The organism is Cellulomonas sp. Root485 (assembly GCF_001426705.1).
Classification (GTDB): Bacteria; Actinomycetota; Actinomycetes; order Actinomycetales; family Cellulomonadaceae; genus Cellulomonas.
The window spans coordinates 733928-849270 of sequence record NZ_LMFC01000001.1 but is presented as its reverse complement, the minus strand read 5'-3'; the positions used below and the strand labels follow the sequence as shown (position 1 = coordinate 849270).

The window sequence follows — 115343 nt, the reverse complement described above, 5'->3', positions numbered from 1 at the left end:
TCCCCGGTCAGCGCATGCGCGTGCTCCCGCGCCCCCTCGTCGCACGGGCCATCACGACACCACCTCTGTCGCAGCTGCTCGTCACCGACGTCGGGTACTTCCCGCGCGCGTCGACCCACGGCCGCGTGCGCACGCACGGCGCCGCGCAACACATCGTGATCGTGTGCGCAGCCGGCCGGGGATCGTGCACGCTGCCGTCGGGCGTGCACCAGGTGCAGGCGGGTCAGGCGCTCGCGATCCCCGCGGGCGTGCCCCACCGGTACGAGGCCGACGCCGAGGAGCCCTGGACCATCTGGTGGATGCACCTGGTGGGCCAGCAGGTGCCCGACCTCCTCGAGGCGATCGGCGCCACGGCGGAACACCCGGTCTTCGGTGTGGCCGACCCGGCCCCCGTCATCTCCCTCGTCGACACGATCATCCGGCGCATGGACCACGACGAGACGATGGCGAGCCTCCTGGCGTCCGCCGGTGCTGCGTGGCACGCGATGGCGCTCCTCGCGGCCGACCGTCGGACGATCGGCAGGCAGCAGTCGGACCCGGTCGCGGCGACGATCGAGCACCTGCGCGCGAACGTCTCCACCCGCATCTCCCTGGCCGACCTCGCGGGCATGGCCGGGCTGAGCGTCTCGCACTACTCCGCGCTGTTCCGGCGGGCCACGGGCTACGGCGCACTGGAGTACCAGACCCGTCTGCGCATGGGCACGGCCCGCGAGCTCCTCGACACCACCGACCGGCCCATCGCGTCCGTGGCCGCCCAGGTCGGGTTCACCGACCCCCTCTACTTCTCCCGCCAGTTCCACCGGATCCACGGCGTGAGCCCGACCGAGTACCGCTCGCACGACAAGGGCTGAGGTACTCCGACCTGCTGCAAGGAGAGACATGACCAGCGACGTCCGCCCGAGCACCCTCGTGGCGCCCCACCACCTCACCGTCGTCGCGCCGACGGCACCGCACCGCGGCCACCTGAGCGTCGGCGAGCCGCCTGCAGGCGACGACCGGATCGAGGTGACCAGCAGGTGGGTCGAGCGGGGTGGCATCCCGTGGTTCCCCATCACGGGCGAGATCCACTACTCGCGCGTCCCTCGCGACCGCTGGCGTGACGTCCTGGGTCACGCCCGGGCGGGCGGTCTGACCTCGGTGGCGACCTACGTCCTGTGGCAGGCCCACGAGCCGGAGCCCGGCGTCTTTCGCTGGGACGGCCAGCTCGACCTGCGCGCCTTCATCGAAGAGGCACAGACCCACGGCCTCGACGTGGTCGTCCGGCTCGGCCCCTGGGCCCACGGCGAAGCGCGGTACGGCGGCTTCCCCGACTGGCTCGTCGAGCGGAACCTCGCCACCCGCACCAACGACCCCGCGTACCTCGACCTGGTGCACGCCTTCTACGCGCAGACCGTCGCGCAGCTCCGGGGCCTGGCACATGCCGACGGCGGGCCCGTCGTCGGCGCCCAGGTCGACAACGAGCTCTACGACCAGCCGCAGCACCTCGCACGCCTGCGCGAGCTCGCCGAGGAGCTCGGGCTCCGGGTCCCGATCTGGACGGCGACGGGCTGGGGTGGTGCGCAGGTCCCCGACACGCTGCTGCCCGTGTACAGCGCCTACTCGGACGGCTTCTGGGACGACGAGCAGACGGAGTGGCCGGAGTTCTCCGCGTTCCACTTCCGCTACAGCCCGGTGCGCGACGACCTGTCCGTCGGGGCGGACCTGCGCGAGGCTCTCGACGGGATCACCCTCGACCCCGCGGCGGTGCCGTTGAAGGACGACGACGCCGTGCCGTTCGTGACGTGCGAGCTGGGCGGAGGGATGCACGTCGCGTACCACCGCCGGCCGGTCGTCGCACCCGCCGACGTCGCCGCACTCGCGCTCGCCAAGCTCGGCAGCGGCTCGATCTGGCAGGGCTACTACATGTACGCCGGCGGGACGCAGCGCACGGGTGCACACGGCTCCGAGCAGGAGTCCCACGCGACCGGCTACCCCAACGACGTGCCGCGCGTGACCTACGACTTCGCCGCCCCGATCGGCGAGCACGGCCAGATCCGCCCCCACCACCACTACCTGCGGGCCCAGCACCTGTGGCTCCAGCAGGACGGGCACCGCATCGCCACGATGACCACGACCGTCGGAGGTGGCAGCACCGACCCGGAGGTCCTGCGGTGGGCCGTGCGGTCCGACGGTCGCAGCGGCTACCTGTTCGCCTCGACGTACCAGCCCGCGAAGGCGGCACTGCCGGAACAGCGCGACGTGCAGCTCACGGTGACCTTCGACGACGGGGACGTCACGGTGCCCACCCAGCCGGTGACGATCCCGGCCGGTGTCTCGTTGGTGTGGCCGCTGCGGTACCCGCTCGCTCCGGGCGTCGTCCTTCGGAGTGCGACCGCACGGGTGCTGGCTCGCATCACCGTCGACGACCGCGAGGTCGTCGTGCTGGGCGCGTACGACGGCATCCCCGTCGAGCTCGTCCTCGACGGGGACCACGAGGTCGGCGGAGCGGGTGTCGCCGTCCACCGCGAGGGCGCGACGACCATCTCCCTCGCCGCGCCCGCCGGACCGACGTGCGTCGTCGAGCTCACGAGCGCGCGGATCATCGTCCTGGACCAGGCGAGCACCGACCGGCTGTACCTGCTGGAGGTGGACGGCCGGGAGCGGCTGGTGCTCTCCTCCGCGCCGCTCTACGCGATGGACGGCGAGCTCGTCGTGCAGACGGAGAGCCCCGACGTCACCGTCGCGCTCCTCCCCGCTCCTGAGGCCCTCCGGGCGGAGAGCGCCGACCTGAGCGAGCCGTCGGACGACGGCCCCTGGCGGACGTGGCAGGCGAGCGCGCCGCAGGTCGGCCGCCGCACGCTCGTCTCCGGGCTCCGCCCAGCAGCGACCTCCCCCCGCCCCGAGCGCGGCGGTCCCCTGGACCGGCTCAGCGCACCCACCGACTTCTCCGGAGCCGCCGTCGTGCAGGTCGACGTCCCCCGAGACCTGGTCGACGGCGTCGACCGCACGCTGCTCCGGGTGCGCTGGACCGGTGACGTCGGCCGTGCGTACGTGGGCGACGAGCTGATCAGCGACCACTTCTGGCACGGTCGCGACTGGGACGTCGACCTCACGCCCTGGGCGTCCGCTGTCGCTCGGCACGGAGTGCGGCTCGAGCTCCTGCCCTGGCAGCGCAGCACGGGTGTCTGGGTCGACCCCACGGTGCGGGAGATCCCCGACGGGGTGCACGTCGCAGCAGTGGATGTCGTCCGCGTCGGCACGGTCCGTCTGATCGCCTGGGATGCCCACGATTGACGGGAGCAGCGAGCCGGGCTTCACTGCAGAGCGCGAGTGCTCCCGACGAACGGGGAACGTCATGACGCAGACCGGCGCCGATGTCGACGCGAGCGGCTCGCCCTTGCGCGTCGCCGTCGTCGGCCCCGGCGGTTGGGGCAGGCAGCACGTCCGGGTCTTCTCCGAGCGGCTCGACACGACCGTCGTCGCGATCGTCGGCAGGGACGAGGACCGGACGCGCCGGCAGGCGGCGGAGGCGGGCACGGCCGGCTTCACCGACATCGCCGCCATGCTCGACGCCGTCCAGCCGGACCTCGTCACCGTGGCACTGCCGAACGAGCACCACTTCGCCCCGACGCTCCAGCTGATCCGGGCGGGAGTTCCGCTCCTCGTCGAGAAGCCGCTCGTGTTCGACCTCGGGGAGGCGGACCAGCTCCTGCGCGAGGCGGCCGAGAGGGACCTGTTCCTGGCCATCAACTTCAACCACCGCTACGCCGAACCGATGCTGCGCGCCCGGGCCGCGATCGAGTCCGGCGCCGTCGGCGACATCGTCTTCACGAGCTGGCGGTTCGGCGGCGAGGCCAACATCGGAACGCACCCGCACGCCCAGCTGATCGAGACGCAGTGCCACGCCTTCGACACGATCGAGCACCTCTGCGGACCGATCGTCTCCGTGATGGCGCAGATGGCGCGGGCCGGCAGCGGCCCGTACACGACCGTCGCCATCGCGCTCGAGCTCGCCAACGGGGGCGTCGGCAGCCTCGTCGGCACCTACGACTCGTCCTACGCCTATCCCCTGACCCAGCAGCTGGAGATCAACGGGCGGGCCGGACGCCTGCTGGTCGAGGACACGGTTCGTCGACTGACGATCTCCGCCGCGGGCGACGAGACGAGCCAGGTGTGGCAGGCCGGCTACTTCAACGACGAGGCGCGCGAGTTCCAGCGCACGTTCGACCGGCACGTCAGTGCCCTGCTGCCCGCCCTGCGGTCGGGCGGCGAGCCACCCATCCACGCTCGCGCGGGCCGGCGGGCCCTCGAGCTGGCGATGGGGTGCATCGCATCGTTCGAGACGGGCCGACGCGTGGCCGTCTGAGCGGCGCCCGCCCCTCGTCCGCGCCCCTGTGAGCCGGCCGAACGGGAGCCACCGAGGGAGGTGGCTCCCGTTCGCAAGGCGGTCGGTGCGGGTGCCGGCCTCAGAACCCGAGACCGGCGTCGAGCGCGGCCTGGCCCGCCTCGGGTGAGTCGAAGGTGTCGCTCTCGACGGTGATGATGGACTGGATGACGTCGCCGTCGATCGCCTTGGTCACCACGTCGTAGACGATGTCGCCGAAGAAGGGGTTGTACTGCGCGACGAAGCTCAGCTGACCGGCAGCCAGAGCCGCGAGCGCCCCGGTCGTGCCGTCGATCGTCGCGATCTTCACATCGGTGCCGGGGACCAGACCCGCCGCGGTGACGGCCTGGGCCGCGCCGAGGCCCATCTCGTCGTTCTGGGCGAAGATGAGCTGGAGGTCGTTGTCGTTGGCCGCGAGGACCCCTTCGATGACGGACCTGCCCTCGTCCGTGCTCCAGTTGGCTGTCTGCGCACCGACCTTGGTGAAGCCCGGCACGGTGCTGACGAGAGCCTCGAAGCCTTCGTTGCGCTCAGTGACGACGGACAGGCCGGGGACACCTTCGAGCACGAAGTACTTCGCGCCCTCGGGGAAGGTGTCGACGGCCCAGGAGCCCACCGAGTACGCGACGCTGTAGTTGTCGGGCGCGATGCGCGTGACGTACAGGTCCTCGCCCGCGTCGACACCGCGGTCGAGCAGGATGACCGGGATCTCGGCGTCCTTCGCGAGCTTGAGCGAGTTCTCCCAGCCCGACGCCTCCGTAGCGGTGAGGAGGATGACGTCCACCTTCTCGTTCACGAACGTCGCGAACGCTTCCAGCTGTGACTGCTGGTCGCTCGGGCTTGCCGCAGGAGCGTACTTGAGCTCGAAGCCCGTCAGGTTGTTGAACGTGTCCTTGACCGCCTGCTCGTTCGCGTTGCGCCAGCCACCTTCAGGACCGACCGCCACGAAGCCCACCGTCGTGAGTCCGTCCCCGGTCGGCACGCCGCTGCTGACCCCCTCGCTCCCACCGGCGCAGCCGGCCAGACCGAGGGTGAGCGCTCCCGCAGCGAGGACACCGACCGCTCCTGAGATCCGCTTGCTGATTGCCATGTCTCCTCCTGAGCGCGCTCGGCGTCGAGCGCGAGGTGCGTGGGACCCCGGCGGTCACCACAATGTGAGCGCTAACATCGTCTGTCGGCAGGAGAGTTCTACACCGTGGATCGCCGCCACGGGTGAGGTTTCAGCGGGCAGATGTCCACCGCTGGGCGAGTTAAACGAATCTGGTGCGCGCCAGGAGGCTCGAGACAGCCTCGTGCGAGCTCGAGCCGAGACCGACACCTGGCCGGTAGATGGCCGATGGCCACGTCAGGCTCCTGGCTTCAGGATCCCGGCGTGGCCTCGGACCAGCGCGTTTCCGCGGAGCTGAGGGGACCCGACCCATGTCCCCTGGCCCCCCGTCCGGAGCTCATTTCCGGAAGTAGCCGGAGACGTCGACGATGAGGTGGGTGTCGGCGGTGTGGGTGTAGAACGACATCTTCCCGCCGGCACCGATGCGGGTGATGGACAGGTTGGCCTCGTCGCGGCCGGGGACCAGGTTCAGGCTGGACACGTCGGGCAGGGTCGCCGGGACCGTGGTCGGGAACACCCGGATGTGGGTCACGTTGCGCGGCTGGGACCCGGTCACGTTCAGCACCGCCGCGGTCGCGTCCGAGGGCACCCCGGCCACCCCGGTGACCTGCAGGACCTGCGGCTGACCCGCGCGCAGGATCCCGGTGAACCCCTGGGCGTAGCGGGTGTCCGCGATCCGGGCCGGGGTCAGCGCGACGNTTGCGCGGCTGGGACCCGGTCACGTTCAGCACCGCCGCGGTCGCGTCCGAGGGCACCCCGGCCACCCCGGTGACCTGCAGGACCTGCGGCTGACCCGCGCGCAGGATCCCGGTGAACCCCTGGGCGTAGCGGGTGTCCGCGATCCGGGCCGGGGTCAGCGCGACGAACCCGTTGTCCCCGGTCGCGGTGTAGTACCCGGCCAGGTCGGCCAGCAGGTACGTCGCCGCCACGGGGGCGTCGAACCGGACCCGGCCCCCGTCCCCGACCTTCACNTGTCCCCGGTCGCGGTGTAGTACCCGGCCAGGTCGGCCAGCAGGTACGTCGCCGCCACGGGGGCGTCGAACCGGACCCGGCCCCCGTCCCCGACCTTCACGGTCACCAGGTTCGGCTGGTCACGCCCGGCCCGCAGGTTCAGGTTCGACACGTCCGGACCCCCCTGGTCCTCCGCGCCGCCCGGGGTCGGGTAGACCCGCACATGGGTCGGGGCATCGGTCTGGGTGCCCGTCACGTTCAGCACCACCGCCACCGCATCCGCAGGAACCCCGTTACGCCCGGTGACCTGCAGGTCCACATGCTNGGGTCGGGGCATCGGTCTGGGTGCCCGTCACGTTCAGCACCACCGCCACCGCATCCGCAGGAACCCCGTTACGCCCGGTGACCTGCAGGTCCACATGCTGGCCCTTGACCAGTCGGCCCTGCGGGACACCGCCGGTGCCGTCGCGCAGGTCCATCACCCGCACCGGCGCCAACGGCTCGAACGCGGCCGCACCCCCGTCCGCGTAGTACCCCGAGACGTCCACGATCAGGTGCGTCGAGGTCGCCTCCGGCAACAAGCTGATCGTGCCGTCCTGGCCCAACGCCACGGTGACCAGGTTCGGCTGGTCCACCCCGGGCATCACGTTCAGGTTCGACACCACCGGCGGGACCCCATCGGCCGGGGTCGGGTAGACCCGCACGTTGCCCGGCTGGGCCACCCCGGTGGCGGTCACGTTCAGCACCACCGCCGTGCCACCCGCCTGCGCCAGACCGGACAGGTCCAGGATCAGCTGCTCACCGGACTCGATCGGCCAGCCGTAGTCCCGGCTGTCGAAGATGCGCAGGTCCAGGATCAGCTGCTCACCGGACTCGATCGGCCAGCCGTAGTCCCGGCTGTCGAAGATGCGCACCGGATCGATCGGGGTGAACCGCGACCCGTTGGCAGCGACCGTGAAGAACGTGCGGATCGGCTCGTCCTGCACCGCGTCGCCCGAGTCCACCAGACCCGACACGATCACCTCATAGTGACCACCCGCGGACAGGTTCGCGTTCGGGGTCAGACTGATCGTCTTCGTCGCCGAGGTGTACGTCGGCGTCGCCGCCACCGGCTGCCCCGTCGCCCCGTCGGGACAGGTTCGCGTTCGGGGTCAGACTGATCGTCTTCGTCGCCGAGGTGTACGTCGGCGTCGCCGCCACCGGCTGCCCCGTCGCCCCGTCGATCAGCTTGACCGTCTGCGACGTGACCGCTCCGGCCTTCAACGCCCGCTCGAGAGTGACGGTCACGGTAGGGCGCACCGCCACCCCCGCAGTGTGCGGCGCCGGCGACACGTTCCTCAACCACCCATGACCCAGATGCGGATCGGTCAGGTTGCCTTGGTGGAGCGCATATACCCCGCCTTCGGATAGCACCACGTCCTGCAGACCATCACCGTCAACATCGGTGAGCCCCAGCCCGTCAATCCTGAACGAGGATCGGTCGAACACGGCTGGCACCGTCAGCGGAACGGCCAGCGTTCCGTCACTTTCTTGAAGCAGGATGGTGATGACGTCCGACCCCGTGTTCGTCACCACTACGTCGGTGGTGCCGTCGCCGTCCACATCTCCTGTTGCGACGTACTCGGGAAACTCGTTAGCGGGGTACCTCTTCGACGTGGCCCAGGTCAGGTCCGCCTGAAGGGAGTCCACCTGCACGTACCCGGCGTTGATCGCGCCTGTGCGGATCACTTCGGCGGACCCATCACCCGTCACATCGGCCACGGCGGGGGCCTTGGAGCCCTCAGCTCTCGGAAGGTAGATGGGCGAACCGAACGAGCCATCCTGGTTCTGCGGGCGCACGCCGGCGCTGTCAACGAGGTCCGGCCGGCCGTCCCGCGTGACATCGCCGACGGTGAAGTAGAAGTCCGCCGCGACCGCGGGACCGAGTGTGAACGTGCCGGTTCCGTCGTTCCACGCTGCGGTGACATCGCCAAGCCCGCCAAGAAGGAGGTCCTGGTCGCCGTCGTTGTCCAGGTCGGAGGCCACCACCCGTCGCGGCAGGGGGAATGTGATCTCGCGGCCGGCGGTCAGGGTGCCCCCGGCTTGTATGAACGAGAGGAAGCCGGTCGCTGTGCCAGCGACGACATCGAGGTCTCCATCTCCGTCGACGTCCACGGTCTCGACGCCCTGACCCTGGAGGCCCCAGCCCGGAACCGGAACAGAGAAGGGAGCTGAGAGCGTCCCGTCCGCTTTGCCGGCGTAGACCTGCAACGCGTTGTACGTGCCCTCGACGGAAACCGTGTCGCTTCGGCCGTCGCCCGTGACATCACCGACAGCGATCGGGTCCAAAGACGAAGGGGAGGTGTTGGAAGACTTCTGGTGAGACAACGTGAACTGGTGCGCGCCCGTAGCCACCGCCGCGGTGACCGTGTACCGCTGCGTGGAGGCCGAGCCGTTGGTGTTGTGTACCTGGACGTAGAACCGTCCGGCCGTGGTCACCGGCACCAACAGCTTGGGGTTGAGGTGATCCGAGAAGGGCGCGGACGCCACGATATCGCCTGCGTCGTTACGGACCTCGACCGCCAGGTCGAGGTCCTTAGTCATCGGGTCGGCCTCGACCTGCACGGTGTACCAGCCGGTGGTGGAGGCGGTGAACTGGTACCAGTCGACGTCGCCCTCGGGGCTGATGGTGCCCGTGACCTCGGTGCAGCACGGAAGCACCTGGGCGGTCGCCCGGGTGTCGTCGGACGGGCCGGGGTCCGCGGGAGCGCGGTCCAGCGGCACGGCCGGGGCAGCCGGGGACGCGTCGCCCGCGGTGACCGCGGCCGCCGCGTCGAGCACGCCGTGCCCGTAGTACGGGTCCACGCCGCGCGGCCCGGCGTCCAACGCCGTGGAGACCAGGCGCTGCTCCACCGCGGATGGCGTCAGGGCTGACGTGGCGTGCGCGAGCACGAGCGCGGCCGTGCCGCTGACGAGCGGCGCGGCCAACGACGTGCCGCTGCCGTTGGTGTACGCGGTCGGATAGGCAAGCGCCGGGCCGATGATGCTGTAGCCCGGCGCCGCGAGGCTGACCCAGTCACCCCAGCTGCTGAAGTCCGTGAGCGAGCCGTAGTCGTCGGTCGCGCCGACCGCGAGTAGGCCGTCGACCTGCGGCGCGTAGGCCGCCGGGTACATCGGGGCGGACGTACCCTCGTTGCCGGCCGCGGCCACGACGACAACGCCCGCCGCGACGGCGTTCTGGATGGCGGTCAGCAGCACCGGTGCGGGGTCCGACCCGCCGAGGGAGAGGTTTATGACGTCGGCGCCGTGCGTGGCCGCCCACGCGATCCCAGCGGCGATGGTCGAGTCCGTGCCCGATCCGTCGTTGCCGAGCACCTTGACCGGCAGGATCGTCGCGTCGTACGCCGCACCCGCCACACCCTGACCGTTGTTGGCGTGCGCGGCGACGACACCAGCCACCAGCGTGCCGTGCCCGTTGGCGTCCTCGGGATCCGAGTCGCCCGCGACCAGATCCGTACCGGTCAGGACCGATCCCGAGAGCTCGTCGTGGGCCCGGTAGACGCCGGTGTCGAGGATCGCCACGACGGTGCCGGCGCCGGTGCTCGCGTCCCAGGCCCGCGGCAGGCGCATCAGGTCGAAGTAGGGCGACCTGGTGATCCAGGGGTCGCCAGGGACGCTGAACGCCTTCCGCACGTGGTCCAGCTGAACGTCTGCGACCTGCGGGTCGGTATCCAGCTCTGCGACCACAGCCGCGGGGTCCTGGTCGCCCACGTCGACCTGCACCCAGCTGGTGCCGTCCACGGTGTCCTCGACCTCGGCGCCGAGCGCGGACAGCGACGAGCGCTGCTGGCCCGGCGTCGCCTTCGCAGCGAAGCGGACCAGCACATGGTCCGGGGCGTACCCGGTGCCCTCGGGTGCGCTCGGGGACTCCAGCTCGGGCAGCGGCGGTGCCGTGCGAGGCGTGCGCTCCGGGTGCGCGCTGAACGGCGTCAGGTGCACGTCCGGCGACGGGTCCGAGACCGAGGGGTCCGGCGCTGCCTGCGCCGAGGTGCCCAGCGCGACCAGCAGCGCGAGGGCGAGGGGCGCGGCGAACCGCGGGGTGTGGCGTCGGCGCAGCAAAGTCGGCTCCAGGCATCGCGTCGGGACCCTGCAACCCCTGCAGCCGACCGTCGCGGGTACCGTAACGGTTCCGAAACAGGTGCTCGGAGCATGAAAGGGAACAACCTGGACGATTGTCCAAGATTGTTTCCCAAGTGTGACCTTCTCAGCGGGCGCCGGCCCAGCTCGTGACCTGGTGGGCCGCTGCGCTCCGTTCGTCCAGATCCCCAGGTCACCGCGGGACGCACCACCGCGAGGCGCGAGCCCCCTAGTCTGCGAACCATGTGCGCCCGACCATGCCGCGTGACCCGGACGGCATCGTGACCCCGGCGTCCGCACCCCATGGCCCGACAGCTCGCGCGCTGCGTGCGATGGTGCGCACATCGCTGTGGTTCAGCCCGCGACCGGTCGCACTGCTGGTGCGGCGACAGTTCGCTGCAGGCGTCGTCGAACGCACAGCACGACTGGAAGCGATGGCCCCGACCGACGTCGGGGCCGTTCTCGACGAGCGGTACGGGCCGGCTCCCGACGAGGTGCTCGACGTCTTCACCCCCGCGGGTGTCAGCGGGCAGCTTCCGACCGTGCTGTGGACGCACGGCGGGGCGTTCGTCGGTGGCACGAAGGACGAGCTGCGCGGCTGGTTCCGGCTGCTCGCGGCGCGTGGCCTCACCGTCGTGGCACCGCGCTACACGCGCGCGCCCGACGCCCGGTACCCGACGCCGGCCCGGCAGATCATGACCGCGCTGCACCACGTGCAGGAGCACGCGCCGCGCCTGCACGTGGACCCGTCCCGACTCGTGCTGGCGGGCGACTCGGCGGGTGCACAGATCAGCGCACACGTCACCACCATCGCCACCGTGCCGTCCTACGCCACCCTCGTCGGCATCCGGCCGAGCGTCGAACCTGCCCAGATACGCGGGGTCGTCCTGTGCTGCGGCGTGTTCGACCTTGCACACCTGTCACCCGACTCGCCGCTGCGCGACGTGTTGCGTGCCTGCGGTTGGGCCTACAGCGGGAACCGCCACTTCGAGCGCGACGAGCACTTCCTGTCGACGATGTCCGTCGCGCGGCACGTCGGCGCCGCGTTCCCACCCGTCTTCGTCACCGTCGGCAATGCCGACCCCCTGCGTCCACAGTCGGTCCATCTGGCCGAGACGTTGGCCGGCCACGGTGTCGACGTCGAGACACTCTTCCCTCCCGCCGATCACGTGCCGGCGCTCGAGCACGAGTACCAGTTCGAAGCGGACACCGAGGACGGTTCCGCAGCCCTCGACCGCGTCGCGCACTTCATCCGACGTTGCACGGCGTAGCTCGGCCGGCAGTGGTCGATGACGACTCCGGGCACCGCCCATGGACGAGATCGACGTCTGCGGGCGCGGGGATGGCGCGTCGTGATCCGGCTACTGCGGGGCGGCGAGCACGTCGTCCATCGCCAGGATCTCGAGCAGGAACCGGACCGTGGGTGAGGCGGTCACGGTCACGGGACCGTTGGCGTAGCAGCGAGCGATGAGTCGCACACCGGTGGAGTCCATGAACGTCACGTCGGTGGCGTCCATCCGGACCGGTAAGCCGTACTCGTGCACCACACGCGCCGCTGCGTCCAGCTCTTCGCCGAGCTCGGCGTCGACCTCGCCGGTCAAGGTGATCTCGACAGCCTCCGCGGTGGCGAGGACCCGCACGGTCCCGACACGGTCCTCGGGGCCCCACACCTGCGCTACGCCGTCCATCTCGCGTGCTGCCTCTCGTGCTGGATCCAACGACGACGTTCTCTGACGCAGGACCCTAAGCGCTCGGTGCGAGGTTCGAGTACACCCCTTCGGGGGTGATCGGCCGCATGCGTCCCTGACCCCGGTTCGTCGGCCCGTCGGAGCTCATTTCCGGAAGTAGCCGGAGACGTCGACGATGAGGTGGGTGTCGGCGGTGTGGGTGTAGAACGACATCTTCCCGCCGGCACCGATGCGGGTCGGAGCTCATTTCCGGAAGTAGCCGGAGACGTCGACGATGAGGTGGGTGTCGGCGGTGTGGGTGTAGAACGACATCTTCCCGCCGGCACCGATGCGGGTGATGGACAGGTTGGCCTCGTCGCGGCCGGGGACCAGGTTCAGGCTGGACACGTCGGGCAGGGTCGCCGGGACCGTGGTCGGGAACACCCGGATGTGGGTCACGTTGCGCGGCTGGGACCCGGTCACGTTCAGCACCGCCGCGGTCGCGTCCGAGGGCACCCCGGCCACCCCGGTGACCTGCAGGACCTGCGGCTGACCCGCACGCAGGATCCCGCTGAACCCCTGGGCGTAGCGGGTGTCCGCGATCCGGGCCGGGGTCAGCGCGACGAACCCGTTGTCCCCGGTCGCGGTGTAGTACCCGGCCAGGTCCGCCAGCAGGTACGTCGCCGCCACGGGGGCGTCGAACCGGACCCGGCCCCCGTCCCCGACCTTCACCGTGACCAGGTTCGGCTGGTCACGCCCGGCCCGCAGGTTCAGGTTCGACACGTCCGGACCCCCCTGGTCCTCCGCGCCGCCCGGGGTCGGGTAGACCCGCACTGGGTCGGGGCATCGGTCTGGGTGCCCGTCACGTTCAGCACCACCGCCACCGCATCCGCAGGAACCCCGTTACGCCCGGTGACCTGCAGGTCCACATGCTCACCCTTGACCAGCCGACCGGCCGGGACACCCCCGGTCCCGTCGCGCAGGTCCATCACCCGGACCGGGGCCAGCGGCTCGAACGCGGCCGCACCCCCGTCCGCGTAGTAGCCCGAGACGTCCACGATCAGGTGCGTCGAGGTCGCCTCCGGCAGCAGGCTGATCGTGCCGTCCTGGCCCAACGCCACGGTGACCAGGTTCGGCTGGTCNCCCCGAGACGTCCACGATCAGGTGCGTCGAGGTCGCCTCCGGCAGCAGGCTGATCGTGCCGTCCTGGCCCAACGCCACGGTGACCAGGTTCGGCTGGTCCACCCCCGGCATCACGTTCAGGTTCGACACCACCGGCGGCACCCCGTCCGCCGGGGTCGGGTAGACCCGCACGTTGCCCGGCTGGGCCACCCCGGTGGCGGTCACGTTCAGCACCACCGCCGTGCCACCCGCCTGCGCCAGACCGGACAGGTCCAGGATCAGCTGCTCACCGGACTCGATCGGCCAGCCGTAGTCCCGGCTGTCGAAGATGCGCACCGGATCGATCGGGGTGAACCGCGACCCGTTCGCCGCCACCGTGAACGGGACGCGGATCGTGTGCGGCAGCGGGTCGTTCGTGGTGTCGGTGATCCCTGCGACGACGACCGTGTAGTGGCTGCCCTGGTTGAGGTCGGCTGTCGGCGTCAGCGAGATGGTCTTGGTGGCGCCGTCCCAGGCAACCGTGGGCGCCGGGGTGACCGGATTCCCGGCAGGGTCGAGCAGCTGGACGGACTGGTTCGTCAGTGACAGTGGGTCGATGGTGCGGTCGAGCGTGACCCGCGCGGTCGGGCGAACTCCCACCCCGCTGCTGTTCGGCGCGGGCCAGGACTCCCGCACCCAGCCGAGCTCGGGCGGTACCAGATCCAGACGGTTCTGGCGCATGGCTATGAAGCCCGAGTTCGACATCACGGCGTCGAGCCCGCCATCGGCGTCGAGGTCGGTGAGTGAGATCCCGTCGACCGGGTAGTTGCCGAACGTCGGTGTATACGACTCTTCGATGTCGCCGAGGGTTCCGTCAGCCTGCTGTCTGACGAGCACCATCTGTCCGCGAGAAGCTGCCCCGGCCGCGATGTCGTTTCGCCCGTCACCGTCGATGTCGGCGATCGCCGGGACTCCGAGCGAGTAGTGGTAGTGGACCGCCGGACCGGGGCCGCCGGTCTCGAGCTGCGCATTGACCTGTGCGTTGATGCTGAAGCCCGAACGGACGACGTCGGCGCGACCGTCGCCGGTGACGTCGCCGACGGCGACGAATGACGCCCGCGTCCACACCCCCGCAGCCACGATGTCGAGGACACTGGGGGCTCCGAAAGTCCCGTCAGGGGACTGCGGGAAGATCGAGCGCACGGTGACGACGTCGGGCCGGTCATCACCAGTGACATCGCCGACGTCGAAGGTCACCTCGTCGACGGGGGTCGTCGGACCGCGGTCGAAGTGGCCAGAGCCATCGTTCAGCAAGAGAGCCACGACGTTCGGTTCGCGTGAGCTGAGCAGGATGTCCAGGTCACCGTCAGCGTCCCAGTCGGTCGCGCGAAGCCTTGCGGTGCGGACCAGGATGCCGTCGACGTCGTTCGGGACCTCCGCAGAGAGCTCGAGGGTCCGGGCACCCTGACGAAAGAGGGACACACCAGTGGCAGTCCCGACCACAACCTCGAGCAGTCCGTCGCCGTCCAGGTCGGCCATGGCCGCGCCCTCGGATGGCTTCGCCCCCGCGTTCGGAACCATCGTCAAGGGCTCGAACGACCCGCTGCCTGTGCCTCGACCCAGGAAGATCGCGCCACCGTACTCGATGGTCACAGCGTCGGGACGCCCGTCCCCGGTCACATCCCCCGTCGCGACTGCGCCGGTTTCTGGCCGGGAGAAGTCGGGAGCCGTCAACTGACGGGACGCCGTGAACGGCCGCGGCGCGCCGTAGAGCACGACTCGAATCTCGTAGCGCTGGAGACTCGGGGCTGAACCGTTGGCATTGCGGACTCCGACGAAGATCCCGCCCGGCTCCTTCATGGGCGCCCAGAGCTGCTCCTGGGCGTTGGCTCCCGCCTCGTTGGTACGACGAAGGACGTGTCCGGCGCCATCCCGCACCTCGAACGCAAGGTCCAGTGTCGGGCCGGATGCAGCGTCCCCGGCATCGAGCGGCGTGACCGTGACGAGGTACCAGCCCGACGTCGGCGCGTCCGCGGCGAACCAGTCGACGTCCCCCTCGGGTGACAACGTCCCCGTCCCCGTCGATCCGGAGTCGATCGACCCGGCGAGGGGCCGTGCCGTGGCCGGGGTGTCGTCACTCGGTGCGAGGTCGCCGGGGGCGCGGTCCAGCGGAACCCCGGCCGCGGCCGGGACGGCGTCGCCCTTGGTGAGGGCAGCAGCGGCGTCAAGGACCCCGGCTCCGTAGTAGGGGTCGCTCCCCCGTGGGCCGGCGTCCACCGCCGTCGAGACGAGCCGCTTCTCGATCTGCGCCGGCGTGAGGGCGGGCGCGCGGGCCGCGACGAGCGCCGCGACGCCGCTGACGAACGGTGCGGCGAACGACGTGCCGTTGCCGTAGCCGTAGCTGCCGTCGAGGGCCGGGCCGACCACCTGCTTGCCGGGCGCTGCCAGGGAGACCCAGTCCCCCCAGCCGCTGAAGCCGGCGAGCGCGCCGTAGCCGTCCGTCGCCGACACTGCCATCAGCCCGTCGACGTCAGGGGCGTAGGCGGCGGGATAGAACGGCGCGTCGGTGCCGTCGTTGCCCGCGGCCGCGACGACGACCGCGCCGGCAGCGACGGCGTTCTGAATAGCGGTGAGCAGGATGGGGGCAGGCTCGCGCCCGCCGAGCGACACGTTGATGACGTCGGCTCCGTGCGTCGCGGCCCACGCGATCCCCGAGGCGATCGTCGAGTCCGTCCCGGCACCGCTGTCGTCGAGGACCTTGACGGGGAGGATCTTCGCGCCGAAGGCGGCACCGACCGAGCCGACGCCATTGTTCCCACGAGCCGCAACCACGCCAGCAACCAGCGTGCCGTGGCCGTTCACGTCCTTCCCCGGGTCACCACCGACGAACGAGGTTCCCAGGAGAGTCGACCCGGCAAGGTCTGGCAGAGCTCCGGCGACGCCCGTGTCCAGGACCGCGACGACGGCTCCGGCGCCGGTGCCCGCATCCCAGGCGCGCGGGAGACGCAGCAGGTCGAAGTACGGGGCCCAGCCCATTCCCGGGTCGTCCGGCAGCGCAGCGGCGTGCCGGACGTGGTCCACGGCCACCTCGGCGACGCGGGGGTCGGCGTCGAGAAGTGCCGCGGCCGCGAGAGGATCCTGGTCCGCCACCGCGACCCGGACCCAGCCCGTGCCGTCGACCGCTTCCCCGACGGGCGAGCCGAGCGCCGACAGCGACGACCGCTTCTGGCTCGGGGTCGTCTGGCTAGCGAACCGCACCAGCACGTGGTCCGACGCGTACGTGCTGGAGTCGTCGGAGGTCGGGAACGTCAGGTCGGAAAGGGGCGGGCTCGCGGTGGGAGTCAGCCTCTCGTCCGCACTGAACGGCGTCTTCAGGACGTCGGGCGTCTCGTCGGATCCGGAGATGATCGGGGCCATCGGGGTGCGGGACGCGGTCGGCGCGGCGACTGCGGGAGCGCTGACTGCCATGAGCAGCGCGAGGCTGACGGGAGCGGCCAAGCGCAGGGTGTGTACTCGGCGCAGCACGTCGGCTCCCACAGATCGAGCCGGAACCCTGCACCGTGCAGCCGACAAGCCCGACCAGAGTAACGATGGAGCAGCCGGGAGCCTGCGGGCGAAGGGTCCAATTCGGACGACGGTCCAACAGTGTTACCAACTCGTAACGGATCCATTCGTAGGACTCCGTCGAGGAAGTCGAACGGATCACGCCCACACCCACAGCAGCGAGGCCGCCTCTCCGAGTGGAGAAACGGCCTCTGACCTGCTGTTCTGGTGGAGCTGAGGGGATTCGAACCCCTGACCCCCTGCATGCCATGCAGGTGCGCTACCAGCTGCGCCACAGCCCCGCGGTCCCCCGAAGGGAACCACATACGCCCGTAGGCGCTCGGAGAGTCTAGATCGAACGCGGGCCGAAACGCTAATCGGGGTCCCGGGTCTCGGAGTCGGCGTCGGAGTCGCGGGTGGTGTCCGGTCCGGCGTTCCAGTCTGTCGACGCGTCGGTGGGCCCGAGGTTGTACCCGACCATCCGCCAGGACGGCGAGAAGTCGCCGCGGGTGGCCACGAGCTCGGTCCAGTGGGCGTTGAGCATGCCGGCGAAGCCGTGCCAGTCGGTCGGCATGCCGAGCAGGTCACCGACGGCGCAGCTGATGGCGGAGCCGTGCGAGACGACGACCAGGGTGTCGTCGGGACCGAGCGCCGCGGCGTGCTCGAGGATGCCCTCCCGCACGCGCTGGGCGACCTCGGCGCGGGTCTCCGCGCCGACACCCTCGGGCTGGCCGCCGGCCCGCCAGACGGCGAACTCGTCGGCCCAGTCGCGGCGCAGGTCGTCGCCCGTCAGGCCCTCCCACAGGCCGAACGCCCGCTCGCGCAGCCGGGCGTCGACCGCGAGGTCGAGGCCGGCGGCACGTGCCAGGAAGCTGGCCGTCTCGTGCGCGCGGCTGAGGTCGGACACGACGATCGCCGTCGGCTCGTGCCGGGTCAGCAGCCGGGCGGCCGCGGTACGGGCCTGCCAGCGGCCGACCGCGTCCAGCGGGATGTCCACCTGGCCCTGGAGGCGCGCCTCGGAGTTGTATGCGGTCCGGCCGTGCCGGACCAGGAGCAGACGCCCCGCCGTCACGCGTCGGCGCCCTCGTCGGTCCCCCGCGCGTCAGCGGGGAGCTCGATCAGAGGGCAGTCCTTCCACAGCCGCTCGAGGGCGTAGTACACCCGGTCCTCGGCGTGCTGGACGTGCACGACGACGTCGCCGAAGTCCACGAGGACCCAGCGACCGGCGGCCTTGCCTTCGCGGCGGATGGGCTTGGCGCCGAGCTTGAACAGGGCCTCCTCGACGGCGTCGACGATGGCGCCGACCTGCCGCTCGTTGGTGCCGGAGGCGATGAGGAAGACGTCGGTGAGCACGAGCTGCTCGCTGACGTCGAGAGCGATGATCTCCTCGGCCTTGATGTCGGAGGCGGCACGAGCGGCCGCCACGGCCAGCTCGATCGCTCGTTCGGTCGCAGCCACAGGTCTCCTTGGTTCGGGGTGATGCGGGGTCAGACGGACCCGGCCGGCAGGCCGGTCACGACGTGGACGGCGGCCGGCGCCGCAGCCGTGGAGCCGGGGTCGTCCCCCGAGTTCTTGCTCAGCAGCAGGACGATGAGGAAGCCGAGCACGAAGGCGACGAGGGCCAGCACGATCAGGTGCAGCCACGTGTACGGGTGGCGGGGGCGCTCGTCGAAGTCGTCGTCGTCGTCGTAATCGTCGTCGTCGTGCTCGTCGTGCGCACCGAACCCGACACGGTCCGGACGAGGAGCCGCTGCGGCGGCGAACGCCGGTGCGGCCGGCTCCCCTCCGGCGCGCGGCGCGGGCACGGTGCCCGCGGACGAGAGTCCGGTCGGGGCCCACGCGGCGGGTGCGGGTGCGGCGTCGGGCGCGGGAGCGGCCGGGGACTGTGCCGGGGACCAGCCCGGCTGCCCCGTCGGCTGGGCGGCGGGCCGGCTCGTCGCCGGCGCTGCGGGCGCCCGGGCGGCCGACGGCGTCGACTGCCACGGGGCGGGCTGCGCCACAGGGGTCGGTGCCGCAGTGGGCTGCTGCTGCTGCCACGGCGCCTGCTGCGGCGCCGGGGCCCGCGGTGCAGGGGCCTGCGGCGCGGGAGCCTGCGGCGCGGACGGCTGCGTGCCCCACGACCCGACGGTCCCGGCCGTCGCACCGGCACCGGCGCCGGTCCAGCTCGGGCTCTCGCGACGCACAGGAGGAGCGGGGGTGGCGCCCTGCGGCTGGCTCGAGGGCGACCACCCGGCAGCCGGCGCGGCGGGAGCAGCTGGACCGGTCGGCTCTGCGCTGCGCTGACCCCACTGCGCCGGCGCGCTCGCGGGGGGCACTGGGCGGGAGGTCGCGGGACCGGTCGGTCCAGGGGCTGCGGGTCGGGACGTCGCGGGGGGCGTCGGTGCTGCGGGGCGTGCGGCCGACGGGGGGCGCGAGATCGCCGGAGATGCGCTGGACGGCCCTTGCTGCGCAGGCCGCGGCTGCGGAGCGGGAGCGGCCGGCGGGGCGGCCGGACGGGTGGGCGCCGGGGTGGCGGGCGGCTGCGTCGACCAGGCGGGGGTACCGGAGCCGGCCGGGGCCGGACGTGAGCTGGTCGGGTCGAGCGACGTGTCGCGGATGGACCGGCGGGACCGGCTGGCATCGGCGGCGGTGCCGCGCGGCGGGGTGTCCTCGGCGCCGCTCGGTCCACGCATGGCACGACGAGAGACCGGGACGTCCGGCCGGACGGGCGCGGGAGTCACCGGCGCGGCCGCAGGACCGGGGTCGGGTGCGACGCCCTGGACGTCACCCGTCTCGGGGTTGCGATGGAGCTCGCGACGACGGCGCCGCTCTCCCGGTTCACTCATGACTGACCTCGATACAACCTGTGCTTGGCGATGTACTGGACGACCCCGTCGGGGACGAGATACCAGACTGGCTGCCCGGCGCGTTCACGTGCACGGACATCTGTCGAGGAGATCGCCAGGGCGGGGACCTCCAGGACGTGCACACGATCTCCGGGGAGCCCGTCGACCGACAGTGCGTGCCCGGGGCGGGTGACCGCCACGAACTGCGCCATCGAGAAGAGCTCGTCGGCATCCTTCCACGTCAAGATCTGTGCGATGGCGTCCGCACCCGTGATGAAGAAGAGTTCGGCGTCGGGACGGGCAGTCTTGAGGTCGCGCAGGGTATCCACGGTGAACGTCACACCCGAGCGGTCCACGTCCACGCGGCTCACCGTGAACCGCGGGTTCGAGGCGGTCGCGATGACCGTCATCAGGTAGCGGTGCTCGGCGGCGGTGACGTCCTGGTCCAGCTTGAACGTCGGCTGGCCCGTCGGGACGAACACGACCTCGTCGAGGCCGAACCGTGCGGCGACCTCGCTCGCGGCGACCAGGTGACCGTGGTGGACGGGGTCGAACGTGCCGCCCATCACGCCTAGGCGCGTTCGCCGCGGCCGCTCGGTCATCGGTTCGGTGCCTTCCGGTCCGTCGGTCAGTGGCGCGTCCCGACGCTCCGGAAGGCGAACGTGATGAGCAACATGGCGACGAGACCGACGAACGCGCCGACGCCGAACACGACGGGCGGGAACGGCAGCTCGTTGGTGTGCTCGGCGGCCTCAGCAGCGGCGATCAGGGCAGCATGCACGTCAATCCTCCAAGGTGGGGCGAGAGGCCATCAGTGTCGCACGACCAGGTGTGCGATCAGGGTCGGACGTGCCCGTCCCCGTGCACGATCCACTTGGTGGTGGTGAGCTCCCCGAGGCCCATCGGCCCCCGCGCGTGCAGCTTCTGCGTGGAGATCCCGATCTCGGCCCCCAGGCCCAGCTGCCCCCCGTCCGTGAACCGGGTCGACGCGTTGACCATGACCGCCGCGGAGTCCACCTCGGCCACGAACCGTTCGGACGCCGCGAGGTCCCGCGTGATGATCGCCTCGGTGTGCCCCGAGCTCCACTCCCGGATGTGCTCGAGGGCCTCGTCGAGCGAGTCCACGACCCGGACGGCGAGGTCGAGCGACAGGTACTCGGTCGCCCAGTCCTCGTCGGTCGCCGGCACGCAGGCGACCTCGTCCGGGGCCAGCGCGAGGGTCGCCTCGTCGCCGTGGATCGTCACGCCGGCGTCGGCGAGCATCGCCAGGGCGACCGGCAGGAACTCGTCGGCGACCGCCGTGTGGACCAGCAGGGTCTCGGCGGCGTTGCAGACGCCGACGCGCTGCGTCTTGGAGTTCAGGAGGATCGGGATGGCGACGGCGAGGTCGGCGGTCTCGTCCACGTAGACGTGCACGTTGCCGACGCCCGTCTCGACGACGGGCACCGTCGACTCGCGCACGACCGTCTGGATGAGGTCCGCCCCGCCGCGCGGGACGAGGACGTCCACCAGGCCCCGGGCGTGCATGAGCGCCACGGCACCCTCGCGGCCCCACGCGTCGATGGACTGGACGAGCGCCCCGGGCAGCCGCTGCGCGACGAGGGCCTGCGAGAGGACCCCGACGATGACCTCGTTGCTCGCCGCCGCCGCCGAGCCGCCCCGCAGGATCACCGCGTTCCCGCTCTTGAGCGCCAGACCCGCGGCGTCGACGGTCACGTTCGGCCGCGCCTCGTAGATCATGCCGACCACGCCCATCGGCACCCGCACCTGGCGCATCCGCAGACCGTTCGGCAGGGTCTGGCCGCGCACGACCTCCCCCACCGGGTCCGGCAGCGCGGCGAGCTCGCGCAGGGCGTCGGCGATGGCGACGATCCGCTCGGGGTTCAGCGCGAGCCGGTCGAGCAGGCCCGCGGACGTGCCGTTCGCCCGGCCGCGCTCCAGGTCCACCAGGTTGGCCGCGACGATCTCGGGGGTGGCCTCGACGAGCGCGTCCGCCATCGCACGCAGGGCCGCGTCCTTGGTGGCACGGGTGGCGGTGGCGAGCTGCCGGGAGGCGACCTTGGCCCGCTCCGCGACCGCGCGGACCTGCGCGGTCACGTCCGTCACGGCTGTCGTCTGTACCGGCTCGTCGAGCGACGTCGTCATCCGACCAGGGTAGTCCCGGGGCTGGGGACGACGACGGGCCGTCTCAACCGGCCACGGAGGACGGCGCGGTGTCGAGGCCGAACGCGAACAACGTGCCGCCGTGCACGACGCGCGTCTCGCGCTCCGTCAGCCGGACGAAGCCGAGCCGCTGGTAGAGCGCGTGCGCACCGAGCATGGTCGGCCCCGAGTTCATGACGACGCGATCGAGCCCTCGCTGTCGCGCCAGGGTGATGACGTGCTCGGTGAGCAGCACCCCGATCCCCCGCCGCCGGGCGGCAGGGTCGACGGCCAGCAGACGGAAGTCCAGCTCGCCGTCGCGCCCCAGCTCGGAGATGTGGCCGCCGGCGCGCGGTGTCGCGACCGTCCCGAGCAGGTCGCCGGTCGCCAGGTCCTCGGCCACCCAGACCTCGTGCTCGCGCGCCCGGGAGGCGACGTCGGCGAGCGACGCGCGGTAGTCGTCGGGCAGGTCGTAGTCGTGCCCGTAGGCGTCGACGGACAACCGCGCGACGCGGTCGTACTCGTGCGGTGCGGCGAGCCGGACCCGCAGGCCGGTCCGCGCGAGGTCGTACCGGAACACGGCCAGACGGCCGACCCCTCGGGCGACGACGACGGTCTCGCGCTCGACCACGCGCTCGAACCCGAGCCGGTGGTACAGCCGCTGGGACGCGACGTTGCGCGGTCCGGTGTCCAGCACGACCGCCTGCACGCCCCAGGCCCGCGCACGGGTGATCGACTCGGCGACGAGGAGCGCACCGACGCCGCGCCCGCGGGCTTCCGGGTCGGTGGTGAGCAGCCGCACCTCGGCCTCGTCGTACCGCGCCTGGCGCGTGTAGCCCGTGCCGGGGCGCAGGAGGCTGAGGGTGCCGAGCAGGCGGTCGCCCTCGGCGGCGACGAGCAGGTCGCCGGCCGCCGCACGCCCGGCCGCGTCGCGCAGCAGGCGCAGGCGCTCCGGGTCGGTGGTCGGACCGTAGGGACCGGCACCGAAGCCGCGCTCGGTCAGCGCCGCGACCGCGTCGAGCTCGTCGTCGCGTGCCGTCCGCACCGTCAGCGCGGACAGCTCGTCGGGCAAGGCGGTGGAGGGTGTGCTCATCCGACGGGTGCCTCCGTGGGCAGCCCGGCCTCCTTCCACGCCGGGAAGCCCCCCTCGACGTGCACCACGTTGGTGAACCCCTTCGCGCGCAGCTCTGCGGCTACCGGGCCGGACCCACGGACCGAGCCGCACACGACCACGATGGGGGTGTCCAGGGACACGACGGGCGTGTGCCGCGTGGCCGCGGTGAGGTCGAACTCCTCGTCGATGGCGTAGCGGTCGCCGACGGTGGCGCCCGGGATCGAGCCCGTGCGCGACCGGCCTGCCTCGCTGCGCACGTCGACGAGGAAGGCGCCGCCGGCCACGCGCTCGGCGGCCTCGGCGGCGCTGACCACGGGGGCCAGCGCAGCGGCCTCCTCGAGGCTCAGGTGCTCCGCGGGGGCGCCGGGGCGGGACGTGGTGTCGGTCATGGTGGTCTCCTTCGGACGGGGGTCGGGTCAGCCGTCGAGCAGGTGCGGCTGGGGGTGCCGCACCCCGACGACCGCGTCGGCCGGCACGGCGTCGGTGATGGCGGCCAGGTCGGCGGCGTCGAGGACGACGTCGGCAGCCTCGACGTTGGATGCCAGGTGTGCCGCATGCCGCGTGCCGGGGATCGGGACGACGTCGTCACCCTGGGCCAGCACCCACGCCAGGGCGAGCCGCGCGGCCGGCACCCCGCGGGCGTCGGCGAGGGTGCGCAGGCGCTCCGCGAGCCGGACGTTGGCGGCGAAAGCGTCGCCCTGATAGCGCTCGTGCCGGGCACGGGTGTCACCGGGGTCGAACGCGGTCGACGTCACGGCGCCGCTGAGGATGCCCCGGCCGAGCGGCGAGAACGGGACGAAGCCGATGCCGAGCTCGCGCAGCGTCGGCAGGACCTCGTCCTCGACCCCGCGGTGGAACAGCGAGTACTCGCTCTGCACTGCCGCGAGCGGGTGCACCGTGTGGGCCCGCCGGATCGTCGCGGCCGACGCCTCGGACAGGCCGATGTACCGGGCCTTGCCCGCGGCCACCACCTCCGCGAGCGCGCCGACGGTCTCCTCGATGGGCACCTGCGGGTCCACGCGGTGCAGGTAGTACAGGTTCGACGTGGTCCCAGCCCAGCCGCGCCAGGCTCGCGTCGATGGCCCGGCGCACGTGCTCCGGCCGCCCGTCGACCTCCCGACCCTGGACGCCGAGCCCGACCTTCGTGGCCAGCACGACCTGGTCCCGGTGCGGAGCCAGGAGCGGTCCGAGCAGCCGCTCGTTCTCGCCGTCCGCGTACACGTCGGCGGTGTCGAAGAACGTGACGCCCAGCTCGAGCGCGCGCTGCACGGTGGCCACGGACTCAGCGCGGTCGGCGGTGCCGTAGGCGCCGGTCAGCGACATGCCGCCGAGCCCGACCGGCGAGACGGTGAGCGGTCCGAGCGCGCGGGTCACGGGAGCTCCTTGCTGAGGCAGAGGCCGACGGTGCTCGTGGTCATCGCAGCTCGAACCCCTGCGCCTGGAGCGCCGAGCGCAGCTCGTCGCGACCGTTGAGGGCCGCCGGACCGGACAGCCGGGCGAGCACCCGCTCGACCCACGAGTGGGACAGTCCCTCCTCGGCGTAGAAGTCACCGATCCGGCCCTCGTAGGCGGCCACCGCGCCGGCGTGCTCGGCGTCGTCGTACGTCTCGTGGTGCAGGACCGCCGACTGCGGCAGGCGCGGCTTGACGCGGGCGTTCTCGCTGGGGTCCGGGCGGCCGACCACCAGGCCGAAGGCCGCGAAGACGTGCTTCGGCAGGTGCAGCAGCTCGGCGACCTCCGCGGGACGGTTGCGCAGCGCCCCGATGTACACCGTGCCGAGCCCGAGCGACTCCGCGGCGAGCACCGCGTTCTGCGCGGCGAGTGCCGCGTCGACGAACCCGACCACCGCCGACTCCAGGAAGTCCGCCCCCTCGGTCGGCGCCTCGTGCGCGGCGGCGATGGCGTGGGCGCGTCCGAGGTCGACGAGCCAGACGAGCAGCAGGGGCGCCTGCGTGATGTGGGCCTGGTCGCCGGACAGTGCCGACAAGGCTGCGCGGCGGTCGTCGTCGCGCACCGCCACGACGCTCCACAGCTGGAGGTTCGAGCTGGTCGCGGCGGACTGCGCGGCGGCGACGACGGCAGCGAGCTCAGCCGGGGTCACCTCGTCGGGCAGGTACCGACGGACCGAGCGGTGGGCGAGCTGGAGCTCGATCACGTCGCTCGTCGCGATGGTGTCCGGCGCAGCGCCTCCGTAGCGGGCAGCGACTGGGGACGGGAGGAGATCGACGGACATGACGGGTTCCCCTGACGGAGTCGGACGAAGGTCGGCCGCGTGGCGGGCCGGGTCACGCTCGGAGTGCAGCCCCGCCTGCCGAGCCGTACGGCGGAGCTCCTGACCTGCGCAGGAGGGTCGGCTGCGCCGGGGGCGATGTCAACGATCGGGACGGCCTTCTCACATCGCGGGATACCGCGGTCGCGCTGCGTGGAGCCTGGTGCGTCAGCGACGCTTGCGGACCAGGACCAGGTCGTCGCGGTGGACCAGCTCGCGGTCGTAACCCGGGCCCAGGGAGGCGCGCAGCTCGGAGGTCGAGCGGCCCAGCAGCGGCGGGACCTCCTCGGCGTCGTAGGAGACCAGCCCCCGCGCGACGAGATGGCCGTCGGGACCGACGAGCTCGACGGGGTCACCCGCCTCGAACGTGCCCTCGACGCCGGTGACCCCGGCGGGCAGCAGCGAGGTCCCCCGCTCGAGGACCGCGCGGACCGCACCGGCGTCGAGCACCAGCCGTCCGCGCGTGTTGGCGGCGTGCGCGAGCCACAGCCGACGGATCGACGTACGGCGGCCGGTGGCGGTGAACCAGGTGCCGACGTCCTGCCCCGCCAGCGCCTGCGCCGCCTGCGCTGCGGAGGTCAGGACGACCGGGACCCCGGACTGCGTCGCGATCGCGACCGACTCGAGCTTGGTCACCATCCCGCCAGTCCCGACGGCACTCCCCCGCGAGGCGACGTCGATGCCCTCGAGGTCCTGCGCGTGGACGACCGACGCGATCCGGCGGGACCCGTCGCGCGACGGCGGGCCGGTGTAGAGCGAGTCGACGTCGCTGAGCAGCAGCAACGCGTCCGCGTGCACCAGGTGCGAGACCAGGGCGGCCAGGCGGTCGTTGTCGCCGAACCGGATCTCGTCGGTGGCCACCGCGTCGTTCTCGTTGATGACGGGGACGATCCCGAGGTCGAGCAGCCGCGTCAGCGCCCGGTGCGCGTTGCGGTAGTGCACGCGCCGGACGGTGTCGTCGGCGGTCAGCAGCACCTGCCCGACCTGCAGCCCGTACCGGGCGAACGCCGCCGTGTAGTGCGCGACGAGCAGCCCCTGCCCGACGGAGGCGGCGGCCTGCTGCGTCGCCAGGTCCCGCGGCCGGGCGGCCAGACCGAGCGGACCGAGGCCCGCGGCGATAGCACCGGAGGACACCAGCACGACCTGCCCGCCGGCAGCGCGACGCGCGGCCAGGACGTCGACCAGCGCGTTCAGCCGCTCCGGAGCGAGCCGGCCGTCCGGCCCGGTCAGCGACGACGAGCCGATCTTGACGACCACCCGGGACGCCGAGACCAGCTGCTGGCGGTCCTGCAGGGCGTCGACGGTCACGTCCCGCATTCTGCCGCGCACGCGCCGAAGGTCACGCGCATATCCGGGGACCGGACGATCAGCTCTCCGCCGCGTCGGTCCAGACGCCGGCCTCGCGCTCGGTCCACAGCTCCTCGCGCGCCTCCGTCTTGGCGTCCATGCGCTCCTTGTACTCCTGGCGCTTCTCGCCACGCGTCGGGCGCGAGTGGTCCTCCAGCCGCAGGTCGACGCCGCGCGGACCACCGAGGAACTCGGACCCGGTCATGAGCGTCGGCTCCCAGTCGAACACCACCGCGTTGTGCTCCGGGCCGATGCGCACCTCGTCACCGGCGACGGCACCCGCGGCGAACAGCTTCTCCTCGACCCCCAGCCGCGCCAGCCGGTCGGCCAGGTAGCCGACGGCCTCGTCGTTGGAGAAGTCGGTCTGGCGCACCCAGCGCTCGGGCTTCTCGCCCCGCACCCAGAAGTACACGCCCTGGCCCTCGACCTCGCGACGCGTCACGGTGAACCCGGCGTCGTCCACGGCCTTCGGGCGCAGCACGACGCGGGTGTTCTCCGGTGCCGGCGCGTCGCGACGGGCCTTGTCGACGATCTCTCCGAGCGCGAACGTCAGCGGGCGCAGGCCCTCGTGGCTGGCGGTCGAGATCTCGAACACGCGGAACCCACGGGCCTCGAGGTCGGGCTTGACCAGCTCGGCCAGCTCGCGCGCCTCGGGGACGTCGATCTTGTTGAGCACGACGATCTGCGGGCGCTCCAGGAGCGGCACCCGCCCGCCCTCGATGGAGAGGTCTCCGGCGTAGGTCCGCAGCTCGACCTCGATGTCCTCGAGGTCGGAGAGCGGGTCGCGGTCGGGCTCGAGGGTCGCGCAGTCGAGCACGTGCACGATGACCGCGCAGCGCTCGATGTGCCGCAGGAACTCCAGGCCCAGGCCGCGCCCCTCGGACGCGCCCGGGATGAGACCGGGGACGTCGGCGACGGTGTACCGCGCGCCGCCCGCCTGCACCACGCCGAGGTTGGGGACCAGCGTCGTGAAGGGGTAGTCGGCGATCTTCGGCCGTGCCGCGGAGATCGCGGCCACGAGGCTGGACTTGCCGGCGCTCGGGTAGCCGACGAGCGCGACGTCGGCGATCGTCTTGAGCTCGAGGACGATGTCCTGCTCGGTACCGGGCTCGCCGAGCAGCGCGAAGCCGGGAGCCTTGCGTCGCTGGGAGGCGAGCGCGGCGTTGCCGAGCCCACCGCGGCCGCCGGCGGCCGCCACGTACTCGGCGCCCACGCCGACGAGGTCGGCGAGCACGGTGCCGTCGGGAGCCTTCACGACGGTGCCGTCCGGGACACCGAGCACCAGGTCGGCGCCGGTGGAGCCGGAGCGGTGGTCACCCATGCCCTGCGTCCCCGACGGGGCGTGCCGGTGAGGCGAGTGGTGGTAGTCGAGCAACGTGGTGACCTGCGGGTCGACCGCGATGATCACCGAGCCACCGTTGCCGCCGTTGCCCCCGTCGGGGCCCGCGAGCGGCTTGAACTTCTCCCGGTGGATGGACGCACAACCGTGCCCACCGTCACCGCCGGTCGCATGCAGCACGACCCGGTCGACGAATGTCACCACGGCTGAACCTCCCTTGCATTGCTACTTCTCGATACTCACACGCAGAAGGGGCGCACCGCACCGGTGCGCCCCTTCCACGAATGACCCGACGCGGACCGATGCCGCATCGTCATGAAGAACTCAGACCGCTGATCCGCGGTCGGTCATCGCCTTCGTTCCACTTCCGGTGCACGCCGCTCCGCGACCCGCACCGTCCGTTGCACTACGGCTCAGACCTCTGCCGCCACGACGATGTCGATGACCTTGCGGCCACGGCGCGTCCCGAAGGTCACGGCACCGGGGGCGAGGGCGAACAGCGTGTCGTCGCCGCCACGACCGACGTTCACGCCGGGGTGGAAGTGCGTGCCACGCTGGCGGACGATGATCTCGCCGGCCTTGACGACCTGGCCACCGAAGCGCTTGACGCCCAGGCGCTGGGCGTTGGAGTCGCGACCGTTGCGCGAGGAGCTCGCGCCCTTCTTGTGTGCCATGACGAACCTGCTTTCGTGCTCAGAGAATGGGGGGCTGCGCGTGCCTGCGGCCGACCGGCCGACGGCGCGAGATCAGGAGATGCCGGTGACCTTGAGGCGGGTCAGCTTCTGGCGGTGACCCTGGCGCTTGCGGTACCCGGTCTTGTTCTTGTACTTGAGGATGTCGATCTTGGGACCCTTCTCGTCCCGCACGACCTCCGCCGTCACCTTCACCTTGGCCAAGGCCTTGGCGTCGGTGGTGACCTTCTCCCCGTCGACGAGCAGCAGGGCGGTCAGCTCGATGGTCGACCCGGCCTGCGCGGCGAGGCGGTCGACGACGACGACGTCGCCCACCGCGACCTTCTCCTGGCGGCCGCCAGCCTTCACGATCGCGTACACCACGTTGCTGCTCATCTCTGCTCGTCGAACTGCCTAGGTCACTAACGCTCTGGGTGTGCCCTGCCTGCGCCCGCGCACATCCCGCTGCCACCGGTTGTCGCCGGTTCCCGTGGGGGTTCGCGTCGGCGCCGCTGCGGCGGCACACCTGACCAGCGCGCACACGACGCGCCGACGTTCTAGGGTACGGACCCCACGCCGCAGGGTCAAACCTGACGGTCCCGCAGTCGGTGTGACGTGACCGACGACACCCGTCGTCAGGCGGAGAGCACCGCGAGCCGGGACTCGAGCCCGCGCACGATCACGTCGACACCGAAGTCGAACCGCTCCTCGACATCGCCGCCCGCACCCGCCGGCATCGCCTGCTCCTCCACCGCGAACCCCTGGACGAACGCGAGCAGCGTCCCCCACGAGCGGGTCGCCTCGGGCACGGTGAAGCCGGCGCCGACGAGGATCGACAGCGGAAGGTCGATCCACCCGGCGAGGCGCTCGTCGGCGAGGTAGGTGCCGCTGAACACCCGGGCGCCGTCGCGGCGGGCAAGCAGCGCGGCGCGGAACCGGACGGCCGAGAGCCGCACGCAGTCCTGCCACGGCTCCCCCTCGAGCGCGGCGAGCTCCTCGTCGGCCTCGACGATGAGGTCGCGCAGCATCGTGGTGGCCATCTCGTCGAGCAGCGCCGCCTTGCTCGGCACGTGCCAGTACAGCGCTGCGGCCTGCACCCCGAGGTCGCTCGCCAGGCGGCGCAGGGTGAGGCCGTCCAGCCCGACCTCGTCCAGGAGGTCGAGCGCACGCCGCACGATCCGCTCGCGATCCAGCCGCTGCGCCATCCCCACCTCCCTCGATACCGGTCCACCTTGACAACTGAACGGCGTTAAATCAATCTAACGCTGTTCAACTTAACACCGTTCAAGGAGCCGTCCATGCGCACGATGGTCATCGTCAACCACCCTTACGAGGGCAGCTTCTGCCACGCGCTCGCCGACGCCGCGGCGCAGGGCGCACGACGCGCGGGGCGCGAGGTCGACCTCCTCGACCTCGACGCCTCCGGCTTCGACCCGGTGATGCGCCGCGCGGACCTGGCGGCCTGGCGGGACCACACCACGATCGACCCGGTCGTCGCCGACCTGCAGCGCCGCATCGACGCCGCCGACCACCTCGTCCTCGTGCACCCTGTCTGGTGGGAGACCGCGCCCGCGGTGATGAAGGGGTTCATCGACAAGGTCCTCGTACCCGGCTGGGCCTACGAGGACGGCGCGTTCGGCCTCCCGCGCGGACGTTTCGTCCGGCTCCAGCGCGTCACGGTGGCGACCACGATGTCGACCCCGGGGCCGGCCTACCGGTGGCTCTTCGGCAACACTGCGCAGAAGGCGTCGGTGCGCGGGGTGTGGCAGAAGATGGGCGTGCCGGCGCGATGGCTGAGCCACCCGCGCGTGGCCGAGGTGTCCCCGCAGCGGCGGGAGCGGTGGCTCGCGCGCATGGAGGACCGGGTCGCCGGCGTGCGGCTGGCACCCCGCGACGAGGCGCTCGTGCCGGTCGTCTGACCGGCACGAGCCCCGTCGTCAGTCCTGCTGGGAGTCGGCGTCGTCCCCAGGCTCGTCGTCCGCGGGCTCGTCGTCCGCGGGCTCGTCGTCCGCGGGCTCGACGATCTCCGCCTCGAACACGTCGGCGGGGACCGCCGTCAGCTCGAGCTCCTCGGCCGGGCCGTCCGTCTCGGGCTCCGCCGGCTTCGAGCCGGCGAACTCCGCGAACACGTCGAGGCCGGCCGCGCTGGGCGCCGGTGCCACCTCGGTCTGGGCGACGGCGGCCGGAGCGTGGTGCTCGTGGTCGTGCTCGTGCGCGTGGGCGGCGGCCGCGGCGATCGTCGCGAGAGTCGCCTTGACTGCCTCGCGGGCCTCGGGCAGGACCGGCACGCCCGCGTGCGGGACGTGCGCGACCGGCTCCTTGGCGCCGCGCTTGCGACGTGAGCGCTTGGCCTCACCCTCGGCGGCGCCGGCGGCCGGCTGCTGCTGGGCGCCCGCGTCGGGACGCTGGTTGTTCTTCTCGATCGGCTCCTCGTGCACGATGAAGCCGCGCCCGTGGCAGTGCTCGCACGTCTCGCTGAACGCCTCGACGAGGCCCTGACCGACGCGCTTGCGCGTCATCTGGACCAGGCCGAGCGAGGTGACCTCGGCGACCTGGTGCTTGGTCCGGTCGCGGCCCAGGCACTCGACCAGGCGGCGCAGCACGAGGTCACGGTTGGACTCGAGCACCATGTCGATGAAGTCGATGACGATGATGCCGCCGATGTCGCGCAGGCGGAGCTGGCGGACGATCTCCTCGGCGGCCTCGAGGTTGTTGCGCGTGACGGTCTCCTCGAGCGTGCCGCCCGAGCCCGTGAACTTGCCGGTGTTGACGTCGACGACCGTCATGGCCTCGGTGCGGTCGATGACCAGCGAGCCCCCCGACGGCAGCCAGACCTTGCGGTCCATGCCCTTGGCCAGCTGCTCGTCGATGCGGTGCACCGCGAACACGTCGGTGTCGGACTCCCAGCGGGACACCTTCTGCGCCAGGTCCGGGGCGAGCTCGTCGATGTACGACGAGATCGTCGACCAGGCGTCGGCACCCTCGACCACGAGGGAGGAGAAGTCGTCGTTGAAGATGTCGCGGACCACGCGGATGGCCATGTCCGGCTCGCCCTGGAGCAGCGCGGGGGCCGAGGCGGTCTTCGACTTCTTCTCGATGGCCTCCCACTGCCCCTGCAGGCGGGCGATGTCGGCGCGCAGCTCGTCCTCGCTGGCACCCTCGGCGGCCGTGCGGACGATGACGCCGGCGGAGTCCGGGACGACCTCGCGCAGGATCTTCTTCAGGCGGTTGCGCTCGGTGTCCGGCAGCTTGCGGCTGATGCCGGTCATGCCGCCGCCGGGCACGTACACCAGGTAACGGCCGGCGAGCGTGACCTGCGAGGTCAGACGAGCACCCTTGTGGCCGATCGGGTCCTTGGTGACCTGCACGAGCACCGGGTCCCCGGACTTGAGCGCCTGCTCGATGCGGCGGGCCGACCCGCCCTCGAGCCCGGCGGCGTCCCAGTTGACCTCACCGGCGTACAGCACGGCGTTGCGGCCCTTGCCGACGTCGACGAACGCGGCCTCCATGCTCGGCAGCACGTTCTGCACGCGACCGAGGTAGACGTTGCCGACCATGGACGACTGCGCCTGGTTGGAGACGTAGTGCTCGACGAGCACCCCGTCCTCGAGCACGGCGATCTGCGTGCGGGCGTTCTTCTCGCGCACGATCATCGAGCGGTCCACCGACTCGCGTCGGGCGAGGAACTCGGACTCCGTGATGATCTGGCGGCGCCGGCCGGCGTCGCGACCGTCCCGGCGGCGCTGGCGCTTGGCCTCGAGCCGCGTGGAGCCGCGCAGGGCGGTGACCTCGTCGCTCGGCGCCCGCGTGCGGGCCGGGCGCGCCTCGACCTGCTCGCCGGAGTCGCCGCCCCGTGAGGAGCCGCGACGACGGCGGCGGCGACGACGGCTGGAGCCGTCCCCCTCCCCCGCGGACTCGTCGGCGTCGGACTCGGTGTCGCCCTCGGCGCTCTCGTCCGGCTCGTCGTCGGACTCGTCGGCGTCCTCCGTCGCGCCACCCGACTCGGGCCGGCTGCGCCGACCTCGGCCGCCGCGGCGGCGACGACGACGGGGAGCACCGGCGACGCCCTCCTCGGACGTCTCGTTCTCGTCGTCCTCGTCCTGCTCGACCTGGTCGTCGGCCGTCTGGTCCTCGGCGAGCTCGTCCGCGGGGACCTCGTCCTGCGCGTCCGTGTCCTCGACGGGGGCGTCCTCGACGGGCGTCGCGTCACCGCTGCGGCCACGACGGCCACGACGGCGCGATCCGCGCGACGACGGCGACGAGGCCTCGGTGGCCTGCTCCGACGGCTCGGCCTGCTCGACCGTCTCCGCTGCCGGCTCGGCGACGTCGCGGTGGGCGGCCTCCGAGATCTCCTCCGGCGAGCCCGTGCTGGCCTGGGCGCGGCGGCGACGCGGCCGCGCGGCACTCGGGTCCGGCGCCTGGAACAGGAGCGCGGTCGTGGCGAAGCGTGAACCGGTGGAGGTGGTGCTCGTGGTGGCGTTCGCGGGCTCGGCCGGCTCGACCGACTGCGTCGTGGCGGCCAGCTCGGCGAGGACGTCGAGCGTCGCGGCGCCCTCGGCCTCCTCGTCCTCGACGGCTTCGGCTTCGACCTCGACGACCGGCTCAGGGGCGGAGGCGGCGCGAGTTCCCGAGCGGCGTCGACGCGGCGCAGCCTTGGCGGGCTCGGGCTCGGGCTCGGGCTCGGGCTCGGAGGGCGGCGCGGGCGCCTCAGCCTCCGGCTCCGCAGGGGCAACGGCGGCCGGGGTCTCGTCGGATGCCCCGACGACGACGGTGCGCGTCACGCGGCGGGACTTCTTCTTGGGCGGGGCGGCGGGCGCGTCGGCGCTCGGCTCCTCGGCGACGGGGGCCGGGACCACCGGAGCCGGCTCCGCGGCGGGGGCCGGCACGGTGACCACGGCGTCGGCCGGGGCGTCGTTGCTGGGAGCGGCGGTCACGCGGGTGGCACGGCGGCGGCGCGGGGGTGCGGGCGGTGCCTCACCCCCGGCGGTCGTCGCGTCTGTGGTGGGGGTGTTCTCGTCGGTCACGCGAAGTGCTCCTGGGTACCGGGCATCGCCACCCACACGCGGCGCTGCTCGGTCGGTCGGTCGTCGCACGCGTGCTGCGCGGCGACGGAAAGTCGGCGGTCGTGGCTGCTGCACCCGGTCGGCGCCATCGCCTGCGGGGCCGGAGCCGTCGGTCCCGATCGGGGACCAGCGGGCGGCGAAGCGGCGGCTGGCGCGCACGACATGCTGGTGCTGCGAGCTCAAGGGTCCCGAGACGGTGTGGTCGTCCTAGGAGCCGGGGTCAGTATCGCACAGGGGTCTTCGCACGGCGTGCCGCCCGTTCTCGTCGGCGCGTCCCGGTGTGACGCACACCCGGCTCCGTCTGGCTTCCGGCACCTCCGCCACAGGAGCAGACTGGACCCGGTCCGCGCGTTCCTGTCCAGGCCACCTGACCTGGACGGTCGTCTCGTCCGTCGGGCGCCCGGACCGTAGACCCGACGGACTCGCAGCTCCTGTAGCACCCCGGAGGACTCGTGGACACGCTGGACGTGGCACGGTGGCAGTTCGGCATCACGACCGTCTACCACTTCATCTTCGTCCCGTTGACGATCGGCCTGGCGCCCCTCGTCGCGATCATGCAGACGGCATGGGTGCGGACGGGGAACGAGCGCTGGCTGCGGCTGACCAAGTTCTTCGGCAAGCTCCTGCTCATCAACTTCGCCATCGGCGTGGCCACAGGCATCGTGCAGGAGTTCCAGTTCGGGATGGCGTGGAGCGAGTACTCCCGCTTCGTCGGTGACGTCTTCGGCGCCCCGCTGGCCATGGAGGCGCTCGCGGCGTTCTTCGTCGAGTCGACGTTCCTCGGGCTGTGGATCTTCGGCTGGGACAAGCTGCCGAAGAAGATCCATCTCGCGTGCATCTGGGCGGTGGCGATCGCCACGAACCTGTCCGCCTACTTCATCCTGGCGGCGAACTCCTGGATGCAGCACCCGGTCGGGGCCACGTTCAACGAGGAGCGCGGGCGCGCCGAGATGACGGACATCGGCGCCGTCCTGTCGAACAACACGCTGCTCGCGGCGTTCCCGCACACGATCTCCGCCGCGTTCCTCACGGCAGGCACGTTCGTCGCCGGCATCGCCGCCTGGTGGATGGTGCGCCTAGTGCGCGCGGGTCAGGTCGAGAAGGCGCGCGACGTCTACCGCCCCGCCGTCGTCCTGGGCGTGATCGTCATGGTGATCTCCGGCGTCGGTGTCGCCCTGAGCGGCGACCAGCAGGCCAAGCTCATGTTCGAGCAGCAGCCGACGAAGATGGCCGCCGCCGAGGCGCTGTGCCAGACGACCTCGAGCGTGCCCTTCTCGATCCTCGCGGTCGGGCCGCTGGGCACGGGCGACGACTGCGACCAGGTCACCCACCTCCTCGAGATCCCCGGCGCCCTGTCGTTCCTGGCGACGGGCGACTTCTCCTCCACCCTGCAGGGCACCGACCAGCTGCAGCAGTCGTACGAGGAGAAGTACGGGTACACCGACGCGAACGGCGAGCCCATCAGCTACATCCCGAACCTCGCCGTGACGTACTGGGGCTTCCGCCTCATGATCGGCTTCGCGCTCGGCTCGGCCGCGCTCGCGCTGGTGGCGTTCTGGGTGACCCGCAAGGGACGCGTGAGCGGGAACGTGTGGGTCGGTCGGCTGGGCATCGCCGCGATCGCGACCCCGTTCCTGGCGTCGTCCTTCGGCTGGATCTTCACCGAGATGGGACGCCAGCCGTGGGTCGTCGCACCCAATCCGAACCCGGGCGGCGTCGACGGCGTCTGGCTGCTCACCGCCCGCGGCGTCTCGACCGTGACCAGCACCGGCACGATCCTGACGAGCCTGATCGCCTTCACGCTGCTCTACGGGATCCTCGCCGTGTTCTGGTACCGCCTCATGCACCGGTACGCGATCCAGGGTGTGGCGGACAGCGAGCACGACCCCAGCCCCGACAACCCCGACAACGACCCGGACACGGCGCACGAGCGTCCCCTGTCGTTCGCGTACTGAGCGGAGCCGACGACCATGGAGCTCACCACCGTCTGGTTCATCCTCATCGCCGTCCTGTGGACCGGCTACCTCGTGCTGGAGGGGTTCGACTTCGGCGTCGGGATGCTGCTGGGGCTGCTGTCCCGCGGCGACCGCGCGGCCAAGGACCGGGACCGCCGAGTCATGATCAACACCATCGGCCCCGTGTGGGACGGCAACGAGGTGTGGCTGCTCACCGCGGGCGGTGCGACGTTCGCGGCGTTCCCCGAGTGGTACGCCACGATGTTCTCCGGGTTCTACCTGCCGCTCCTGCTCATCCTGCTCGCGCTCATCGTGCGCGTGGTGGCGTTCGAGTGGCGCGGCAAGATCGACGACCCGCGCTGGCGGTCGCTGGCCGACCGGTGCCTGATGGTCGGGTCGTGGGTGCCGGCCGTGCTCTGGGGCGTGGCGTTCGCCAACCTGGTCCGCGGCGTGGAGCTCGACGCGAGCCACCAGTACGTCGGCGGGTTCTGGGCGTTGCTCAACCCGTTCGCCCTGCTCGGCGGCGCCACGACCGCACTGATCTTCCTGACGCACGGAGCGGTCTTCCTGGCGCTGAAGTCCGACGGTGACGTCCGGGCGCGCGCCGGGGTGCTCGCGGCCCGGTCGTCCGTCGTGACGCTCGTCGTGGCAGGCGTGTGGGCCGTGTGGGCGCAGGTCGCGTACTCCGTGCCGTGGACGTGGGCGGCGGTCGTCGTCGCTGCGGGTGCGCTGGTCGTGCTCGTCGTCGCCACGCAGCGCCGCCAGGAGGGCCTCGCGTTCACCGCCTCGGCCGTGGCGATCGTCGCTGCCGTCGTGCTGATCTTCGGCTCGATGTACCCCGACGTCATGCCGGCGTTCGACCCGGCCAACTCGCTGACGATCACCAACGCGTCGTCGACCAACTACACGCTCACGGTCATGACGTGGGTGGCCGCCTTCCTCACGCCCCTCGTCCTGCTCTACCAGGGCTGGACCTACTGGGTGTTCCGCAAGCGGATCTCCGCCGACCGGATCCCGGACCACACCGGCCTCACGTTCGACAAGCTGCCCGCCCTGAGCACCCCTGAGAAGTGAGGCCGCTCGACCCACGCCTGCTGCGGCACGCGCGAGCCGCCCGGGGGTACGTCGCCCTCACCGCGACGCTCGGCGTGGTCACCGCGGCGTTGGTCGTCGCCCAGGCCCTGCTGCTCGCGCACGCGCTGGGCGCCGCGGTGTCGGACGGCGCCACGCTGGACGTCCTGCGTCCGACGATCGCGTGGCTCGCGGCCGTCGTCGCGGTCCGGGCGCTGGTCACCGCCGCACAGGAACGGTTCGCACACCGTGCGGCCACCCGGACGGTCGCCGAGCTGCGGGAGCAGGTCGTGGCGCACGCGGTGGCGCTGGGTCCGCGCTGGCTGGCCTCCGGCGAGGGGCCCTCGGTGGTCACGCTGGCGACGCGCGGGCTCGACGCGCTCGAGCCGTACTTCGTGCGGTACCTGCCGCAGCTCGTGCTCGCGGCCACGGTGACGCCGGGCGTCCTGCTCGTGGTGCTCGGGCTCGACTGGGTCTCCGCCGCGATCCTGGTGACGGTGCTGCCGCTCGTCCCGATCTTCATGGTCCTCGTCGGGCGGCTCACGCAGGGCCGGTCCGAGCAGGGCCTGGCCAGCATGCAGCGGCTCGGCGCCCAGGTCCTGGACCTGCTCGCCGGCCTGCCCACGCTCCGGGCGCACGGGCGCGAGCGCGGTCCCGGGGCCCGGGTGCGGACGCTCGGCGACGCGCACCGGCAGGCGACCATGGGGACGCTGCGCATCGCGTTCCTGTCGGGCATGGTGCTGGAGCTCCTGACCACCCTGTCGGTCGCGCTCGTCGCGGTCGGCATCGGGCTGCGGTTGGTGGAGGGGAACCTGGACCTGGTCACCGGGATCGCGGTCCTCGTCCTGGCGCCCGAGGTCTTCCTGCCGCTGCGCCAGGTCGGGGTCCAGTTCCACGCCGCGGCCGACGGGGTCGCGGCGGCGGGGCGGGCGTTCGAGGTGCTCGAGACCCCGGTCGCGGTCGTCGGGACGCAGCCGGCGCCGGATCTGCGGACGGCGACCCTGCGGCTCGACGGCGTCGGGGTGCGGACCTCGGGCGGGAGCACCCCGCACGGCCTCGACCTGGTCCTGCGACCCGGCACGGTCGTCGCGCTGACCGGGCCGAGCGGCGTCGGCAAGACCACCGCGCTCGAGATCGCCCTCGGGCTGCTGCGCCCCGACGACGGCCGCGCCTCGGTCGACGGCGTCGACCTCGCCGACCTCGATCCCTCCTCGCTGTGGGCCCAGGTGTCCTGGTTGCCGCAGCGACCCGTGCTCGAGCCGGGGACGGTGGCCGACCTCGTCGGCGGCGACGACCGCTCGCGCGCGACGGCGGCCGCGCTCACCGGCCTCGACACCGTCCTTGCGACGCTGCCCGACGGCTGGGCCACCCCGCTGGGTCGCGGCGGTGCGGGACTGAGCCTGGGCCAGCGCCAGCGCGTCGCGCTGACCCGCACCCTGCTCGCGCACACGGCGCTGGTGGTCCTGGACGAGCCCACGGCCCACCTGGACGCGGCCGGTGAGCAGGTGGTCCTCGACACCGTGCGGGCCCTGCGGGACGCGGGACGGACCGTGCTGCTCGTGGCGCACCGCCCGTCCCTGGTGGCGGTGGCCGACGACGTCGTGCACGTCCGGTCGGACGCGCAGGTGCTCACATGACCCGCGGGACGCTGCGCCGCGCGGTCCGGCTCCTCGACCTGGACCCGCGCCGGTTCGCGCTGGCCCTCCTGCTCGGGACGCTCGCGTTCGGGTGTGCGGTCGCCCTGGCGGCGGTCTCGGCCTGGCTGATCGCGCGCGCCTCCCAGATGCCGCCCGTGCTCCAGCTGTCGGTCGCGACCGTCGCGGTGCGCGCGTTCGGCATCGGCCGCGGGGTGCTGCGCTACCTCGAGCGGCTGGTGTCCCACGACGTCGCCCTGCGCGGCATGACCGACCTGCGCACCACCCTGTACGACCGGCTCGCCGTCGCGCGGCCCGAGACGCTCCTGCGGGTGCGGCGCGGGGACCTGCTCGCCCGCGTCGGTGCGGACGTCGACGCGGTCGGCGACGTGGTGGTGCGAGGCCTGCTGCCGGCGGGGGTCGCGATCACGCTCGGCGCCGGCACGGTGCTGGCGATGTGCGCGTTCTGGCCCCCGGCCGGCCTCGCGCTCGGCGTGTGCCTCGTGCTGGCGGGCGTCGTCGCACCCGCGATCGCCGCCCGTGCCGCGCGGAGCACCGAGCAGCGCGCGCTGGAGAGCCGCGCGGACATGACGGCGACCGCTCTCGGTCTGCTGGACGACGCCGGCCCGCTCCTCGTCGGCGGCCGCGCGAGCACCGAGCTGGCCACCCTGCGCGACGCCGACCGGCGGCTCGCCGCGGCCACCGACGCGGGGGCCGGCCCGGCCGCGATCGCTGCCGGGATCGGTCAGCTGGCGGTCGGAGCGGCGATGCTGGCGGCCCTGCTCACGGGCGTCCCCGCCGTCGGCGCCGGCCTGCTCTCCCCGGTCGAGCTCGCCGTGATCGTGCTCACGCCGCTCGCAGCGTTCGAGGCGACGGCTCTCCTGCCCGCCGCCGCGATCCAGGTCCAGCGTTCGCGCGCGGCCGCGGCACGGGTCCTCGCGCTGCTCGACGCGCCGACCGACCCCCCGCCGACCGACGACTCCCCCGGGCGCCCCCCGCTCGTCGCGACCGACCTCGCCGCCGGCTGGCCCGGCGCACCGCCGGTGGTCACCGAGCTCGCCCTGGACCTGCGGCCCGGCCGCTCCGTCGCGATCGTCGGGCCGTCGGGGAGCGGCAAGACGACCACCCTGCTCACCCTCGCGGGGCTGCTCCCCCGGCAGGCCGGCACGCTCACGCTCGACGGGCACGACGTCGACCACCTCGACCGGCACGCCGTCGCCGCCGCGGTCGTCGTCGGCACCGAGGACGCCCACGTGTTCGGGACCACCGTGCTGGAGAACCTGCGCGTCGGGCGCGGTGACCTCACCGCCACGGAGGCGACCGACGTGCTGGCACGGGTCGGCCTCGCGGAGTGGCTCGTCGGGCTCCCGGACGGCCTCGACACCGTCGTCGGACCCGACGCCCGCACGGTGTCGGGGGGCGAACGGCGCCGGCTGCTCGTCGCGCGCGCCCTGGTGTCCCCGGCACCACTCCTGCTCGTCGACGAGCCGGCCGAGCACCTCGACCCGGAGCGTGCCGACGCCCTGGTCACGGACCTGCTGAACGACCCCCGGGGAGTCGTCGTGGTCACCCACCGCCTCAGCGCGCTCCCGGCGGCGGACGAGGTCCTGCTGCTCGACGGCGGTCGCGTCGTCGCGCGCGGTGCGCACGCCGAGCTCCTGGCGACCGTCCCGGACTACCGTGACGCCTGGGAGCGAGAGCGCGCGACCGACTGACAGGAGACCGCACAGTGGCCGAAGCGGGGGTCCCGCGCGACGGCGACCTGGTCAGCGCCGTCATCGCGGTCGCCGGCGAGCTCGAGCTGTCCGCGGTGCTGGAGCGGTTCGTCGAGGCTGCGGCGGGCCTGACCGGGGCCCCGTACGGGGCACTCACCGTCATCGACGACCGCGGGGTGTCCACCGCCTTCGTGTCCACCGGTGTGCCGGGGACCGTGGCCGACGTCCTGCGCGCGGCCCCGCTCGCGCTGGGGACGCTCGGCGAGGTCCCCGAGACCGGCGCGCTCCGCCTGCGCGACGCGCGCGAGCACCCGGCGTTCCGTGGCATCCCACCCGACCACCCGTCCACCGTCCCGCTGCTGGGGACCTCCGTCCGGGTCGGCGGCCGCGTCTTCGGCCACCTGTACCTGTCCGAGAAGCCCGGCGGCTTCACCCAGGAGGACGAGGACGTCGTGCTGTCGCTCGCCGCCGCGGCCGGCACAGCCGTCGCGAACGCCCAGCAGCACGCCGACGCGCAGCGCCGTGAGCACTGGCTGCAGGCGGGTGTGGACCTCACGACGACCCTGCTGGAGGGCGTCGACGACGACGGAGCGCTCGAACGCATCGTCTCGACGGCCCGGGACGCGGACGAGGCGGACGCCGCCGCGCTCGCGCTGCCCGGGGTCGGCGGCGAGCTGGTCATCGAGGTCGCGGTCGGCCGCAACCGGGACGAGCTGATCGGTGCTCCGATGCCTCCCGGATCCCGCGCGTGGCGCGTGGTCGAGGACGGCACCGGGCTGATCACGGCGTCCCTCGCGCGCGCCCACACCGTCGCCACGCCGGCCATGCGGTCGTTCGGTCCGGCCCTGTTCGCGCCCGTCCCGGCGCCGGGTGGTGCCGTCGGGGTGCTCATCCTGCTGCGCAAGGTCGGTGCACCCCCGTTCGAGCCGTCCGACCTCACCACCGCCGCGGCGTTCGCCGCCCAGGCCGCGCTCGCCACCCAGCTGGCCGCCGGACGTCACGCCCACGACCTGGAGGCGCTGCTCGACGAGCGCGAGCGCATCGCCCGTGACCTGCACGACCTCGCCATCCAGCAGCTGTTCGCGACGGGGCTGCAGCTGGAGGCGGTCCGTCGGCGCGCGGCTCGCGGCGTGGACGCCACCGAGCTGACCGCGATCGTCGACGAGGCGCTGGACAACGTCGACGGCTCGGTGCAGCAGATCCGGCGGATCGTGCACGACCTGCGGGACCCGGACGCGGCCCGCGGCCTCGTCGAACGGCTGCGGCGGGAGGCGTCCCTCGCGCGGACGGGGCTGGGCTTCGCCCCGTCGCTCGTCGTCAGCCTCGACGGGACGACGGTTGTCGTGGGCGGGCTCGACGCGGACCGTGTGGACCATCGCGTCGGACCGGACCTCACCGCCGACGTGGTCGCGGTCGTGCGCGAAGGGCTGGCCAACGCGGCCCGGCACGCGCGGGCATCGTCCGTGACCGTGCGCGTGCTCGTCCTGGGCACCGCACCTGAGGGCTCGGTGCGGGTCGAGGTCGAGGACGACGGCGTCGGGCTCCCGGCGGACCGCCGCCGCAGCTCGGGCACCCGCAACCTCGCCGAACGCGCCCACGAGCGCGGGGGGACCGTCGAGATCGGTGCCCCACCCACGGGGCCGGGCACGCTCCTGACCTGGGAAGCCCCTCTGGCCTGACGGCTCAGCCGCCCGGCTCCACCCGCCAGCCCGCGCGCGCCCGCGAGGCCACCCACGCCGCGACCTGGGTGCGCCGCTGCAGACCCATCTTCGCGAGCACGGAGGTGATGTGGTTCTTCACGGTCTTCTCGACGATGCCCAGCCGTTCCGCGATCTCCCGGTTCGACATCCCCTCGCCGATGAGCTCGATGACGCGCAGCTCGCTGGGTGTCAGTCCGTCCGTCGGGTCCTCGTGCCGTGCCTTGTGCCGGGTCACCGTCCGCCGGTCGAGCAGGGTCCGCCCGGCCGCGACGGCGCGGATCACCTCCGTGATCTCCGCACCCCGGACCGACTTCAGCAGGTACGCCGCGGCACCCTCGTCGAGCGCGGCGGCCAGGGCGTCGTCGTCGTCGAACGACGTCAGGACGATCGCCCGCGTCTCGGGCAGCTTCTCGCGCAGCGCCCGCAGGACGTCGATCCCCGTGCCGTCCGGCAGCTGGAGGTCCACGAGCACGATCTGCGGCCTCACCAGGTCGGCGCGGCGCACCCCGTCCGCCACCGAGGCGGCCTCCGCGACCACCGCCATCCCCTCGGCGCGGTCCACGAGCTCCGCGATGCCGCGCCGGACCACCTCGTGATCGTCGACGATCATCACGGTGATGACACCGGAGGCGCTGGGTGAGGCCACGATGGCATCGTAGCCAGGGTGACCACGATCCTTCTGCCCACGACGATGTCCGACGACCCGACACTGCCCCCCGACGTGCGGGTGGTGCGCTACGACGTGCACGAGCCGGTGCCCGCCGACGCCCTCGACGCCGAGGTGCTGGTGCTCTGGGGCAACCCTGCGGAGCAGGCCGCCGACGCAGCCCGGCGCCTGAGCGGCCTGCGGTGGGTCCAGACGCTGGCGGCAGGCCCGGACGCGGCGCTCGAGGCAGGCTTCGCCGACGACGTCGTCCTCACCTCCGGGCGAGGCCTGCACGACGGGCCGGTGGCGGAGCACACCCTCGCGCTCGTGCTGGCCGCCGCGCGTCGGGTGCCCGACCTCGTCCGCGCCCAGGCCGAGCACCGCTGGGCCGGCGAGCTCGGCGGGATGCAGGACGCCCGGTCCACACCCGAGTTCCGGTCGCTCGACGGGGCGCACGTGCTGATCTGGGGCTTCGGGTCCATCGCCGCCCGGCTGGCGCCTCTGCTCGCCGCGCTGGGTGCGCAGGTCACGGGCGTCGCGACCGTCGCCGGCGACCGCCACGGCTTCCCGGTGATCTCCCCGTTCGACCTCCCGGACCACCTGCCGTACACCGACGTGCTGATCTCCCTGCTGCCCGCCACCGAGCAGACCCGCCACGTGGTCGGCGCCGACGTCCTGGCGCTCCTGCCCCCGCGTGCGTGGGTGGTCAACGTGGGCCGCGGTGCGACGCTCGACGAGGCCGCGCTGCTCGACGCGCTCCGGTCGGGCCGGCTGGCGGGTGCTGCTCTCGACGTCTTCGAGACGGAACCTCTCCCGGCCGACTCCCCCTTCTGGGACGAGCCGCGGCTGCTGATCAGCCCGCACGCCGCCGGTGGCCGACCGAGGGGCGCGGGCGAGCTGGTGGCCGCGAACCTTGCGGCGTTCCTCGCCGGTGACCAGCTCCGCAACGTCGTCGCCCGCTAGAACCGGCCCCGGCGCGGACGAGGCTGGCACCGGGGGCAGCTGTACGAGGAGCGGTTCATGAACTCGTCGCGACGCACCGGCGTGCCGCAGCGGGGGCACGGCCGACCCTCCTGCCCGTACATGGCGAGCGAGCGGTCGAAGTACCCCGAGGCGCCGTTCACGTTCACGTAGAGCGCGTCGAAGCTGGTCCCGCCCTGCCCGAGCGCCTCCGTCATCACGTCGCGCGCACCGTCGAGGGCACGCTCCACCTCGGACCTGCGCAGCGTCTCCGTCGGCCTCGCGTAGTGCAGCTGCGCCCGCCAGAGCCCCTCGTCGGCGTAGATGTTGCCGATCCCGGACACGACCGTCTGGTCCAGGAGCGCCCGCTTGATGCCGGTCTTCCGCCGCCGGATCGCCGCCACCAGCGCTGCGCGGTCGAGGACGGGGTCCAGCAGGTCCCGGGCGATGTGCGCGACGGGCGCCGGGACGACCGGCAGCGGTGAGCCGAGCCCGCCAGGAGCGCCGTCGGGCGTCGGGACGAGGTCAGGGACGCTCAGGTGCCCGAACGTGCGCTGGTCCACGAAGTCCAGGGCGGAGCCGTCGTCGAGGTCGAGCCGGACGCGCAGGTGCGGGTGATCCGGTCGCGGCTCGCCAGGCTCGCGGACGAGGAGCTGCCCGCTCATCCCGAGGTGCGCCATCAGGGCGTCGTCGTCCTCGTCGAGCAGGAGCCAGAGGAACTTGCCGCGCCGGACGGCCGCGACCAGGCGCCGGCCACGCAGCCGTCCCACGAAGTCGAGGGGTCCGTCGGTGTGGCGTCGGACGCTGTAGTCGCGCCGCACCGCGACGCCCGTGACGGTGCGGCCCAGCACGTGCCGCGCCAGCCCGTCCCGGACCGTCTCGACCTCGGGCAGCTCGGGCACGTCAGGGCTGCAGCTGCGCGGCGAGCACCCGGTAGGCGTCCGCTGCGGCGTCCTGCTCGGCGAGCTTCTTGGCCGGGCCGACGCCGACCCCGCGCGGCTCCCCTGCGACGATCGCGCGCGCCGTGAACGTGCGGGAGTGGTCCGGTCCCTCGCCCGTGACGTCGTAGCTCGGCGCACCGAGGCCGAGGGCCGCGGACAGCTCCTGCAGCGACGTCTTCCAGTCCAGGCCGGCACCGAGGTCCGCAGCAGCGACCAGCGACGGACCGACCAGCCGCTCGACCACCGCGCGGGCCGTCTCCACGCCGTGGTTCAGGTAGACCGCCCCGAACACCGCCTCGAGCGTGTCGGACAGGATCGAGTCCTTGTCCCGCCCGCCCGTCGACAGCTCCCCCTTGCCGAGCAGGACGTAGTCGCCCAGGTCGAGGTCCCGCGCGACGAGCGCCAGCGCGCGCTGCGACACCGTGGCGGCCCGCATCTTCGCGAGGGCGCCCTCCGGCAGGTCCGGGTGCGCGCGGTAGAGCGACTCGGTGACGACCAGCCCGAGCACCGCGTCCCCGAGGAACTCGAGCCGCTCGTTGGTGGGGATCCCCCCGGCCTCGTGCGCGAACGAGCGGTGCGTCAGGGCGAGCACAAGAAGCTCGGGGTCCAGGTGGACCCCGAGCTTCTCGTGCAACAGCTCTGCCGCGGCACTCACGCCGGTCCTCCGGTCATCGAATGCTCCACGGCGGGGGCGCGTCGCCCACGAGCCTCAGGTCAGCGAACCTCGAACTCGGTACGCACGGCCTCGGCGTAGGCACGGTCCTTGTAGGTACCGCACGACGGGCAGGCCGTGTGCGGCATCTTGTTGGCCTTGCACTGCGGGCACGTGTGGAGCGTCGTGGCAGTGGTCTTCCACTGCGACCGACGCGCACGGGTGTTGCTGCGCGACATCTTGCGCTTCGGAACAGCCACGGCTAGCTCTCTTTCGTCTCGTCGTTCGAACCCAGCAGGCCGCTCAGGGCGGACCAGCGAGGGTCAAGCGTCTCATGCGAGTGGTCAGGGTCGTCCGCCAGCCGCGCGCCACACTCGGAGCACAGACCGGGGCAGTCGGGACGGCACAGCGGCTGGAACGGCAGAGCCGGCACGACCGTGTCCCGCAGCGCGGGTTCCAGGTCGACCAGGTCGCCCTCGAGCTCGCGCACGTCCTCCTCGTCGTCGCCGTCCTCGACCGCGACGGCCGCGCGCTCGGGGTAGACGTACAGCTCCGTGAGCGAGACGTCGACGAACTCGACGACCTCACCCAGGCAGCGCACGCACTCCCCGATCGCCCGACCACGGACGGATCCGGTGACCAGGACCCCCTCCATGACCGCCTCGAGCCGCAGATCCAGCTCGATGTCGGTCCCGGTGGGGATGCCGATCACGTCGGTACCGAGATCTTCCGGGGCACCCACGGTGCGCTGCACGGTCCTCGTCGATCCCGGACGTCGACCGAGCTCGTGCGAATCGAGCACGAACGGCGAACGGGGATCGAGGTGAACAGGGCGCGGCACGGCCAGGGTCCCCTCGTTGATCTCGGTCCAGCCATGAGCGGCAGAACCAACGGATAACTCTACGGCACAGGTCAGGGGCCACCCAAATCGTCCGAGGGTGGCGCAGGTCTCACGTCTCGTCGACGCCCAAGCGTCCTGCGAGCTTCGCCCGGCCCGCCTGCACCTGGCTCAGCACCTTGCCCAGGTCGATCTCGAAGTCGGCCAGCCGGCGGTCGCAGTAGTCGTCGGCGTCCCGCTGGAGGCCCTCGGCCACCCGCTCGGCCTCCGCGACCAGCTCCGCGGCCCGCTCCTGTGCGGCGACGACCACGGCCTCCCGGTCGACGAGCTCCGCGGCCTGCGCCCGCGCCCGCGCCAGCAGGGCATCGGCGTCCGCCTGCGCGACCGACCGGGCGGTGTCCGCGTCGGCCAGCACCTCGTCGGCCCGCGAGAGCTGGCTGGGCAGCACGTCCCGCGCCTGGTCCACCAGGTCGAGCAGCTCGGCGCGGTTCACCAGCACCGACGACGACATCGGCATCGCCCGGGCGTTCGCGACCGCCGACGCGATCGCGTCCAGCACCCCGGTCAGGCCCTCGGGCCTCGTGGTCGGGTCCTCGTCGGTCATCCTGCGTCCCCTCCTCGTAGTGCTGCCCGCACCGCCTCCGCGACGCCCGCCGGTACGAGGTCGTCGATCGGACCGCCGTAGCGCGCCACGTCCTTGACCAGCGACGACGCGATGTGCGCCAGAGCCTGGTCGCCGACGACGAACACGGTCTCGACACCCGACAGGTGCCGGTTCATCAGAGCCATGGGCAGCTCGGCGTCGAAGTCGGCGCCACCGCGCAGCCCTTTGACGACGGCGACCGCACCCACCGTACGGACGAAGTCGGCGAGCAGCCCGTCGACGGCCTCGACGCGCACGCCGTCCACGTCCGCGAAGGCCGCACGGGCCAGGGCGACCCGCTCCTCGACCGGGAGCAACGACGCCTTCGACGAGTTCCGTGCGATCCCGACGACGACCTCGTCGAACAGGGTGCTGGCTCGCCGGACGACGTCCACGTGGCCGAGCGTGAGGGGGTCGAAGGACCCGGGGCAGACGGCAGTGGTCACGTCGTCAGGGTAGGCCAGCGGTCGGTTCCGGCCATCGGAACGCGCGGTAGCCCTAGCCTCGGGCGATGGCTCCCGACGTCGTCCTGGACCGTGCGTCCGCCGCCGACTCCCCCGCGATCCGCAACGTCCTGGCCCGTGCGTACCGCACCAACCCCCTGATGGCGTGGGCGCTGCCGGAAGACGGCACCCGCCTGGACGCGTGCGCCGCGTGGCTCGGACCGTCCGTCGACCGCTACCTGGCGGCCGGTCGTGTGCACGTCGCCCGGCTGGACGGCCGGGTGGAGGGCGTGGCCGCCTTCGCACCCGACGGTCCCGTCCTTCGGGTGCTGCACCGAGCCTCCGGACACCCCTAGGTGTTCGGGGGCATCATGACGCGCATGCGCTCGGACACGGCTCGCCCCCTTCCCCTCGGCGAGGTGGTCACCGTGGTCCTCGACGGGCGCCGCTCCTCGGTGTGGTGGGGGCCGGACGGGGACCTCGACCGCGTCGCGGTGCGTGAGGGGCGGGTCCGAACCTGGCCGACGCCCGACGCGTGCGCGGACGATGCACGAGATCTCGGCTGGGTCGGGGCGGCCGACCGCTGCCACACGATGCTGACCGCCGCGAGCGTGCCGTGGGCGTTCGACCTCGCGCCCTTCGAGCCCCGCTGGTCGCCGGCGGACCTCCGTCGCCTGCGCGAGGTCCTCAACGGCGCCGTGCACGTCCTGCGCACCGAGGTCGTCAGACCTCCGCGAGCTCCGCGAACCACATGACGGTGTCCCCGTAGGAGCGGCGGTCGAGACGGACCAGTGTCGCCGGCCAGGTCGGCTCCGGGGTGCGTGACGCCCGCTCCACCACCACGACCCCGTGGTCCGACAGTGCGGGACCGATCCCTGCCAGCACCCCCGCCAGGTCGTCCTCGGGCAGGTCGTACGGCGGGTCGATGAGCACCAGGTCCCAGGGCGCGACCGTCGGCCGCGCCGCGAACCGCTCCGCCTTCTCCGCGACCACCTGCACGGTGCCCGCCACACCGAGGGTCGTCACGTTGCGGCGGCACACCTCAGCGGCGTCGCGCGCCGACTCGACCAGCGTCACGTGCGCGGCACCGCGGCTCGCGGCCTCGATGCCGAGCGCCCCCGACCCCGCGTACAGGTCGAGCACGCGTGCGCCGTCGACCACGTCGAGGTGCTCGAGCCGGGAGAACAGCGCCTCCCGGACGCGTTCGCTGGTCGGTCGGGTCCCCGCTCGCGGCACCTGCAGCACGCGGCCACCGACCGTGCCCGCGACGACCCGCGTCACCGGCGCGCTCCCGCCCGCTCCTGCTCCTGCGCGTCCATCAGGGTCTCCATCAGGGACCGCGTGCGGATGGACGACGCGATCGCCACGGCGATGACCGACAGGACGAGCTGCGAGTACAGCAGAGGGGCGTTCACGGTCCGCAGCAGGACCGCGATCCACACCGGCAGCAGCCCCAGGATCACGAGGTCCGGCCCGCGGGCGAGGACCGTGGCGACCCCCGTCGGCAGGGCACCCATCGGCGTCGAGACGAGCGCGCCGCCCCAGTCGGGGGCCGGCCGGTAGGAGCCCCGCACCGCCGCGGCGGCCCACACCGGCGTCGAGGCGATGCCGAGCGCGATCCAGCCCGGGACGTCGGACGCCCACCGGCCGACGGCCGCGAACGCCACGACCGACCACAGCAGCATCGCCGCGGCCGGGACGACCATGCGCAGCCGGCGGACCGTCTTGGCCTCCAGGGGCAGCAGGCGGTCCAGGATCGGCGCCATCTCGGCGCGGCGGGAGCCCTCACCGGTCGCACTCGTCGCGACGGAGCCGGCGATCAGCAGGGCGAGCAGCACGCCCACCGGGCTGGCGAGCTGCGGCACGGTGCTGACCAGCACGGGGACCAGCGCCGCGACGACGAGCTGCACCACGTGCCGGGCCGAGCGCCGCAGCACCACCAGGTCTGCCGTGATCAGTGCCGTCACCGGACCGCGAGCGGTGCTGAGGGGTGAGAGCCACCGGCGCACGGGTGCGGCGGCGCCGTCGGTCAGCGCCCGGCCGAGCTCGCGCGAGTCCATCGACACCACCGCGCCGACGGCCTGCGTGGCCACCGAGCCGCTCTCCCGCAACGTCCGGGACGGGATCCGGCCGAGCCGACGGTCGACGACGCCGGCGAGCAGGACGACGACGGGGACGAGCCCGACGACGAACCACCACGGCGCGGTCGGCACCTCGTCGACGGACCAACCGACCCGCGCGAGAACCACGGCGGCGACCGGGGCCAGGAAGAGCAGGACGTCACCGGCCAGCGCGATGGAGCGTCGGGACACGCTCGCCGACTGGCCCACGGCCGCGAGCAGGACGATCCCGGCCGCGACCAGGGCCGCGGTGGACGCCACCCGGGCGACGCGCAGACCCGGGTCGGCGAGCAGCCCGGCGTCCAGGAGTGCGACGAGGAGCGCGCCGACGAAGCCGGCGAGGAGGGGCAGACGACGCGCCGCGGGTCGGAGCAGCCCGCGCCGGTCGACCGGCAGCGCCAGCCACCAGGCCGCCTCCGCCCCGCCGGCTCCGACGGGCCCGAGCCGTCCCGCGAGCGACAGCAGCGCTCCCGCGAGCGCGACGATGATGACCACGACGAGCGTCGCCAGGCTCAGCGTGAGCGGCGTCTCCACCTCGGGGGCGGGCGGCAGGGACGCACGCATCGCCTGCGCGAACCCGAGCGCGACGCCGGCGCTGATCGCGATGCTGATGACCGCGTAGTAGACACCGCCCAGCAGCGAGCCGAGGCTGGCACCGCCGCGGGCGTTCGCCGCCTGGGAGGTGAAGCGGCGGATGCTCTTCGCGGACGGGACCGCGCCGACCTCGAAGGGCTGGACCGCGGGCTCGTCGTCGTGGTCGAGCGCTGTCCCGGGCGCGTCGTCGTGGTCGGCCGCGGTCACGGGTTCTCCCGCGAGATGAGGTCGGCCGCCTGGTCGGTGGGCAGCAGCCGCGTGACGTCGTCCGCGACGTGCACGGCCCGGTCGGCGACGGCCCGCAGCAGGTCCGGGTCGTGCGTGGCCAGGAGCACCGCACCGCCCGCCTCCTTCTCCGCGACGATCCGCGCGGCGAGCCGGTCCCGCATCGCCCGGTCGAGCCGCTGCTCGGGCTCGTCGAGGACGAGCAGGGAGCGCGGCCGGACGAAGCCGGCGGCGAGCAGCAGCCGGCGTCGCTGACCCGACGAGAGCGCGACCGGCAGCGACCGGGCGTGGTCGGTCAGCCCGAACTCGGCGAGCAGCCCGGCGACGACGTCCTGCGCACCGTGCACGCCGTGCCCGCGGGCGGTCAGGTACAGGTGCTCGGAGACGGTGAGCGCCGGGAAGTACGCGTCGTCGTCGAGGACGCTGGCCACCTTCGTGCGGAAGGCCACGTCCCGCTCGTCGACCGGGTTGTCGAACACGCGCAGGGTGCCGCCTGACGGCTCGAGCAGCCCGATCACGGCGCGCAGGACGGTCGACTTCCCGGAGCCGTTGGCGCCGACGAGGGCGACGACCTTGCCGGGTGCCAGCGTGAACGTCACGGGTGCACACACGGGCGCCCCGCCGTAGCCGACGATCAGGTCCTGGGCGCGGATGACGGGCTTCTTGGGCACGTGCGTCAGGGTATGCGAGGTCGTCGTCCTGCGAGACGCGCTCAGCTCTGGCCGAGGAACTCCTCGCGCCCGTCGGCGAGCTGCAGGTCGATCGCGGCCCGCAGCGCCGGCCACGCGGCCAGGTCCGGGTCCGCCTCGACCAGCGCACGGGCGTCGTCGCGCGCCCGCTCGATGAGCGCGCCGTCGCTGACGATCCGCAGGAACCGCAGCGTGCCGCGCTTCCCCGACTGGGCGGAGCCGAGGACGTCGCCCTCCTTGCGCAGCTCGAGGTCGACGCGCGCGAGCTCGAACCCGTCGGTCGTCGCCGCGAGCGCACCGAGCCGCTGGGCGGCGACGGTCCCCTCGGGGGCGTCCGCGACGAGCAGGCACAGCCCCGGTGCGCTCCCCCGGCCGACGCGGCCGCGCAGCTGGTGCAGCTGCGAGAGACCGAAGACGTGGGCGTCGAGGATCACCATGACCGTGGCCTCGGGCACGTCCACCCCGACCTCGATGACCGTCGTCGACACGAGCACGGGCGTGCGGCCGGACGCGAAGTCGGCGATGGCCCGGTCCTTCTCCTCGCTCGTCATCCGCCCGTGCAGGAGCCCGACGGCGGTGCCGCCCAACCGCGGGTCGGACCGCAGCGTCTCGACGACCTCGAGGACGGCGCGCAGCGGCTTCTTCGGTGCACGCTGCGCGGCAGCCTGGGCCTCGCCGACGGTCGCCGGCTCGTCCGGGACGAGCTCAGCACCGTCGGCCTCGTCGTCGGCGTCGATCCGCGCACACACCACGAACGCCCGGCCGCCGCGCTCGACCTCCTCGCGCACCCGGCTCCACGTGCGGTCCATCCAGGGTCGGTTGTCGGCCGGGACGACGTGGGTGGTGATGCCGCTGCGCCCGGCGGGCACATGCCGCAGCTCGGAGATCTCCAGCTCGCCGAACACCGTCATCGCGACCGTGCGCGGGATGGGTGTGGCGGTGGTCACCAGCAGGTGCGGCGCGTTCGCGGCCTTGGCCTGCAACCGCCCCCGCTGCTCGACACCGAACTTGTGCTGCTCGTCGATGACGACGAGCCCGAGGTCCGCGAACTGCACCGGGTCCGACAGCAGCGCGTGCGTGCCGACGACGATCCCCGCCTGCCCGCTCGCGGCCTCCAGCAGGTTGCTGCGCCGCTCGGCGGTGCTCTGCGCCCCGGTGAGCAGCGCCACCCGGGTACCGATCTCCGAGCCGCCCAGCAGGCCCCCCTCGGCGAGGTCCCCCAGCAGCGCGCGCAACGTCCGGACGTGCTGCGCCGCGAGCACGGACGTGGGGGCGAGCAAGGCTGCCTGGCCGCCCGCGTCCACCACCTGCAGCATCGCGCGCAGCGCCACGACGGTCTTGCCCGACCCGACCTCGCCCTGGAGCAGCCGCTGCATGGGGTGCGGTCGCGCGAGGTCGGCGGCGATCTGCTCCCCGGCCGCGACCTGCCCGTCGGTGAGGACGAACGGCAACCGCGCGTCGAAGGCCTCCAGCAGCCCACCGGACCGGGCGGGGCGCGCGGTCGACTCCTCGTGCTGCGCGCCGGCCCGGCGACGAGCCAGCTCGACCTGCAGGACGAAGGCCTCCTCGTACCGCAGCCGCGCCTGCCCCTTGCGCCAGTCGTCCTCCGTCTGGGGCACGTGCACCCCGCGCAGCGCGGACCACCGCGACGCCAGGTGACGCTCGGCCCGCACCGGGCCCGGCACCGGGTCGGGGACGTCCTGCTCGGTCAGCGGGTCGAGCGCCGCCCGGACCGCCGCGCGGATCTTGTCGGACTCCAGCCCGGCCGTCGCCGGGTAGATCGGGATCGGCCACTCGGCCTCTTCGAGCGCGACGGCCTCGTCGACCTCGTGCCCGAAGATCGCGTACGTCGGGTTCGCCAGCTGCAGCCGGCCGTTGAAGATGTTGATCTGCCCGGAGAACAGCCCCAGCGATCCCGGCACCAGGCGCTTGACGTGGAAGTCCGCCGCGCCGCGGTGCGGCATGAAGATCACCAGGTCGAGCGTGCGCGTGCCGTCGGTCACCTTCGCCTCGACGCGCGGCTTGCCCGTCCTCTGCGCCAGCTTCACCTCGGCGCTGCGCACCTGGGCGACGAGCGAGACGTTGCGCCCCACCGCCAGGCTCGCGATGTCGGTGACCTCGCGCGAGTCGGCGTACCGCCACGGGTAGTGGGCCAGCAGGTCCCCGACCGTCTCGATGCCGAGCGTCGCGAGCTTCTTCAGCTCGGCGGGCTTGCCCGGCGGGCGTTCGTCGAGCGGGTCGACGTGCGAGCGCACGCTGTCGTGGTACGTCAGCCCCTTCCGTTCCGCCACGGTCAGTCCAGCCCGAGCACGAGAGCAGGACCGTGCCCCGTCGGTCCGACCACGGTCGCCTCGACGCCCGGGTGGTGGGCCGCCAGATACGCCACCAGCGCGTCGAGGAGCTCGCCGTCCGGCGCGTCGCGCCCCAGCACCGTCAGGCTCTCGCCCGGGGTCGCGCGGGGCGCCCGCACGAGCGTGTCGACGGCCGCGGTGACGGCTCCGACGGACGCTGCCTCCACGGCGTGCACGGCGAGACGCGCCAGGGCCGCCTGCGCCGCCGAGCGGCCCTGCGCCGTCGGTCCCTCGCCGGCCAGGGCCAGCGACCCGACGACCGCGCGCAGCTCGTCGCCCGCGGCCAGCGCGTCGATGACCACGCCCGGGACGGACGGGACCGTCGAGACCTCCGCACCCGTTCCCGGCAGGAGGACGACGCGAGCCGCTCCCGTGTCGGTGACCGCGCGCTCGAGGTGCTCGGACCGGACCGGCGCCTCGGGGCAGCGGACGACGACGACGGCACCCGAGGCCGCGTACCAGGCGGCCAGGTCCGGCGCGGCGGTGCAGACCACGACACCCCACCGCTCCCGGCCGTCCGCCCGCCCGTGCAGGGCCGATCCACCCGCGTGCGCACCGGCGAGGAGCCGCACGAGGACCTGCTCGCGTCGGCCCAGCGCGGCGGCGGCGATCGCCGCGGTCGGCTCGTCGGTGTGGACGTGCACGTGCCACCACCCGTCGCCGCCGACGACGGCCACCGAGTCCCCCAGCGCGCCCATGCGCCGCCGGAGCTCCGCGCCCGTGTCGACGACGACCGCGCCGTCCGCCGTGCCGTCGTCACCGACCAGCAGCATGACCTCGTAGGCACCGCCGGTCGTCTCCACCGACTCGAGGTGCGCGGCGGCCGTCGGGAGCCAGTCGAGCGGGACGAGGACCGGCCGCTCGTCGCCGACCGCGCGGGCCAGCGCGTCGAGGACGACCAGGAGGGCGCAGGCACCGGCGTCCAGCACCCGCGCGGCACGGAGCACGGGGTGCACGGCGCTGATCCGGCCGAGCGCCCGCAGCGCCTCCGCGACCGCCTCCCGGAGCATCGTGGACAGGTCCGCGCCCGCGTCGGCCGCGGTCGACGCCGCGTCGGCGACGACGTCGGCCAGCGTGAGCACCGTGCCCTCCTGCGGCTCCACGGTCGCCTCGCGGGCTGCTCGTGCCGCCACGGCCAGCGCGTGCGCGACCTCGCGTGCACCCGCACGGGCGGGCAGCGCACGGGCGAGCCCCGTCAGGTACTGGCTGACGATGACGCCGGAGTTTCCGCGCGCCGCGAGCAGGGCGCCCCGGCCGAACGCCCTCGCCACCTCCGCCGCCGGCGCGTCCGCCGGGACGAGCGCGACCGCGTCGGCACCTCCCCCGACGGTCAGCAGGACGTTGGTCCCCGTGTCCGAGTCCGCGACCGGGAACACGTTGACGGCGTCGATCCGGTCCGCCGCCGCCCCGAGAGCCGTCCGTGCCGCGGCCGCCCAGGCGCGCACCGCCGCTGCCTCCAGCAGGTCCACCGCACCTCCGCCGTCTCGTCCGCGTCCCACCACCAGGCCCTGTGACGAGGCACCACCATGCCTCATCCCACCCACACCACCCAGCCCCATCCCACCCACATTTGGGCCGACGTGCCCGATGGGCTAGTCTTGACCGGTTGCCCGGCCATGCTGGGCACTGGTGGTGCCCGGTGGCGGCCCCCGAATCCTTGTCCGGAAACGGTACGGAGACGGTGTCGCTCGTGCGCCCCGACCCATGACTTCGCCGCACACGCGGCTCATGATCCGCAAAGAGCAACAGGAGAAGACCGTGGCTGCCAACTGCGACGTCTGCGCCAAGGGCCCGAGCTTCGGGCACAGCATCTCGCACTCGCACGTGCGCACGAAGCGGCGCTGGAACCCGAACATCCAGCGCGTCCGTGCCGTCGTCGCGGGGACGCCCAAGCGTCTCAACGTGTGCACGTCGTGCCTCAAGGCCGGCAAGGTGCAGCGCGCCGTCTGACGTCGACCCGACGCGCTCGAAGGCCCGCGAGGTTGTCACCTCGTGGGCCTTCGTCATGTCCGATCCGTGTGGCATGGTGACGTCCATGGTCGAGCAGCTGGACGAGGTGACGATCCGTGTCGCCACCGAGGGGGACGCTTCAGGCATCGCCCGGGTGCACGTGCGGTCCTGGCAGGAGGCGTACGCGGGCATCGTTCCCGACGCGTACCTCGCCTCCCTCGACGCGGGCGAACGCACCGCGCAGTGGGTCCGGTACCTGCGCGAGGGCCCGGCCGACGAGATCCGCACCTGGGTCGCCCTCGCGGCGGACCGCGTGGTGGGCTTCGTCACCGTCGGTCCGAGCCGCGACGAGGACGCAGCCCGCGGTGACCAGGAGATCTTCTCCATCTACCTCGACCCGGGCACCTGGGGTCACGGCGTCGCCCGCGACCTCATGCGGACGGTGATCGCGGCAGTCGGCGAGAAGACCACCGTGACGCTCTGGGTCCTCGCGGACAACGAACGGGCACGGCACTTCTACCGCCGGCACGGCTTCCAGGCGGACGGTGTGGAGCGCTACGACAACATCGGCGGCGAGAGCCTGCTTGAGGTCCGGTACCGCCGCGGCTGACGCTCAGCCGGCGAAGTGGTCCCAGCCCGACCGAGCCGGCGCAGGCACGCCGTCGACGCTCACCCCCGAACCCTCCGCGACGCGCCCGACGGCCCGGAACGGCGGAGGCAGCACTGAGCCGGACGGGAACGTCGCCAGCAGACCGTGATCCTCCCCACCGTCCAGGACCCAGCGCTCGGCCACGGCGCCGAGCTCGACGGCCACGGCACGCAACCGGTCACGATCTGCGTCGAACGCCGCGGTGTCGAGGTCGAGCCGAACTCCGCTCGCGCGCGCGATCCGGCCCGCGTCACGCAGCAGCCCGTCGGACACGTCGAGCATCGCGGTGGCGCCCGCGGCCGCGGCGACCGGCCCGGCCGCGAGCGGTGCGACCGGGCGGCGGTGGGCGTCCACCAGCGCGAGGTCCAGCTCACCGCGGCCCGCCTCCAGCAGCGAGAGGCCCGCTGCGGACCAGCCGGCCACCCCGGCGTGCGCCACCACGTCACCCGGCCGGGCGCCCGAGCGCAGGACCGGCGCGAGCCCGGCGAGGTCCCCGTGCGCGGCGACGGCGACGACGACGGCCGGGCCACCGGAGAGGTCTCCCCCGACGACACCCACCCCGAGCGGCGCGCACTCGGCGGCCAACCCGCGCGCCAGACCCTCGACCCACGACACAGGCAGGTCGCCCGGGATCACCAGGGCGACGACGAGGCTCGTGGGCCGCGCCCCCATCGCGGCGACGTCGGCGAGGTTCTGCACGGCTGCCCGCCGGCCGACGTCCTCCCCCGAGGACCACGCCCGGCGGAAGTGCCGGTCCTCCACCAGGACGTCCGTGGTGACGACGAACCTGCCGTCCGGTGCGGCCACGACCGCGGCGTCGTCGCCGGGTGGGACGTGCGTGTCGGCGCCGACCGGCAGGAGCGGGAAGATGCGCGCGAGGAGCGCGTCCTCGGACAGCTCGGCGACGAGCGGGCCGTCGGACGGTGCGGGGGTGTCGGCGGTCACCCGGACACGGTAGAGGTTCGGCGCGGCCCACGGGTTACGGTGAGCCGGTGCCCTGGATCCACCGGCGACTGCGCCTGATCGTCCCCGTCGCCGGTGTCGTCGCTCTCGGCGGCTGCGCGGTCACGGTGCCCGTCGAGGTGGCCCCGGACGCGACCGAGCCGGTGTGCGCGAGCGTCGTCCTGGCGATGCCGGACTCGCTCGGCGACGGGCTGCCCCAGCGGGACACGACCGCCCAGGCGACGACCGCGTGGGGCGACCCTGCAGCCCCGGTCGTCCTGCGGTGCGGGGTCGAGCCGCTCGGGCCGACGACGGAGCACTGCCAGACCGTCGAGACCCCGGGCGGGGCCTCCGTCGACTGGGTGGTCGTCGAGGGCGACGACGGCTGGACGTTCACCACCTACGGCCGCGAGCCCGCCGTCGAGCTGCACGTCCCGGCCGCGGTCGCGGCGGAGCGCTCGACGGCGTTCGTCGACCAGCTGGGTCCTGCCGTCGCGCTGACCGAGCAGGTCCGCTCCTGCGTGTAGCCGGTCAGCGCCCGTACGTGGCGGCCACGGGGCAGTCGAACGCGGCCCGGTCGGCCAGACCGACGCGGTTGAGGTACGCCACGATGATCTTGTACGACCGGAAGAACCCCACCTCGGTGTACTTCACGCCGAGCTGCTCGCAGTAGTCCCGCACCACGGGCTGCACGTGCTTGAGGTTCGGGCGGGGCATGCTCGGGAAGAGGTGGTGCTCGACCTGGTAGTTCAGGCCGCCCATCATGAAGTCGACGGCCACGCCGCCCCTGATGTTGCGGGACGTGAGCACCTGCCGGCGCAGGAAGTCGACCTTGAGACCGGCCGGGATGATCGGCATGCCCTTGTGGTTCGGCGCGAACGAGCCGCCGAGCAGCACGCCGAACAGGGCCATCTGCACGCCGATGAACGCGAAGGCCTTGCCGGGCGGGAGCAGGTAGAACAGCACCCCGACGTAGACGGCGAGCCGCGTGATGACGATCGGCGCCTCGACCCAGCGGTGCGGCACCGCGCCCTTGGCGAGCAGCAGGCGGACGCTCGAGATGTGCAGGCTGACACCTTCGAGCATGAGGAGCGGGAAGAAGAACCATCCCTGGTTGCGCCCGAACCAGCCCTTCAACCCGGTGCGGGTGTCCAGGACGTCCGCCGTCCAGACGACGACCCCGGGAGCGATGTCCGGGTCCGTGCCCTGCTGGTTGGGCGACGCGTGGTGCCGGTTGTGCTTGTTGCGCCACCAGGTGTGGCTGAGGCCGGCGAACGCCCCGGCGAGGATCCGCGAGGTCCAGTCGTTCCAGGGGCCGGAGTTGAAGATCTGCCGGTGGGCACTGTCGTGGCCGAGGAACGCGATCTGCGTGAGGACGATCGCGAGCCCGGCGGCGACGGCGAGCTGCCACCACGAGTCGCCGACGAGGACCACGGCGACCCAGATGCCTGCGAACGCCAGGACCGCGGCGATCAGGCGCGTCCAGTAGTAGCCGTAGCGGCGCTTCAGCAGGCCCGACTCACGCACGTAGGCCGCGAGCGCCGTGTAGTCCTGGGCGTTCTTCGCGACGCGCGCGGCGGCGGGCGGCGGCGAGACGGCGGCGCTCACGCGAGGCGACCGGGAACGGTGTCGACGAGCTGGCGACGCGGTGAGGCGGCGTGGGGAGGAGCACCCATGACGGTCACGACCGATCTGCGGAGAGCCGTCACTGCGTGTCGGCCAGGCGGCGCACACCCGGGCCGGGGTGCGGTGGGCCGCCCGGAGGACGTCCCGATCATGAGGGAACAGGGGACGGCCACCGTGGTGGTCTCGTCGCTCGCTCCGTCACGACCTACGGAAGCGTAACCTGCGCGGCTCAGATCGCCCACAGGGGTCACCGCAGTCCGGTGGGACGCGCCAACGCCAGGCGCAGGAGCTCATCGACCAGCTCGGCGTAGCCCACACCGGTCGCCTCCCAGAGGCGGGGGTACATCGAGTACGGAGTGAACCCCGGCATGGTGTTGATCTCGTTGACGACCACCTCGCCCTCCGGGGTCACGAAGACGTCGACGCGGGCGAGCCCCTCGCACCCGACTGCCTCGAAGGTCCGGACCGCCGCGTCCCGCACGGCCTCGACGATCCCGTCGGGCAGGTCGGCCGGGCACGCCAGCGTCACGCCGGCCTCGTCGAGGTACTTGGCCTCGAAGTCGTAGAACGTGTGCCGGGGGTCGGTGACGACGATCTCACCGGGCAACGACGCGCGTGCCCGGTCGCCGTCGTGGCCGCCGAGGACGCCGCACTCGATCTCCCGTCCGACGATCGCGGCCTCGACGATGATCTTCGGGTCGTGCACCGCGGCCGCGGCGATGGCGGCCGGCAGGTCGGCCAGGTCGGTCACCCGGGAGATGCCCAGGCTGGAGCCGGCGCGCGCAGGCTTGACGAACAGCGGCAGCCCGAGCTCGGCGATGCGCGCCGTGACGCCGTCGGGGTCGCGGTCCAGCTCGCCCGGGAGCACCACGCGGAAGGGGCCGACGGGCAGGCCGTGGCCCGCGAGCACGAGCTTCATCATGTGCTTGTCCATACCGACCGCGGACGCGAGCACCCCGGCGCCCACGTAGCGCACGTCGGCCAGCTCGAGCAGGCCCTGCAGCGTGCCGTCCTCGCCGAACGGGCCGTGCAGCAGCGGGAAGACCACGTCGACCTCGCCGAGCACCCGAGGCAGCCGTCCCGCCTCGAGCACCTGGACGTCGCGGTCGTCCACGGCCTGCGGGAGCAGCACGTGCGCGGCGGTGTCCTCGACCTGCGGCAGGTGCCCCTCGGAGATGGCCCAGTGCTCGGGGTCGTCGTCGGCGAGCACCCAGCGGCCGGCGGGAGTGATGCCGACGGCGAGGACGTCGTAGCGGTCGCGGTCGATGGCGCGCAGCACGCCGCCTGCCGTCGCGCAGCTGATCGCGTGCTCACCGGAGCGTCCGCCGAACAGGACCATCACGCGGGGGCGGCGGCCGTTCCGGGGGGTCTGTCCACGGGTCTGAGAGGGGGTCTGGTCGTGGCCCGAGGGCTGGGAGGTGGCGTCCATCGCGCCCGACCCTACCTGGCGGCGACCGCTCCTCAGGGCCGTCTGGTCGCATCCGTGGGTCACCCGGGTAACGTGCGGCGCGTGACCTCCGACCACGTGGACGACCTCTCCCCCGCGACGCTCGTCGTCGCCGCCGGCCGGCCCGAGCGCACGCAGGGTGCTCCCGTGAACCCACCCGTCGTGCTCTCCTCCACCTTCGTCTCGCAGGGTGTGCCCGCGCAGGGCGAGCCGCTGTACGGCCGCATGGACGCCGCGACGTGGCACCCGTTCGAGGAGACGCTCGGCACGCTCGAGGGTTCCACGCACCCGGCCCTGGTGTTCGGCTCGGGGATGGCGGCCATCGCGGCGGCGCTCTCCCTGGTGCCCCCGGGTGGCCGACTGGTCCTCCCGCGGCACGCCTACCAGGTCACGCTCGGCTACGCGCAGGACCTGCAGGAGCGCCTCGGCATCGACGTGACGTTGGTCGACATCGACGACACCGCGGCGGTGGTCGCCGCCCTGAGCGACCCGCGGCCCGCGTCCCTGCTCTGGGTCGAGACACCGACCAACCCGATGCTCGAGGTCGCCGACCTCCCGGCGCTGGTCGAGGCGGCGCACGCGGTGGGCGCCCTGGTCGGCGTCGACAACACCTTCGCCACCCCCCTGGTCCAGCGCCCGTTCGAGCACGGGGCGGACGTCGTCGTGCACTCCGTGACCAAGTACCTCGCCGGGCACACGGACGTCGTGCTCGGCGCCGCCCTGGCCGACGACGACGACCTGCACGCGCGGCTGCACGCGTACCGCACGCTGCACGGGTCGATCGCCGGGCCGTTCGAGGTGTGGCTCGCCCTGCGCGGTCTGCGCACGCTCGCGCTGCGGGTCGAGCGGGCGCAGAGCAACGCCGCCGAGCTGGCCCGGCGGCTCGCCGGGCACGCGGCCGTCGCGGAGGTCCGGCACCCGAGCCTGCCCTCGGACCCGGGCCACGAGCGGGCCGCGCGGCTCATGGACGGCTTCGGCGCGATCATCGGCCTGCGCCCGCACGGCGGACCTGCCGCGGCCGACGCCGTCGTCGCCGCGCTGCGGCTGTGGGTGCCCGCCACGAGCCTCGGCGGCGTGGAGTCGACCCTGGAGCGCCGACGCCGCTTCACCACCGAGTCGCTCACGGTGCCGGAGGACCTGCTGCGGATGTCGGTCGGCATCGAGGACGTCGAGGACCTCTGGCGCGACCTCGCACAGGCGCTCGACAGCCTCTAGGCGCCTTCGGCCTTGTGCGGCCGGGCCAGCAGCAGGGGGGCCAGCTGGTCGACCGGCAGGCCTTCGTGCAGCACCTTCACGACCGCCGACGTGATCGGCATCTCGACGCCCAGGGTCGTGGCGAGCTCCAGGACGGACCGGCACGACTTCACGCCCTCCGCGGTGCCCCCGGTGGCGGAGATCGCCTCGTCGAGGGTCATCCCGCGGCCGATGTGGCCGCCGAGCGTGTGGTTGCGCGAGTCCGGCGACGCGCACGTGGCCATGAGGTCGCCCAGCCCGGCCAGACCGGGGAACGTGTCCGCGTCCGCGCCGAGGGCCAGGCCGAGCCGCGTGATCTCCACCAGGCCGCGCGTGATCACGGTCGCCATCGTGTTGTAGCCGAGGCCGCGACCCTGCGAGATGCCGACGGCGAGCGCGATGACGTTCTTCACGGCCCCGCACAGCTCGACGCCGACGACGTCGTCGTTCGTGTACGGCCGGAAGTACGCGGACGCGCACGCCCGCGCCACCAGCTGGGCGGTCGCCTCGCTGGTGGAGGCCACGACCGTCGCCGTCGGCTGCCGGCGCGCGATCTCGAGCGCCAGGTTGGGCCCGGAGACCACGGCGATCCGGTCCGCCGGGATGCCGAGGGACTCCGCGACGACCTCGCTCATGCGACGGTCGGTCGACAGCTCGACACCCTTCATCAGGGAGACGGCCACGGCATGCCCCGCGACGGCGTCAGCCAGGGGCGTCAGGGTGGCGCGCGCGCTCTGCGACGGGATGGCGACCGCGACGACGTCGGCACCGGCGAGCACAGCCCGGGCGTCGCTCGACGCGGTGACCCGTGCGGGGAGCTCGACCCCCGGCAGGTAGGCCTCGTTGCGGTGCTCGTCGGCGATCTGCCGGCAGACCTTCTCGTCGCGACCCCAGACCGTCACGTCGCACCCGGCGTCGGCCATGACGGCGGCGAACGTGGTGCCCCAGGCACCGGCGCCCAGCACCGCGGCACGCAGCCGCGGCGCACCCGGCGTGTGCGGCCGGTCGTGCGTCACCTGGTCCGCCGTCACGGCAGCTCGGGGTGGGTCGCGTGGTCTCCGCCGACCCTCTTCTCGCCCTGCGCGAGCGGCTTGCGCATGTCGTAGCGGACCGCCGGCGGCTCCTCCTCACGCACCTGCGCCAGCAGGGCCGTGATGGCGTCCATCACGCGCTCCGTGGCCTCTCGCAGCGTCGCGGTGTCCTGCGGGCGGTCGTAGAGGTCGTCCAGCACCACCGGAGGGCCGGCGACCACCGTGACGAGCTTGCGCGGGAACGGCTTGAGGAGCTTGCCGTAGCGGGCCAGCAGGTTCTGCGCGCCCCACTGGGCGACGGGGATGACCGGTGCCTTCGTCGTCAGCGCGAGACGCGCGATGCCGGTCTTGCCGACCATCGGCCACAGGTCCGGGTCCCGGGTCAGCGTGCCCTCCGGGAAGACCGCGACGACGTCGCCGTCGCCGATGGCGGTGACGGCTGCGGTCAGCGACTCCCCCGCCGACGAGGTGTTCCGGTACACCGGGATCTGGCCCGTCGCCCGCAGCACGCCCGCCAGCACGGGGATCTTGAACAGCGGCGCCTTGGCCAGGATCTTGGGCGCGACCCCGTTGTCCCACAGGAAGTGGGCGAACGTCAGCGGGTCGATGTTCGTCATGTGGTTCGAGGTGACGATGAACCCGCCCTCGCGGGGGAAGTTCTCGGTCCCGCTCCAGTCGTGGCGCGTCATCGAGCGCAGGATGGGCCGCACGATGTGGGCGACGATGCGGTAGGCGCGATTGGATCTGGCCGGCGGTTGCACGGGAGCCGATGCTACCTGTCAGTCCCGGCTGAACTCGGCGCCGAGCGCCTCGAGCTTCGCCGTGAACCGCTCGTACCCACGGTCGATGAGGCTGATGCCCCGCACCGACGAGGTGCCCTTCGCGGTCAGCGCGGCGATGAGGTGGCTGAAGCCCCCGCGCAGGTCCGGCACCTCGATGTCGGCGGCAGCCAGCGGCGTCGGGCCGGAGATCACGGCCGAGTGGAAGAAGTTGCGCTGCCCGAACCGGCACGGCCGACCGCCCAGGCACTCCTTGTAGACCTGGATGGTCGCGCCCATGCCGACCAGCGCCTCGGTGAACCCGAACCGGTTCTCGTACACGGTCTCGTGCACGATCGACAGGCCCTTGGCCTGCGTCAGGGCCACGACGAGCGGCTGCTGCCAGTCCGTCATGAACCCGGGGTGCACGTCCGTCTCGAGCGTGATCGAGCGCAGATCCCCACCGGGGTGGAAGAACCGGATGCCCGCGTCGTCGATGGCGAACTCGCCGCCGACCTTGCGGAACGTGTTGAGGAACGTGGTCATCTCGGGCTGCGTCGCGCCGCGGACGTAGATGTCGCCACCCGTCGCCAGGGCCGCCGACGCCCACGACGCCGCCTCGATCCGGTCGGAGAGGGCCGTGTGCTGGAACCCGACCAGCCGGTCGACGCCCTCGATCCGGATCAACCGGTCGGTGTCGACGGAGATGATCGCGCCCATCTTCTGGAGCACGTTGATGAGGTCGAGGATCTCGGGCTCGATCGCGGCGTTGGCGAGCTCGGTGACGCCCTCCGCGCGGACGGCCGTGAGCAGCAGCTGCTCGGTGGCACCGACGCTGGGGTACGGCAGCGCGATCTTGGTGCCCTGCAGACGCCGGGGCGCGCGGATGTGGATGCCGTTGTCGGTCTTCTCCACGACCGCGCCGAACTGTCGCAGGATGTCGAGGTGGTAGTTGATCGGCCGGTCGCCGATCCGGCAGCCGCCGAGATCGGGGATGAAGGCCTCACCGAGCCGGTGCAGCAGCGGGCCGCAGAACAGGATCGGGATGCGGCTGGACCCGGCGTGGGTGTCGATGTCCGCGACGTGCGCCGACTCGACGTCCGTCGGGTCGAGGTGCAGGACGCCCGCCTCGGCGTCGGCACCGACCTTGACGCCGTGGAGCTCCAGCAGCCCGGTGACCACGGCGACGTCGCGGATCTGCGGGACGTTGCGCAGCGTGCTCGGGGTCTCCCCCAGCAGCGCGGCGACCATCGCCTTGGAGACGAAGTTCTTGGCACCGCGGACGGTGATCTCGCCCGAGAGCGGGTTGCCACCGTTGACGTACAGCAGGTCGGTCATCGAACCATCGTCTCCCACGCGCGGGCGTGCTCCTGACCGCACGACGACCGGCACGCCGGGCGGGTGCGAAACCTTCACGTGACGGGGCCGGGCGTCACTTCTTCTTGGCGTGACCCTTGCCGGACTTCTTCTTGTCCTTGGCAGTGGACTTCTTCTTGGCCGACTTCTTGGCGTCGGCACGCTTCTTGGCCTCGGCCTTCTTCGCGGCATCGGCGCGCTTCTTGACGTCGGCCTTCTTCGCCTCGGCCTTCACCTTCGCCTTCGCGCTCGCGCTCGCCTTGCTCGATGACGCGACCGACGGCTTCGCCTTCGGCTTGGCTGCCGCCACGGGTGCCGGCTCGGGCGCGGCGACCGGCTCCGGTGCGGCCAGACCCTGGAGGGTGCTCAGGTCCGCGACGGCTCCGAGCGACTCCCCCGATCCTGCCGCGACCCGCGCCCGCAGGGTGGCCCCGGGGTGGAACCGGGCCACCGTCGTCGCGGCGACCTCGAGCGCCTCACCGGTGCGCGGGTTGCGTCCGGTGCGCGCGGCGCGTCCGGTGGCCTCGAACGTCCCGAAGCCGGTGAGCGTGACCCGCTCGCCGGCCGCGAGCGCGGTCGTGATCTCGTCGAGGACGGCCTCCACCGCAGCGGCGGCAGCCGCCCGCGAGGCACCTCGTGCGGCGATCCGGTCGGCGATCTGCGACTTGCCCGGCATGGTGGTCCTCCCTCGGCCGGCGCGCACTGCACCGTGGCCCAGCGCACACGCTAGTCACTGAGACGGTCCGGCGCGCCGCGGGCGGGGAGGGCGCGCCGGACCGGTGTCAGGGGCGGCGGCCGATCTCGACCGGCACTCCGCTCGGCCGTGCGGCGACGATCTCGACGGGCGGCAGGTGCTTGGCCGGCAGGGTGGCGGGGCGCCACGGCTCGCGACGGGCCTCGAACGCGGAGATCTCGTCGGCGTGCTCGAGCGTCAGCCCGATGTCGTCGAGGCCCTCCATGAGGCGCCAGCGCGTGTAGTCGTCGACCTGGAACGGCACCACGACGTCGTCGCAGGTGATCGTCTTCGACTCCAGGTCGACGGTCACCTCCGTGCCCGGTCGCGTCTCGAGGATCTTCCAGATGAGCTCGATGTCCTCCTGCGCCGCCTGCGCGGCCAGCAGACCCTGCTTGCCGGAGTTGCCGCGGAAGATGTCCGCGAAGCGGTTCGAGATGACGACCTTGAAGCCGTAGTCCTTGAGCGCCCACACGGCGTGCTCACGGGACGAGCCGGTGCCGAAGTCGGGCCCGGCGACGAGCACGGAGCCCGACGCGTACGCCTCCTGGTTGAGGATGAACGACGGGTCGCCGCGCCAGGCGGCGAACAGCGCGTCCTCGAACCCGGTGCGCGTGACGCGCTTGAGGTAGACGGCCGGGATGATCTGGTCGGTGTCGACGTTGCTGCGGCGCAGCGGGACCCCGACGCCGGTGTGCTGGCTGAACTTCTCCATGACAGTGCTCGCTTTCCTGGGTCAGACCGTCTGGAGGTCGGTGAGGGGGCTGCCGTCCGGCGTCGGCGCACCGGTGTCGAGGTCGGCATAGGAGGACAGCGTGCCGCGGATGGCCGTCGCGGCGGCGACGAGCGGCGAGACCAGGTGGGTGCGCCCGCCCTTGCCCTGCCGACCCTCGAAGTTGCGGTTGGACGTGGACGCCGAGCGCTCCCCCGGGGCGAGCTGGTCGGGGTTCATGCCCAGACACATCGAGCAGCCGGCGTTGCGCCACTCGGCGCCGAAGTCGAGGAAGATCTTGTCGAGACCCTCTGCCTCCGCCTGGAGCCGCACGCGGGCCGACGCCGGCACCACGAGCACGCGGACGTCGTCGGACTTGTGCTTGCCGCGGATGACCTTGGCCACGGAGCGCAGGTCCTCGATGCGGCCGTTGGTGCACGACCCGATGAAGACCGTGTCGACCTTGATCTCGCGCAGCGGCTGCCCCGGCGTCAGGCCCATGTACTCGATGGCCCGCTCGGCGGCGCCGCGCTCGTCGGCGTCGGCGATCTCCTCCGGCACCGGCACGGAGCCGGACAGCGGCAGGCCCTGGCCCGGGTTGGTGCCCCACGTGACGAACGGCTCGAGGTCCTCGGCCTTGAGGACGACCTCGACGTCGAACTCGGCGTCCTCGTCGGTCTTCAGCGTGCTCCAGTACGCCACGGCGGCGTCCCAGTCGGCACCCTCGGGCGCGTGCGGGCGGCCCTTGAGGTACTCGAACGTCGTCTGGTCGGGCGCGATCATGCCCGCGCGGGCGCCGGCCTCGATCGACATGTTGCAGACGGTCATGCGGGCTTCCATCGACAGCGCCCGGATGGCCTCGCCGCGGTACTCGAGCACGTAGCCCTGGCCGCCACCGGTGCCGATCTTGGCGATGATCGCCAGGATGATGTCCTTGCTGGTGGCGCCCGGGGGCAGCTCGCCGTCGACCGTGATCGCCATGGTCTTGAACGGCGCCAGCGGGAGCGTCTGCGTGGCGAGCACGTGCTCGACCTCGCTGGTGCCGATGCCGAACGCCAGCGCGCCGAACGCCCCGTGCGTGGACGTGTGCGAGTCACCGCAGACGACCGTCAGGCCCGGCTGGGTCAGCCCGAGCTGCGGTCCGACCTGGTGGACGATGCCCTGGTCCGCGTCGCCGAGCGAGTGGATGCGCACCCCGAACTCGGCGGCGTTGTTGCGCAGGGTCTGGATCTGCGTGCGGCTGGTCTCGTCGGCGATGGGCCGGTCGATGTCCAGCGTGGGGGTGTTGTGGTCCTCGGTCGCCAGGGTGAGGTCCGGGCGGCGCACCGGGCGACCCGCGAGACGCAGGCCCTCGAACGCCTGCGGGCTCGTCACCTCGTGGACGAGGTGGAGGTCGATGTAGAGGAGGTCGGGCGCCCCGTCGGTGCCCCGTCGCACGACGTGCGCATCCCAGACCTTCTCCGCCAACGTGCCGGCCATCTTCTCGGTCCGTTCTCTCGTTCGATCCGTCGGCCGGGAGAGTGGTTTTCCCGGCTCGTCTGCCGCCGTACTTGCATCTCAGCCTGCGAGACGCCAATATCGACCTATGGACAACTCTAGCGGAGTCGGCGTGCTGGACAAGGCCGCGTCCGTTCTCAGCGCCCTCGAGGCCGGCCCGGCGACGCTCGCGCAGCTCGTCACCGCCACCCATCTTGCTCGACCCACCGCCCACCGGCTGGCCGTGGCGCTCGAGCACCATCGTCTCGTGGCGCGCGACATGCAGGGTCGGTTCGTGCTCGGACCCCGCCTCTCGGAGCTGGCGACGGCCGCTGGCGAGGACCGCCTCCTCGCCGCCGCCGGGCCCGTGCTCGCCGCGCTGCGCGACCACACGGGCGAGAGCGCCCAGCTCTACCGTCGCCAGGGTGACCAGCGGATCTGCGTGGCTGCCGCGGAGCGCCCGATCGGTCTGCGCGACTCGATCCCGGTCGGCGCCACCCTGACCATGCACGCCGGTTCCGCCGCGCAGATCCTGCTCGCGTGGGAGGAGCCGGACCGGCTGCACCGAGGACTGCAGGGCGCCAAGTTCACCGCGACCATCCTGTCCGGCGTCCGCCGCCGCGGCTGGGCGCAGTCGGTCTCCGAGCGTGAGGTCGGGGTCGCGTCCGTGTCCGCGCCCGTGCGTGGCCCGTCGGGTCGCATCGTCGCCGCCGTGTCGGTCTCCGGGCCGCTCGAGCGCCTCTCCCGCCAGCCGGGCCGGCTGCACGCTGCCGCGGTCGTGTCGGCGGCCAACAGGCTGACCGAGGTCCTGCGACGGACGGCGGACTGACGTGGCCGTGCGCGGTGCCGCGGCGTCGCGGCGCCGCCTGCGCCGGCGCGTCGCCCTGGTCGCCGGCGGCGTCGGGCTGATCCTCGGCGCGGTCCTTGCCCTCCTGGGCGGCGGCGGGGCGGCTGACGCCGTCATCACCGGCGTCCTCGTCGGTGCGATCGCGGCCGTGGTGGGCTGGGGCGTCGTCTCGCTGCTGCCGACGTCGTCGCACGGGCCGCCCGGCCAGCACTGAACCGATCGAGAACGCAGAGGGCCCGGTCACCGTGGTGACCGGGCCAACTTGTGCGTACCCCCGACCGGATTCGAACCGGCGCTACCGCCGTGAGAGGGCGGCGTGCTAGGCCGCTACACAACGGGGGCCTATACGCTGCTCGGCCCGTGGGCCTCGCTTGCGAGTGAACACTCTACCCGATGCTCCGAGGAGATCGAGCCAGCGGTGCTCGCGCTGGGGTACCAGGACTCGAACCTAGACTAACTGAACCAGAATCAGTCGTGCTGCCAATTACACCATACCCCATGGGGGTATAACGCCCGGAGCTCGAAGGTCGCCTGGCGGGGCGGACCAACGCGCATCCGGACGTCGTACCGGCGGTGAACACTACCCGAGCGCTGAGGCCGGGTCCAACTGGCGACCCGCCACGTGACGAAGCACACCCGGGCGGCAATCCTGGTGCGGGCCCGGAGACGTCAACGCGGGACGTTCCCGAGCTCGGACGCGTCGTACCAGAGCAGGTCCCGCTCGTCGAGGCGTGCCGCCGCCTCCTCGTCTCCCCCCGCGGCGAGCGTGACGTCGGCAGCGGCCGCAGGCTCGTCGATGTGCACGCAGATGACGTCGCCCTGCGGCACGGCGCGGGTCAGCTCGACGGCGCTGGGCACGTCGTCGTCACCCGACAGCGCGAGCACCGCCCCGTCCGCGACGTCCACCGACACCACGCACCGCAGCTGCGGCGCGTCCGGCCGATCAGCCAGGAGCTCGAGGGAGTCGTCAGCCGCGGCCAGCTGCGCGGCGTACTCCAGACCCTCGTCGTCCTCGTCGGCGAACATCGCCCGCAGAGCCGGTGTGACCGCGTGGGCGCGACGGGCCGTCAGCGGTCCGGACGCGGAGTCGAGCTGGTCGAGCGAGGCGGGGAGGTAGATGCGCACGAGGCCAGTGTGCCCCGTGCCCGCGCGGCCGCCGGCTCAGGCGCGCACGGCCTCCCCGACGCTCTCCTCGACAGGGACGTCGACCAGCAGCGCATCGACCCGCGCGGCGACCCCCGCCAGGGCGCGACGCACGGGTGACCCCGGGACGGCTTCCCGCAACGTCCGCGCCTCGAGCAGGGCCGCGTCCAGGGCGGGACGGTCGTCGGGCACCAGGTGGGCGTCGACGACCCCCGCGTACCGCGCGAGGGCCTGCCCGACGGCCTCGCCGGGGTGCGGACCGGCCACGGAGGCCCGGACCCGGTTGACCAGCACGAACCGCGTGCTGCCGAGCCCGAGGTCGGTGAGCTCACCCAGACCTCGGACGAGGCGCTGGATGCCCACCGGGTCCCCGGCACCGACCACGAGCACGACGTCCGCCGCCTCGAGGGCGCTGAGCGTGGCGGCGTTGCGGCGCGGCGCCCGCGTGTCGTAGCTGAGCGCCTCGTCCTGCTCCAGGCAGAAGCCGCAGTCGATCACGGTCCACTCCGCGAGCCCGCGCGCGACCGTCCACACCGCGTCGAGCGACGAGGAGGGCAGCTCCGGCCAGCGGTCCGCCCGGGAGATGCCCGACAGGACCCGCAGGTCAGGGGCGATGCTCGGGGTGAGCCGGGCGAGCGTCATCAGGTCGAGGGTGCCCTGCCCGGCGGCGCGAGCGGCTGCCGCGAGCCCGGGGGCCTCATCGAGCATGCCGACCACCTGCGCGACGCTCCCGCCGTAGGTGTCGGCGTCCACGAGCAGCGTCCGGCGCCCGCCGGCGGCGAGCTCCGCGGCCACGTTCACGGCCACCGTCGTGCGGCCCGGGGCACCCGTCGGACCCCACACGGCCACGACGAGGCCACGCGCCGGACGGCGGACCGTCTGCTCGTCGGGCCAGCCCGCGTCCGGCAGCTCGTCCGGCGCGGTACCGAGGATGGCGAGCGCCTCCCGGACGACGTCGCCCGCGGACGCCTCGTCGTGGGGGGCGACCGCCACCAGGTCCGCACCGAGTGCCACGAGCCGCTCACCGAGCCACGGTCGCGTGGCGTCACCGATGCCCACGACGCGCACCCCGGCCCGGTGCAACAGCTCGATCGCCTCACGGTCGAGCAGGTCCAGGTCGCCCGAGACGACGGCCAGCCGTCCCAGCCCCGCCTCGGCGGCCGCGAGCAGCTCGGTGAGGTCGGCGCACCGCCTGGTCACACTGAGCCGTCCGCCCGTCTGCTCGACGGCCTGGACGATGATCGCCTCCGCCGACCCCTGGACGGCACAGAGCACCCCGACGGCCACGTCAGCCTCCCGTGCCGAGGACCGGGACGACGTCGACCGTGCCCTCGGCGGCGAGCGCGGTGAGGACCACGGGGAGCAACGAGCTGGGGACGAGCACCTGGACCGCGCTCCCGCCCGAGGCGCCGAAGGCCCCTGACGGCGTGCTGACCTCGGCGACCGTGAGACCTCCCGCCAGCTCGTCCGGCTCCGCCGGCTCGGTGCCCTCCTTCGGGGCGGGAGGTGTGAACCACAGGTCCACGAGCGCACCCGGCACCACGTCGCTCGACGGTGCGCGCGTGAGCGTCACCGAGACGGGACGCAGGTCGAGGTCGGCGGCCGAGCCCACCGCCGACGCGGGTACCAGCTCCCCGCGGCCGACGGCACGGACGGCCACACCGTCGCCGGCGACCGGCTGGTCGGCGCGCAGGTAGTGGTCGAGGTCGACCGTGCCCAGCCGCACGTCGACGACCGCGAGGTCCGCGGCCGTGACGCGATCTCCGGGCACCAGCGCGGCACGCGTCACGTACACGGGAACCGTGGCCTGGGCCGTCCGGACCGCCCACGAGCCGAGCAGCACCGACGCAGCGACCATCGCGACACCCGCCAGGAGCCGAGGGTCACGCCAGCCGGGGCGTCGCAGCCGTGCTGCCACCGGTGCGGGCAGGTCCATCACGCTCGTGTCCATCGGCTCCCCTGGTTCGCGGTGCATCGCTGCAGACGGCCATCCTGCCGTCTGCGGACCGACGCGAACGGAGCATTGTGGACAACCGGGTCCGGGCGCCACCGCGTGCCACACTGCGGTCATGCCTTCGCGGTTCCTGACCCTCGCGGACGTCACCGAGGTGCTGAACATCTCGGCGCCGCAGGCCTATGCGCTCGTACGCTCCGGTGAGCTGCCCGCCATCCAGATCGGCGGCCGGCTGCAGTGGCGCGTCGAGTCGACCGAGCTGGAGAAATACATCCAGCGGATGTACGAGCAGACGCGCGCCCGGATCTCCAGCGACGGCAGCACCGTCGACGACGCCACGGACTGACCGGCTCTCAACCGGACTGGACCACCGCCAGCGTCGCGAACGCGACAGCCCATCCCCCACGGCGTGCCCCGTCCACCTCCACGAGGTCCAGGTGGTCCGCGCCGACCCGTTCGATGCGGCCCGTCAGGTCGGCGCCGCCTGCCCGCACCCGGACCACCACCCGGTCCCGCGCGAGCGCACGCAGCGCGTGCCCCAGCCCCAGCCGCGACTCCACCGCGCCGGGCGCAGGCGCTGCGTGCGCGGCGAGACCGTCGACCGCCACCGCGGCAGCGAGCGGGACGAGGGCGCGGCGCACGGAGGACGTGGCCAGCAGGAGCCACTCCGGGGCTGCGTCGATGAGCTCCCCCTCGAGCACGTCGGCGCCTCCGACCAGCATCCGGACCGGGCGACCGACCGACGCGCGCGCCCGCGCGGCGAGCGTGATCGAGGCCCGCTCGGCGCGCGCGAGCTCAGCCACGTCCGCCCGGACGTCGGCGAGCCGACCAGCCGCGAGCTGGGCCTCCATGTCCGCGAAGAGCGACTCCCACCGCATCCGTGCACGGTAGCGGGGTGGTCACGGACGGGACTCGGCCGTCCGCCGTCGCCGCGTCCACGCCTCGTCGACGACGACGGCGAGGCCGACCAGGACGATCATGGCCCAGAACGAGCGCCGGTCCGACGCGTACAGGTCCACGACGAACCACACCAGCACGACGCCGGAGACCGCCACCGCGACCGCGGTCAGCACCAGGGACGCGCCGAGCTCGGTCCGCAGCCGGAACGCCGCCACGGCGACGAGCAGGAAGACCGCGAGCGACACGGCGCTGCCCACGGAGGCGAGGGCTCCCACGCTGAGCACGGTGACGAGCGCGACCGTCAGTGCCGCCGTGATGAGCAGCCCGCCGTGCCGGCCCAGCCGCGTGCCGGGGCCGAACACCCGCGGAAAGGTCCCGGAGCTCGCCAGTGCGGCGCTCAGCCCGACCGAGCCGTACAGCATCGCGGTCACCGTGGAGGCCGTCGCCAGCAGCGCCGCGCAGGCCATCATCACGAACCCGGCCTGTCCGAGCGCCGGTTCCGCCGCGACGGCCAGAGCCGTCGGCCCCGCGGCGACCACCTCGTCGACGGGCAGGGTGCCGAACACCGCGAGCGCGACGGCGACGTAGAGCACGGTGGTGATCGCGAGCGCGGCGTACATCGCGACGGGGAGCTCGCGCCGAGGCTCGGCGAGGTCGTCGCCCGAGAACGAGATCACCGCGAAGCCGAGGAACGCGAAGAACGTCAGGGCGATGCTCGCCACGATGTCGTCCACGCCCGGGTAGGTGCTCGGCGCGAGGAGCGCGGCGTCCACGTGCGGGAGCGTGCCGACGACGAACACCGCGAACACGATGAGGAGCAGGCCCACGATCGCCGTCTGCACCCGGTCGATCAGGCGCGGCCCGGCGACGGTGACCCCGGTTCCGAGCGCGACCAGCGCCACGGCGCACAGCTTCGACAGCCAGCCTCCCGGAGGTGCGTCGGCGAGCAGCACGGCGGCGTAGTCCCCGAACGAGGCGGCGACCATCGCGCCCACCACGACGATCGCCGTCAGGTACCCCAGCCACGCGGCGACACCGACGAGCCGGCGGCTGCGGAAGCCGTGCTGCAGGTACACGATCAGCCCACCGGACGACGGCCAGCGCATCGCGAACTTCACGAGCGTGTACCCGAGCGTCGCGGACATCGCCCCGGCCAGCAGAAACGAGATCCACACCGCGGAGCCGGCGACCGCGCCGGCCTGCCCGAGCAGCGCGAAGATCCCTGCACCGACCATCGCGCCGATCCCGAGCACGACGGCGCCGCGCACGGTCAGCCGGCCTGAGGCCGCGGGTGCCGGCTCGGACATCGGTGCCCCCTCGGGTGCGGCCGCAGGTGCGGGCAGGCCCGACGATAGCCGCGACACCGAGCGGCGCGGGGGACTTTGCCTGCGTCGGACGCGGCCGCACGCACGGGAGCGGGGTCGCACCGTGGGGCGCGACCCCGCTCCCGTGGGTGGGTCAGCCGACGGCCGGGGTGATCGGCAGGGAGACCCCGTTCACGAAGAGCGCCACGGGTCCGGTGGGCGTGACGGCGCCGTAGGTGGTCGAGCCATAGCTGACAGCACCCTCGAGCAGAACTCCGGCGACGGGGTCGTTCTCCACGACGTCGTTCGTCAGGTCGGTGACACCGGGATTGCCGCCGAGGCAGTCCGCGGGGTTCTCACCGGGCTCGGCCTGCCAGCCGTCCCAGACGACCTCGCCGAAGGTGTAGTCACCGAACGACCAGTCACCGAACGACGGGTCGCCCCACGAGACGGGATGCCGTGGCTGCGGACGGGTGCGTCTCGCCCGGCAGGGAGCACAATGGGGCATGGCTCGCGCACACGCACCCCGCTTCCTGGGTACGCTGCGCCCCGCGTTCGTACGTTAGCCCTCGCCTGTCCGTAGGACTCCTGGCGAGGGCTCTCCTGTGCTCGTCGAGCAGATCTCGACTCGAGCTTCTCTCCCTCAGGACGCGTACGGACGGACGGAACGACCATGCACACCTCGACCACCTTCAGCGACCGCTACCGCGGCTGGGAGGATGCCGGCGCCTTCACCACCAGTGAGACCGCCGGAGCGCCCACCTGGGCGATGATCCTGCCGCCGCCGAACATCACCGGCGACCTGCACATGGGGCACGCCTACGAGCACACCCTGTCCGACGCCCTGACGCGGTGGCAGCGGATGCGCGGAGCCGACACCCTGTGGCTTCCCGGGCTCGACCACGCCGCCATCGCGACGAACGCCCTCCTCGAGCGGCAGCTGCGCGCCGAGGGCACGAGCAAGGACGAGATCGGCCGCGACGCGTTCACGCGACGGGCCTGGGACTGGACGGCCCGATGCACCGCGGGCATCACCCACCAGATGCGGCAGCTCGGCGCCGGCCCCGACTGGGACCGGCTGACGTTCACGCTCGACGACGGGCCGAGCCGCGCGACCCGGACAGCGTTCACGCGCCTGTTCGACGAGGGGCTCATCCACCGTGCCGAGCGCGAGACCCTCTGGTGCCCGGGCTGCGCGACCACCTTGTCCGACATCGAGGCGGACGAGACGCCCGCCGGCCCGACGTGCTCCCGCTGCAGCACCCCGCTCGAGATCCGCACGACTCAGCAGTGGTTCCTGCGGACCAGCGCCCTGGCGTCCGCGGCGCGGGAGGCGATCACGACCGGCGCCACCACCATCGAGCCGGCCGAGGCGCACCGGGACTACCTGCGGTGGGCGGACAACCTGGAGGACTGGTGCCTCTCTCGGCAGCTGTGGTGGGGTCACCGGATCCCCATCTGGTACGCACCCGACGGGCAGGCTCGCGCCTTCGCGTCGGACGCCGAGATCCCGTCCGGCTGGACCCAAGACCCGGACACGCTCGACACGTGGTTCTCCTCGGCGCTGTGGCCGCTGTCGACGCTCGGCTGGCCGGACGACACGGCGGACCTGCGCCGGTTCTACCCGAACGACCTGCTCATCACCGGCACCGACCTGATCTTCTTCTGGGCGCTGCGGATGTCGCTGCTCTGCACCCACCTGACCGGGCGGCCCCCGTTCCGTCGGATGCTGCTGCACGGGCTGATCCGGGATGCCGACGGCAAGAAGATGTCGAAGAGTCTCGGCAACGCGATCGACCCGTTGCCGCTCATCGCGGAGCACGGGCCCGACACCCTGAGGTTCGCGCTGGCGCGCAGGTCCCGGCCGGGGGCGGACATCCTGTTCAGGCCCGAGGACCTGCAGGGTGCTCGGGGGTTCCTGACCAAGCTGCGCAGCATCACGGACCTGGCGGGCCGGTCGGGGTGCGCCTGGCGGAGCGCCCGTCCTGCTCCTGCGCACCTGCTGGACCGCTGGCTCCTGACTCGCCTGGACTCCGCTCTCGCCGGGGCTGCGGCAGGCTACGACGCCGGAGACCTGGCACGCGCCGCCGGCGAGCTTGCCGCGTTCGCGGAGGACGACCTCTCGGGCCTGTACCTGGAGGCTCGCAAGGACGACCTGTACGGAGGCGACAGGAGCGCGCGTGATGCCCTCTCGTTCGCCGTGAGCACGCTGCTGCTGGCGCTGCACCCGATGCTGCCGTTCACCACCGAGGAGCTCGCCGAGGACCTCGGCTGGACCGGCATCATGGACCGGCTCCGGTGCCCGGCGCCCGCTGCTCCCGACCACGAGGCGGGCGCGGCCGGCGAGCAGCTGCGGGCGCTGCGCGACGCGGCGCGTGAGCACCGCGGCAGGCAGGGGTTCGCCCCCGCGGCGTGGCTCCCGGCGCACGCGGAGGGGGTCACGCTGTGGACCGAGCTGTGCCGTACGGCTCGGCTCACGTCGGGCGACCCCGACCCGGGGACGCGCCTGCGCCGGTGGGGTGCGACGCTGACGCTGCCGTCGACGCCTGAGCTCGACGAGGCGCAGCGGCGCGGCCTGGAACGTCGGCTGGACCAGGCCCGCACGCAGGTCGCCGCCTTGTCCGCCCGGCTGGCTCAGCCCGCGTTCCTCCAGCGCGCGCCCGCGGCGGCGCAGGCGAAGACGCGGCGGGACCTGGCCGCCAACGAGCTCGAGCGCGATCGCCTGATCGGCCTGCTCGAGCTCGCCTCGGGAGCGCACCCGCGGGCACGGTGACTCCCCTGCACAACAGCCGCATGCCGGACATCACTGGACATACCCAGGCGCACTCAGGTACATCTAGCCCCAGCAAGATTTATCAAACTGCATCAAACGACATGGTCAGGGGCAGACATGGTGGGCACCGGGATGCGGAGAACAGGGGCGTCGATCGGCGGGCTGCTCGCGGGGACGCTGGCGTCAGCCACGCTGGCGGGGGTGCTGGCGCTGCACGTGCGGGCCGTGCTGTCGGACCACGTCGGACCATGGCAGGTCGACACGGTGATCGAGCTCGCCGTGGCAGGCGTCGGGTCACTCGTCGCGGCCTGGCTGGCGGCCGGCGCGCTGCTGGCGACGGTGTGCGTCGTCGTCCGTGCGGCGGGTGCGAGCTGGCGTGCCGGCGAACGTCTGGTCCACCGGTGCGCACCCCAGGTCGTGCGCAAGGCGCTCGTGCTCGCCGTCGGCGCCGGGATCGGGCTCGGCATGGCGACGGGTGCGTCGGCCGCGGTCCCGGAACCATCCGCGACCGTCGCGGCGGTCGAGGCAGGCGACGACGTCGTGCCGTCCGACCTCGGCTGGACCGTGACCACGTCGGCGTCTCCGACCGCCGCACCGACTGCTGCAGCCGCCGCGGCGGAGACGTCGCCGGACCCCACCACTCCTCCCCCGCCCGGACCTACCGCAGCGCCTGTGACCGACGCGGCGGTCGTCGCGCTCACCGCTGCCGCACCACCCGCGACAGCACCCCCGACCCCCGTCACCACGGCCGACGCCGTCGTCGTGGCAGCCGGGGACAGCCTCTGGTCGATCGCCGCCCGGCACCTCCCGCCGGACGCCACCGACGCGGAGGTCGCCGCTGCATGGCCACGCTGGTACGAGGCGAACTCCGCCGTGATCGGCGCCGACCCCGGCCTGATCCAGCCCGGTCAGGTGCTCATGGTGCCCGCGCCGGCCGAGGAGCCGGCACTGTGAGCGCCGCCACCGTCGGTGCCGTGGTGCTCGCCCACGGCCGGACCCCCGCCGAGGACGCCTTCGCCCGGGTCCGGGGGACGGAGCGCGGTCCCGCCTCACAGCGTCCGTCCGGTCCTGCTCGCCCGGGAGGCGTCCGCCCGCGGCGACCCCAGGTCCGGCTGGTGCCCGCCGTCGCGCCTGCCGTCGTCGAGGAGGCGACCGGCCCCGCCCACGCGGTGCCCGAGACCGCCGCCGGCCGCATCGCGGTCCTGCGGGTCAGCGACCGGTCGCTCGTCATGGAGGCCGACGACGACGCCGCCCGCCCCCTGCCCGACGGCGACCCCTCGACGGTCGCGCGCGCGGTCGCGCTGGCCTCGCTCGAGGTGCTCGCCGGCCGGCGTTCCGTGGCACAGCTGGCGCGGTGGCTGACCCCAGGGGTGTACGAGTCCCTCCAGGTCCGGGCCGGCCTGACCCAGCGTGTTCTCGGCACCAGCGGCGGGACCCGCCCGCCGGTGATCCGCCGCACCCGAGCCTGCCGCGTCGACTCCCACGTGCTGGAGGCGACGATGGTGGCCGACGACGGGGTCCGGGTGCGCGCGGTCGCGCTGCGCCTCGAGGGCCACCGGGGCGCCTGGCGCGTCACCGCTCTCGAGATCGGCTGAGCCCCGACGCACGAAAGCCCGCCCCCAGACCGGGGGCGGGCTTCGGTGCTGTCAGCGCTTGCGCTGCTGCTTGGCGGCCTTGCGACGTGCCTCGCGGTTGGCCTCGCCGTCGGCGGCGGCCGGACGGGGACCGGCGTTCTTGCCGCCGGCCTCGCCGCGTGTCACCACCGCGCCGTCACCGTCCACCGAGGGGGCGCTGTACTGCAGCGGAGCGCGCTGCTCGGGGCCGTCGATGCCCTTGGCCACCAGCTTGCCCGGCGTGGGGCCGTCGGAGACGGACCGCGGCAGCGCGGCCTGCGCGCCCGCGCTGGCTGCCGCAGCCACCGCGGAGTCCGCCGTCACCGCGGGGGGTGCGTCCGGGGCAGCGACCTGGACCTCCAGGTTGTAGAGGAACCCGACCGTCTCCTCCTTGATGGCGTCCGTCATCGCGTTGAAGAGCTGGTAGCCCTCGCGCTGGTACTCCACGAGCGGGTCGCGCTGAGCCATCGCGCGCAGGCCGATGCCCTCCTTGAGGTAGTCCATCTCGTAGAGGTGCTCACGCCACTTGCGGTCGAGGACCGACAGGGTCACGCGCCGCTCGAGCTGACGCATGTTCTCCGAGCCGATCTGCTCCTCGCGCTCCGCGTAGGCGTGCTCGGCGTCGGAGAGGATCTCCCGCTCGATGAGGTCGGCGGACAGCCGCGTGGGGCCGCCGGCCTGCTCGACGACCTCGTCCGGGGTGATCGAGACGGGGTAGACCGCCTTCAGGGCGGTCCACAGCGCGTCGAGGTCCCAGTCCTCCGGCCGACCCTCGGTGGTGGCGCCGGTGATGTAGGCCGTGAGCACGTCGGAGCGGAAGTGCCGGACCTGCTCGTGCAGGTCCTCGCCCTCCAGCACGCGGCGGCGCTGCTCGTAGATGACGACGCGCTGCCGGGACATGACGTCGTCGTACTTCAGCACGTTCTTGCGGATCTCGAAGTTGCGCGACTCGACCTGCGACTGCGCCGACTGGATGCCGCGCGTCACGATCTTCGACTCGAGCGGCATGTCCTCCGGGAACCCGGCGCGCGTCATCATCGACTCCGCGAGCGAGGAGTTGAACAGACGCATCAGGTCGTCCTGCATCGAGAGGTAGAACCGGGACTCGCCCGGGTCACCCTGCCGGCCGGAGCGACCACGCAGCTGGTTGTCGATGCGCCGCGACTCGTGCCGCTCGGTGCCGAGCACGTAGAGCCCGCCCAGCTCGACGACCTCGTCGTGCTCCGCGGCGACGGCCTCCTTGGCCGCCTCGAGCGCGGCGGGCCAGGCGGCCTCGTACTCCTCCGGCTGCTCGGCCGGCTCGAGACCACGGGCGGCAAGGTCCGCGACAGCCATGAACTCGGCGTTGCCGCCGAGCATGATGTCGGTCCCACGACCGGCCATGTTCGTCGCGACCGTGACGGCACCCTTGCGGCCGGCCTGCGCGATGATCGACGCCTCACGCGCGTGCTGCTTGGCGTTGAGGACCTCGTGCGGCACGCCTTGCTTCTTCAGCTTGGACGAGAGCAGCTCGCTCTTCTCGACGCTGGTGGTCCCCACGAGCACCGGCTGACCGTGCGCGTGCCGCTCGACGATGTCCGCCACGACGGCGTCGAACTTGCCGTCCTCGCTCTTGTAGACGAAGTCGCGCTGGTCGATGCGCTGCATGTCGCGGTTGGTCGGGATGGGGACGACGCCCAGCTTGTACGTGCCCTGAAACTCGGCCGCCTCGGTCTCGGCCGTACCGGTCATCCCCGAGAGCTTGCCGTACAGGCGGAAGTAGTTCTGCAGCGTGATCGTGGCGAGCGTCTGGTTCTCGGCCTTGATGGCCACGCCCTCCTTCGCCTCGATCGCCTGGTGCATGCCCTCGTTGTAGCGACGGCCCGGCAGGATGCGGCCGGTGTGCTCGTCGACGATCAGCACCTCGCCGTTCATCACCACGTAGTCCTTGTCGCGCTTGAACAGCTCCTGCGCCTTGATGGCGTTGTTGAGGAAGCCGATCAGCGGCGTGTTGAGGGACTCGTAGAGGTTGTCGATGCCGAGGTAGTCCTCGACGCGCTCGATGCCGGGCTCCAGCACACCGACCGTGCGCTTCTTCTCGTCGACCTCGTAGTCGCGCTCGGCCTGCAGGCGGCGGACCACCTTGGCGAACTCGGCGTACCAGCGGTTGGCGTCGCCCGCGGCGGGGCCCGAGATGATCAGCGGGGTCCGCGCCTCGTCGATGAGGATCGAGTCGACCTCGTCGACGATCGCGAAGTTGTGGCCGCGCTGGACGAGCTCGTCGGTGCTCCACGCCATGTTGTCGCGCAGGTAGTCGAAGCCGAACTCGTTGTTGGTGCCGTACGTGATGTCGCACGCGTACTGCTTTCGCCGCGTGGCCGGGTCCTGGTTGGACAGGATCACGCCGCTGGTCAGCCCGAGGAAGCGGTAGACGCGTCCCATGAGGTCCGACTGGTAGCTGGCCAGGTAGTCGTTGACCGTGACGACGTGCACGCCGTCGCCCGACAGGGCGTTGAGGTACGCGGGCGCCGTCGCGACGAGGGTCTTGCCCTCACCGGTCTTCATCTCGGCGATGTTGCCCAGGTGCAGGGCGGCACCACCCATGAGCTGCACGTCGAAGTGGCGCTGGCCGAGCGTGCGCCGGGCCGCCTCGCGGACCGTGGCGAACGCCTCGGCGAGGAGGTCGTCCAACGTCTCGCCCTCCGCGAGCCGGGCGCGGAAACGGTCGGTCTCCTCGCGCAGCTCGGCGTCGGACAGCGCGACGAAGCTGTCCTCCAGGGCGTTGACCTGCTGGGCGATGCCCGACAGCTTCTTGACGATCCGGCCTTCACCGAGGCGCAGGACCTTCTCGAGGATCGCTGGCACGCACTACTCCCGACGTGTTCGCACTCCGGGCGCGCGCGGCGTCGGAGCGGCTGAGGTGACCGGCCGCACGGCCGGGCGCGTCCATCGTAGGCGAGCCTGCGCGGCGTGGGCGAAGAACGACCACCGCAGCCGCCAGCAGGACGGCGCCGATCACTCCGGCGAGGCCGAGGCGCTCGTCGCGCAGCACGACCGCACCGACGGTCGCGGTCAGCGGCTCGAGCAGGGCGAGCAGGGCGGCGGTCGTCGCGGGGACGTGCCGCAGGCCCGTGAAGTAGGCGCTGTAGGCCGCCGCGGTGGGCACCACGGCCAGGTAGGCGAGCAGCACCCAGCCCTGCGCGTCGGACGGGAGATCAAGGCCAGGGAGGCCCGGACCGGCCACCGCGGCGACCGGCAGCAACAGGATTCCGCCGAGCGTGAACGACGTCGCCGTCAGCGGCAACGGACCCAGTCCGGGCACGCTGCGGCGGTTCAGCCCGGTCATCGTCGCGAACGCGGCGGCCGCCACGAGCGCGAGCAGGGCGCCGCCCGCCGTCCCCGGTCCGGCGGCGTCCGACGGGCCCACCAGGAGCACGAGGCCCCCCAGCGCCAGCCCGAGCGCCACCAGCGTATGCGGCGACGGCAGCCGTCGGGCGGCCACGGCGGTGCCCACGGCCACGAGCAGCGGAGCCGCCCCGAGGGCGACCAGCGTGGCGACGGCCACGCCGGCGCGCTGGACCGCCGCGAAGTACGCAGCCTGGTAGACCGCGGCGAGCACGGCGGTCTCCACCACGAGCAGGACCACCGGACGGGTCCGGGCGAGGCCGCGCAGCGCGCCGGCCGCAGCGAGCGCCAGCAGCAGCACTCCCCCGCCGCCGAGCAGCCGGTAGGCGGCGACGGTCAGCGGTGGCAGACCCGCGGCGTCGGCGAGCGCTGCTCCGGCCAGACCACCCGTCCCCCACAGCACCCCGCCGAGCGCGACGAGCGCGAAGTCGCGTGGCCGCGTCTCGTGCGTCACGCCGACCGGACAGCGAGCGCCAGGTCCGGTGCGAGGTCTCCGCGCAGCAGCCCGTCCCGGTCGCCGACGACGATGTCTTCCAGGCCGAGCCACCCGGCCAGCTCGCGCAGCTCGGCCGCCAGCGGCTCCACCACGTCGGCGTCCGGCACCGTCGAACCCGTGGCACGGTGCGCGGCGAGCACGCGCAGGATCCCCGCCTGGCGGTCGGCCTTGAGGTCCACCAGCGCGGGCAGCGACTCCCCGAGCAGGAACGGCAGGACGTAGTACCCCCAGACGCGCTTGGGCTCGGGGGTGTAGATCTCGATGCGGTAGCGCAGGCCGAAGAGCGCCTCCAGGCGCCGGCGCTCGAACACCAGCGGGTCGAACGGGTTGAGCAGGGCGCGACCGGTGGCCCGACGGGGCAGGTCGGCGTCCCGGTGCCGCCACACGGGCCCCTGGTTCCAGCCGTCGACGACGACCTCCTGCAGCACGCCCTCCTCGACCAGGTCGGCGATCGCGGGCACCACGCGGGACTCCTTGATGCGGAAGTAGTCGGCGATGCTGCGCAGCGTGCCGATGCCGTGCGCACGCGCACCGATCTCGGTCAGCGCCCGGACCGCGTCCTCGTCCGACGGCTCCGGACGGGCCAGCACGTCAGGCGGGAGCACCCGGCTGGTCAGGTCGTAGCGACGCTCGAACGCGCTGTTGCGGCCCGCCGACGTGATCTCGCCGGTGAAGAACAGGAACTCGAGCACGCGCTTGGCCACCGACCAGTTCCACCCCCACTCCCCGCGGGTGGTCGGGTGGTCGGCCTCGAAGTCCTCCTGCACCTGCCGTGCGGTGACCGGGCCGCGTTCGGCGATGATGGCGCGGATCTCCTCGACGAGCGGCGAGTGCTTCATCGGCACCTCCGCGATCGCGCCCCAGGCCTGGTCGAGGTAGGCGCGCTGCCGCCAGCCCAGCAGCCGGAACGTCTCGGGCGGCACGTACGACGCCATGTGGGCCCACGTCTCGACGAGGCGGCGCGGCGCGGCACCCGATGCCCGGTCGAGGAGCGCCGGGTCGTAGGCACCGAGCCGGGAGAAGGCCGGCAGGAGATGCGCCCGGGCGAGCACGTTGACCGAGTCGATCTGCAGCACCCCGAGCCGGTCCACCACCTGCTGGAACTGCCGCATGGTCGGCTCCGCGCCGCGCACCGGGCGAGGGCGGTCGAGGCCCTGCGCACGCAGCGTGATGCGACGGGCCTGCGACAGGGTGAGGCGTTCGGCTCCCGGGGAGGTCACGCGCCCATCCTGCCGTGCGCCACCGACACGACGACGCCCGGCCGGTCGGGTCGACCGGGCCGGGCGTCGTCGTCGATCGAGGCTGTCAGCCGCCGACCGCCGCCAGCGGTGCTGCGGTCACCGCGGCGTCGAGCTTGATCACGCCGTAGCTCCACCCTCGTCTGCGGTACGCGACGGACGGCTGGGCGGTCTCGGCGTCGATGAACAGGAAGAAGTCGTGCCCGACGAGCTCCATCTCGTAGAGCGCGTCGTCGACGGTCATCGGCTGCGCCTGGTGGACCTTCTCGCGGATGACGACGGGCGAGTCACCGAGCGTCGTCTCGACCGCGGCGTCCGGGTCGACCGGTGCGGGCGCAGCCGGTTCCGGCTCGGGCGGACGCACGTCGACCGGGGCGATCGGAGTGTGGTTGCGGTGGTCCTTGCGCCGGTCACGCGTCCGCCGCAGCCGCTCGAGGAGCTTCCCGAGAGCCAGGTCCAGGGCCGCGTACCTGTCGTCCGCGCACGCCTCGGCGCGGATCACGGGCCCGCGGTCGACCACGGTGAGCTCGACGCGCTCACTGCTGCCTGCCTGGCGGGGGTTCGTCTCGTGCGACACGACGACATCGATGCGCTGGGCGCGGGGGGCCAGCTGCTCGACTTTCGCGAGCTTCTGCTCGACGTGCGCCCGGTACTTCGGGAGCACCTCGGTGTGCCGGCCGGCAACCACGATCTCCATGTGAGCCTCCTGAGAGGGTCAGGGGCGGGTCGTGCCCGCCCGAGGGTGACAGTGCGATGGGCTGCCCCAGGGGGCAGTCGGGCGGCGTCACCTCCTCCCGCGGCCAGCCCGGTCGACCCGGTGGGGGGTCGGACCCTGCGTGCCGTCGGCTCAGGACCCCACGCTAACCCCGCACCCGTCCCCGAACCACCCGCCCGGGCCATGGATCACCCTGTGAGTCTCCTGGACGGGGTGGCAGGCGCGGCGCGCCGTGCGGACGGGGGGTCGAGGCGAGGGTCACGGCGCCGACGACGTGGGCACCCGCGCGCTCGAGCGCGGACCGGCACGCGGCGACGGTCGCGCCGGTGGTGAGCACGTCGTCCACGACGAGGACGGGACGGCCGGTCAGACGGGCCACGTGCCGCGCCGGGACCCGGACGTGACCGGCGAGGTTCCGGCTGCGCTCCCGGGCACCGAGACCGACCTGGTCGTGACCCCGCGTACGGGCGAGCACCGGCGCCGCGGCGGCAGGTACACCCCCGGTCACGAGACCGTCCGCGAGCCCCGTCGCGAGCGCGTCCACGAGGTTGCCGCCCCGGCGTCGGCGCGCCGCGGCCGTCGACGGGCAGGGCACCACCAGCAACGGGCCCGCACCGAGGTCGGCGCCCAGTGCGCCTCCGGCGCGTGCGAGCGCAGCCGCGAACGGGCGCGTGAGGTCGAGCCGCCCGCGGTCCTTCCACGCGATCACCGCCCGCCGCACGTGGCCGGTGCAGTCGGCGAGCGTCCAGACCGGCAGCGGCCCGGAGCCGTCCAGGCGGTCGAGCCGCGGGGCACGGTCCTCGCAGCGCCACAGTCCACCCGCGAGGCGGTGCGCGCAGGACGGGCACCACGCGACGTCGTCGAGCCCGCAGCCCGCGCACTCGACCGGGACGAGCAGACCGAGCAGCTCACGCAGGAACGTCATGGGCGGAGCATGCGCGCGTGCGCCGCCGAGCTCGGAGCGGCCTGGGGACGATCGTGGGCTGTGGACGGCTCGTCAGCCCGGGAAGGACGGGTACGACGCACCCGACACGCCCAGGATCTGCGCCCAGGTGGAGCCGACGAACCGTCGCAGCTCGCCGGCGGTCGTCGTGACGTAGATGACCGGGCTGCCGGCGAGGTCGGCCAGGTCGGCGACCTCGGGCAGCACCCTCGTCGGCCCGGCGACGGGGACGAGGTGCACGGTCGCGTTGCCGCTCGACCGTCCGACGACCGCGAGCGTCGACTCGTCGGACCAGACCACCGACGACGCGTCCACGAGCGACGCGCCCGCACGCACCGGGGACCCCAGCTGCTGCGGGGCACCCGACTCGTCACGCGTGATCGCGGCGACGTCGACCTGGACGCCGTCGCCGCCTGCGGAGACGACCGCGATCCGCACCCCGTCGCGCGCCACGCGGACCCCCCGCACCGACCGGCCCTCGAGCCAGTCGGCGGTGACCTGCACCGGCTGGGCACCCGCACGTGCCGCGAGGAGGCCGGTGGAGGGCTGCGCCGTCCAGGCCCAGTCGAAGCGGTCGACCGACGGTGCCACCAGGCCCGAACCGCTGACGAGCTCCTGCGGGCCGACCTCCGTGGTCGGCACCGTGGTCAGCGTGCCGGGGCCGGACAGCATGACCCGCACCGAACCGTCCTCGTTGCGCGCGGGACTGCGCGGGTCGAGCCCGTCGAGAGGGTCGAGGCCGGGCACGGGCTTGATCTCGCCGTCGACGAGCGCGACGAGGCGGTCGTCCTGCACGAGCTCGAGGTTCCCCGGCGGACCGGAGCCGCTCTCCAGGTTCGCCGAACCCTCCAGCGGCACGTCCCGGGCGTACACCTGCACCGAGCTGATCCCCCGGACGGGTCGCAGGCTCGCCTCGATCTGGGCGATCAGCAGGTCACGGTCCGCGCGGGTCACGGCGAGCGCGGGCTCCAGCCGGACCGACGCCACACCGTCCTTGTCATCGATGAGCACGGCTTCCGGGTTGAGCTCGACGCCGTCGGGCACCGCCGTCACGACCGCGTCCTGCAACCAGGCCGACGGCCCGGCGAGCAGCTCGCTGACGATGGACGTGCTCAGGTTCTTCTCCGGGAACCACCGCTCCTCGGGGACCAGGAACTTCTGGTCCGGCGAGACGAAGTAGAGCGACGCCGCGCGGTACAGGCGGGCGAAGTCCTCCTGCTGGAGGATCAGGCCGGGCGGGGTCGCGGCGATCCGCCACTCGTCGGCGTCGTTGCGGACCATCCCGAACGTCACGGACTCGCGACCGTCCGGCGGCGCCTCCGCATACACCCCGCTCTCGCCGACGCGAGCCTCGACGGGGACGTCGATGGTCACCTCGGTCTCGGTCGTCGTGGGTGCCGGCTCGACGGGTCCGGAGACCAGGACACCGGCAGTCGGGTCCCAGGTGGCCTTCGCCTCGCCCGCGAGGTACTCCCGGGCGGTCCCGAAGTTGTCGGTGAAGCCCGCGGCGCCCGCGGCGAGGAAGCCGTCGACGATCTCGGTCGGGGTGTCACCCGGCTGCGGCCCCTCGGCGAGCACGTCGATCTCCGACGGCTCGGTGACCTCGGTGTCGCCCTCCTGGACCGGTCCGGACGTCGGGATGGCGGTACAGGCCGCGAGGACGGCGACCGCGCCGAGAGCGACGGCGGTGCGACGGAGCCGGCGCGCGATCATCGGACCTCCTGCCGCTCGTCGTCGGACGCCGCGGCGTCGAGGTCGTCGGACCCCATGTCGGGGAGCGCGGCGGGGTCGTTGTGGGGGCGCACGACGACGCGCAGCGCACCGGTGATCGGCGACTCGTCGGGCTGCAGCGGCAGCGGTGACGCGGTGAGCCGGATGCCCGCCCGCCGCGGGAGGGTGAGCCTGAAGCTCGCACCGCGGCCGGGCCGGCCCCACGCCTCCAGCCACCCGCCGTGCAGGTGGGCGTCCTCCAACGAGATGGCGAGGCCGAGCCCCGTGCCGCCCGTCGTCCGGGCCCGCGCCGGGTCGGCCCGCCAGAAGCGGTCGAACACGTGCGCGGCCTCGTCCGGCGTCATGCCGACGCCCCGGTCCCGGACGGTGACGGCGACGGCGTGCGCGTCCGCGCCCACGGTGACCTCGACGGTGCTGCCCTCCGCGTGCTCGACGGCGTTGACCAGGAGGTTGCGCAGGATCCGCTCGACGCGGCGGGGGTCGATGTCCGCGACGCAGCGCTCCTCGGGCACGACGACGTGCAGCCAGGCACCGCGGCGCTCGGCGAGCGGGGCGGCGTGGTCGACGGCCTGGATCACGACGTCGCGCACGTCGCGGCCCTCGGCGTCCAGCACCGCGGCGCCGGCGTCGAACCGGCTGATCTCCAGCAGGTCCGCCAGCAGGTCCTCGAAGCGGTCGAGCTGGGTCTGCAGCAGCTCCGCCGAGCGCTTCGCGGCAGGGTCGAAGTCCGCTCGCGACGCGTGGATGACCTCGCCGGCCATCCGGATGGTGGTCAGCGGGGTCCGCAGCTCGTGCGAGACGTCCGAGACGAACCGCCGCTGCAGCGTGGACAGCTCCTCCATGCGGTGGATCTGGTCCTGGAGGCTGTCGGCCATCTCGTTGAACGAGCGGGCCAGCGTGGCCATCTCGTCCTCGCCCTTCTCCGGCATGCGTTCCGACAGGTGCCCGTCGGCCAGCCGCTCGGCGACCTCCGCGGCGCGGCGCACCGGCCGGACCGTCTGCCGGGTGACCAGCCACGTCATGCTGCCCAGCAGCACGACCAGGGCGACCGCCGCCAGGCCCAGCGTGCGCTGGAGGAAGTCGAGCCGGTCCTGCTCGGACTGCAGGCTGTACAGGAAGAAGAGCTGGTACGTCCCGTCCACCGGCACGGTCACGTCCTGCCCCACCATCACCCCGGGCGAGACGCCACCGGTCTCCCGCGGGATCGCGACGGACTGCCAGTGCTGCCCACCCTCCGCCGTCGCCAGGCGCAGCTCGCGGCTGACGAGCGGGACGAGGGCCTGGTCCGACGCCGCACCGGGGATGAACATGTCGCCGCCCTGCTGGCCGGGTGCCCGCAGCAGGAACACCTCGCGTCGGTCCGACCCCCCGGTGCGCTGCGCGCGCGCGACGTCACCCTTGAGCCGTTGCACGTCGGGGCTGGTCGCCGCGGTCGAGTTGTCGAACGTGGCCTGCGCCTGGAGCGTGGACCGGGCGCTCTCCTGGAGGACCTGCTGGAGCCGGTCGTTGAAGAGACCGTCGGCCGTGCGGGCGCTCACGTAGGCGCCGATGAGCGTGAGCGCGACCAGACCGATCGCCAGCGTGGAGGTGATGACGCGGATCTGCAGTGACGAGCGCCAGGCCCGCGTCCACGAGCGCACCCGGCGCCGCGACCGTGCCCGGAGCAGCCGCCAGGCGCCGCTCACCCGCACAGGGCTGCTCCGTGCGACCTCACGTCGAGGCCACGCCCGCCTTGTAGCCGACGCCGCGGACGGTGACGACGATCTCGGGCTGCTCGGGATCGTTCTCGATCTTCGAGCGCAGACGCTGCACGTGGACGTTCACCAGACGGGTGTCGGCGGCGTGCCGGTACCCCCACACCTTCTCCAGCAGCACCTCGCGCGTGAACACCTGCCACGGCTTGCGGGCGAGCGCCACCAGCAGGTCGAACTCCAGCGGCGTGAGCGAGACGGGCCGGCCGGCGCGCGCGACCCGGTGGCCGGGCACGTCGATCGTCACGTCGCCGATCGTCAGGTGCTCGGGCGCGGGCTCGTCGCTGCGGCGCAGGCGGGCACGCACGCGCGCGACGAGCTCCTTGGGCTTGAACGGCTTCGAGATGTAGTCGTCCGCCCCGGACTCCAGCCCGAGCACCACGTCGACCGTGTCGCTCTTGGCCGTGAGCATGACGATCGGCACGCCCGACTCGGCGCGGATCTGCCGGCAGACCTCGTTGCCGTCCTTGCCCGGCAGCATGAGGTCGAGCAGGACGAGGTCCGGCTGCGTGGCTCGGAACACACCGATCGCCTCGTCGCCGTCCTCGCAGAACACCGGGTCGAAACCCTCCGACCGCAGCACGATGCCGATCATCTCGGCCAGCGCGGTGTCGTCGTCGACCACCAGCACGCGTCCCTTCATGGCGGCATTCTCGCACCGCAGGGGCCCGGACCTGGGCCACCTGGCCCTGCGACGTGTCCCGACCTCCACAGATCACCCGGTCGCGCGTCCCGGGACCCGGTCGCCGTGGCACGATGATTCCTCCGTGGGGGGCCCGACGACGGCGCCCCGGACCGCCTGCACCACGACAGCCGAGGAGCCGCGCTCGCATGACGAGCCCGCACGACGACGCGCCGCGACCGCCCTCCTGGGCGGCTCCCGCCGGCCCGGGAGCACCGCCGCCGCAGACCGTGCCGCAACCCGGCCCGCCCGTCGCACCGCCCCCGCCGCCGCCGTCGGGCTGGGGCCAGCAGCCGCCGGGCGGGCAGGGGTCGTGGAGCCCTGCCGCGCCGCCACCGCCCGGGCTGTCCTGGCGCCCGCAGGCGCTCCAGCCGGGGATCATCCCGCTGCGACCACTGGGGATGGGCGAGATCTACGACGGGGCCTTCCGGGCCGTCCGGGCCAACCCGCGCGTCATGTTCGGGCTCGCCGCCCTCGTGGTGACCCTCGCGGTCATCCTCCAGTCCGTCATCCAGTGGTACGTCAAGGGCATCCTCGCGCCCCAGCTGAGCGACCTCTCGGTCGACCTGGACCCGTCCGGGCAGATGGGCTTCGCCGAGCAGGTGGGCTCGTCGATCGGGCTGCTCATCGCTGCGCCGGTCACCTCGATCGCGTCCACCATCCTCACGGGCCTGCTCATCGTGTCCGTGAGCCGCTCCGTCCTGGGGCAGGTGGCCACGGTCGGTGAGGTCCTGCGCTCCTGGCGTGTCTGGCTCGTCGTCGGCTTCACGTTCCTCAGCGGGATCGTGATCCTGACCGTGCTCGCGGTCCTCGTCACGGGGGTCACCCTGCTGGCGGTCAACGACCAGGTCGCGCTCGCCGTCCTGGTCGGGCTCGGCGGTTCGCTGGCGTTCGTCGCCGCCGCCGTCTGGTTCACCACCCGGACGCTGCTGGTACCACCGGCGCTGATGCTCGAGGGCAAGAAGTTCTGGCCGACGATCGCCCGCGCGTGGCGGCTCACGCGGGGGACCTTCTGGCGCCTGTTCGGGATCTACCTGCTCACCACGATCCTGGCCGGGATCATCGCGCAGATCATCGTGTTCCCCGCCACCCTGATCGCGCAGATCGTCCTGCGCGACCCGACCGCGACGTCCTTCGGCTCGGTCGTCATCATCGGCATCGCCACGATCATCGCGTCCACCTTGTCCACCACGTTCGTGTCCTCCGTGGTCGCGCTGCTCTACATCGACGTGCGGATGCGGCGCGAAGGGCTGGACGTCGAGCTGGCCCGCGCCGCAGAGAGCACCGCGTGAGCGTGCTGGTACGGGTGGTCAGCGGTGTCCCCGTCGACCCTGACGCCGAGACGGCCCGGCGCTGGGCCACCGAGGAGCTGCTCGACCCCGTGTACCACGAGCAGCGATCGCTGCTCAGCCGCCTGGTGGACTGGATCGCCGAGCTGCTCGCCGGTCTGCGGACCCCGGCCGCGTTCGACCCGTTCGCCGTCCTCGCGGTGGTCGGGGTGATCGTGGCGGTCGTCGTGATCGCGTTCCTCGTGGCCGGCCCCGTGCGGGTCGCCCGCCGTGGCCGCTCCGACCGGAGCGTCCTGGCGGACGACGACCTGCGCACGGCCGCCGAGATCCGGGCCGCCGCGGACGCCGCTGCCGCCGCCGGTGACTGGGCGACCGCCGTGCTCGAACGGTTCCGCGCGATCGTCCGCGGGCTCGAGGAGCGGGCGGTGCTCGACGAGCGGGCGGCCCGGACCGCGCACGAGGCAGCGCTGGCCGCCGCCGCCCGGCTGCCGGCGCTCGCCTCGGAGCTGGTCGCCGCGGGCCGCACGTTCGACGACGTCGCGTACGGCGACGAACCCGCGACCGCGCAGGACGAGACGCGTCTGCGCGGGCTCGACGCCCGTGTGCAGGACGCGCGCGCCACGACCGGCACCGAGCCCGCCGACCTGAGCGTGGCGGCGCCCCGATGAGCACACCCGTGGTGACGGTGCACGACGCGGTCGTCGGCGACGGCACCTCGACCCGCAGCAGGTCGGCCCGGCGCTGGCGGCGTGCCCGGTTGCCGCTCGCTCTGCTGGCACTCGTCGTGGTCGCAGGCATCCTGTCGGCGCTGCCCGAGCCGCGGACCTCGACGCTGACCCTCGCTCCGGACAACCCGGGCGACCTGGGGGCCCGGGCGGCGGCGCAGATCCTCGGCCGCGAAGGGGTGGACGTCCGGTACGTCCGTCGCATCGCCGACGTGCAGGCGCTCGCGGTCCCGGGCTCGACGGTGCTCGTCGTCGGTGACTACCTGCTCACGGACGAGCAGGTCGACGCCCTGGGGGCCACCGAGGCGGACCTGGTGCTCGTCGACGCCGGGTGGGCGCTGGGCGTGCTCACCCCCGCGCTCGCGTCGAGCGGGGAGTACGACGCAGCACCCGACGTCCGTACCGCGCAGTGCGACGACCCGGACGCGGTCGCCGCCGGCACCATCACGGCGAGCGGCGGCCTGCTGGGCATCGGGCCCGGCGCGGTCGTCTGCTTCCCCGCTCCGGGCACGACGACGGACCAGGGCGGCTCCTACGCCGTGGTCGAGTCCGACGGTCGCCGGGTGGTCGCGGTCTCCGACATGGCGCCCTTCACCAACGAGCACCTCGCCGAGCAGGGCAACGCCGCGCTCGTCCTGCGCGCGCTCGGCCGGCACGAGCGGCTCGTCTGGTACATCCCGTCGCTGGACGACGTGGGCGCCGGTGGCGGGACCGAGCCCGCGCCCGGCGAGCTCCTGCCGCCGGTGGTCACGATCCTCGCGCTGCAGCTCCTGCTCGTGGTGGTGGTCACCGCGCTGTGGCGCGGACGCCGGCTGGGTCGCCTCGTCACCGAGCGGCTGCCGGTGGTGGTCCGCGCGGGCGAGACCACCCGGGGCCGCGGACGCCTCTACCGGCGCGGCCGTTCCTACGGGCACGCCGCCGCCGCCCTGCGTGCCGGGACGGCCGCCCGCAGCGCGGGTCGGCTCGGCCTGCCGCGCTCCGCGGCCGCGCCGCTCGTCGTCGACGCGATCTCCCGTGCGACCGGGCGCCGCGCGGCGGACGTCGAGGCACTCCTGTACGGACCACCACCGACCGACGACCGCGGGCTGGCCCAGCTGGCCCGTGACCTGGACCATCTCGAGAGCGAGGTTCACCGACCGTGAGCGACCAGAGCCCCTCGTGGGGCGCGACCGCACCCACCGTCCCGCCGCACCAGCCGTCCGAGGAGCTCCGTGCTGCCCTGGGGGCCGTGCGCACCGAGGTCGCCAAGGCGGTCGTCGGGCAGGACGCCGCCGTCAGCGGCCTGGTCATCGCGCTGCTGTGCCGTGGCCACGTGCTGCTCGAGGGTGTCCCCGGGGTCGCCAAGACGCTGCTCGTGCGGGCGCTGTCGGCCGCGCTCGACCTGGAGACCAAGCGGGTCCAGTTCACCCCGGACCTCATGCCCGGCGACGTGACGGGCTCGTTGGTGTACGACGCCCGTACCGCCGAGTTCTCCTTCCGCGCGGGCCCGGTGTTCACCAACCTGCTGCTGGCGGACGAGATCAACCGCACGCCGCCGAAGACGCAGGCGTCGCTGCTCGAGGCGATGGAGGAGCGCCAGGTGTCGATCGACGGCACCCCGCACCTGCTGCCCGACCCGTTCCTCGTCATCGCGACGCAGAACCCCGTCGAGTACGAGGGCACGTACACCCTGCCGGAAGCGCAGCTCGACCGGTTCCTGCTCAAGCTGGTGCTGCCGATGCCGGAGCGCCACGAGGAGATCGAGGTGCTGTCCCGGCACGCCGCCGGCTTCGACCCGCGCGACCTCGCCGGCGCCGGGCTGCGCGCCGTGGCGTCGCCGGAGATGCTGGCGCGCGCCCGGGCGGAGGTCGGCCGCGTGCAGGTGGCTCCCGAGGTCCTCGGCTACGCCGTCGACGTGTGCCGTGCCACCCGTCAGTCGCCGTCGCTCTCGCTGGGTGTCTCCCCGCGTGGCGCCACCGCGCTGCTGGCGACGTCCCGCGCGTGGGCGTGGCTGTCCGGTCGCGGCTACGTGACACCGGACGACATCAAGGCGCTGGCACACCCCACGCTGCGTCACCGCGTCCAGCTGCGTCCCGAGGCCGAGCTCGAGGGCGTCAGCACGGAGAGCGTCCTCGACACCGTGCTCGCGTCCGTCCCCGTCCCCCGCTGACGTGGCCGTCACCTGGCGCGCGGTCGTCCTCTCCGCGCTCGGCCTGCCGGTGGTGCTGCTCGTGCCCGCCGGCGGCACGGTGCTGCTGTGGACGCTGCTCGTCGTGGTCGCGTGCGTCGTGGACGTGGCGCTCGCCGCGTCCCCCCGGCAGGTCGCGATCCGTCGCGAGGTGCCGGCCTCGGTCCGCCTCACCGAGCCGGCGACGTCCACGCTCACCCTGACCAACCGGAGCACGCGCCGGCTCCGGGCGCTCGTGCGCGACGCGTGGCCCCCGTCGACGGGGGCGCAGTCGGACCGGCACCGGGTGGACGTGCGGCCCGGGGACGGCGCGCGCGTCCGGACGGTCCTCGTGCCCACCCGGCGCGGCGACGCGCACGCGGACCGGGTGACGATCCGCGCGCTCGGACCCCTGGGGCTCGCGGGCCGCCAGGCCTCGCTGACCGTGCCCGGCCGGCTGCGGGTGCTGCCGGAGTTCGCCTCGCGACGCCACCTGCCCAGCCGTCTCGCGCGGCTCCGGGAGCTGGACGGGCGGGCGTCCGTGCAGGTGCGCGGCCCGGGGACCGAGTTCGACTCGCTGCGCGAGTACGTGATCGGCGACGACGTCCGCGCGATCGACTGGCGTGCGACGGCCCGGCGCTCCGACGTCGTCGTGCGCACGTGGCGTCCGGAGCGCGACCGCCGGGTCCTGATCGTGCTCGACAGCGGCCGCACGTCCGCCGTGCGCGTGCTGGACGCCCCCCGCCTCGACGCGTCGATCGAGGCGGCGCTGCTGCTCGCTGCGCTCGCCACGAAGGCGGGCGACCGCGTCGAGCTCCTCGTCTTCGACCGCCGGGTGCGCGGCCGGGTGGCCAGCGCGACGGGCGCGCGCGTGATGGCGGCGTTCGCGGACACCCTCGCCCTGGTGGAGCCCGAGCTGGTGGAGACCGACTGGCCGGGCGTCGTCGCGCAGGTCCGTCAGCGGCTGAGCCAGCGCGCCCTCGTGGTGCTGCTGACCGCGCTGGACCCGTCCGCGGTCGAACAGGGTCTGCTCGGGGTGGCCGCACAGCTCACCGATCGGCACCAGGTGGTGCTCGCGTCGGTGTCCGACCCCGAGGTGGACGCTCTGCGCACGGCTCGCACCGGTGCCGCTGCGGTGTTCGACGCGGCCGCCGCCGAGCGGGTCGGCCTCGAGCGCGCGGCCGTGGCCGTCCGGCTGCGCCAGCGCGGCGCCGAGGTGGTCGACGCGCTGCCCGACGACCTGGCGCCGCGGCTCGCCGACACGTACATCGCGCTGAAGGCAGCCGGGCGGCTCTGACGGGCGTCGGGGGCTCCGGATAGGTTTCCCGGTGTGCCCGACCTGCTCACTCGTCCCCAGCTGAACCGCGCGCTGCTCGCCCGCCAGCACCTGCTCGAGCGCAGCCCCGGGTCCGGGCTGGAGATGGTCGACCATCTGGTGGGCCTGCAGGCGCAGAACGCGTGGTCGCCGTACGTCGGGCTGTGGAGCCGGGTCGCGGGGTTCCGCACCGAGGAGCTCGCTGCGGCCTTCTGGGACCGGTCCGTCACCCGGATCGCGGTGATGCGCAGCACGATCCACCTCGTCACGGCGGCCGACGCCCTGCTGCTGCCGGGCCTGGTCGCCCCGCTGCACGCCAAGGACCTCCTGGTCAACGCTCAGCACAGTGCAGCGCTGCGCACGCTCGACGTCACCGAGGTCACTGCCGCCGCGAGGGCGCTGGTCGAGGAGGAGCCGCGTGTCACCACGGAGCTGGGCCGTCTGCTCGCGCAGCGGTGGCCGGACGTCGCACCGAGCACGCTCGCCTACGCGGCCCGCGGGACGCTGCCCCTCGTCCAGGTCCCGCCGAGAGGCGTGTGGGGGCGGTCCGGCGCGACGACGTGGACGACGGCCTGGACGTGGTTCGGCCCGGAGCAGGCCGCCGCTGCTCCCGACCTGACCGACCCGGGCGTGCTCGCCGCCGAGCAGGAGCGGCTCGTCCGGCGCTACCTGGCCGCGTTCGGCCCGGCGTCCGTCGCGGACCTGCAGAACTGGTCGGGGCTCACCGGCATGCGCGCCGTGGTGGACCGCCTGGACCTGGTCCGGTACCGCGCCGAACCGTCCCCGGGTGCCGTGCGCGAGCGGGAGGTCCTCGACCTGCCCGGGCTGCCGCTGCCCGACCCGGACGTCCGGGCGCCCGTGCGCTTCCTGGCCGACTACGACAACGTCCTGCTCGGCCACGCCGACCGCACCCGGATCATCTCGCCCGAGCACCGCCCGTACCTGGCCAGCCCGAACGGCGTCGTCCCGGCGACGTTCCTGCTGGACGGACGCGTCGCGGGCACCTGGGACGTCCCCCGGGACCCCAAGGTGCGCGGACCGGTGACGCTCACGGTGCGGCCGTTCGCGCGTCCGACCGCCGAGCAGCGCGACGAGCTCCAGGCGGAGGCGGAGGCGCTCGTCGAGCTCATGGCCTCGACGGCCGACCAGCGCCGGGTCGTCGTGGTCGAGCCGGACTGACGTCAGCCCGCGGTCGCCAGCACGTAGCCCGCGCGGTCCGCCTCGAGGTCCCCGGTGTGCCCCGCCCGGACCGCCCGACGACCGAGCACCAGCGTGTACGTCCAGAACGCCACGAGCGCGACGATCCCGATGCCGACCTTGACGGCCCACGGCAGGGCAGACCCCGTGACGAACCCCTCGATCAGACCGGACACCGCGAGCACGCCCACGAGCCCGATCGCCACCGTGAACAGGGCGCGGGACTCCTGCGCGAGTGCCGTGCCGCGCGTGCGGGGGCCCGGGTCGACCCAGGTCCAGAAGATCCGCAGGCCCGCCGCCCCGGCGACGAACACGGCGGTCAGCTCGAGCAGACCGTGGGGTGCGATGAGCTGGAGGAACACGTCCAGGTGGCCGTGCGCGGCCATCATGCCGCCCGTGGCGCCCACGCTGATCGCGTTGTTGGCCAGGAACCACACGGGGCCGATACCGGTGATCCCGGTGGCGATGCAGACGGCGGTGAGGAACGCGTTGTTGGTCCACACCATCGTCGCGAAGCCCGCACCGGGCGCGTAGTACTCCGCGAACGACTTGTCGACGTACTCCTGCTGCTGGCTGGGCGTCCCCATGGACGCGAGCGCGTCGGGCTGCGTCGCCACCCAGACGCCGGCCGTCACTCCGAGCACGAGGAAGGCCACCGTGACGCCGACGGTCCACCACCGGATGCGGTAGAGGGCCGCGGGGAGCGCCACTGCGACGAAGGTGGTGACGTCACGCCAGCTCGGCTCGTGCGTGCCCGCGATGGCGGCCCGGGCCCGCCCCACGAGCATCGACAACCGGGTCACCATCTCGGGGTCCGGAGCGGCGGACCGCACGCTCGAGAGGTCCGTGGCGACGCTCTGGTAGAGGCGCACCAGCTCGTCGGCCTCGGCGCCGGTGCGGCGGCGCTGCCGGACGAGCTCGTCGAGCCGCGCCCAGTCGGTCGCGCGGGCTCGTTCGAAGGCGTCCAGGTCCATGGCGCACAGCCTGCCATCCCGGCGGGCCGGCACCGGCTAACCTGCCCAGCATGGACGGCATCCTCACGGGCGAAGGCGTGCTGCTCGACGCCCGCCCCACCTCGGCGGCGACGCGTCTGCTCGCGGCCCTGCTCGACCTGCTGGTGCTGGGCGTCGGGGTGTTCGTCCTGCTCATCGCGGTGGGCGCACTCGTCCCGACCGCCTCGGAGGAGCTGTTCCGCATCCTCGGCATCGTGCTGGTGGCGACGATCACGATCGTGCTGCCCACGACCATCGACACCCTGACCCGCGGCCGGTCGCTGGGCAAGCTGGCGACGGGCATCCGGATCGTGCGCGACGACGGCGGTCCGCTGCTCTTCCGGCAGTCCCTCGTCCGCGCCCTCGTCGGCATCGTCGAGCTGTGGCTCACGCTCGGCACCATCGCCCTGATCTGCTCGATCGTGCACCCGCAGGGCAAGCGCGTCGGTGACATCCTCGCGGGCACCTACGCGGTGCGCGTGCGCGGCGCGGCCAAGGTGCGGGCCCCCGTCATGATGCCGCCGCAGCTCGCCGGGTGGGCGCACTCCGCGGACCTCGCCCGCCTGCCGGACGGCCTCGCCCTGTCCGTGCGCCAGTTCCTGAGCCGCGCCACCTCGCTGCACCCGGCCTCACGTGTGCAGCTGGGCTCCGAGCTGACCGCCGAGGTGCAGCGCTACGTCAACCCCCTGCCCCCGCTGGGCACCCACCCTGAGGCGTTCCTGGCCGCCGTGCTGGCCGAGCGGCGGGACCGCGAGCTCACGGCACGGCTGCGCACCGGACAGCGGGACGCCGCGGAGTCGTCGCAGCTGCACCGACTCCCCCACGGCGTCCCCGACCCGGCCAACTGAGGGGTCTGCGGGCTCAGTACCGGTAGTGCTCGGGCTTGTACGGCCCGGCCACGTCGACGCCCAGGTACTCGGCCTGCGACTTCGTCAGCTCCGTCAGGCGGACCCCGAGCGCGTCGAGGTGCAGCCGCGCCACCTTCTCGTCCAGCACCTTGGGCAGCCGGTAGACCTCCCGGGCGTAGTCGTCGGGCTTGGTGAACAGCTCGATCTGGCCGATGACCTGGTTGGAGAACGAGTTGCTCATGACGAACGACGGGTGCCCGGTCGCGTTGCCCAGGTTCAGCAGGCGCCCTTCGGAGAGCACGATGATCGAGCGCTCCGAGCCCGAGTCGTCAGCGGGGAACGTCCACTCGTGCACCTGCGGCTTGATCTCCGTACGGGTGATGCCAGGGACGGCAGCCAGGCCGGCCATGTCGATCTCGTTGTCGAAGTGCCCGATGTTCCCGACGACGGCCTTGTTCTTCATCCGGGCCATCTGGGCCGCCGACACGACGTCCTTGTTCCCGGTCGTCGTGATGACGAAGTCGGCCTGGTCGATGACGTCGTCGAGGCGCGCCACCTGGTAGCCGTCCATCGCCGCCTGGAGCGCGCAGATGGGGTCGACCTCGGAGACGATCACGCGCGCACCCTGGCCACGGAACGCCTCCGCCGCACCCTTGCCGACGTCCCCGTAACCCGCGACGAACGCGACCTTGCCACCCATGAGGACGTCCGTGGCGCGGTTGATCCCGTCGGGCAGCGAGTGCCGGATGCCGTACTTGTTGTCGAACTTCGACTTGGTGACCGAGTCGTTGACGTTGATCGCCGGGAACAGCAGGCTGCCCGCCTCTGCCAGCTGGTAGAGGCGGTGCACGCCCGTGGTCGTCTCCTCGGTGACGCCCTTGATCTGCGCGGCGATCGACGTCCACCGCTGCGGGTCGGCGGCGAGCGACCGGCGCAGCGTGCCGAGGATGACGAGGTACTCCTCGGAGTACCCCTCCTCGCCCGGACCAGGGTCGGACGGGACGGCACCGGCGGCCTCGTACTCGACGCCCTTGTGCACCAGCAGCGTCGCGTCGCCACCGTCGTCGAGGATCATGTTCGGGCCCGTGCCCCCGGGCCACACCAGGATCTGCTCGGTGCACTCCCAGTACTCGTCGAGCGACTCGCCCTTCCACGCGAACACAGGCACTCCGGCAGGCTCGTCGACCGAGCCGTGCGGGCCGACGGCCACCGCCGCAGCCGCCTCGTCCTGCGTGGAGAAGATGTTGCACGACGCCCAGCGGACCTCGGCGCCGAGCGCGACGAGCGTCTCGATGAGCACCGCGGTCTGCACGGTCATGTGCAGGGAACCTGCAACCCGGGCGCCTGCGAGCGGCTGCGTGGGGCCGAACTCGGTGCGCAGGGCCATGAGGCCCGGCATCTCGTGCTCGGCGAGGCGGATCTGGTGACGACCGGCCTCGGCGAGGGAAAGGTCGCGGACCTTGTACTGGCCGGGGGCCTCATCGAAAGAGGACATCTCACTCCTGGGGTGCGCATTCGGAAGCGGGCGCGACACAGCAGGGCTCTCGCCCTGATCGTTCGCGCCGGCGCGACCCCTCTCGGTCTGCGGGCATCACCCACGCCGTCCGGGCCATGCTAGCCCCGCGTGAGCGGCGTCACAGCGCGTTCGTCATCCCCGGACCGGGACGCCCTCGTCCACGAGCAGCACCGGGATCCCGTCCCGCACCGGGTAGGCCAGCGGGTTGACCGGGTCGGTCGACACGAGAGTCGGCTCGCCGTCCGGACCTACCCCGTCGACGAGCGTCGCACCCGTCACGGGGCAGCGCAGCAGCTCCCGTGCCCACGGCTCCAAGGACCGCCCCGAGCCGGTCATCAGCCCTCGCCGTCCTGCCGCACGAGCGCGAGCACGTCGTCGCGGACCTTCTCCATGATGTCCTCGTCGGCCGCCTCGACGTTCAGCCGCAGGAGGGGCTCCGTGTTGGAGGCGCGCAGGTTGAACCACCACTGCGGGTGGCCGTCCCAGTGCGACACCGTGAGGCCGTCGAGCTCGTCGACCTGCACCGGCCCGGCACCCTCCTGCGTCACGTACGCCTCGACGACCCGCGCCCGCGCGGCGGCCACGTCGGTGACCCGAGAGTTGATCTCCCCGCTCGCCGAGTACGGCTGGAACTGCTCGGACAGAGCGGACAGCGGGTGCGGCTGACCGCCGAGGGCCGCGAGCACGTGCATCGCGGCGAGCATCCCGGTGTCGGCGAAGAAGAAGTCGCGGAAGTAGTAGTGCGCGCTGTGCTCGCCACCGAAGACCGCGTCGTTGCTCGCCATCTCGGCCTTGATGAACGAGTGGCCCACGCGGGTGCGCACCGTGGTCGCGCCGGCGGCCTTGAGCAGGTCGGGCACCACCTGGGACGTGATCAGGTTGTGGATCACCGTGGGCGTACGGCCTGCGGCGCGCTCCCGCTCGACCTCCCGCAGACCGACCAGCGCGGTGATCGCCGACGGGCTGACCGGGTCGCCGTGCTCGTCGATGACGAAGCAGCGGTCCGCGTCACCGTCGAACGCGAGACCGAGGTCCGCGTCGTGCTCGACGACCGCCGCCTGCAGGTCCCGCAGGTTCTCCGGCTCGAGGGGATTGGCCTCGTGGTTCGGGAACGTGCCGTCCAGCTCGAAGTACAGCGGCACGATGTCGAGCGGCAGCTCGGCCAGCCCGGCGCCGGTGCCCAGGACGGCCGGTGCGGTGAACCCGCCCATGCCGTTGCCCGCGTCGACGACGACCTTCAGCGGGCGGATGCCCGACAGGTCCACCAGGGAGCGCAGGAACGAGGCGTACTCGGCGAGCAGGTCACCGTCCTCGACGGTCCCTCGCTGAGCGGTCTCGACCTCGGGCACGGAGCCGGCGAGGTAGTCGCCGGCGAGCTCACGGACCGTGGTCAGCCCGCTGTCCTGGCCGACCGGGCGAGCGCCGGCGCGGCACAGCTTGATCCCGTTGTACTGCGCAGGGTTGTGGCTGGCCGTGAACATCGCACCGGGGATGCCCAGGGAACCGGACGCGAAGTACAGACCGTCCGTCGACGCCAGACCGATCCGCAGGACGTCCACACCCCGGGCGGCCAGCCCGTCGGCGAACGCCGCCACGAGCTCCGGCCCGGAGGGGCGCATGTCGTTGGCGATGACCACCCGAGGGCGGTCCGTCGCTTCGGGGAGCACCACGACGTCGGCGAACGCGGCGCCGATCGCGCGAGCGACCGCCGGGTTCAGCTCACCGGGGACGAGACCCCGGACGTCGTAGGCCTTGATGAGGGCAGACAGATCGACACGGTCGGCTGCAGGGGAGGTCACGCGGCCATGCTACCCGGGCAGCCGGACGCGACGTTCGGCACCGACGTCGCGCAGCAGGTCAGGCGTCCGGGCCGACCACGTCTCCACGGTCCAGCGGCACGCCGGTTCCGTCGAGCGGGAACCAGTTGCGCTGCTCGCAGGCCGGGCACGAGACGAACACCACCTGACGACCGTCCGCGAGCGCCATGCGGATCCGGGTCAGGTCCGTCTCGCCGCACCGCAGGCACGCAGCGGTGCCGGGCACACCCGGTCCGGACGGCTGGCTGATGGAGCCCAGCGGCTCCCCCGCACGCTCGGCGCGGGCGCGGGCGGCCTCCCCCTTGCGGCGGGCCACGTCAGCCCTCGCCCCGCAGGACGCGCAGGTGCCCGCGTCGGGGCGCCTCGTTCAGCACCGCTCCGACGGCCTCCGGCAGCGGAGGCGGCTCCGGCTCGGTGCGCCTGCCCGCCTCGCGCACGGCGTCCGCCAGCGCGAGCAGGTCGTCCCGGCTCGGTGGCGCGGGCGAGAACTCGGGCGTGAGCCGGACGACCTCCCACCCGCGCGGGGCCGTGAGCCGCTCGGCGTGCTCGACGCACAGGTCGTACGAGTGCGGCTCGGCGTGCTGCGCCAACGGGCCCAGCACCGCGGTCGAGTCGGCGTACACATAGGTCAGCGTGGCCACGGCCGCACGGCCACACGCCGTGCGCGAGCACTGCCTCACGGATCTCACGCGCTGACCGTACCCCCGAGGGGCGACAGGCCGTGTCCCCCACGCCGTCCCCCGTCGGCGATCTACAGTGCAGTGGTGAGCTCAGCACCGCCCCCGCCCGCCCGCCGGCCCCCCGGCATCGGCCGCCGCTCGGTCGCTCTCCCCACGACCGCCGTGGTCCCCGTGCGTCGCCGTGACCGGCGCGGTCGCGGGCCCCGGGGGCCGCTCATGCCGAGCACCATGCCTGCGTACCGCACCCGGGCCGAGCGGTTCGACGACCTCGTCCTCGACGCCGTCGAGCGGATCGAGCGCACCTGGGCGCGTCAGCTGCAGGGCACGGAGTTCGCCGTCGAGGACGTGCCCCCGTCCAACCCCGCGCCGTGGGAGCACGGCGGCGTCCCCCTGGGCCGGTACTTCCCCCCGGACGCGGGTCTCCCCGCCCGGGTCGTGGTGTACCGCCGGCCCGTGGAGTCCCGTGCGACGGACCCCCTGGACCTGGCCGACCTCGTGCGGGACGTCGTCGTCGAGCAGGTCGCCCACCTGCTGGGTCGCTCTCCGGAGGACGTCGACCCGCGGTACGGCGACGCGGGCTGAGTACCTGGTGGGGGTGACGCCCCACTACCCTGTCCGCACGATGACCGACTCCCTCCCCGTCCCGCCCACCAGCCGTCCCGACATCCGCGTGGTGTGCGTCGTCTACCACCCCGGTGACGAGCTGGCGACGTTCGCCCGGACCCTGGCCACCGCGTCGACCGCGACCGTCGAGCTCGTGATCGTCGACAACGGGACCGACCACACGGTCGCGCAGGAGGTGGCCGACGAGGTCGGGGCGGTCCTCGTCCGCTCCGGCGCGAACCTCGGCTACGGGGGCGGCGCCAACGTGGGCGCGACCGGCGCGACGGCACCGTGGATCGTCGTCGCCAACTCGGACATCGAGTGGCAGCCGGGCTCGCTCGACGCGCTCGTCGAGGCCGGCCGGTCCGACCCCCGCGCGGCGTCCATCGGTCCCGCGCTGCTCAACACCGACGGGACGCTCTACCCGTCGGCGCGTGAGCTGCCGTCGTTGACCCAGGGGGCCGGGCACGCGCTGTTCGTGCGGATCTGGCCCGGCAACCCGTGGACCCGCCGGTACCGCGCGCACGAGCAGGACGCCGCGACGCGCCGACCCGCCGGGTGGCTCTCGGGGGCGTGCCTCCTGCTGCGGCGCGAGGCGTTCGAGGCGGTGGGCGGGTTCGACGACGGCTACTTCATGTTCTTTGAGGACGTCGACCTCGGCGAGCGGCTCGGTCGCGCCGGCTGGACCAACCTCTACGTCCCCCAGGTGCAGGTCACGCACGTCGGGGGCACATCGTGGCGGGCCAAGCCGGCGCCCATGATCTCCGCGCACCACGCGAGCGCTGCCCGCTACGTGCGCCGCCGGTACCCGCGCTGGTACCAGTGGCCGGTGCGCCAGGCGGCGGTCCTCGGCCTGCGGCTGCGCGAACGGGCGGAGCTGCGCGCCGCGGGGTAACTCAGCGGGTGCCGAGCCGCGGGTCCTCCCGGACCGCGACGTCCGGGGACGTGCGTGGCACCGGGACCGGGTCGAGCACGGAGACCAGGACGCCGTCGGGTTCGTCCGCCTCGGCGACGAGCGCCCAGGCGATCCCCACGGCAGCGCCCTCGTCGGTCACCAGGTCCACGCCCACGACGCCCGCCGGCTCGGCCGGACCTGCGGCCGCGGCGAGGACGACGTCACCGGTCCCGCTCGCGAGCTGGTCGACGGACCAAGCGCCCGTCGTGCCGGCGTCGAGCCGCAGCCGGCGCTCGGCCAGCACGGAGCCGTCGGCCCCGAGGAACCGCAGGGTGGCCATCGCGCTGCCGCCCGTCGACGGGTCCGCGCCCGTGGCGACCGCCCCCGCGACGAGCGTGCCCCGGGTGCCCGCAGGAACCGCGACGACGCCGCTGCGTCCGACCGCGGTGGATGCCGCCCAGCCTCGCTCGACGCTCGGCACGTCGTCCAGCTCACCGACGGCGCCGGGGCGAGTCACCACGGCGGAGGCCAGCACGGGCTGGTCCGCGTCGACGACCGCCGTGTAGGAACCGGCGGGGAGACCGCCCAGGGGCACGTCCGTGACCTCGCCGGGCGCCAGCGCGACCGACGCGGCTCCGGGCAGCTCAGTGACCCCCGTGGGGCCGAGCAACGTGACCTGCGCGGTCGTGCCGGTCTCCCCCGGGGCCAGCAGCCGGAGGGCCGGCGCGGACAGGTCACCCACGGCGGAGTCGACCACCGCGAGCCCGGGGACCACCTGGCGCCGGGCCGGTGCGGCGCCGGGGACCACCAGCTCGGTGCCTGCCGGCGTGAAGCCGTCGATCGCGGAGTCCTGGACGTGCACGCCGACGCGCCCGCCCGTGGCGGAGACGTGCAGCGCGAGCCGTCGCTGCTCGGCGGCGATGCCCCCGAGGACCACCACCCGCTGCGCGCCCGGCGCCACGAGGAACCGCTCGCCGGTGAGGTCCGCCGGGCCCGACGGGCCCCAGATCGCGAGGGTGACCTCGGCCGGGGTCGAGCCGGCGTTGCTCAGCACGAGCTGCGCGGTGCTGGACAGGTCGGTGGCGCCACCGAGCAGCCACGCGTCCGCAGTGGGCTGCTGGCAGGATGCAGCCGCCAGCCCGCGCAGGTCACCGTCGGTCACCAGCCCCGCGCTGGCCGCGGCCTCCCGGGCGGGTGCACTCCCCGGCTCGGCACGGACCACCAGCGGTCCCGTCACGTCCGGCACGACCGCCGCGGTGCCCCCGGGTGCGAGCGTCGCGGTCACGGCCGACCGGTCGAGCGGCGCCACCGTCCCGGCGGAGCTGCCGTCGCGGTCCGGGACGGAGGTCACCACGGTGACGGTCGTGACCGGGTCCACCGGCGTGGGGTCGAACGCCGAGTCGCCGCGGCCCGTGTCGTCCGGCTGGATCAGGGGCCCGGCGCACACGAGCGTCGAGGCGGTGGGCGGGACGGGCACGACGGTCGTCGCGACGCCGTCCAGGTCCTTCTCGGGGACCCGTGCCCCGGCGACGACCACGGCGACGGTCAGGCCGAGGACGGCCAGTCCGGACACGGCCCGGGCGAGCCGCCCCAGCCACACCTGTCGCACGCCTGCCGTGCCTGCCCCGCTCACGTGCGCACCCCCCGACGCCGGCGGACCGGCACCGCCAGCAGGATCGTCACGAGCGCGACCAGTCCCTGCAGGACGAGCCAGAGACCGCGGTCCGGGTCGTCGTACCGGACGACGAGCTCGCCGGAGTCGGCCCCGAGGGCGAACGTCTGCCGCCACCCGCCGTCCACCGACCGCAGCGCACGGCCGTCGAGCGTGGCGTGCCAGTGCGCGTCCGCACGCTCCGCCAGGACGAGCAGCCGGTCCGCCTCGCCGGCGGGCACGACGGTGTCGACCGAACGGTCCGCCGACGCCACCGCCACGGCCGGGGCGGCCGGGTCGGTCACGTCCGCCGTCGACGGCAGGGTCCGCGCCCAGGAGGGCACGACCGTGGGGGCGACGCTCCCGGCGGCCGTGTCGAGCGGCGTCGTCGCCTGCACGCGCCACAGCGTCCCGGTCGCGTTCTGCGTCACCCGCTCGAGCCCGGCCGTCGAGTCGAGCCGGCTCACCAGCTCCTCGCGCTGTGCGGCGGCGACCTGCGGCGTCACCCCGCCGAGGTCCTCGGGCACGGGAGGCACGACCACGTCGGCGACGGCGAGCGCGGCCAGCTCGCCCGCGACGTCACCGGTCGCGGCGGACGCGAGGCGGGCCACGAGCTCGTCGACCTCGCGCGTCGCGGCGTCGTCCGCCGCGACGTCGGGCTCTATCAGGTCGCCCTGCAGGGTGCGGGTCGACTCCGCCGCCGCCTGGTCGACCAGCTGCGGACCGTCGGCGCGCATCAGCTGCCACGTCACGGTCGACCCGTCCGCGGGGTCGGCGGCGGGCTCCATGCTGACGGCGAGCACCCGCGAGGACAGCGCGGAGGCCTGCGCCTGCTGGCCGACCGCGGGCACGATCGCACGTTCGACCGCGCGCAGGGCGACGGCATCCCCGCTGCGCGCCTGCCACGTCCACGAGCCGAGCCAGACGACGGGCACGACGACCGCCACGACGGTCACGAGCGCGACGACCGGTTGCCGCCACCCGAAGGTGTAGGCCGCGAGGCGCTCGCGCAGGTGGTCCGCGCCGAGGACCGCTGCCGCGAGCAACCCGACGCCGGCGAGCGAGAGCGCGGGACCGGCCCAGCCGTAGGCGACCACCCCGTCCGAGACCGCGACGGGGATCGCGGCGACGAGCGTCGCGGTCGCCACCCCGAGGACCGCGACGAGCCACGCGCCGCGGACCGCTCGGGCGACCGGCGCGCCACGCAGGAGCGCGAGCGCGGCCAGGACCAGCACGACCGCGCCGAGCGCGACCGGCCACACGGCGGCGACCGGCACGGGCAGGGCGTCGGGGACGAGCGAGGAGGCGTCCGTCGGCACGCCGAGCAGCCGGCTCACCGGGTCGGCGGCCGGAGACGCGCTCGGCAGGCCGGGGTCGGCCACGAGCAGCCGCCAGCCCGCCAGGCCGCGTCCGGCCGCCTCGACGAGCGTGGGCCCGAGCAGCACGAGCGCCGGCACGGCCACGAGCAGCACCCGACCGCGGCGGCGCGGGGCGCACAGTGCCACCACGCACAGCGCGAGCAGGCCGGGCACGAGCAGGCCGGGCGCAGCCGCGACCGCCAGGGCGAACGCGATCGACGCGCCGGCCGCCGCGGCGATGGACCCGGTGGGGTCCGGCGCGCCGACCCGCTCCGGCAGGGCCGGGTCGCTCGTGGTCTGCGCGGGAGCGTCGCCCGAGACCCTGGGTGTCGGCACGGTCGGGGTGCCGCGGACCGGCGTCTCGACGTCGACCTGGTCGAGGTCGTCGTCGGCGCGCCTCGCGGTCGCCACGCCCGACAGGACCTGGTCCACCCGCTGCACGCCGACAGCCCGGGCGAGCCCGAGGGCGACCCAGGGCAGGGTGACGTGGGCGACGACCGCGCCGAGCCGCCCGTCGCCGAGGCCCAGGAGCAGTGCGGGGGCGCCCGCCCAGACGATGGCTGCCCACACCCGCACGCCGACCGACCGCGTCGCGGCACCGGCGGCCGCCCAGGCGCCGAGGCCGGCCAGCAGGACCGACCCGAGCAGCAGCAGCGCCACGGCGGCGGACGACGAGCCGCCAGCCAGGGCGGTCGGGACGGTCAGCGCGCTGAGCAGCGCATCAGCGGGCCCGGGGCCGCCCAGCCCGTCGGCGACCCAGCCCGACGTCGCCGCGGACCAGAGCGCGCCGAGGTCCGCGCCGGTGGGCAGCAGTGCGGCGCCGACGAGCCCCGCTCCCCCGAAGGCAGCGGCGACGAGCGGACCCAGCCCGACCCCCGCCGCGGCGACGAGCACGGTCACGACCACGGCGAGCGCGATGCGCCGGCGGGTGGCGAGCGCAGCCAGCTCACGCAGCTCGAGCTCGCTCGGCGCCTGGGTGACGCGCCGTGCCTCGGCCCGCGCGAGACGCCGGTCCCGGGCCTGCGACCACACGTCGCGCCAGCCGGCCTGCAGCGGTCGCAGCGCGCGGCGCGGGACGCGACGGCTCCGGGTGGAGCGGACGCGCGAGCGGACGATGCCGTCCGGTCGGGCCAGTGCGACGAGCGCGGCCCGGAGCTCGTCGACCGCCAGGCCGGGCTGCTTGGCAGCGAGCTGGCCGAACGCGCGCAGCACGGCGCCGAGCAGCGCCGCGACGGCGACGACGGGCACCAGCGGCAGCGGCGCGGAGACCAGCCGGCTGTGCACCAGCGCCCGACGGCGGGCGGCGAACGACCGGCGGGGGTCGGCGCGGTCGTCCTCGCCGTCCCCGTCCCGGTCGACGGGTCCGCTGCCGGGTTCGATCGCGTCCGAGCGCAGCCCGAGGTACCCGGCCTGCGCGTGCCGGACCACAGCGGACGGCACGACGATCACGCGGTGCCCCGCCAGCCGCGCGCGCCGGGACAGGTCGAACCCGTCACCGAAGGGGCCGAGGAGCGGGTCGGTGCCACCGAGGTCGGTCCAGACGTCCCGCCGGACGAGGGCGCCCGCGATCCCGACGCCGAGCACGTCCTCACGTCCGTCGTGCTGGCCCTGGTCGAGCTCGCCGGGTTCGACGTCCGTCATCCGCCGGCCGGACCGGGAGGAGCGCAGGCCGACCTCCAGCAGCCGCTCCGGGTCGGTCCACGTGCGCTGCTTGACGCCGGCCACGCCCACCGACGGGGCGTGGCTGACGGCGCGCACCAGCTCCGCGAGCGCGGTCGGCGCGGGCGCGCTGTCGTCGTGCAGCAGCCAGAGCCAGGTGGTCGCCAGGCCGTCGTCGGCCTCCAGCGCGCGTCGGACCGCGTGCCCGAAGGTCCGCGCGCCGGGCGTGCGCACCACGCGCAGCGCCGGCATCGAGGAGCCGCCCGCGGCGGTGAACGCGCTGTGCAGGAGCTGCTCGACCGCCTCGTCGCCGGTGTCGGAGACATCGACGAGCAGGACGCGCACCGGTCGGCGGGTCTGGGCCGCGAGAGCCGCGACGGTGGCAGCGAGGTACGGGGTCCGGCCACGGGTGACGACGACCGCGGACACCGGCGTCGTCACCGGTGTGGAGGAGGTCGCGGTGGGCAGGTCCACCGGCAGGAGGGTGTCAGTCATGCTCGGAACATCATGCCGTCGCGCGGGACGAGGCCCGCGCGCGACACTCCCACCCGGGCTGACCGTCAGACGACACGCCGCTTGAGCTTGCGCCGCTCCCGCTCGGACAGCCCGCCCCAGATACCGAAGCGCTCATCGTTCTGCAGTGCGTAGTCGAGGCACTCGGAGCGCACGTCGCAGCCCGTGCACACCTTCTTGGCCTCGCGCGTCGAGCCGCCCTTCTCGGGGAAGAACGCCTCAGGGTCGGTCTGGGCGCACAGCGCGCGCTCCTGCCACCCCATCGGTCCCTCGTCCTCGAGGGCGCCGAAGATCGGCAGCACGTTGGAAGCGTGCGTCTGTGCACTCTTCCGTGCGTCCGACGGGAAGATCTCGTCGTTGTCGAGCAGATTCCACATGCGTGCCTCCGTGCGGTTTTCTTGCTGATTCAACTGCTCGTTCCAAGGCTCGGCGTGCGACGCTCTTCCCGGGTGATCCGAGTGCCGCGGGTGGTGCTCGCTCATGAATCCGTTCTAAGGAATTACACGCGTGTCGTTCGCGTTGGTCAAGCGGAGACGTGGTAACTGTCCGGTTTTGTCGGGTGAACTTGCCCCGGACGGGTGATCCGGGCGTGTCGAACTAGGGTGTGTCGGTGCCCGTGACGACGATCGCCGACCTGCTCCGCCTCCTGACCCGCGAGCCGGGACGGCCGCGGATCACCTGGTACGGCCACGGCGGCGAACGCGTGGAGCTGTCCGGCGCCGTGCTGGAGAACTGGGTGAACAAGACCACGAACCTCCTGGTCGAGGAGCTCGACGTCCAGCCCGGGACGCGGGTGCTGCTCGACGTGCCGATGCACTGGCGCACCGCCACCTGGGCGCTCGCCACCTGGCGCGCCGGCGGCACGGTCGTCCTGGCGGACTCCCCCGACGCCTCCGGCACCGACGTCACGGTCACCGACCGCCCCGACGCGCACGCGGACGGCCGGGCGCAGCTCGTGGTCGTGAGCCTGCCGGCCCTCGCCCGCCGCTACGACGGGACCCTGCCCGCCGGCGCCCTGGACGCGGCGTCCTCCGTCATGACGTACGGCGACGTCATCGGCTGGGCACCGGCAGCGGACCCGTCGTCGGTCGCGCTCGAGGCGCACGACCTGGCGGTGCCGCACGCGGAGCTGTTCGGGTGGGCGGCTCCGTCGACGGGTGACGAGCCCGCGGTCCGCGAGCTGCGGTCCGCCGACGCGGGCGCGGTCGACGCCGCGGCGCTCGCCGGGACCCTCCGCGTGCTCGCCGCCGACGGCTCGGTCGTCCTCGTCGACACCGTGGTCGCGGGCGAGCTCGCGGCCGACCCGGACCGGCGCGACCGGCTCGCGTCCTCCGAGCGGATCACCCGCACCGCTGGATAAGGTGCGACATGGAGAGTGAACGGAGCGAGCGGGACGCTCCTCCCACCGCGGGCCTCGACTACGCCGAGCGGCTCTACGCCATCAGCAACGTCTGGTGGAAGCGCGCACTGCACGTCCAGGCGCCCTACCAGGCCAACATCCGCCGCTTCGACCTCGGCCGTGCCATCGACGTCGGGTGCGGCATCGGCCGCAACCTCGCGACCCTCGCCCCGGGCTCCGTCGGCGTGGACCACAACCCGTATGCCATCGAGGTCGCGCGGCGCACCGGCGTCCCCGCCTACACCGACGACGAATTCTTCGCGGACAAGGAGCTCTCCCGCCCGGAGAGCTTCGACGGCATGCTCGTCGCGCACGTCGCCGAGCACCTCACCCCCACGGACGCGCGGACCATCCTCGGCATGTACGTGCCGCTGGTCCGGCCGGGCGGACGGGTCGCCTTCATCACCCCGCAGGAACGCGGGTACGCGAGCGACCACACCCACATCACCTTCGTCGGGTTCGACGAGCTGCGGGACCTGGCGCGCGACCTCGGGCTCGAGCCGGTGCGGACCGGGTCGTTCCCGTTCCCCCGCTGGGCGGGCAAGGCGTTCGTCTACAACGAGTTCGTGATGCTCGCCCGCAAGCCCGGGTGAGCCGTCAGGGGACGTCGGCCTGCACGAGGGTGCCGCTGCCGGACACGGTCAGCTCGCCGTCGCGCGCAGGCACGAACGCCGCCGCGCCCTGCGCCAGGGTGAGGGAGCCGTTGCCGATCGCGCTGCTGACGGTGACCTCGCCGGACAGGCAGAGCAGCACCCGGGGGCCGCGGCCGGGGAGCGGATGTGTGCGGTCGTCGGCGATCTCGGTGATCGAGAGCTCGAAGTCGTCGACGGGCGCGTAGAAGACCTTCGTCGCGCCGTGGAAGGTCTCGGGCGCGATGCGGATCGGCGGCGCAGCCACGTAGTCGACGTTGCGGAGGAGCTCCGGGACGTCGACGTGCTTGGGGGTCAGCCCGGCGCGCAGCACGTTGTCCGAGCTCGCCATGATCTCGACGCCGACGCCGCGCAGGTACGCGTGCACGCCACCTGCCGGCACGAACATCGCGTCCCCGGGCTCGAGCGTGATCGGGTTCAGCAGCAGGGACGTGACGATGCCCGGGTCACCGGGGTAGGCCGCCGCGAGCTCGACGACCGTACGGTCGGCGCGCGGTGACGGGGACCCGATCGCCAGGCGGGCGGCGCAGGCGTCCACGACGTCCTGGACGTCGCGCGGAGACGGTCGGGTCGCCGGCTCGAGCAGCTGGGTGAACGCCTCGCGGATGCCGTCGGCGGTCGGCTGCGCGCGCAGCACGTCGCGCAGCTCCTTGGCCAGCGGCGCGTCCAGTCCGGCCAGCAGCTCGGCGGCGCGACGCGGCGCACGGAAGCCGCAGACGGCCTCGAACCGCGTGAGGGCGTAGACGAGCTCGGGCTTGTGGTTGGTGTCGCGGTAGTTGCGGTGCGGCGCGGCGAGCGGGACGCCGGCACGCTCCTCCTCCTCGAAGCCGGCCCGGGCGCGGGCGAGGTTCGGGTGCACCTGGAGGGACAGGGGCCGCTCGGCCGCGATGATCTTGAGCAGGTACGGCAGCTCTCCGCCGAAGCGGGCCACGACGTCCTCCCCCAGGATGCTGTCGGGGTCGGCCGCGATGAACGCGTGCAGCGGCTGGTCGGTGCCGTCCTGGGCGACGGACGGAGCCGACGGGTGCGCCCCCATCCACGCCTCGGCGAGCACCCCGCTGGGGGCAGCGACACCCAGCAGGTCCGGAATGGCGTCGCGCGAACCCCAGGCGTAGGTCTGCAGGGCGTGGCTGATCCGGATCACGAGCACCTCGTCGGTCGGGGGCGGGGCTCCGGGAATTCTACCCGTGGTGGCGTCCCTGCCCGCGTGTGTGTCGGGCCACACCGCGCATGGGCCAGACTGTGTGCCTATGCGCGGCATCATCCTGGCCGGTGGATCCGGTACCCGACTGCACCCCATCACCCTCGGCGTGAGCAAGCAGCTCGTCCCGGTCTACGACAAACCGATGATCTACTACCCGCTCTCGACCCTGATCCTCGCGGGGATCCGGGACGTGCTCGTCATCACGACGCCGCACGACGCGGACCAGTTCCAGCGCCTGCTGGGCGACGGCTCCCAGTTCGGCATCTCGATCAGCTACACCGTCCAGGCCGAGCCCAACGGGCTGGCGCAGGCGTTCGTGCTCGGTGCGGACTTCGTCGGGACCGACTCGGCCGCCCTCGTGCTCGGCGACAACATCTTCTACGGCCCGGGTCTGGGCTCGCAGCTGCAGCGGTTCGACCAGATCGACGGCGCCGCGGTCTTCGCGTACCGCGTCGCCGACCCGACATCGTACGGCGTGGTCGAGTTCGACGCCGAGGGCAAGGCGCTGTCGCTGGAGGAGAAGCCGACCGCGCCGAAGAGCTCGTACGCCGTCCCCGGGCTGTACTTCTACGACAACGACGTCATCGCGATCGCGCGGGACCTGAAGCCGTCGGCGCGCGGGGAGTACGAGATCACCGACGTCAACCGCACCTACCTGGAGCAGGGTCGCCTGCAGGTCGAGGTGCTCCCCCGCGGGACGGCCTGGCTCGACACGGGCACGTTCGACTCGCTGCTCGAGGCCTCCGACTACGTGCGGACGATCGAGCACCGCCAGGGTCTGAAGATCGGCGCCCCCGAAGAGGTCGCCTGGCGCCGGGGCTTCCTCGACGACGCGCAGCTCGCGGAGCGCGCCGCCGCGCTGACGAAGTCCGGCTACGGCGCCTACCTGCTGAGCCTGCTCGCCTGATCCCCGGAAGCACGATGCCGCGGACCCCTCGGGGTCCGCGGCATCGTCGCGTTCAGGACGTGCGCAGCAGCGCGAGGTCGTGGTCGACCATGCGGCCGACGACCTCCTCGAACTCCACGGTGGGGCGCCAGCCGAGCTCGCGCGCCGCCTTGCTGGCGTCACCCACGATCTCCGAGGCGTCGACCGGCCGGACGAAGCGCGGGTCCACGCGCACGTGCGGCTCCCAGTCGTCGATCCCCGCGCGGGCGAACGCCGCCGCCGCGAACTCGGCCACCGAGTGGGTCCGGCCGGTGGCGATGACGAAGTCGTCCGCCGCGTCGTGCCGCGCCGCCCGGACCATCGCGTCCACGTAGTCGTCCGCCCAGCCCCAGTCGCGGCGGGCGTCGAGGTTCCCCAGCGCGAGGACCCCCTCGCCGTCCACCGCGATCTTGGCCGCGGCGGCCGTGATCTTGCGGGTCACGAAGGACGTCGGACGCAGCGGGGACTCGTGGTTGTACAGCACGCACGTCGAGACGTGCAGGCCACGCGACCGGTAGACCGACGCCATGAGGTGGGCGTACGCCTTCGCGGCACCGTACGGCGACACCGGCCGGATCGCCGTGGACTCGTCCTGCGGCGAGCGGTCGGGCAGCCCGAAGATCTCCGCCGACGACGCCTGGACGACCCGCACGGGCCGACCGCCGGCCTCCTGCGCACGCCACGCCGCCTCGTAGAGCCCGACCGCGCCGACACCGGTGATCTCCCCGGTGAGCACCGGCTGCTCCCACGAGTAGGCGACCGACGAGATCCCCGCGAGGTTGTAGATCTCGTCGGGCGCCACGTCGGCGACAATCCGCGCGAGCGCGTCGGTGTCCCGCAGGTCGGCCACGTGCACGACGACCTCCGCCGGGCGCTGCCCGTGCGAGGAGGCGACGTCGTCCTCGTGGCGCGCGAGACCGTGCACCGTGACGCCCTCCGCGAGCAGGCGGCGCGCCAGGAGCGTGCCGTCCTGCCCGGTGACTCCCGTGAGGAAAGCGGTCGTCACCGGCTCACTTCCCCGCGAGCAGGCGCTGCTCCTCGAGGTCGTTCTCGACCATCATCTTCACGAGGCCCGGGAAGTCCACCTGGCGCGTCCAGCCGAGGACGTCCTGCGCCTTCGACGGGTCGCCGACGAGCAGGTCGACCTCGGCCGGGCGCATGAACGCGGGGTTCTGCTGGACGTGACCGGACCAGTCGTCGATGCCGACGGCCTGGAAGGCCAGGTCCAGCAGCTCGCCGATCGAGTGGGTCTCGCCCGTCGCGACGACGTAGTCGTCGGCCTCCGGCTGCTGCAGCATCCGCCACATCGCCTCGACGTAGTCGCCGGCGAAGCCCCAGTCACGCTTGGCGTCCAGGTTGCCCAGCGTCACGTGGTCCTGCAGGCCGAGGGCGATGCGCGCCACGGCGATGGAGATCTTGCGGGTGACGAACTCGGGGCCACGACGCGGCGACTCGTGGTTGAACAGGATCCCCGACGACGCGTGCATCCCGTAGGACTCGCGGTAGTTGATCGTCATGTAGTGGCCGAAGACCTTGGCGACGCCGTACGGCGAGCGGGGCCACAGGAGCGTCGACTCGCGCTGCGGGACCTCCTGCACCTTGCCGAACATCTCCGAGCTCGAGGCCTGGTAGAAGCGGACCTTGGCCGGGTCGTCGTGCGAGTACAGCCGGACCGCCTCGAGGATGTTCAGCACGCCCATGCCGGTGACCTCGGAGGTCACGCGGGCGTTCTCCCACGAGTAGGCGACGAACGAGATGGCGCCGAGGTTGTAGACCTCGTCGGGCTGGGCGACCTCGAGGGCGCGCAGCAGCGACGAGAGGTCACCCAGGTCGCCCGTGAGGAGCTTGACCCCGGGGACGGTCTCCTCGACGAGGGCTCGCTTCGGGTTGTTCTGTCCGCGGATGAGGCCGTAGACGTCATACCCCTTGGCGAGCAGCAGCTCGGCGAGGTACAGGCCGTCCTGACCGGTGATCCCGGTGATGAGAGCGCTTGGCATGCCGACCACCTTATCGTCGCCCGCGGACCGTCCGGGACGTGCGACCGGTCCGCGAGCGCGCCTGTGCATAGGCCTCGACGTGCACCGCCGCGGCCGCGTCCCACGTGAACCCGGCCGCGCGGCGAGCGGCCGCCGATCCCAGCTCGGCGCGCCGGGCGGGGTCGTCGAGGAGGGCACGCAGCGCGGTCGCGATGTCGGCGGCGCCCGTCTCGCAGTACTCGACGGCGTCACCGCCGACCTCGGGCAGCGACAGGCGGCGCGTCGTCAGGACCGTGGAGCCGCAGGCCATCGCCTCGAGGACCGGGAGCCCGAACCCCTCGCCGAGACTCGGGTAGGCGACGACGTCCGCCCCGGCCAGCAGACCGGCCAGGTCCTCGAGGGGGAGGTACCCCGGCACGACGACGCGCAGGCCGTCGGGAACCCGGGCCAGGACGGCGTCGAGCTCCGCGTCCCACCCGCGGGCTCCGGCCAGCACGAGCGCGGGCGGGGTGGGGTCGTCGGCGACGGCCGCGACCCAGCCGTCCACCAGCGCACCCACGTTCTTGCGCGGCTCGAGGGTGCCTAGGAATGCGACGTAGCTGCCCTGGACGCCGAGACCGTCGGCCACCCGACGGCTCTCGGCGGCGTCGACAGGACGGAACACCGCCGCGTCGACCCCGTGGTAGGCGACGTGGAACCGGGACGGGTCTCCCCCGGCCTCACGGAGCACCTCGTCGCGCGTCGCCGCCGACGGCACCACGAGCGCGCGGGCGCGGCGGACGGCCAGCCGGGTGGCGGCGCGGAAGAACACGGCCTTGCTGCGCAGGTGCCACTGCGGAGCGGTGAAGAACGTCGCGTCGTGCAGGGTGACCACCGTGGGCACGGGCGACGCGACCGGCATCGTGTAGTGCGGGCTGTGCAGCACGTCGGCCCGCACCCGGCGGGCCAGCAGCGGCAGACCGACCTGCTCCCACACCATCCGCGCAGGTCGCCGGGCGATCCAGCCGGGAGCAGCCACCACCCGGGCCCCGCTCGGCTCGTACACGGGGACGTCGCGGGCCTGGCACACGATCGTGAGGTCGACGCCGGCGCGGACGAGCGCGGGCGCCAGCTCGTCCACGTACCGGCCCACTCCTCCCCGGTCGGCCGGTACCGCGGTGGCGTCGAGGAGCACGTGCTGCGTCACCGGACCGGACCCCCTCCGGGCGGCGTGGCGGGCACGGACGTCCGGGTCATGGGCACGCCGTAGTCTCTCACCATGCCGTCCGCTCCCTCGCCGTTGCGCGTCGCCATGACGGTCGAGCAGGCCTGGCAACCGGTCCCCGGCGGGTCCGGGACGTATGTCGCCGAGATGTCGCGGGAGCTCGCGGAGCGGGTGGACCTGACGGGGGTCTCCGCGTGGCACCGTGCGCCGGCACCCCCCGACTGGGCGCCGTCAGGACGGCTCCGGCGGGTACCGCTGCCCCGGGTCGCGCTGTACGAGGCGTGGCAGCGTGTCCGGCTCCCGCGCATCGAGTGGACGGCCGGTGCCGTCGACCTCGTGCACGCCACGACGTGGGCCGTGCCGCCGACCGCGAGACCGCTCGTCGTGAGCGTGCACGACCTCGCGTTCCTGGCCGAGCCGGACCACTTCACCGCGCGGGGCGTCGGCTTCTTCACCCGAGCCCTGGAGCACGTGCGCCGACGGGCCGACGCCGTCCTGGTCCCGTCCACGCACACGCGTGACGCATGCATCGAGGTCGGCATCCCCGCCGAGCGGCTGCACGTGGTCCCGCTCGGGAGCCGGCTGCCCGCCACGAGCC

105 protein-coding genes, 3 tRNA genes and 1 pseudogene (2 of these 109 running past the window's edge) are annotated in these 115343 nt (G+C 73.3%); 36 read left to right on the top strand and 73 right to left on the bottom strand.

The annotated features are described in order from the left end of the window. The 3 genes from ASD16_RS04030 to ASD16_RS04020 form a co-directional block, all read left to right on the top strand. Positions 1 to 851 carry the 3' portion of an AraC family transcriptional regulator gene (locus ASD16_RS04030; RefSeq protein WP_055913133.1) on the top strand. Its footprint begins 43 nt before the window's first position, so the window shows 851 of its 894 coding nt (coding positions 44-894); its start codon lies beyond the left edge, outside the window; its stop codon occupies positions 849 to 851. A 28-nt stretch (positions 852 to 879) separates the two neighbouring features. Continuing rightward, on the top strand, positions 880 to 3273 hold the full coding sequence (locus ASD16_RS04025; RefSeq protein ID WP_055913130.1) for a beta-galactosidase: 2394 nt from the start codon (positions 880 to 882) through the stop codon (positions 3271 to 3273). Positions 3274 to 3334: 61 nt separating this feature from the next. Further along, a complete protein-coding gene (locus ASD16_RS04020; protein ID WP_055913127.1) occupies positions 3335 to 4345 on the top strand; it encodes a Gfo/Idh/MocA family protein in 1011 nt (336 codons plus the stop codon). Positions 4346 to 4445: 100 nt separating this feature from the next. Here ASD16_RS04020 and ASD16_RS04015 read toward each other — a convergent pair whose 3' ends face one another. Both ASD16_RS04015 and ASD16_RS03995 read right to left on the bottom strand, forming a co-directional pair. Further along, positions 4446 to 5453, bottom strand: a complete 1008-nt coding sequence (locus tag ASD16_RS04015) for a substrate-binding domain-containing protein (protein ID WP_055913124.1) — start codon at positions 5451 to 5453, stop codon at positions 4446 to 4448. 1992 nt (positions 5454 to 7445) lie between these two features. Beyond that, on the bottom strand, positions 7446 to 10520 hold the full coding sequence (locus ASD16_RS03995) for a S8 family serine peptidase (RefSeq protein WP_055913112.1): 3075 nt from the start codon (positions 10518 to 10520) through the stop codon (positions 7446 to 7448). A 452-nt stretch (positions 10521 to 10972) separates the two neighbouring features. Between ASD16_RS03995 and ASD16_RS03990 the strand changes: the two genes are divergently transcribed. Beyond that, positions 10973 to 11809: an alpha/beta hydrolase gene (locus ASD16_RS03990; protein WP_162250275.1), complete on the top strand. Its 837-nt coding sequence runs from the start codon at positions 10973 to 10975 to the stop codon at positions 11807 to 11809. Positions 11810 to 11899: 90 nt separating this feature from the next. On the opposite strand, the gene ASD16_RS03985 is transcribed toward ASD16_RS03990, so the two are convergent. The 20 genes and pseudogenes from ASD16_RS03985 to ASD16_RS03900 form a co-directional block, all read right to left on the bottom strand. Next, positions 11900 to 12226: an STAS domain-containing protein gene (locus ASD16_RS03985; RefSeq protein ID WP_055913106.1), complete on the bottom strand. Its 327-nt coding sequence runs from the start codon at positions 12224 to 12226 to the stop codon at positions 11900 to 11902. A gap of 243 nt (positions 12227 to 12469) precedes the next feature. Then, positions 12470 to 12988 (bottom strand): hypothetical protein, encoded by a 519-nt coding sequence (locus ASD16_RS03980; RefSeq protein ID WP_157453781.1) that lies wholly within the window; start codon positions 12986 to 12988, stop codon positions 12470 to 12472. A 360-nt stretch (positions 12989 to 13348) separates the two neighbouring features. Then, on the bottom strand, positions 13349 to 16804 hold a 3456-nt coding region (locus ASD16_RS03975), incomplete at its 3' end, for a S8 family serine peptidase (protein ID WP_235523096.1). Between the two features lie 271 nt (positions 16805 to 17075). Continuing rightward, positions 17076 to 17151 (bottom strand) — tRNA-Ala (locus tag ASD16_RS03970). Between the two features lie 71 nt (positions 17152 to 17222). Beyond that, positions 17223 to 17921: a histidine phosphatase family protein gene (locus ASD16_RS03965; RefSeq protein WP_055913096.1), complete on the bottom strand. Its 699-nt coding sequence runs from the start codon at positions 17919 to 17921 to the stop codon at positions 17223 to 17225. Continuing rightward, complete coding sequence (rsfS, locus tag ASD16_RS03960; protein ID WP_055913093.1) at positions 17918 to 18307, bottom strand: ribosome silencing factor; 390 nt, start codon at positions 18305 to 18307, stop codon at positions 17918 to 17920. The genes ASD16_RS03965 and rsfS overlap by 4 nt, the downstream gene beginning before the upstream one ends. A 29-nt stretch (positions 18308 to 18336) precedes the next feature. Continuing rightward, the gene (locus ASD16_RS03955; RefSeq protein ID WP_055913090.1) at positions 18337 to 19032 is read right to left on the bottom strand and encodes a hypothetical protein; all 696 of its coding nucleotides are present in this window, start codon (positions 19030 to 19032) and stop codon (positions 18337 to 18339) included. A gap of 638 nt (positions 19033 to 19670) precedes the next feature. Next, a complete protein-coding gene (nadD, locus tag ASD16_RS03950; protein ID WP_082570576.1) occupies positions 19671 to 20276 on the bottom strand; it encodes a nicotinate-nucleotide adenylyltransferase in 606 nt (201 codons plus the stop codon). A 26-nt stretch (positions 20277 to 20302) separates the two neighbouring features. Further along, the gene (locus tag ASD16_RS22005) at positions 20303 to 20455 is read right to left on the bottom strand and encodes a hypothetical protein (RefSeq protein ID WP_200940513.1); all 153 of its coding nucleotides are present in this window, start codon (positions 20453 to 20455) and stop codon (positions 20303 to 20305) included. A 56-nt stretch (positions 20456 to 20511) separates the two neighbouring features. After that, the gene (locus ASD16_RS03945) at positions 20512 to 21819 is read right to left on the bottom strand and encodes a glutamate-5-semialdehyde dehydrogenase (RefSeq protein ID WP_055913084.1); all 1308 of its coding nucleotides are present in this window, start codon (positions 21817 to 21819) and stop codon (positions 20512 to 20514) included. Positions 21820 to 21862: 43 nt separating this feature from the next. Continuing rightward, on the bottom strand, positions 21863 to 22909 hold the full coding sequence (locus ASD16_RS21340; protein WP_082570575.1) for a GNAT family N-acetyltransferase: 1047 nt from the start codon (positions 22907 to 22909) through the stop codon (positions 21863 to 21865). After that, positions 22906 to 23319 carry a rhodanese-like domain-containing protein gene (locus ASD16_RS03935; protein ID WP_055913081.1) on the bottom strand — a complete coding sequence of 138 codons (414 nt, stop codon included), beginning with the start codon at positions 23317 to 23319 and terminating at the stop codon, positions 22906 to 22908. The genes ASD16_RS21340 and ASD16_RS03935 overlap by 4 nt, the downstream gene beginning before the upstream one ends. 27 nt (positions 23320 to 23346) lie before the next feature. Next, positions 23347 to 23949, bottom strand: a complete 603-nt coding sequence (locus tag ASD16_RS03930; protein ID WP_255356330.1) for an aldo/keto reductase — start codon at positions 23947 to 23949, stop codon at positions 23347 to 23349. 85 nt (positions 23950 to 24034) lie between these two features. After that, positions 24035 to 24253, bottom strand: a pseudogene (locus tag ASD16_RS22335) (aldo/keto reductase); the annotation flags it as partial. Between the two features lie 91 nt (positions 24254 to 24344). Then, on the bottom strand, positions 24345 to 25163 hold the full coding sequence (locus ASD16_RS03925; RefSeq protein WP_082570574.1) for an NADPH-dependent oxidoreductase: 819 nt from the start codon (positions 25161 to 25163) through the stop codon (positions 24345 to 24347). 204 nt (positions 25164 to 25367) lie between these two features. Next, positions 25368 to 26516, bottom strand: a complete 1149-nt coding sequence (gene proB / locus ASD16_RS03920) for a glutamate 5-kinase (protein WP_055913078.1) — start codon at positions 26514 to 26516, stop codon at positions 25368 to 25370. 49 nt (positions 26517 to 26565) lie between these two features. Next, positions 26566 to 28089: a GTPase ObgE gene (gene obgE / locus ASD16_RS03915; protein WP_055913075.1), complete on the bottom strand. Its 1524-nt coding sequence runs from the start codon at positions 28087 to 28089 to the stop codon at positions 26566 to 26568. A gap of 209 nt (positions 28090 to 28298) precedes the next feature. Then, positions 28299 to 28559 (bottom strand): 50S ribosomal protein L27, encoded by a 261-nt coding sequence (gene rpmA, locus ASD16_RS03910; RefSeq protein ID WP_055913072.1) that lies wholly within the window; start codon positions 28557 to 28559, stop codon positions 28299 to 28301. 72 nt (positions 28560 to 28631) lie between these two features. Beyond that, a complete protein-coding gene (gene rplU / locus ASD16_RS03905; protein WP_186814764.1) occupies positions 28632 to 28940 on the bottom strand; it encodes a 50S ribosomal protein L21 in 309 nt (102 codons plus the stop codon). A 251-nt stretch (positions 28941 to 29191) separates the two neighbouring features. Next, on the bottom strand, positions 29192 to 29761 hold the full coding sequence (locus ASD16_RS03900; RefSeq protein ID WP_055913066.1) for a TetR/AcrR family transcriptional regulator C-terminal domain-containing protein: 570 nt from the start codon (positions 29759 to 29761) through the stop codon (positions 29192 to 29194). A gap of 93 nt (positions 29762 to 29854) precedes the next feature. On the opposite strand from ASD16_RS03900, the gene ASD16_RS03895 reads away from it, so the two are divergent. Next, positions 29855 to 30475 (top strand): NAD(P)H-dependent oxidoreductase, encoded by a 621-nt coding sequence (locus ASD16_RS03895; protein WP_055913064.1) that lies wholly within the window; start codon positions 29855 to 29857, stop codon positions 30473 to 30475. 18 nt (positions 30476 to 30493) lie between these two features. On the opposite strand, the gene ASD16_RS03890 is transcribed toward ASD16_RS03895, so the two are convergent. Beyond that, positions 30494 to 33580: an Rne/Rng family ribonuclease gene (locus ASD16_RS03890; protein ID WP_082570573.1), complete on the bottom strand. Its 3087-nt coding sequence runs from the start codon at positions 33578 to 33580 to the stop codon at positions 30494 to 30496. Positions 33581 to 34071: 491 nt separating this feature from the next. On the opposite strand from ASD16_RS03890, the gene ASD16_RS03885 reads away from it, so the two are divergent. From ASD16_RS03885 to ASD16_RS03865, 5 genes are read left to right on the top strand one after another with little or no spacing between them, the layout of a single operon-like run. Further along, a complete protein-coding gene (locus ASD16_RS03885; RefSeq protein ID WP_055913058.1) occupies positions 34072 to 35574 on the top strand; it encodes a cytochrome ubiquinol oxidase subunit I in 1503 nt (500 codons plus the stop codon). Between the two features lie 15 nt (positions 35575 to 35589). Next, positions 35590 to 36648 carry a cytochrome d ubiquinol oxidase subunit II gene (gene cydB / locus ASD16_RS03880; RefSeq protein WP_055913057.1) on the top strand — a complete coding sequence of 353 codons (1059 nt, stop codon included), beginning with the start codon at positions 35590 to 35592 and terminating at the stop codon, positions 36646 to 36648. Further along, complete coding sequence (gene cydD, locus ASD16_RS03875; protein ID WP_055913054.1) at positions 36645 to 38282, top strand: thiol reductant ABC exporter subunit CydD; 1638 nt, start codon at positions 36645 to 36647, stop codon at positions 38280 to 38282. Before cydB ends, cydD begins: the two co-directional genes overlap by 4 nt. Further along, entirely contained in the window at positions 38279 to 39994 is a 1716-nt protein-coding gene (gene cydC, locus ASD16_RS03870) for a thiol reductant ABC exporter subunit CydC (RefSeq protein WP_055913051.1), read from the top strand. The genes cydD and cydC overlap by 4 nt, the downstream gene beginning before the upstream one ends. 14 nt (positions 39995 to 40008) lie before the next feature. Next, positions 40009 to 41673 (top strand): GAF domain-containing sensor histidine kinase, encoded by a 1665-nt coding sequence (locus ASD16_RS03865; protein ID WP_235523095.1) that lies wholly within the window; start codon positions 40009 to 40011, stop codon positions 41671 to 41673. Between the two features lie 4 nt (positions 41674 to 41677). Here the strand turns inward: ASD16_RS03865 and ASD16_RS03860 are convergent, their stop codons facing one another. Next, positions 41678 to 42304, bottom strand: coding sequence for a response regulator transcription factor (locus ASD16_RS03860; RefSeq protein ID WP_055915667.1), 627 nt, complete (start codon positions 42302 to 42304; stop codon positions 41678 to 41680). An 81-nt stretch (positions 42305 to 42385) separates the two neighbouring features. Here ASD16_RS03860 and ASD16_RS03855 point away from each other — a divergent pair, with 81 nt between their 5' ends. After that, positions 42386 to 43303: an NAD(P)-dependent oxidoreductase gene (locus tag ASD16_RS03855; protein ID WP_055915665.1), complete on the top strand. Its 918-nt coding sequence runs from the start codon at positions 42386 to 42388 to the stop codon at positions 43301 to 43303. Here the strand turns inward: ASD16_RS03855 and mutM are convergent. The 6 genes from mutM to coaD all read right to left on the bottom strand — a co-directional run bounded on the left by mutM (position 43300) and on the right by coaD (position 46820). Continuing rightward, on the bottom strand, positions 43300 to 44202 hold the full coding sequence (mutM, locus tag ASD16_RS03850) for a bifunctional DNA-formamidopyrimidine glycosylase/DNA-(apurinic or apyrimidinic site) lyase (protein WP_055913044.1): 903 nt from the start codon (positions 44200 to 44202) through the stop codon (positions 43300 to 43302). The genes ASD16_RS03855 and mutM overlap by 4 nt on opposite strands. A gap of 1 nt (position 44203) precedes the next feature. After that, entirely contained in the window at positions 44204 to 44896 is a 693-nt protein-coding gene (gene rnc, locus ASD16_RS03845; protein WP_055913041.1) for a ribonuclease III, read from the bottom strand. A 59-nt stretch (positions 44897 to 44955) separates the two neighbouring features. Next, positions 44956 to 45153 carry a 50S ribosomal protein L32 gene (gene rpmF, locus ASD16_RS03840; RefSeq protein ID WP_055913037.1) on the bottom strand — a complete coding sequence of 66 codons (198 nt, stop codon included), beginning with the start codon at positions 45151 to 45153 and terminating at the stop codon, positions 44956 to 44958. Between the two features lie 2 nt (positions 45154 to 45155). Next, positions 45156 to 45734, bottom strand: a complete 579-nt coding sequence (locus tag ASD16_RS03835) for a DUF177 domain-containing protein (protein ID WP_055913029.1) — start codon at positions 45732 to 45734, stop codon at positions 45156 to 45158. A gap of 109 nt (positions 45735 to 45843) precedes the next feature. After that, positions 45844 to 46335 carry a hypothetical protein gene (locus ASD16_RS03830; RefSeq protein WP_055913026.1) on the bottom strand — a complete coding sequence of 164 codons (492 nt, stop codon included), beginning with the start codon at positions 46333 to 46335 and terminating at the stop codon, positions 45844 to 45846. After that, positions 46332 to 46820, bottom strand: a complete 489-nt coding sequence (gene coaD / locus ASD16_RS03825; RefSeq protein WP_055913023.1) for a pantetheine-phosphate adenylyltransferase — start codon at positions 46818 to 46820, stop codon at positions 46332 to 46334. Before coaD ends, ASD16_RS03830 begins: the two co-directional genes overlap by 4 nt. Positions 46821 to 46885: 65 nt before the next feature. Between coaD and ASD16_RS03820 the strand changes: the two genes are divergently transcribed. Next, positions 46886 to 47173 carry a hypothetical protein gene (locus tag ASD16_RS03820; RefSeq protein WP_055913021.1) on the top strand — a complete coding sequence of 96 codons (288 nt, stop codon included), beginning with the start codon at positions 46886 to 46888 and terminating at the stop codon, positions 47171 to 47173. Positions 47174 to 47197: 24 nt separating this feature from the next. Next, on the top strand, positions 47198 to 47572 hold the full coding sequence (locus tag ASD16_RS03815; protein WP_157453780.1) for a hypothetical protein: 375 nt from the start codon (positions 47198 to 47200) through the stop codon (positions 47570 to 47572). Here the strand turns inward: ASD16_RS03815 and rsmD are convergent. The 5 genes from rsmD to ASD16_RS03790 are packed head-to-tail and all read right to left on the bottom strand — an operon-like array spanning position 47541 to position 54265. Next, the gene (gene rsmD / locus ASD16_RS03810) at positions 47541 to 48098 is read right to left on the bottom strand and encodes a 16S rRNA (guanine(966)-N(2))-methyltransferase RsmD (RefSeq protein ID WP_055913013.1); all 558 of its coding nucleotides are present in this window, start codon (positions 48096 to 48098) and stop codon (positions 47541 to 47543) included. The genes ASD16_RS03815 and rsmD overlap by 32 nt on opposite strands. Beyond that, positions 48095 to 49738, bottom strand: a complete 1644-nt coding sequence (locus tag ASD16_RS03805; protein WP_055913011.1) for a DUF6297 family protein — start codon at positions 49736 to 49738, stop codon at positions 48095 to 48097. The genes rsmD and ASD16_RS03805 overlap by 4 nt, the downstream gene beginning before the upstream one ends. Further along, a complete protein-coding gene (locus ASD16_RS03800) occupies positions 49735 to 50427 on the bottom strand; it encodes an ABC transporter ATP-binding protein (RefSeq protein WP_055913008.1) in 693 nt (230 codons plus the stop codon). The genes ASD16_RS03805 and ASD16_RS03800 overlap by 4 nt, the downstream gene beginning before the upstream one ends. 41 nt (positions 50428 to 50468) lie before the next feature. Continuing rightward, a complete protein-coding gene (locus tag ASD16_RS03795; RefSeq protein WP_369817905.1) occupies positions 50469 to 52736 on the bottom strand; it encodes an ATP-dependent DNA helicase RecG in 2268 nt (755 codons plus the stop codon). 2 nt (positions 52737 to 52738) lie between these two features. Further along, positions 52739 to 54265 (bottom strand): DAK2 domain-containing protein, encoded by a 1527-nt coding sequence (locus ASD16_RS03790; RefSeq protein WP_055913005.1) that lies wholly within the window; start codon positions 54263 to 54265, stop codon positions 52739 to 52741. A gap of 289 nt (positions 54266 to 54554) precedes the next feature. Here ASD16_RS03790 and rpmB point away from each other — a divergent pair, with 289 nt between their 5' ends. Beyond that, positions 54555 to 54746 carry a 50S ribosomal protein L28 gene (rpmB, locus tag ASD16_RS03785; RefSeq protein ID WP_029289091.1) on the top strand — a complete coding sequence of 64 codons (192 nt, stop codon included), beginning with the start codon at positions 54555 to 54557 and terminating at the stop codon, positions 54744 to 54746. An 85-nt stretch (positions 54747 to 54831) separates the two neighbouring features. Next, positions 54832 to 55356, top strand: a complete 525-nt coding sequence (locus tag ASD16_RS03780) for a GNAT family N-acetyltransferase (protein WP_055915661.1) — start codon at positions 54832 to 54834, stop codon at positions 55354 to 55356. A gap of 3 nt (positions 55357 to 55359) precedes the next feature. On the opposite strand, the gene ASD16_RS03775 is transcribed toward ASD16_RS03780, so the two are convergent. Continuing rightward, positions 55360 to 56340 (bottom strand): thiamine-phosphate kinase, encoded by a 981-nt coding sequence (locus ASD16_RS03775; RefSeq protein WP_055913002.1) that lies wholly within the window; start codon positions 56338 to 56340, stop codon positions 55360 to 55362. A gap of 47 nt (positions 56341 to 56387) precedes the next feature. Here ASD16_RS03775 and ASD16_RS03770 point away from each other — a divergent pair, with 47 nt between their 5' ends. Beyond that, a complete protein-coding gene (locus ASD16_RS03770; RefSeq protein WP_369817904.1) occupies positions 56388 to 56864 on the top strand; it encodes a DUF3515 family protein in 477 nt (158 codons plus the stop codon). A gap of 4 nt (positions 56865 to 56868) precedes the next feature. Here the strand turns inward: ASD16_RS03770 and ASD16_RS03765 are convergent, their stop codons facing one another. Both ASD16_RS03765 and ASD16_RS03760 read right to left on the bottom strand, forming a co-directional pair. Beyond that, positions 56869 to 57945 carry an acyl-CoA desaturase gene (locus ASD16_RS03765; protein ID WP_055913000.1) on the bottom strand — a complete coding sequence of 359 codons (1077 nt, stop codon included), beginning with the start codon at positions 57943 to 57945 and terminating at the stop codon, positions 56869 to 56871. A gap of 265 nt (positions 57946 to 58210) precedes the next feature. Continuing rightward, the gene (locus ASD16_RS03760) at positions 58211 to 59392 is read right to left on the bottom strand and encodes a D-alanine--D-alanine ligase family protein (RefSeq protein ID WP_055912998.1); all 1182 of its coding nucleotides are present in this window, start codon (positions 59390 to 59392) and stop codon (positions 58211 to 58213) included. 81 nt (positions 59393 to 59473) lie between these two features. Between ASD16_RS03760 and ASD16_RS03755 the strand changes: the two genes are divergently transcribed. Beyond that, a complete protein-coding gene (locus ASD16_RS03755; RefSeq protein WP_055912996.1) occupies positions 59474 to 60625 on the top strand; it encodes a PLP-dependent aspartate aminotransferase family protein in 1152 nt (383 codons plus the stop codon). On the opposite strand, the gene ASD16_RS03750 is transcribed toward ASD16_RS03755, so the two are convergent. From ASD16_RS03750 to leuC, 6 genes are all read right to left on the bottom strand, one after another. Beyond that, positions 60622 to 61674, bottom strand: a complete 1053-nt coding sequence (locus ASD16_RS03750; RefSeq protein ID WP_082570570.1) for an NAD(P)H-dependent glycerol-3-phosphate dehydrogenase — start codon at positions 61672 to 61674, stop codon at positions 60622 to 60624. The genes ASD16_RS03755 and ASD16_RS03750 overlap by 4 nt on opposite strands. Continuing rightward, a complete protein-coding gene (locus ASD16_RS03745) occupies positions 61671 to 62435 on the bottom strand; it encodes a 1-acyl-sn-glycerol-3-phosphate acyltransferase (protein WP_055912994.1) in 765 nt (254 codons plus the stop codon). The genes ASD16_RS03750 and ASD16_RS03745 overlap by 4 nt, the downstream gene beginning before the upstream one ends. A gap of 18 nt (positions 62436 to 62453) precedes the next feature. Beyond that, entirely contained in the window at positions 62454 to 63770 is a 1317-nt protein-coding gene (gene murA, locus ASD16_RS03740) for a UDP-N-acetylglucosamine 1-carboxyvinyltransferase (RefSeq protein ID WP_055912991.1), read from the bottom strand. A gap of 94 nt (positions 63771 to 63864) precedes the next feature. Continuing rightward, positions 63865 to 64464: an HU family DNA-binding protein gene (locus ASD16_RS03735; RefSeq protein ID WP_055912989.1), complete on the bottom strand. Its 600-nt coding sequence runs from the start codon at positions 64462 to 64464 to the stop codon at positions 63865 to 63867. 106 nt (positions 64465 to 64570) lie between these two features. Continuing rightward, positions 64571 to 65236, bottom strand: a complete 666-nt coding sequence (leuD, locus tag ASD16_RS03730) for a 3-isopropylmalate dehydratase small subunit (RefSeq protein ID WP_055912987.1) — start codon at positions 65234 to 65236, stop codon at positions 64571 to 64573. Between the two features lie 21 nt (positions 65237 to 65257). Continuing rightward, positions 65258 to 66712 (bottom strand): 3-isopropylmalate dehydratase large subunit, encoded by a 1455-nt coding sequence (gene leuC / locus ASD16_RS03725; protein ID WP_055912984.1) that lies wholly within the window; start codon positions 66710 to 66712, stop codon positions 65258 to 65260. Positions 66713 to 66818: 106 nt separating this feature from the next. On the opposite strand from leuC, the gene ASD16_RS03720 reads away from it, so the two are divergent. Next, on the top strand, positions 66819 to 67538 hold the full coding sequence (locus tag ASD16_RS03720) for an IclR family transcriptional regulator (RefSeq protein ID WP_028046824.1): 720 nt from the start codon (positions 66819 to 66821) through the stop codon (positions 67536 to 67538). A 1-nt stretch (position 67539) separates the two neighbouring features. Then, complete coding sequence (locus tag ASD16_RS03715) at positions 67540 to 67770, top strand: hypothetical protein (RefSeq protein ID WP_055912980.1); 231 nt, start codon at positions 67540 to 67542, stop codon at positions 67768 to 67770. Between the two features lie 55 nt (positions 67771 to 67825). On the opposite strand, the gene ASD16_RS03710 is transcribed toward ASD16_RS03715, so the two are convergent. The 5 genes from ASD16_RS03710 to ASD16_RS03690 all read right to left on the bottom strand — a co-directional run bounded on the left by ASD16_RS03710 (position 67826) and on the right by ASD16_RS03690 (position 70650). Beyond that, positions 67826 to 67898 (bottom strand) — tRNA-Glu (locus ASD16_RS03710). An 85-nt stretch (positions 67899 to 67983) separates the two neighbouring features. Continuing rightward, positions 67984 to 68055: transfer RNA gene (locus ASD16_RS03705), tRNA-Gln, on the bottom strand. A 170-nt stretch (positions 68056 to 68225) separates the two neighbouring features. Next, positions 68226 to 68681, bottom strand: coding sequence for a hypothetical protein (locus tag ASD16_RS03700; RefSeq protein WP_055912977.1), 456 nt, complete (start codon positions 68679 to 68681; stop codon positions 68226 to 68228). 36 nt (positions 68682 to 68717) lie between these two features. After that, positions 68718 to 69986, bottom strand: coding sequence for a P-loop NTPase (locus ASD16_RS03695; protein WP_055912974.1), 1269 nt, complete (start codon positions 69984 to 69986; stop codon positions 68718 to 68720). A gap of 1 nt (position 69987) precedes the next feature. Beyond that, positions 69988 to 70650 (bottom strand): hypothetical protein, encoded by a 663-nt coding sequence (locus tag ASD16_RS03690; protein WP_055912971.1) that lies wholly within the window; start codon positions 70648 to 70650, stop codon positions 69988 to 69990. Between the two features lie 118 nt (positions 70651 to 70768). Between ASD16_RS03690 and ASD16_RS03685 the strand changes: the two genes are divergently transcribed. Further along, positions 70769 to 70999, top strand: a complete 231-nt coding sequence (locus tag ASD16_RS03685) for a helix-turn-helix domain-containing protein (protein WP_055912969.1) — start codon at positions 70769 to 70771, stop codon at positions 70997 to 70999. Between the two features lie 7 nt (positions 71000 to 71006). On the opposite strand, the gene ASD16_RS03680 is transcribed toward ASD16_RS03685, so the two are convergent. From ASD16_RS03680 to ASD16_RS03670, 3 genes are all read right to left on the bottom strand, one after another. Further along, the gene (locus tag ASD16_RS03680; RefSeq protein WP_055912966.1) at positions 71007 to 71531 is read right to left on the bottom strand and encodes a hypothetical protein; all 525 of its coding nucleotides are present in this window, start codon (positions 71529 to 71531) and stop codon (positions 71007 to 71009) included. Positions 71532 to 71552: 21 nt separating this feature from the next. Next, positions 71553 to 72860, bottom strand: coding sequence for an APC family permease (locus tag ASD16_RS03675; protein ID WP_055912963.1), 1308 nt, complete (start codon positions 72858 to 72860; stop codon positions 71553 to 71555). A gap of 151 nt (positions 72861 to 73011) precedes the next feature. Beyond that, on the bottom strand, positions 73012 to 73365 hold the full coding sequence (locus ASD16_RS03670) for a hypothetical protein (RefSeq protein ID WP_055912961.1): 354 nt from the start codon (positions 73363 to 73365) through the stop codon (positions 73012 to 73014). Positions 73366 to 73530: 165 nt separating this feature from the next. On the opposite strand from ASD16_RS03670, the gene ASD16_RS03665 reads away from it, so the two are divergent. From ASD16_RS03665 to ASD16_RS03655, 3 genes are all read left to right on the top strand, one after another. Beyond that, positions 73531 to 75630 carry a class I tRNA ligase family protein gene (locus ASD16_RS03665; RefSeq protein ID WP_055912959.1) on the top strand — a complete coding sequence of 700 codons (2100 nt, stop codon included), beginning with the start codon at positions 73531 to 73533 and terminating at the stop codon, positions 75628 to 75630. A 132-nt stretch (positions 75631 to 75762) separates the two neighbouring features. After that, positions 75763 to 76584, top strand: a complete 822-nt coding sequence (locus tag ASD16_RS22155; protein ID WP_157453779.1) for a LysM peptidoglycan-binding domain-containing protein — start codon at positions 75763 to 75765, stop codon at positions 76582 to 76584. Then, complete coding sequence (locus tag ASD16_RS03655; protein WP_055912953.1) at positions 76581 to 77225, top strand: Rv3235 family protein; 645 nt, start codon at positions 76581 to 76583, stop codon at positions 77223 to 77225. Before ASD16_RS22155 ends, ASD16_RS03655 begins: the two co-directional genes overlap by 4 nt. A 51-nt stretch (positions 77226 to 77276) precedes the next feature. On the opposite strand, the gene secA is transcribed toward ASD16_RS03655, so the two are convergent. The 8 genes from secA to mtrA all read right to left on the bottom strand — a co-directional run bounded on the left by secA (position 77277) and on the right by mtrA (position 88144). After that, complete coding sequence (gene secA, locus ASD16_RS03650) at positions 77277 to 80087, bottom strand: preprotein translocase subunit SecA (protein ID WP_055912950.1); 2811 nt, start codon at positions 80085 to 80087, stop codon at positions 77277 to 77279. After that, positions 80050 to 81081, bottom strand: a complete 1032-nt coding sequence (locus tag ASD16_RS03645) for an EamA family transporter (RefSeq protein ID WP_055912947.1) — start codon at positions 81079 to 81081, stop codon at positions 80050 to 80052. Before ASD16_RS03645 ends, secA begins: the two co-directional genes overlap by 38 nt. Further along, entirely contained in the window at positions 81078 to 82343 is a 1266-nt protein-coding gene (locus ASD16_RS03640; protein WP_055912944.1) for a winged helix-turn-helix domain-containing protein, read from the bottom strand. Before ASD16_RS03640 ends, ASD16_RS03645 begins: the two co-directional genes overlap by 4 nt. 85 nt (positions 82344 to 82428) lie before the next feature. After that, positions 82429 to 83058, bottom strand: coding sequence for a ribosome hibernation-promoting factor, HPF/YfiA family (hpf, locus tag ASD16_RS03635; RefSeq protein ID WP_055912941.1), 630 nt, complete (start codon positions 83056 to 83058; stop codon positions 82429 to 82431). 163 nt (positions 83059 to 83221) lie between these two features. After that, positions 83222 to 84001 (bottom strand): ComF family protein, encoded by a 780-nt coding sequence (locus ASD16_RS03630; protein ID WP_055912938.1) that lies wholly within the window; start codon positions 83999 to 84001, stop codon positions 83222 to 83224. A 72-nt stretch (positions 84002 to 84073) separates the two neighbouring features. Further along, positions 84074 to 85732 carry an LpqB family beta-propeller domain-containing protein gene (locus ASD16_RS03625; RefSeq protein ID WP_055912935.1) on the bottom strand — a complete coding sequence of 553 codons (1659 nt, stop codon included), beginning with the start codon at positions 85730 to 85732 and terminating at the stop codon, positions 84074 to 84076. After that, positions 85729 to 87441, bottom strand: coding sequence for an MtrAB system histidine kinase MtrB (gene mtrB / locus ASD16_RS03620; RefSeq protein ID WP_055912932.1), 1713 nt, complete (start codon positions 87439 to 87441; stop codon positions 85729 to 85731). The genes ASD16_RS03625 and mtrB overlap by 4 nt, the downstream gene beginning before the upstream one ends. A 19-nt stretch (positions 87442 to 87460) precedes the next feature. Next, positions 87461 to 88144, bottom strand: coding sequence for an MtrAB system response regulator MtrA (mtrA, locus tag ASD16_RS03615; RefSeq protein WP_055912929.1), 684 nt, complete (start codon positions 88142 to 88144; stop codon positions 87461 to 87463). A 188-nt stretch (positions 88145 to 88332) separates the two neighbouring features. Between mtrA and ASD16_RS03610 the strand changes: the two genes are divergently transcribed. The 6 genes from ASD16_RS03610 to ASD16_RS03585 are packed head-to-tail and all read left to right on the top strand — an operon-like array spanning position 88333 to position 94837. Beyond that, on the top strand, positions 88333 to 89475 hold the full coding sequence (locus ASD16_RS03610) for a glycerophosphoryl diester phosphodiesterase membrane domain-containing protein (protein WP_055912926.1): 1143 nt from the start codon (positions 88333 to 88335) through the stop codon (positions 89473 to 89475). Next, positions 89472 to 90140, top strand: coding sequence for a DUF4129 domain-containing protein (locus tag ASD16_RS03605; protein ID WP_055912921.1), 669 nt, complete (start codon positions 89472 to 89474; stop codon positions 90138 to 90140). The genes ASD16_RS03610 and ASD16_RS03605 overlap by 4 nt, the downstream gene beginning before the upstream one ends. Continuing rightward, the gene (locus tag ASD16_RS03600; protein WP_055912917.1) at positions 90137 to 91339 is read left to right on the top strand and encodes a DUF4350 domain-containing protein; all 1203 of its coding nucleotides are present in this window, start codon (positions 90137 to 90139) and stop codon (positions 91337 to 91339) included. Before ASD16_RS03605 ends, ASD16_RS03600 begins: the two co-directional genes overlap by 4 nt. After that, positions 91336 to 92346 carry a MoxR family ATPase gene (locus ASD16_RS03595; RefSeq protein ID WP_055912914.1) on the top strand — a complete coding sequence of 337 codons (1011 nt, stop codon included), beginning with the start codon at positions 91336 to 91338 and terminating at the stop codon, positions 92344 to 92346. Before ASD16_RS03600 ends, ASD16_RS03595 begins: the two co-directional genes overlap by 4 nt. Position 92347: 1 nt before the next feature. Continuing rightward, on the top strand, positions 92348 to 93640 hold the full coding sequence (locus tag ASD16_RS03590) for a DUF58 domain-containing protein (RefSeq protein WP_055912911.1): 1293 nt from the start codon (positions 92348 to 92350) through the stop codon (positions 93638 to 93640). A gap of 33 nt (positions 93641 to 93673) precedes the next feature. Next, positions 93674 to 94837 carry a winged helix DNA-binding domain-containing protein gene (locus ASD16_RS03585; RefSeq protein ID WP_055912907.1) on the top strand — a complete coding sequence of 388 codons (1164 nt, stop codon included), beginning with the start codon at positions 93674 to 93676 and terminating at the stop codon, positions 94835 to 94837. A gap of 2 nt (positions 94838 to 94839) precedes the next feature. Here ASD16_RS03585 and ASD16_RS03580 read toward each other — a convergent pair whose 3' ends face one another. Beyond that, entirely contained in the window at positions 94840 to 95829 is a 990-nt protein-coding gene (locus tag ASD16_RS03580; protein WP_055912903.1) for a stage II sporulation protein M, read from the bottom strand. A 50-nt stretch (positions 95830 to 95879) separates the two neighbouring features. Between ASD16_RS03580 and ASD16_RS03575 the strand changes: the two genes are divergently transcribed. After that, positions 95880 to 96695, top strand: a complete 816-nt coding sequence (locus tag ASD16_RS03575; RefSeq protein WP_055912897.1) for an RDD family protein — start codon at positions 95880 to 95882, stop codon at positions 96693 to 96695. Positions 96696 to 96708: 13 nt separating this feature from the next. Here ASD16_RS03575 and ahcY read toward each other — a convergent pair whose 3' ends face one another. From ahcY to ASD16_RS03550, 5 genes are all read right to left on the bottom strand, one after another. Further along, positions 96709 to 98190, bottom strand: coding sequence for an adenosylhomocysteinase (gene ahcY, locus ASD16_RS03570; protein ID WP_055912896.1), 1482 nt, complete (start codon positions 98188 to 98190; stop codon positions 96709 to 96711). A 153-nt stretch (positions 98191 to 98343) separates the two neighbouring features. Next, positions 98344 to 98547 carry a Trm112 family protein gene (locus ASD16_RS03565; protein WP_055912895.1) on the bottom strand — a complete coding sequence of 68 codons (204 nt, stop codon included), beginning with the start codon at positions 98545 to 98547 and terminating at the stop codon, positions 98344 to 98346. Next, entirely contained in the window at positions 98547 to 100010 is a 1464-nt protein-coding gene (locus ASD16_RS03560) for a phosphomannomutase/phosphoglucomutase (protein ID WP_055912894.1), read from the bottom strand. Before ASD16_RS03560 ends, ASD16_RS03565 begins: the two co-directional genes overlap by 1 nt. A gap of 58 nt (positions 100011 to 100068) precedes the next feature. Further along, on the bottom strand, positions 100069 to 100344 hold the full coding sequence (locus tag ASD16_RS03555; protein ID WP_055912891.1) for a hypothetical protein: 276 nt from the start codon (positions 100342 to 100344) through the stop codon (positions 100069 to 100071). Between the two features lies 1 nt (position 100345). Next, positions 100346 to 100717, bottom strand: coding sequence for a DUF3499 domain-containing protein (locus tag ASD16_RS03550; protein ID WP_055912888.1), 372 nt, complete (start codon positions 100715 to 100717; stop codon positions 100346 to 100348). A 75-nt stretch (positions 100718 to 100792) separates the two neighbouring features. On the opposite strand from ASD16_RS03550, the gene ASD16_RS03545 reads away from it, so the two are divergent. Together ASD16_RS03545 and ASD16_RS03540 are read left to right on the top strand one after the other, a co-directional pair. After that, positions 100793 to 101290 (top strand): metallopeptidase family protein, encoded by a 498-nt coding sequence (locus ASD16_RS03545; RefSeq protein WP_235523093.1) that lies wholly within the window; start codon positions 100793 to 100795, stop codon positions 101288 to 101290. Between the two features lie 40 nt (positions 101291 to 101330). After that, positions 101331 to 102206 carry a glycosyltransferase family 2 protein gene (locus ASD16_RS03540; RefSeq protein ID WP_055915655.1) on the top strand — a complete coding sequence of 292 codons (876 nt, stop codon included), beginning with the start codon at positions 101331 to 101333 and terminating at the stop codon, positions 102204 to 102206. 1 nt (position 102207) lies between these two features. Here the strand turns inward: ASD16_RS03540 and ASD16_RS03535 are convergent, their stop codons facing one another. The 3 genes from ASD16_RS03535 to ASD16_RS03525 all read right to left on the bottom strand — a co-directional run bounded on the left by ASD16_RS03535 (position 102208) and on the right by ASD16_RS03525 (position 107764). Further along, positions 102208 to 103839 (bottom strand): DUF5719 family protein, encoded by a 1632-nt coding sequence (locus ASD16_RS03535; RefSeq protein ID WP_157453778.1) that lies wholly within the window; start codon positions 103837 to 103839, stop codon positions 102208 to 102210. Further along, positions 103836 to 107369 (bottom strand): glycosyltransferase, encoded by a 3534-nt coding sequence (locus ASD16_RS03530; RefSeq protein ID WP_055912879.1) that lies wholly within the window; start codon positions 107367 to 107369, stop codon positions 103836 to 103838. The genes ASD16_RS03535 and ASD16_RS03530 overlap by 4 nt, the downstream gene beginning before the upstream one ends. Before the next feature lie 65 nt (positions 107370 to 107434). Further along, positions 107435 to 107764, bottom strand: coding sequence for a WhiB family transcriptional regulator (locus ASD16_RS03525; RefSeq protein WP_055912877.1), 330 nt, complete (start codon positions 107762 to 107764; stop codon positions 107435 to 107437). 233 nt (positions 107765 to 107997) lie between these two features. Here ASD16_RS03525 and ASD16_RS03520 point away from each other — a divergent pair, with 233 nt between their 5' ends. Both ASD16_RS03520 and ASD16_RS03515 read left to right on the top strand, forming a co-directional pair. After that, a complete protein-coding gene (locus ASD16_RS03520) occupies positions 107998 to 108747 on the top strand; it encodes a TIGR03089 family protein (RefSeq protein ID WP_369817900.1) in 750 nt (249 codons plus the stop codon). Positions 108748 to 108755: 8 nt separating this feature from the next. Further along, positions 108756 to 109379: a bifunctional 2-polyprenyl-6-hydroxyphenol methylase/3-demethylubiquinol 3-O-methyltransferase UbiG gene (locus tag ASD16_RS03515; protein ID WP_055912873.1), complete on the top strand. Its 624-nt coding sequence runs from the start codon at positions 108756 to 108758 to the stop codon at positions 109377 to 109379. Positions 109380 to 109383: 4 nt separating this feature from the next. Here ASD16_RS03515 and manA read toward each other — a convergent pair whose 3' ends face one another. Beyond that, positions 109384 to 110580, bottom strand: coding sequence for a mannose-6-phosphate isomerase, class I (gene manA, locus ASD16_RS03510; protein ID WP_055915651.1), 1197 nt, complete (start codon positions 110578 to 110580; stop codon positions 109384 to 109386). A 106-nt stretch (positions 110581 to 110686) separates the two neighbouring features. Between manA and rfbA the strand changes: the two genes are divergently transcribed. Continuing rightward, positions 110687 to 111547: a glucose-1-phosphate thymidylyltransferase RfbA gene (gene rfbA / locus ASD16_RS03505; RefSeq protein ID WP_055912870.1), complete on the top strand. Its 861-nt coding sequence runs from the start codon at positions 110687 to 110689 to the stop codon at positions 111545 to 111547. 52 nt (positions 111548 to 111599) lie between these two features. Here the strand turns inward: rfbA and ASD16_RS03500 are convergent, their stop codons facing one another. Genes ASD16_RS03500 through ASD16_RS03490 form a run of 3 tightly spaced genes read right to left on the bottom strand, consistent with a single transcriptional unit; the run spans position 111600 to position 114727 of the window. Beyond that, positions 111600 to 112571 carry a GDP-mannose 4,6-dehydratase gene (locus ASD16_RS03500; protein WP_055912867.1) on the bottom strand — a complete coding sequence of 324 codons (972 nt, stop codon included), beginning with the start codon at positions 112569 to 112571 and terminating at the stop codon, positions 111600 to 111602. A gap of 4 nt (positions 112572 to 112575) precedes the next feature. Further along, positions 112576 to 113562 (bottom strand): GDP-mannose 4,6-dehydratase, encoded by a 987-nt coding sequence (locus ASD16_RS03495; RefSeq protein WP_055915649.1) that lies wholly within the window; start codon positions 113560 to 113562, stop codon positions 112576 to 112578. A 10-nt stretch (positions 113563 to 113572) separates the two neighbouring features. Further along, complete coding sequence (locus tag ASD16_RS03490; RefSeq protein ID WP_055912862.1) at positions 113573 to 114727, bottom strand: glycosyltransferase family 1 protein; 1155 nt, start codon at positions 114725 to 114727, stop codon at positions 113573 to 113575. A 72-nt stretch (positions 114728 to 114799) separates the two neighbouring features. Between ASD16_RS03490 and ASD16_RS03485 the strand changes: the two genes are divergently transcribed. Beyond that, positions 114800 to 115343: the beginning of a glycosyltransferase family 1 protein gene (locus tag ASD16_RS03485; RefSeq protein WP_200942829.1), read on the top strand. Its footprint extends 572 nt past the window's final position; only the first 544 of its 1116 coding nucleotides appear in the window; the start codon lies at positions 114800 to 114802; the stop codon falls past the right edge of the window.

Excerpts from the sequence above, each read along its gene's own strand:
- ASD16_RS04025 (WP_055913130.1), top strand. The coding sequence starts at position 880 with ATGACCAGCGACGTCCGCCCGAGCACCCTCGTGGCGCCCCACCACCTC.
- ASD16_RS04020 (WP_055913127.1), top strand. The coding sequence starts at position 3,335 with ATGACGCAGACCGGCGCCGATGTCGACGCGAGCGGCTCGCCCTTGCGC.
- ASD16_RS04015 (WP_055913124.1), bottom strand. The coding sequence starts at position 5,453 with ATGGCAATCAGCAAGCGGATCTCAGGAGCGGTCGGTGTCCTCGCTGCG.
- ASD16_RS03990 (WP_162250275.1), top strand. The coding sequence starts at position 10,973 with ATGGCCCCGACCGACGTCGGGGCCGTTCTCGACGAGCGGTACGGGCCG.
- ASD16_RS03985 (WP_055913106.1), bottom strand. The coding sequence starts at position 12,226 with ATGGACGGCGTAGCGCAGGTGTGGGGCCCCGAGGACCGTGTCGGGACC.
- nadD (WP_082570576.1), bottom strand. The coding sequence starts at position 20,276 with ATGACCGAGCGGCCGCGGCGAACGCGCCTAGGCGTGATGGGCGGCACG.
- ASD16_RS03945 (WP_055913084.1), bottom strand. The coding sequence starts at position 21,819 with ATGACGACGTCGCTCGACGAGCCGGTACAGACGACAGCCGTGACGGAC.
- ASD16_RS21340 (WP_082570575.1), bottom strand. The coding sequence starts at position 22,909 with ATGAGCACACCCTCCACCGCCTTGCCCGACGAGCTGTCCGCGCTGACG.
- ASD16_RS03935 (WP_055913081.1), bottom strand. The coding sequence starts at position 23,319 with ATGACCGACACCACGTCCCGCCCCGGCGCCCCCGCGGAGCACCTGAGC.
- ASD16_RS03925 (WP_082570574.1), bottom strand. The coding sequence starts at position 25,163 with ATGTCCGTCGATCTCCTCCCGTCCCCAGTCGCTGCCCGCTACGGAGGC.
- proB (WP_055913078.1), bottom strand. The coding sequence starts at position 26,516 with ATGCGGGACGTGACCGTCGACGCCCTGCAGGACCGCCAGCAGCTGGTC.
- rpmA (WP_055913072.1), bottom strand. The coding sequence starts at position 28,559 with ATGGCACACAAGAAGGGCGCGAGCTCCTCGCGCAACGGTCGCGACTCC.
- ASD16_RS03900 (WP_055913066.1), bottom strand. The coding sequence starts at position 29,761 with ATGGCGCAGCGGCTGGATCGCGAGCGGATCGTGCGGCGTGCGCTCGAC.
- ASD16_RS03895 (WP_055913064.1), top strand. The coding sequence starts at position 29,855 with ATGCGCACGATGGTCATCGTCAACCACCCTTACGAGGGCAGCTTCTGC.
- cydB (WP_055913057.1), top strand. The coding sequence starts at position 35,590 with ATGGAGCTCACCACCGTCTGGTTCATCCTCATCGCCGTCCTGTGGACC.
- cydC (WP_055913051.1), top strand. The coding sequence starts at position 38,279 with ATGACCCGCGGGACGCTGCGCCGCGCGGTCCGGCTCCTCGACCTGGAC.
- ASD16_RS03860 (WP_055915667.1), bottom strand. The coding sequence starts at position 42,304 with ATGATCGTCGACGATCACGAGGTGGTCCGGCGCGGCATCGCGGAGCTC.
- ASD16_RS03855 (WP_055915665.1), top strand. The coding sequence starts at position 42,386 with ATGTCCGACGACCCGACACTGCCCCCCGACGTGCGGGTGGTGCGCTAC.
- ASD16_RS03830 (WP_055913026.1), bottom strand. The coding sequence starts at position 46,335 with ATGACCGACGAGGACCCGACCACGAGGCCCGAGGGCCTGACCGGGGTG.
- ASD16_RS03820 (WP_055913021.1), top strand. The coding sequence starts at position 46,886 with ATGGCTCCCGACGTCGTCCTGGACCGTGCGTCCGCCGCCGACTCCCCC.
- ASD16_RS03815 (WP_157453780.1), top strand. The coding sequence starts at position 47,198 with ATGCGCTCGGACACGGCTCGCCCCCTTCCCCTCGGCGAGGTGGTCACC.
- ASD16_RS03780 (WP_055915661.1), top strand. The coding sequence starts at position 54,832 with ATGGTCGAGCAGCTGGACGAGGTGACGATCCGTGTCGCCACCGAGGGG.
- ASD16_RS03760 (WP_055912998.1), bottom strand. The coding sequence starts at position 59,392 with ATGGACGCCACCTCCCAGCCCTCGGGCCACGACCAGACCCCCTCTCAG.
- murA (WP_055912991.1), bottom strand. The coding sequence starts at position 63,770 with ATGACCGACCTGCTGTACGTCAACGGTGGCAACCCGCTCTCGGGCGAG.
- ASD16_RS03735 (WP_055912989.1), bottom strand. The coding sequence starts at position 64,464 with ATGCCGGGCAAGTCGCAGATCGCCGACCGGATCGCCGCACGAGGTGCC.
- leuD (WP_055912987.1), bottom strand. The coding sequence starts at position 65,236 with ATGGAGAAGTTCAGCCAGCACACCGGCGTCGGGGTCCCGCTGCGCCGC.
- leuC (WP_055912984.1), bottom strand. The coding sequence starts at position 66,712 with ATGGCCGGCACGTTGGCGGAGAAGGTCTGGGATGCGCACGTCGTGCGA.
- ASD16_RS03720 (WP_028046824.1), top strand. The coding sequence starts at position 66,819 with ATGGACAACTCTAGCGGAGTCGGCGTGCTGGACAAGGCCGCGTCCGTT.
- ASD16_RS03690 (WP_055912971.1), bottom strand. The coding sequence starts at position 70,650 with ATGGACACGAGCGTGATGGACCTGCCCGCACCGGTGGCAGCACGGCTG.
- ASD16_RS03685 (WP_055912969.1), top strand. The coding sequence starts at position 70,769 with ATGCCTTCGCGGTTCCTGACCCTCGCGGACGTCACCGAGGTGCTGAAC.
- ASD16_RS03680 (WP_055912966.1), bottom strand. The coding sequence starts at position 71,531 with ATGCGGTGGGAGTCGCTCTTCGCGGACATGGAGGCCCAGCTCGCGGCT.
- ASD16_RS03675 (WP_055912963.1), bottom strand. The coding sequence starts at position 72,860 with ATGTCCGAGCCGGCACCCGCGGCCTCAGGCCGGCTGACCGTGCGCGGC.
- ASD16_RS03670 (WP_055912961.1), bottom strand. The coding sequence starts at position 73,365 with ATGCCCCATTGTGCTCCCTGCCGGGCGAGACGCACCCGTCCGCAGCCA.
- ASD16_RS03665 (WP_055912959.1), top strand. The coding sequence starts at position 73,531 with ATGCACACCTCGACCACCTTCAGCGACCGCTACCGCGGCTGGGAGGAT.
- ASD16_RS22155 (WP_157453779.1), top strand. The coding sequence starts at position 75,763 with ATGCGGAGAACAGGGGCGTCGATCGGCGGGCTGCTCGCGGGGACGCTG.
- hpf (WP_055912941.1), bottom strand. The coding sequence starts at position 83,058 with ATGGAGATCGTGGTTGCCGGCCGGCACACCGAGGTGCTCCCGAAGTAC.
- ASD16_RS03630 (WP_055912938.1), bottom strand. The coding sequence starts at position 84,001 with ATGACGTTCCTGCGTGAGCTGCTCGGTCTGCTCGTCCCGGTCGAGTGC.
- ASD16_RS03625 (WP_055912935.1), bottom strand. The coding sequence starts at position 85,732 with ATGATCGCGCGCCGGCTCCGTCGCACCGCCGTCGCTCTCGGCGCGGTC.
- mtrA (WP_055912929.1), bottom strand. The coding sequence starts at position 88,144 with ATGAAGGGACGCGTGCTGGTGGTCGACGACGACACCGCGCTGGCCGAG.
- ASD16_RS03610 (WP_055912926.1), top strand. The coding sequence starts at position 88,333 with ATGACGAGCCCGCACGACGACGCGCCGCGACCGCCCTCCTGGGCGGCT.
- ASD16_RS03600 (WP_055912917.1), top strand. The coding sequence starts at position 90,137 with ATGAGCACACCCGTGGTGACGGTGCACGACGCGGTCGTCGGCGACGGC.
- ASD16_RS03580 (WP_055912903.1), bottom strand. The coding sequence starts at position 95,829 with ATGGACCTGGACGCCTTCGAACGAGCCCGCGCGACCGACTGGGCGCGG.
- ASD16_RS03575 (WP_055912897.1), top strand. The coding sequence starts at position 95,880 with ATGGACGGCATCCTCACGGGCGAAGGCGTGCTGCTCGACGCCCGCCCC.
- ahcY (WP_055912896.1), bottom strand. The coding sequence starts at position 98,190 with ATGTCCTCTTTCGATGAGGCCCCCGGCCAGTACAAGGTCCGCGACCTT.
- ASD16_RS03565 (WP_055912895.1), bottom strand. The coding sequence starts at position 98,547 with ATGACCGGCTCGGGGCGGTCCTTGGAGCCGTGGGCACGGGAGCTGCTG.
- ASD16_RS03540 (WP_055915655.1), top strand. The coding sequence starts at position 101,331 with ATGACCGACTCCCTCCCCGTCCCGCCCACCAGCCGTCCCGACATCCGC.
- ASD16_RS03530 (WP_055912879.1), bottom strand. The coding sequence starts at position 107,369 with ATGACTGACACCCTCCTGCCGGTGGACCTGCCCACCGCGACCTCCTCC.
- ASD16_RS03525 (WP_055912877.1), bottom strand. The coding sequence starts at position 107,764 with ATGTGGAATCTGCTCGACAACGACGAGATCTTCCCGTCGGACGCACGG.
- ASD16_RS03515 (WP_055912873.1), top strand. The coding sequence starts at position 108,756 with ATGGAGAGTGAACGGAGCGAGCGGGACGCTCCTCCCACCGCGGGCCTC.
- rfbA (WP_055912870.1), top strand. The coding sequence starts at position 110,687 with ATGCGCGGCATCATCCTGGCCGGTGGATCCGGTACCCGACTGCACCCC.
- ASD16_RS03495 (WP_055915649.1), bottom strand. The coding sequence starts at position 113,562 with ATGCCAAGCGCTCTCATCACCGGGATCACCGGTCAGGACGGCCTGTAC.